84 protein-coding genes, 1 tRNA gene and 1 pseudogene (2 of these 86 only partly in view) are annotated in these 115,343 nt (G+C 34.8%); 47 read left to right on the top strand and 39 right to left on the bottom strand.

Features of this window, described 5'->3' with window-relative positions:
- The 12 genes from ACM55H_RS02365 to ACM55H_RS02310 all read left to right on the top strand — a co-directional run.
- Window positions 1-2,250 carry the 3' portion of a SusC/RagA family TonB-linked outer membrane protein gene (locus ACM55H_RS02365; protein ID WP_416834980.1) on the top strand. Its footprint begins 822 nt before the window's first position, so the window shows 2,250 of its 3,072 coding nt (coding positions 823-3,072); the start codon falls outside the window, past its left edge; the stop codon is at window positions 2,248-2,250.
- Window positions 2,251-2,278: 28 nt separating this feature from the next.
- The gene (locus ACM55H_RS02360) at window positions 2,279-3,841 is read left to right on the top strand and encodes a RagB/SusD family nutrient uptake outer membrane protein (RefSeq protein WP_416834979.1); all 1,563 of its coding nucleotides are present in this window, start codon (window positions 2,279-2,281) and stop codon (window positions 3,839-3,841) included.
- Between the two features lie 99 nt (window positions 3,842-3,940).
- A complete protein-coding gene (locus ACM55H_RS02355; protein ID WP_416834978.1) occupies window positions 3,941-5,488 on the top strand; it encodes an alpha-N-arabinofuranosidase in 1,548 nt (515 codons plus the stop codon).
- Between the two features lie 11 nt (window positions 5,489-5,499).
- On the top strand, window positions 5,500-7,116 hold the full coding sequence (locus ACM55H_RS02350) for an arabinan endo-1,5-alpha-L-arabinosidase (protein WP_416834977.1): 1,617 nt from the start codon (window positions 5,500-5,502) through the stop codon (window positions 7,114-7,116).
- An 86-nt stretch (window positions 7,117-7,202) separates the two neighbouring features.
- Window positions 7,203-8,198 (top strand): glycoside hydrolase family 43 protein, encoded by a 996-nt coding sequence (locus ACM55H_RS02345; protein ID WP_416834976.1) that lies wholly within the window; start codon window positions 7,203-7,205, stop codon window positions 8,196-8,198.
- Window positions 8,199-8,293: 95 nt separating this feature from the next.
- On the top strand, window positions 8,294-9,274 hold the full coding sequence (locus ACM55H_RS02340) for an arabinan endo-1,5-alpha-L-arabinosidase (RefSeq protein WP_416834975.1): 981 nt from the start codon (window positions 8,294-8,296) through the stop codon (window positions 9,272-9,274).
- Between the two features lie 28 nt (window positions 9,275-9,302).
- On the top strand, window positions 9,303-11,270 hold the full coding sequence (locus ACM55H_RS02335) for a glycoside hydrolase family 127 protein (RefSeq protein WP_416834974.1): 1,968 nt from the start codon (window positions 9,303-9,305) through the stop codon (window positions 11,268-11,270).
- A gap of 80 nt (window positions 11,271-11,350) precedes the next feature.
- Window positions 11,351-13,336, top strand: a complete 1,986-nt coding sequence (locus tag ACM55H_RS02330; protein WP_416834973.1) for an alpha-L-arabinofuranosidase C-terminal domain-containing protein — start codon at window positions 11,351-11,353, stop codon at window positions 13,334-13,336.
- Window positions 13,337-13,503: 167 nt separating this feature from the next.
- On the top strand, window positions 13,504-15,195 hold the full coding sequence (locus ACM55H_RS02325; RefSeq protein WP_416834972.1) for a ribulokinase: 1,692 nt from the start codon (window positions 13,504-13,506) through the stop codon (window positions 15,193-15,195).
- Window positions 15,188-15,880 (top strand): L-ribulose-5-phosphate 4-epimerase, encoded by a 693-nt coding sequence (locus tag ACM55H_RS02320; protein ID WP_416834971.1) that lies wholly within the window; start codon window positions 15,188-15,190, stop codon window positions 15,878-15,880. Before ACM55H_RS02325 ends, ACM55H_RS02320 begins: the two co-directional genes overlap by 8 nt.
- Before the next feature lie 49 nt (window positions 15,881-15,929).
- Window positions 15,930-17,444, top strand: coding sequence for an L-arabinose isomerase (gene araA, locus ACM55H_RS02315; protein WP_416834970.1), 1,515 nt, complete (start codon window positions 15,930-15,932; stop codon window positions 17,442-17,444).
- Between the two features lie 19 nt (window positions 17,445-17,463).
- Window positions 17,464-18,651, top strand: coding sequence for an aldose epimerase family protein (locus ACM55H_RS02310; protein ID WP_416834969.1), 1,188 nt, complete (start codon window positions 17,464-17,466; stop codon window positions 18,649-18,651).
- Window positions 18,652-18,978: 327 nt separating this feature from the next.
- Here the strand turns inward: ACM55H_RS02310 and ACM55H_RS02305 are convergent, their stop codons facing one another.
- Window positions 18,979-20,898, bottom strand: coding sequence for a glycoside hydrolase family 97 protein (locus ACM55H_RS02305; protein WP_416834968.1), 1,920 nt, complete (start codon window positions 20,896-20,898; stop codon window positions 18,979-18,981).
- Between the two features lie 130 nt (window positions 20,899-21,028).
- Between ACM55H_RS02305 and ACM55H_RS02300 the strand changes: the two genes are divergently transcribed.
- From ACM55H_RS02300 to ACM55H_RS02290, 3 genes are all read left to right on the top strand, one after another.
- Window positions 21,029-21,223: a hypothetical protein gene (locus tag ACM55H_RS02300; protein ID WP_416834966.1), complete on the top strand. Its 195-nt coding sequence runs from the start codon at window positions 21,029-21,031 to the stop codon at window positions 21,221-21,223.
- A 90-nt stretch (window positions 21,224-21,313) separates the two neighbouring features.
- Window positions 21,314-21,931 (top strand): hypothetical protein, encoded by a 618-nt coding sequence (locus tag ACM55H_RS02295; RefSeq protein WP_416834965.1) that lies wholly within the window; start codon window positions 21,314-21,316, stop codon window positions 21,929-21,931.
- 7 nt (window positions 21,932-21,938) lie between these two features.
- Window positions 21,939-22,148: a hypothetical protein gene (locus ACM55H_RS02290; protein WP_416834964.1), complete on the top strand. Its 210-nt coding sequence runs from the start codon at window positions 21,939-21,941 to the stop codon at window positions 22,146-22,148.
- Window positions 22,149-22,591: 443 nt separating this feature from the next.
- Here the strand turns inward: ACM55H_RS02290 and ACM55H_RS02285 are convergent, their stop codons facing one another.
- From ACM55H_RS02285 to ACM55H_RS02275, 3 genes are all read right to left on the bottom strand, one after another.
- Window positions 22,592-23,209 carry a recombinase family protein gene (locus tag ACM55H_RS02285; RefSeq protein WP_282743972.1) on the bottom strand — a complete coding sequence of 206 codons (618 nt, stop codon included), beginning with the start codon at window positions 23,207-23,209 and terminating at the stop codon, window positions 22,592-22,594.
- A gap of 170 nt (window positions 23,210-23,379) precedes the next feature.
- Entirely contained in the window at window positions 23,380-23,736 is a 357-nt protein-coding gene (locus ACM55H_RS02280) for a hypothetical protein (protein WP_416834963.1), read from the bottom strand.
- 123 nt (window positions 23,737-23,859) lie between these two features.
- A complete protein-coding gene (locus tag ACM55H_RS02275) occupies window positions 23,860-24,114 on the bottom strand; it encodes a helix-turn-helix domain-containing protein (protein ID WP_282743970.1) in 255 nt (84 codons plus the stop codon).
- Window positions 24,115-24,227: 113 nt separating this feature from the next.
- Here ACM55H_RS02275 and ACM55H_RS02270 point away from each other — a divergent pair, with 113 nt between their 5' ends.
- The 3 genes from ACM55H_RS02270 to ACM55H_RS02260 all read left to right on the top strand — a co-directional run bounded on the left by ACM55H_RS02270 (window position 24,228) and on the right by ACM55H_RS02260 (window position 27,428).
- Window positions 24,228-24,599, top strand: a complete 372-nt coding sequence (locus ACM55H_RS02270) for a hypothetical protein (protein ID WP_416834962.1) — start codon at window positions 24,228-24,230, stop codon at window positions 24,597-24,599.
- A gap of 84 nt (window positions 24,600-24,683) precedes the next feature.
- Window positions 24,684-25,271, top strand: coding sequence for a hypothetical protein (locus ACM55H_RS02265; protein WP_416834961.1), 588 nt, complete (start codon window positions 24,684-24,686; stop codon window positions 25,269-25,271).
- Window positions 25,272-25,865: 594 nt separating this feature from the next.
- Window positions 25,866-27,428 (top strand): recombinase family protein, encoded by a 1,563-nt coding sequence (locus tag ACM55H_RS02260; RefSeq protein ID WP_416835094.1) that lies wholly within the window; start codon window positions 25,866-25,868, stop codon window positions 27,426-27,428.
- Here ACM55H_RS02260 and ACM55H_RS02255 read toward each other — a convergent pair.
- Window positions 27,382-27,461: transfer RNA gene (locus ACM55H_RS02255), tRNA-Leu, on the bottom strand. The two genes, ACM55H_RS02260 and ACM55H_RS02255, sit on opposite strands and share 47 nt — an antisense overlap.
- A 220-nt stretch (window positions 27,462-27,681) precedes the next feature.
- Between ACM55H_RS02255 and ACM55H_RS02250 the strand changes: the two genes are divergently transcribed.
- The 3 genes from ACM55H_RS02250 (at window position 27,682) to pth (ending at window position 30,394) form a co-directional block, all read left to right on the top strand.
- Window positions 27,682-28,623 (top strand): ribose-phosphate pyrophosphokinase, encoded by a 942-nt coding sequence (locus ACM55H_RS02250; RefSeq protein WP_416834960.1) that lies wholly within the window; start codon window positions 27,682-27,684, stop codon window positions 28,621-28,623.
- Between the two features lie 102 nt (window positions 28,624-28,725).
- Window positions 28,726-29,337: a 50S ribosomal protein L25/general stress protein Ctc gene (locus ACM55H_RS02245; protein ID WP_416834959.1), complete on the top strand. Its 612-nt coding sequence runs from the start codon at window positions 28,726-28,728 to the stop codon at window positions 29,335-29,337.
- A gap of 382 nt (window positions 29,338-29,719) precedes the next feature.
- Window positions 29,720-30,394: an aminoacyl-tRNA hydrolase gene (pth, locus tag ACM55H_RS02240; protein WP_416834958.1), complete on the top strand. Its 675-nt coding sequence runs from the start codon at window positions 29,720-29,722 to the stop codon at window positions 30,392-30,394.
- Between the two features lie 53 nt (window positions 30,395-30,447).
- Here the strand turns inward: pth and ACM55H_RS02235 are convergent, their stop codons facing one another.
- Window positions 30,448-33,102, bottom strand: a complete 2,655-nt coding sequence (locus tag ACM55H_RS02235; protein ID WP_416834957.1) for a zinc-dependent metalloprotease — start codon at window positions 33,100-33,102, stop codon at window positions 30,448-30,450.
- A 217-nt stretch (window positions 33,103-33,319) separates the two neighbouring features.
- On the opposite strand from ACM55H_RS02235, the gene ACM55H_RS02230 reads away from it, so the two are divergent.
- The 4 genes from ACM55H_RS02230 to bioB all read left to right on the top strand — a co-directional run bounded on the left by ACM55H_RS02230 (window position 33,320) and on the right by bioB (window position 36,642).
- Complete coding sequence (locus ACM55H_RS02230) at window positions 33,320-34,249, top strand: bifunctional riboflavin kinase/FAD synthetase (protein ID WP_416834956.1); 930 nt, start codon at window positions 33,320-33,322, stop codon at window positions 34,247-34,249.
- 121 nt (window positions 34,250-34,370) lie between these two features.
- Window positions 34,371-34,820, top strand: coding sequence for a hypothetical protein (locus tag ACM55H_RS02225; RefSeq protein WP_416834955.1), 450 nt, complete (start codon window positions 34,371-34,373; stop codon window positions 34,818-34,820).
- Between the two features lie 202 nt (window positions 34,821-35,022).
- A complete protein-coding gene (locus ACM55H_RS02220; protein ID WP_416834954.1) occupies window positions 35,023-35,460 on the top strand; it encodes a hypothetical protein in 438 nt (145 codons plus the stop codon).
- Window positions 35,461-35,556: 96 nt separating this feature from the next.
- Window positions 35,557-36,642 (top strand): biotin synthase BioB, encoded by a 1,086-nt coding sequence (gene bioB / locus ACM55H_RS02215; RefSeq protein ID WP_039110475.1) that lies wholly within the window; start codon window positions 35,557-35,559, stop codon window positions 36,640-36,642.
- A 69-nt stretch (window positions 36,643-36,711) separates the two neighbouring features.
- Here bioB and ACM55H_RS02210 read toward each other — a convergent pair whose 3' ends face one another.
- The 5 genes from ACM55H_RS02210 to ACM55H_RS02190 form a co-directional block, all read right to left on the bottom strand.
- Window positions 36,712-40,566, bottom strand: coding sequence for a T9SS sorting signal type C domain-containing protein (locus tag ACM55H_RS02210; protein WP_416834953.1), 3,855 nt, complete (start codon window positions 40,564-40,566; stop codon window positions 36,712-36,714).
- 314 nt (window positions 40,567-40,880) lie between these two features.
- Window positions 40,881-45,809, bottom strand: coding sequence for a T9SS sorting signal type C domain-containing protein (locus ACM55H_RS02205; RefSeq protein ID WP_416834952.1), 4,929 nt, complete (start codon window positions 45,807-45,809; stop codon window positions 40,881-40,883).
- A 247-nt stretch (window positions 45,810-46,056) separates the two neighbouring features.
- On the bottom strand, window positions 46,057-48,831 hold the full coding sequence (locus tag ACM55H_RS02200; RefSeq protein ID WP_416834951.1) for a T9SS sorting signal type C domain-containing protein: 2,775 nt from the start codon (window positions 48,829-48,831) through the stop codon (window positions 46,057-46,059).
- A 548-nt stretch (window positions 48,832-49,379) separates the two neighbouring features.
- Window positions 49,380-53,075, bottom strand: coding sequence for a T9SS sorting signal type C domain-containing protein (locus ACM55H_RS02195; RefSeq protein ID WP_416834950.1), 3,696 nt, complete (start codon window positions 53,073-53,075; stop codon window positions 49,380-49,382).
- A gap of 229 nt (window positions 53,076-53,304) precedes the next feature.
- Complete coding sequence (locus tag ACM55H_RS02190; RefSeq protein WP_416834949.1) at window positions 53,305-57,534, bottom strand: T9SS sorting signal type C domain-containing protein; 4,230 nt, start codon at window positions 57,532-57,534, stop codon at window positions 53,305-53,307.
- 513 nt (window positions 57,535-58,047) lie between these two features.
- Between ACM55H_RS02190 and ACM55H_RS02185 the strand changes: the two genes are divergently transcribed.
- On the top strand, window positions 58,048-58,527 hold the full coding sequence (locus tag ACM55H_RS02185; RefSeq protein ID WP_416834948.1) for a regulatory protein RecX: 480 nt from the start codon (window positions 58,048-58,050) through the stop codon (window positions 58,525-58,527).
- A gap of 18 nt (window positions 58,528-58,545) precedes the next feature.
- Here the strand turns inward: ACM55H_RS02185 and ACM55H_RS02180 are convergent, their stop codons facing one another.
- The 4 genes from ACM55H_RS02180 to ACM55H_RS02165 form a co-directional block, all read right to left on the bottom strand.
- Complete coding sequence (locus ACM55H_RS02180) at window positions 58,546-59,700, bottom strand: beta-ketoacyl synthase N-terminal-like domain-containing protein (RefSeq protein ID WP_416834947.1); 1,155 nt, start codon at window positions 59,698-59,700, stop codon at window positions 58,546-58,548.
- A gap of 101 nt (window positions 59,701-59,801) precedes the next feature.
- Window positions 59,802-61,073 (bottom strand): adenosylmethionine--8-amino-7-oxononanoate transaminase, encoded by a 1,272-nt coding sequence (gene bioA / locus ACM55H_RS02175; protein ID WP_416834946.1) that lies wholly within the window; start codon window positions 61,071-61,073, stop codon window positions 59,802-59,804.
- A gap of 52 nt (window positions 61,074-61,125) precedes the next feature.
- Window positions 61,126-61,743, bottom strand: a complete 618-nt coding sequence (bioD, locus tag ACM55H_RS02170; protein WP_416834945.1) for a dethiobiotin synthase — start codon at window positions 61,741-61,743, stop codon at window positions 61,126-61,128.
- A 9-nt stretch (window positions 61,744-61,752) separates the two neighbouring features.
- Entirely contained in the window at window positions 61,753-62,892 is a 1,140-nt protein-coding gene (locus tag ACM55H_RS02165; RefSeq protein WP_416834944.1) for an aminotransferase class I/II-fold pyridoxal phosphate-dependent enzyme, read from the bottom strand.
- Between the two features lie 296 nt (window positions 62,893-63,188).
- Here ACM55H_RS02165 and ACM55H_RS02160 point away from each other — a divergent pair, with 296 nt between their 5' ends.
- The 7 genes from ACM55H_RS02160 to ACM55H_RS02130 all read left to right on the top strand — a co-directional run bounded on the left by ACM55H_RS02160 (window position 63,189) and on the right by ACM55H_RS02130 (window position 71,559).
- Entirely contained in the window at window positions 63,189-63,728 is a 540-nt protein-coding gene (locus ACM55H_RS02160) for a hypothetical protein (protein WP_416834943.1), read from the top strand.
- 473 nt (window positions 63,729-64,201) lie between these two features.
- Window positions 64,202-65,407, top strand: coding sequence for a hypothetical protein (locus tag ACM55H_RS02155; protein ID WP_416834942.1), 1,206 nt, complete (start codon window positions 64,202-64,204; stop codon window positions 65,405-65,407).
- 89 nt (window positions 65,408-65,496) lie between these two features.
- Window positions 65,497-67,725, top strand: a complete 2,229-nt coding sequence (locus tag ACM55H_RS02150; RefSeq protein WP_416834941.1) for an FG-GAP-like repeat-containing protein — start codon at window positions 65,497-65,499, stop codon at window positions 67,723-67,725.
- A gap of 71 nt (window positions 67,726-67,796) precedes the next feature.
- The gene (locus tag ACM55H_RS02145) at window positions 67,797-68,699 is read left to right on the top strand and encodes a hypothetical protein (protein ID WP_416834940.1); all 903 of its coding nucleotides are present in this window, start codon (window positions 67,797-67,799) and stop codon (window positions 68,697-68,699) included.
- A 9-nt stretch (window positions 68,700-68,708) separates the two neighbouring features.
- A complete protein-coding gene (locus ACM55H_RS02140; RefSeq protein WP_416834939.1) occupies window positions 68,709-70,265 on the top strand; it encodes a vanadium-dependent haloperoxidase in 1,557 nt (518 codons plus the stop codon).
- 230 nt (window positions 70,266-70,495) lie between these two features.
- A complete protein-coding gene (locus ACM55H_RS02135) occupies window positions 70,496-70,918 on the top strand; it encodes a DoxX family membrane protein (protein WP_416834938.1) in 423 nt (140 codons plus the stop codon).
- 98 nt (window positions 70,919-71,016) lie between these two features.
- Entirely contained in the window at window positions 71,017-71,559 is a 543-nt protein-coding gene (locus tag ACM55H_RS02130; RefSeq protein WP_416834937.1) for a GNAT family N-acetyltransferase, read from the top strand.
- Window positions 71,560-71,610: 51 nt separating this feature from the next.
- Here the strand turns inward: ACM55H_RS02130 and ACM55H_RS02125 are convergent, their stop codons facing one another.
- The 7 genes from ACM55H_RS02125 to ACM55H_RS02095 form a co-directional block, all read right to left on the bottom strand.
- On the bottom strand, window positions 71,611-71,892 hold the full coding sequence (locus ACM55H_RS02125; RefSeq protein WP_416834936.1) for a FoF1 ATP synthase subunit delta/epsilon: 282 nt from the start codon (window positions 71,890-71,892) through the stop codon (window positions 71,611-71,613).
- A gap of 69 nt (window positions 71,893-71,961) precedes the next feature.
- Window positions 71,962-73,473 carry a F0F1 ATP synthase subunit beta gene (gene atpD, locus ACM55H_RS02120; protein ID WP_035668832.1) on the bottom strand — a complete coding sequence of 504 codons (1,512 nt, stop codon included), beginning with the start codon at window positions 73,471-73,473 and terminating at the stop codon, window positions 71,962-71,964.
- A gap of 258 nt (window positions 73,474-73,731) precedes the next feature.
- Window positions 73,732-75,294 carry a G-D-S-L family lipolytic protein gene (locus ACM55H_RS02115; RefSeq protein ID WP_416834935.1) on the bottom strand — a complete coding sequence of 521 codons (1,563 nt, stop codon included), beginning with the start codon at window positions 75,292-75,294 and terminating at the stop codon, window positions 73,732-73,734.
- 32 nt (window positions 75,295-75,326) lie between these two features.
- Complete coding sequence (locus tag ACM55H_RS02110; RefSeq protein WP_416834934.1) at window positions 75,327-78,161, bottom strand: TonB-dependent receptor domain-containing protein; 2,835 nt, start codon at window positions 78,159-78,161, stop codon at window positions 75,327-75,329.
- A 362-nt stretch (window positions 78,162-78,523) separates the two neighbouring features.
- Window positions 78,524-80,371, bottom strand: coding sequence for a glutamine--fructose-6-phosphate transaminase (isomerizing) (glmS, locus tag ACM55H_RS02105; RefSeq protein ID WP_416834933.1), 1,848 nt, complete (start codon window positions 80,369-80,371; stop codon window positions 78,524-78,526).
- A gap of 8 nt (window positions 80,372-80,379) precedes the next feature.
- A complete protein-coding gene (locus ACM55H_RS02100) occupies window positions 80,380-82,062 on the bottom strand; it encodes a DUF4270 domain-containing protein (RefSeq protein ID WP_416834932.1) in 1,683 nt (560 codons plus the stop codon).
- 21 nt (window positions 82,063-82,083) lie between these two features.
- Window positions 82,084-82,890 carry a glycogen/starch synthase gene (locus ACM55H_RS02095; protein WP_416834931.1) on the bottom strand — a complete coding sequence of 269 codons (807 nt, stop codon included), beginning with the start codon at window positions 82,888-82,890 and terminating at the stop codon, window positions 82,084-82,086.
- Window positions 82,891-82,968: 78 nt separating this feature from the next.
- Here ACM55H_RS02095 and panC point away from each other — a divergent pair, with 78 nt between their 5' ends.
- From panC to ACM55H_RS02055, 8 genes are all read left to right on the top strand, one after another.
- Window positions 82,969-83,847: a pantoate--beta-alanine ligase gene (gene panC, locus ACM55H_RS02090; RefSeq protein ID WP_416834930.1), complete on the top strand. Its 879-nt coding sequence runs from the start codon at window positions 82,969-82,971 to the stop codon at window positions 83,845-83,847.
- Window positions 83,848-83,861: 14 nt separating this feature from the next.
- On the top strand, window positions 83,862-84,212 hold the full coding sequence (gene panD / locus ACM55H_RS02085; protein ID WP_416834929.1) for an aspartate 1-decarboxylase: 351 nt from the start codon (window positions 83,862-83,864) through the stop codon (window positions 84,210-84,212).
- A 127-nt stretch (window positions 84,213-84,339) separates the two neighbouring features.
- Window positions 84,340-85,485 carry an alpha/beta hydrolase gene (locus tag ACM55H_RS02080; RefSeq protein ID WP_416834928.1) on the top strand — a complete coding sequence of 382 codons (1,146 nt, stop codon included), beginning with the start codon at window positions 84,340-84,342 and terminating at the stop codon, window positions 85,483-85,485.
- Window positions 85,485-86,846 carry a DNA repair protein RadA gene (gene radA / locus ACM55H_RS02075; RefSeq protein ID WP_416834927.1) on the top strand — a complete coding sequence of 454 codons (1,362 nt, stop codon included), beginning with the start codon at window positions 85,485-85,487 and terminating at the stop codon, window positions 86,844-86,846. The genes ACM55H_RS02080 and radA overlap by 1 nt, the downstream gene beginning before the upstream one ends.
- A gap of 187 nt (window positions 86,847-87,033) precedes the next feature.
- Window positions 87,034-88,677 (top strand): carboxylesterase/lipase family protein, encoded by a 1,644-nt coding sequence (locus tag ACM55H_RS02070; protein WP_416834926.1) that lies wholly within the window; start codon window positions 87,034-87,036, stop codon window positions 88,675-88,677.
- Between the two features lie 268 nt (window positions 88,678-88,945).
- On the top strand, window positions 88,946-89,350 hold the full coding sequence (locus ACM55H_RS02065) for a hypothetical protein (RefSeq protein WP_416834925.1): 405 nt from the start codon (window positions 88,946-88,948) through the stop codon (window positions 89,348-89,350).
- 74 nt (window positions 89,351-89,424) lie between these two features.
- Entirely contained in the window at window positions 89,425-89,865 is a 441-nt protein-coding gene (locus tag ACM55H_RS02060) for a hypothetical protein (protein WP_416834924.1), read from the top strand.
- Window positions 89,866-90,071: 206 nt separating this feature from the next.
- Complete coding sequence (locus ACM55H_RS02055; RefSeq protein ID WP_416834923.1) at window positions 90,072-92,039, top strand: transglycosylase domain-containing protein; 1,968 nt, start codon at window positions 90,072-90,074, stop codon at window positions 92,037-92,039.
- A 90-nt stretch (window positions 92,040-92,129) separates the two neighbouring features.
- Here ACM55H_RS02055 and ACM55H_RS02050 read toward each other — a convergent pair whose 3' ends face one another.
- The 3 genes from ACM55H_RS02050 to ACM55H_RS02040 all read right to left on the bottom strand — a co-directional run bounded on the left by ACM55H_RS02050 (window position 92,130) and on the right by ACM55H_RS02040 (window position 95,364).
- Window positions 92,130-93,167 (bottom strand): NADP(H)-dependent aldo-keto reductase, encoded by a 1,038-nt coding sequence (locus ACM55H_RS02050; protein ID WP_416834922.1) that lies wholly within the window; start codon window positions 93,165-93,167, stop codon window positions 92,130-92,132.
- A 273-nt stretch (window positions 93,168-93,440) separates the two neighbouring features.
- Window positions 93,441-94,382 (bottom strand): OmpA/MotB family protein, encoded by a 942-nt coding sequence (locus ACM55H_RS02045; protein ID WP_416834921.1) that lies wholly within the window; start codon window positions 94,380-94,382, stop codon window positions 93,441-93,443.
- 220 nt (window positions 94,383-94,602) lie between these two features.
- A complete protein-coding gene (locus ACM55H_RS02040) occupies window positions 94,603-95,364 on the bottom strand; it encodes an exodeoxyribonuclease III (RefSeq protein ID WP_416834920.1) in 762 nt (253 codons plus the stop codon).
- Window positions 95,365-95,566: 202 nt separating this feature from the next.
- Between ACM55H_RS02040 and ACM55H_RS02035 the strand changes: the two genes are divergently transcribed.
- Window positions 95,567-97,369 carry a GNAT family N-acyltransferase gene (locus tag ACM55H_RS02035; RefSeq protein WP_039108239.1) on the top strand — a complete coding sequence of 601 codons (1,803 nt, stop codon included), beginning with the start codon at window positions 95,567-95,569 and terminating at the stop codon, window positions 97,367-97,369.
- Window positions 97,370-97,418: 49 nt separating this feature from the next.
- On the opposite strand, the gene ACM55H_RS02030 is transcribed toward ACM55H_RS02035, so the two are convergent.
- From ACM55H_RS02030 to ACM55H_RS02020, 3 genes and pseudogenes are all read right to left on the bottom strand, one after another.
- The gene (locus ACM55H_RS02030; RefSeq protein WP_039108240.1) at window positions 97,419-97,700 is read right to left on the bottom strand and encodes a TM2 domain-containing protein; all 282 of its coding nucleotides are present in this window, start codon (window positions 97,698-97,700) and stop codon (window positions 97,419-97,421) included.
- 46 nt (window positions 97,701-97,746) lie between these two features.
- The gene (locus ACM55H_RS02025) at window positions 97,747-98,112 is read right to left on the bottom strand and encodes a VOC family protein (RefSeq protein ID WP_416835093.1); all 366 of its coding nucleotides are present in this window, start codon (window positions 98,110-98,112) and stop codon (window positions 97,747-97,749) included.
- Window positions 98,113-98,157: 45 nt separating this feature from the next.
- Window positions 98,158-99,123: pseudogene (locus ACM55H_RS02020) on the bottom strand (2-hydroxyacid dehydrogenase); the annotation flags it as partial.
- 120 nt (window positions 99,124-99,243) lie between these two features.
- On the opposite strand from ACM55H_RS02020, the gene nhaA reads away from it, so the two are divergent.
- On the top strand, window positions 99,244-100,416 hold the full coding sequence (nhaA, locus tag ACM55H_RS02015; protein WP_416834919.1) for a Na+/H+ antiporter NhaA: 1,173 nt from the start codon (window positions 99,244-99,246) through the stop codon (window positions 100,414-100,416).
- A 96-nt stretch (window positions 100,417-100,512) separates the two neighbouring features.
- On the opposite strand, the gene ACM55H_RS02010 is transcribed toward nhaA, so the two are convergent.
- The 11 genes from ACM55H_RS02010 to ACM55H_RS01960 all read right to left on the bottom strand — a co-directional run bounded on the left by ACM55H_RS02010 (window position 100,513) and on the right by ACM55H_RS01960 (window position 111,007).
- Window positions 100,513-100,893: a Dabb family protein gene (locus ACM55H_RS02010; RefSeq protein WP_416834918.1), complete on the bottom strand. Its 381-nt coding sequence runs from the start codon at window positions 100,891-100,893 to the stop codon at window positions 100,513-100,515.
- Between the two features lie 265 nt (window positions 100,894-101,158).
- Window positions 101,159-101,956: a hypothetical protein gene (locus tag ACM55H_RS02005; RefSeq protein ID WP_416834917.1), complete on the bottom strand. Its 798-nt coding sequence runs from the start codon at window positions 101,954-101,956 to the stop codon at window positions 101,159-101,161.
- 63 nt (window positions 101,957-102,019) lie between these two features.
- Window positions 102,020-102,718 (bottom strand): hypothetical protein, encoded by a 699-nt coding sequence (locus tag ACM55H_RS02000; protein ID WP_416834916.1) that lies wholly within the window; start codon window positions 102,716-102,718, stop codon window positions 102,020-102,022.
- Between the two features lie 497 nt (window positions 102,719-103,215).
- Window positions 103,216-103,992, bottom strand: a complete 777-nt coding sequence (gene proC / locus ACM55H_RS01995; protein ID WP_416834915.1) for a pyrroline-5-carboxylate reductase — start codon at window positions 103,990-103,992, stop codon at window positions 103,216-103,218.
- Between the two features lie 203 nt (window positions 103,993-104,195).
- Window positions 104,196-105,545: a magnesium transporter gene (gene mgtE, locus ACM55H_RS01990; RefSeq protein ID WP_416834914.1), complete on the bottom strand. Its 1,350-nt coding sequence runs from the start codon at window positions 105,543-105,545 to the stop codon at window positions 104,196-104,198.
- The gene (rsmA, locus tag ACM55H_RS01985; RefSeq protein ID WP_416834913.1) at window positions 105,535-106,314 is read right to left on the bottom strand and encodes a 16S rRNA (adenine(1518)-N(6)/adenine(1519)-N(6))-dimethyltransferase RsmA; all 780 of its coding nucleotides are present in this window, start codon (window positions 106,312-106,314) and stop codon (window positions 105,535-105,537) included. Before rsmA ends, mgtE begins: the two co-directional genes overlap by 11 nt.
- A 78-nt stretch (window positions 106,315-106,392) precedes the next feature.
- Window positions 106,393-106,704: a DUF4286 family protein gene (locus ACM55H_RS01980; RefSeq protein ID WP_416834912.1), complete on the bottom strand. Its 312-nt coding sequence runs from the start codon at window positions 106,702-106,704 to the stop codon at window positions 106,393-106,395.
- A 61-nt stretch (window positions 106,705-106,765) separates the two neighbouring features.
- Window positions 106,766-108,544: a tetratricopeptide repeat protein gene (locus ACM55H_RS01975; RefSeq protein ID WP_416834911.1), complete on the bottom strand. Its 1,779-nt coding sequence runs from the start codon at window positions 108,542-108,544 to the stop codon at window positions 106,766-106,768.
- A gap of 176 nt (window positions 108,545-108,720) precedes the next feature.
- On the bottom strand, window positions 108,721-109,992 hold the full coding sequence (gene serS / locus ACM55H_RS01970) for a serine--tRNA ligase (protein WP_416834910.1): 1,272 nt from the start codon (window positions 109,990-109,992) through the stop codon (window positions 108,721-108,723).
- A gap of 236 nt (window positions 109,993-110,228) precedes the next feature.
- The gene (locus tag ACM55H_RS01965) at window positions 110,229-110,768 is read right to left on the bottom strand and encodes a DMP19 family protein (RefSeq protein ID WP_416834909.1); all 540 of its coding nucleotides are present in this window, start codon (window positions 110,766-110,768) and stop codon (window positions 110,229-110,231) included.
- Between the two features lie 68 nt (window positions 110,769-110,836).
- The gene (locus ACM55H_RS01960; protein WP_416834908.1) at window positions 110,837-111,007 is read right to left on the bottom strand and encodes a hypothetical protein; all 171 of its coding nucleotides are present in this window, start codon (window positions 111,005-111,007) and stop codon (window positions 110,837-110,839) included.
- A gap of 292 nt (window positions 111,008-111,299) precedes the next feature.
- On the opposite strand from ACM55H_RS01960, the gene metG reads away from it, so the two are divergent.
- The 4 genes from metG to ACM55H_RS01940 form a co-directional block, all read left to right on the top strand.
- The gene (metG, locus tag ACM55H_RS01955; RefSeq protein WP_416834907.1) at window positions 111,300-113,360 is read left to right on the top strand and encodes a methionine--tRNA ligase; all 2,061 of its coding nucleotides are present in this window, start codon (window positions 111,300-111,302) and stop codon (window positions 113,358-113,360) included.
- A 167-nt stretch (window positions 113,361-113,527) separates the two neighbouring features.
- Window positions 113,528-114,115, top strand: coding sequence for a transposase (locus ACM55H_RS01950; protein WP_416834906.1), 588 nt, complete (start codon window positions 113,528-113,530; stop codon window positions 114,113-114,115).
- A gap of 61 nt (window positions 114,116-114,176) precedes the next feature.
- Complete coding sequence (locus tag ACM55H_RS01945; RefSeq protein ID WP_416834905.1) at window positions 114,177-114,863, top strand: HAD family hydrolase; 687 nt, start codon at window positions 114,177-114,179, stop codon at window positions 114,861-114,863.
- 288 nt (window positions 114,864-115,151) lie between these two features.
- Window positions 115,152-115,343, top strand: partial view of an OmpA family protein gene (locus ACM55H_RS01940; RefSeq protein ID WP_416834904.1) — the 5' end (the start) only. It continues 1,065 nt past the right edge of the window; 192 of the gene's 1,257 nt are visible here — the first part of the coding sequence; the start codon lies at window positions 115,152-115,154; its stop codon lies beyond the right edge, outside the window.

Raw genomic sequence — 115,343 nt, 5'->3', positions numbered from 1 at the left:
ACAATTGCTAATGTAGCTGAAGCCAATAGAGATTTACAAGCTGGAGTTCCCATTAATATTGCTCCGGGAAATAACCCAAGCAGTCCTTATTATATAAACAACGTAGATACTGATTGGCAAAAAGAAGCTTTTGGCACAGGTGTAATTCAAAATCATTCGTTAGGTCTTTCAGGAGGGTCTGAATCGCTAGCGTATAATTTGAATTTAGATTACCTTAACCACGATAGTTACCTTAAAACCCCACAACAGTATGAGCGGTATGCTATTAATTTGAATTTGAACGGAAACAAAGGAAAATTCAAATACGGTACAAAAATATCCTACACCCAATCCGGCAAAGAAAATTTCAACACTTATTTTGGAACAGCAATAAGCGGTTTGTTAACTGCAATTCCTACGATTCCAGTTTATGACGAAAATAGACTTGGAGGTTACGGAGGAGCAGACTCAAACTTGCAAAGAGCTATTTCTTTGAATGTTATTGGTTTTAATAACCTAATACAAAACGAAAGCAAAAGAAATCGTTTCATAGGAAATGTTTGGGGACAATATGAAATTGTTAAGGGTTTAAAATACAAAGTAAATGTTAGTGTTGACCGATTAGACTTCAAGAACAAATATTTCAACCCGCCAAGTGATTTAGGTTGGTATTTTGTTGTACCTGAAGAAAAAGCAACATTGGATGTAAGTAATGGAAATGAAACCAGAACCTTTTTTGACAACACATTAACCTATAATTTAAATGTTGGCAAGCACAACATAGAAGTTTTGGGTGGTTTGACACAAGAAAATTTTAATCACTACAATCATATTTCTAACGGATTAGGATTTGCTACAGGAGCGATTACACATTTAGAATTTGCTAACAAAACGAGTACTAGAGAATATGAATCTAGAGTAACCGGAAAATCTTACATCACTAGGTTTACTTATAATTATGACGATCGCTACTTTATTCAAGGTAATTTCAGACAAGATAAATCCTCTCTTTTTGCTGAAAAAAATAACACAGCCAATGCGTATTCTGCATCTGGGGGTTGGAAGTTGAGTAGTGAAAAATTTATTAAATTACCAACTTGGGTAAGTTTAGTTAAAATTAGAGGTGGTTATGGTATTTTAGGAAATAACACACTAGGAGCCTATAGTTATGCAGAAACGGTAAACCCATTTATCGGGTATTCCTTTACTAATGCAGCTGGAGTTTCACAACTACTCCCAGGAACTTCGGTTGTAACAAGTAAAGATCCAGACATTAAGTGGGAGACTTCTAAATCAACCTCCATCGCTTTAGAATTAGGATTCTTTGATAATAAATTACAATTCACAGGAGAGTTCTATGAAAAGAAAACTTCAGATCTTATTGCTGATGGTCCAGTTCCATTGTCGTCAGGTGCTTTTCCAGCAGCTATTACGTCAAATGTAGCTAAAGTAAAAAATTCAGGATTAGAGTTCTCTTTGGCTTACACGAATAACGACAATCCTTTTAAATACAATGTTTCGGCTAATTTTACTACTTTAAAAAATGAAGTATTACAACTGAACAAAAACAATGATCCAATTTATGGAGCGGCTTCAAAAACCGTAGTTGGTGGGTCAATAGGTCAACTATACGCATTCGAGGCTATTGGAATCTTCCAAAATGATGCCGAGGTTGCTGCGTCTCCTTTGCAAAACAACGCTAGACCAGGAGATATTAAATTTAGAGATACTGATGGTGATGGTAAAATTACAAACGATGATAGAACTTTTCAAGGTTCAGCCATACCAAAATATACGTTTGGATTAAACTTAGGTTGCTCTTATAAAAACTTTGATGTTTCTATGTTTTGGCAAGGAAGTGCAGGTAATAAAATATTCAACTCTACTTATCGTGATTTAATGGCTGGTCAATATTCCAATGCCAGTACTGATATGTTGAATTTTTGGACTACAATAAATACTAATACAAATGTTCCTCGTCCTATTATTGGCGATCCTAATTCAAACGGGAGAGATTCAAACCGATTTATTGAAAGTGGTGATTATTTAAAATTACAAAATGCTCAAATAGGATATAATATTAATCTTAAAAACGTTAAAGCAATAAGTAAAGCCAGAGTGTATGCAAGCGGTCAAAACTTACTAACCCTGACAAAATACAAAGGATATGACCCAGATTTCATCAGTGATGGATTGTTTTCCAGAGGTTATGAAGGAGGTTCGTTTCCAAATCCAAGAACTTTTGCATTGGGCTTAGAAATTGAATTTTAATAAAGTTAATAAAGTAAAAAATATAAAGATGAAATATAAAATATTAAGTTACGCTACGCTTTCTCTTTCACTTTTTGTGTTAGCCACGAGTTGTGTAAACGATGAAGATTTAGTACAAGCCGATCCTAATTTAGATACCACAGGATCATTTTGGAAAACAGATGCCGATGCTATGAAAGGCTTAACTGCAACCTATGCAACATTAGTTAATGATGGATCCTATCAACGAAGCACTCCACTGTGTTTAGACCTTAAGGCAGATGATTCGCACAGTAATAGTCCATGGGATGCAATGTATAATGTAGGTCATTTTAATAGTGATGTTTATAATTTTGCTATTTATGGTTGGGCTTACGAAACCTACTATATTGGTATTAACCGTGCCAATCAGGTTCTTTCTAGAGTACCCGGTATTGAAATGACCGATGCTGCGCTTAAAAACAGAATATTAGGACAAGCCTATTTCTTGAGAGGATTGTATTTATTCCATGTCGTAAATATGTTTCAAAACGTACCGGTTCCAACAGAACCAGCTGCAACTTACCCGCAAAAAACAAATGCAGAAGGCTGGGCTCAAGTTATTGCCGATTTTAAAATGGCAGCCGACTTGTTACCAACATCTTACAGTGGTGTTACAGGACTGGACGCCGGAGTAAAAGGGCGTGCAACAAAAGGAGCTGCTTTAGGATATTTAGGAAAAGCGTATTTATTTACCAAAGATTTTGAAAACGCAAAAACCACATTTAAAAAAGTTATCGATTTAGGCGTTTATTCATTAGTATCAAACTACAGAGATAATTTTACAGAAGCAAACGAAAACAATTCTGAATCTCTATTTGAAGTTCAATTTGATTCTTCTTTAGGTGGAACAAATATTTTTCCACAAGGAGGAATTCCAAACGGCACCTGGAATCAAGCTACGGCAAGAGCTATTACATATGCTCCTGCTGGTTTTGGCTGGAGAGATGTACAACCTACTCGTACCTTATTTAATGAATTTCAAGTTGAAAAAACGACCACAAATCAATTAGATCCAAGATTAATTGCAACAATAATGTACAATAAACCAGGTGGCGTAAAATTATACGGAGTTGATTTTGCAACAAGATATGCCACTGACCCAGGTAATTTAAATGATATTTTTTGTAATAAATATGAAAATTCAGAAACTAAAGCAGATGAATTTGGCTGGAAATCAGGCATCAACGAGCGTTTATTGCGTTATGCAGATATTTTGTTGATGTATGCCGAAACCTTGAACGAAACAGGTGATACTCCTGGCGCATATACGTACATTCAAATGGTACGAAATAGAGCAGGTTTGCCGAACTTAAGTACTGCAAAACCGGGATTAACACAAGCCGGTATGAGAGACCAAATAGGTCACGAACGATTTTTAGAGTTTGCTCTTGAAGGACACCGTTTTGATGATATTCGCCGTTGGGGTTGGTTACAAGATGATGCTAAATTAGCATGGTTAAAATCAAGAGACGACGAATTTAATTCTTATGTAAAAGGGAGAGAATATTTTCCAATACCTCAAAAAGAAAAGGATTACAATCCAGGAACCGTTCAAAATGAAGGGTATTAATATTATTTTGAGTTAGTTAATTATAATTTTAGCATTCTTTAGTATCATGTGGTAAGCTTTTAATTAGCTTACCATGTGATATTATAACTTAGAGACAACATGAAAAAAGCCCTATTAATCTTATTTATTTTTACTTTTTGCAATCAAATTATTGTTGCACAAAAAGAAACCACAGTACTTTCTATAAAAAATACTGCCAATGCACCTACTATCAATAAAAATATCTACGGACATTTTGCAGAACATTTAGGAAGATCAATCTATGGTGGCTTCTTTGTTGGGGATACTTCAAAAATACCAAATACAAATGGAGTACGTAACGACATTATTGATGCTCTTAAAAAATTAAAAATCCCTAATTTAAGATGGCCAGGCGGTTGTTTTGCGGATACGTATCACTGGAAAGATGGTATTGGTCCAAAAGAGAACAGACCAACAATCGTAAATCAATGGTGGGGAGGAACTACTGAAGACAATAGTTTTGGAACTCATGATTTTTTAAACCTATGTGAATTACTTGGAGCAGAACCTTACTTATCCGGAAATGTGGGAAGCGGTACCGTTCAGGAACTTTCTGATTGGGTACAATACGCCAACTTTGGAGGTAAAAGCCCAATGAGTGATTTGCGTAAAAAAAATGGCAGAACTGCACCTTGGAAAGTGAAAATTTGGGGAATTGGTAATGAAGCTTGGGGTTGTGGTGGTAATATGAAACCCGACTATTATGCTGGCGAATACCGTAAATATGCCACATTTATGTCTGATTGGGAAAACACAGGCGGTTTAATGCGTATTGCATCTGGCGCAAGTGATGCCGATTATAATTGGACCGAAACATTAATGAAGAATATCCCTGGAAGTATGTTGGGTGGTGTAGCAATGCATCATTATTCTGTAATTGAATGGAACAAAAAAGGAGATGCAGTAGATTTTACTGAAGGGCAATATTTCACCACCATGAAAGAAGCCTTAAAAATGGATGAACTTATTACCAAACATGGCGCCATTATGGATAAATACGATCCGGAACAAAAAATTGCTTTGGTTGTAGATGAATGGGGCGGTTGGTACGATGTAGAGAAAGGAAGCAATCCTGGATTTTTATACCAACAAAATACGATGAGAGATGCTGTTTTGGCTGGGGCAACTCTTAATATTTTCAATAACCATGCTGACAGAGTTCGTATGGCTAATCTAGCGCAATGCGTAAATGTTTTGCAAGCCGTTATTCTTACGGATAAAGCCAAAATGATTTTGACACCTACTTATCATGTGATGCAAATGTATAGCGTACATCAAGATGCAAAATTATTACCAATTACAATAAATTCGCCACTATACACCTATAATGGCGAAACACTTCCGGCATTATCTGCTTCAGCATCAAAAGATAAAAACGGATTAGTTCATATTTCATTAGTAAATATTGACTCTAAAAAAGAAAACAAAATCGAAATCGACATAAAAGAACTTGGAATCAAAAATGTTTCGGGGAGCCTATTAACATCCCCAAAATTGCAAGATTTCAATTCCTTTGACAACCCAACAAAAATCCAACCTACCGCTTTCAAAGGTTTTGAAATAAAAAAGGGTAAGTTAGTAATAACTGTTCCTCCTTTTTCTGTAATAATGTTAGAAGGTAAATAAAAAAGAATAAAATGAAAAAATCAAATTCCATTTTAAAATTAGTACCCTATCTAGTGCTTTTTTTAGTAGCTGTTACCATTAGTAGTTGTTCGAGCAGTGACTCTCCTAACCCAACTCCAACACCAACTCCTGTACCGCCAGTAGTGGTTGTACCCGGTTTTCCTGGACCTAGCTATTTAGATAATTACACCTCTATTTCTTCTTGGGGTTCTAATTCACAATGGAATTTGGCAAACGTTCACGACCCAACAGTTGCCAAATGTGGCGATTATTATTATATGTATCAAACGGATGCTTCTTATGGAAACGCCACTGAAGGACATGGACATTTTTTTTACAGACGTTCTAAAGATCTTGTCAATTGGGAATTTATGGGATCATCTATGACCACAGCTCCGGCTTGGGTAAAGGATTCTTTGAATAACAAAAGAGCAAGAATGAATCCTGCATTACCACCAATTGAAAATCCTAATTATGGGTATTGGGCACCTTGTGTTCGAAAAGTGGGCAACAAATACCGCATGTATTACAGCATTGTGGTCGATAACCCTATAATTGGAAGTACTTTTGATAACACTTGGGGTGAAAGAGCCTTTATTGGTTTGGCTGAAACCGATGATTTAGCTTCAAATGTTTGGACAGATAAAGGAATGGTTGTTTGTTCAGAACCTGACGGATTAAAACCATATTCTTTTACAGGCACCAGAAATTGGGATGATGCTTATTTCAAATTCAATGCTATTGACCCTAGTTTTATCGAAACTCCTCAAGGAGAACAATACCTAATTTACGGATCTTGGCATTCTGGTATTGCAGCCTTAAAATTGAATCCTACAACTGGGAAACCGGATCAATTGAAAACGCTGAGTGATTATGGAACGCGCATTGCCACTCGTAATGCTACAAGTCGTTGGCAAGGTTCCGAAGGACCAGAGATTATCTACAATTCAGATACTGAATATTACTATCTATTTATGGCGTATGACGGACTTGATGTGCCCTACAATACTCGTGTGGCTCGTTCGAAAAACATCATGGGTCCCTATCTGGGAATCAATGGTGCTGATGTGACCAGTGGTGCCGATTGTTGGCCAATGCTAACACATCCTTATTCGTTTAATAATCATACCGGTTGGGTTGGAATCTCACATTGTGCTGTTTTCCAAAACCCAGAAACCAAAGAATGGTTTTATTCGTCTCAAGCACGTTTACCGGAAGGAGTTCCAGGAATTGCCGTTTCTAATGCAATAATGATGGGTCACGTTCGTGGCATACAATGGACAGAAGACGGATGGCCCGTAATTGCTCCCGAACGTTATGCTGCAGTACCAACCACAACCATTACCGAAACCTCCTTTATAGGAACATGGGAACAAATAACAATGAATTACCAATACAAAGTCATTCAGAAATCAGTCACAATATACTTAACTGCCGACAAAAAAGTGAGCGGTGGTGCTACAGGAACTTGGTCGTATGACAGTACCAATAAAACATTAACCGTAAATGGAAATAAATGTAAAGTAAGCGATGCTTGGGACTGGGAAAGTGCAACCCGTAAAGTAACCATTACCTATTCCGGACTTACTGCAGGAGGACTTCCAGTTTGGGGTAAAAAAATAAACTAATCTATTTCCTTTTGCTATTTAATTAAAAAACACAAACGGCCCTTTCTATTTTAGGAAGGGCGTTTGAATAAAAAATGAAACAAAAAATGAAAAACATATTTTTAACCCTATTTTCCGTCGTCTTAATTTCTTCTTGTAAAACAGTAAAAAATGATGAAGGTATGGCTTCCGTCAATGGGGGAAAAAGCAGTAATTCAATAGTACTCAACAACCCCATCATAAAAGATAAATACACCGGTGATCCTGCAGCTTTAGTTTACAAAGACAAAGTATATCTTTATGCAGGTCACGATGAAGCGCCAAATGATTTCAATTTTTATAAAATGAATGAATGGCTGGTATATTCCTCATCGGATATGGTGCATTGGGAAGAGCATCCCGTACCGCTTAAAGTGACTGATTTTGCTTGGGCAACATCCGATGCTTGGGCTTCTCAAGTTATTGAACGCAACGGAAAATTTTATTGGTATGTAACCGTTTCACATGGAGCCATCAATGGCAAAGCCATAGGTGTTGGTGTTGCTGACAGTCCAACAGGACCTTTCAAAGATGCCTTAGGAAAAGCGCTTGTTACTAATGATATGACCACACAAACCAAGATTGATTGGGATGATATAGACCCAACAGTCATGATTGATGATGATGGTCAAGCCTATCTTTTTTGGGGAAATTCCGTTTGTCATTATGCAAAATTAAAAGCAAACATGATTGAACTTGATGGTCCAATACAAACAATCTCTTTACCCAATTTTACCGAAGCTCCTTGGATTCATAAACATAACAATTGGTATTATTTGTCCTACGCTTATCAATTTCCTGAAAAAATCGCCTATGCCATGAGTAAATCTATCAATGGTCCATGGGAATACAAAGGAATTTTGAACGAACTCGCTGGAAACTCAAATACAAATCATCAAGCTATCATTGCGTTCAAAGGAAAAGATTATTTTATTTATCACAATGGTGCTACTCAACCCAACGGTGGCAGTTTTAGAAGATCCGTTTGTGTAGACCGTTTGTATTACAATGAAGATGGAACTATGAAACGAGTAATTATGACTTCGGAAGGGATAACACAGTAAGCAGCTTTCAGGAATTGCTTTAAAAAGAAACGATTAATAAAACCATTTAAACTTACATTTTCTTAAATGCCTTCTATGGTTAAAAAAAGTAAAACATGAAATTACACAAACAAATACAAAATCTAATCTTTCCCCTAACCCTATTTATTAGCTGTTTATCATGGGCGCAAGACATTACCGTCCACGACCCTGTAATGATTAAACAAAAAGACACTTACTATTTGTATTGTACAGGACAAGGAATTAGCGTTTTTAGTTCGAAAGACTTGAAAAACTGGAATCCGGAACCTGCAATATTTAAAGAAAAACCTGTTTGGGTTGATTCTGTAGTTCCTGATTTTAAAAATCACATTTGGGCACCTGATGTTTCCTTTCACAACAACATCTACTATTTATATTATTCAGTTTCTGCTTTCGCAAAAAATACTTCGGCGATAGCGCTGGCTACTAATACCACTTTAGATCCAAAAGACCCGGCTTACAAATGGGTCGATCACGGAATTGTAATTCAATCAGTTCCTAACCGTGATATGTGGAATGCAATAGATCCAAATTTAACATTCGATGAAAATAACGTTCCTTGGTTGGCTTTTGGTTCTTTTTGGGATGGTTTGAAAATGGTAAAATTAACTACCGATTTAAAATCAATTGCTCAACCCGAAGAATGGCATACGATAGCTAAACGCAAACGAACTTTTGAATTAGCAGATACTGACCCAGGCGATGCAGCTTTAGAAGCTCCATTTATATTTAGAAAAAACGGGTATTATTACTTATTCCTCTCTTGGGATTTGTGTTGCCGAGGTGAAAACAGCACTTATAAAGTAGTAATAGGAAGATCAAAAAATATAACTGGACCTTATGTAGATAAAGACGGAAAACCATTGACCGAAGGCGGCGGTTCTTTATTGATTCAAGGGGATAAAAACTGGTATGGAGCAGGTCACAACAGCACCTATACTTTTGACGGGAAAGATTACATTGTTTTTCATGCTTATGAAATTAAGAATAATGGAAGACCAAAATTAGAAATCAAAGAATTACAATGGGATGCCAATTTATGGCCAAAATTCTAAATATATAAATCGATTAATAGCAGGTAAAATGACCTTGATAAAAAAAACAATACTAGCAATTTCTGTATTAATGACCGTTTACGGACAGAGCCAACAGCGTACAAAGAAATCAAATGCAATAAAAAAATCAGGTTATACCATTACCCCTGTAAACATTCAAAATGTAAAACTGACTGATGCGTTCTGGTTGCCAATAATAAAAAAGGTACAGGAAAAAACCATCGAATATGCCATTCATAAATGTGAAGAAGAAGGGCGTCTTGATAATTTTTTAATTGCAGGCGGTAAAATGAAAGGAACCGTAAAAGGACAAATGCCCTTTGACGATACTGACGTATACAAAATCATCGAAGGCGCTTCGAACACCTTAATTAGTGAACCCAATCCAAAACTCGAAACTTTACTGGATTCGCTAATAAGCATTGTGAAAATTGGTCAGGAAAAAGATGGTTATCTTACGACTTGGAGAACTATAAATCCAGCTAAACCACCAGCACCATGGGTACCCGTGATAGAAGGAAAGCGTTGGGAATCCTTGCAAATAAGTCATGAATTGTACAACTCAGGCCACTTGATAGAAGCAGCCGTTGTGCATTATCAAGCTACTGGGAAAAGAAATTTCTTGGACATTGCCATCAAAAATGCCGATATGTTAGTACGCACTTTTGGTGATGGAGCAACCCAGGTTCATGGCGTTCCAGGTCATCAAATTGTAGAAACTGGTTTGGTAAATCTCTATCAAATCACTAACAATAAAGCCTATTTAAATTTGGCCAAATACTACCTGCACAATAGAGGAAATCCAAAAAACCATAAACTATATGGAACTTATGCACAAGATGACATTCCCGTTATCCAACAAAAAGAACCAGTAGGTCATGCCGTAAGAGCAGTGTATATGTATGCAGGAATGACCGATATTGCCGCAATATACAACGACAAAGACTACCTAAATGCCGTGAATGCTTTGTGGACGAACATGGTCAACAAGAAAATGTACATCACTGGTGGGATTGGTGCTATACATGACGGCGAAGCATTTGGTGCAAACTACGAATTACCAAACCTTACAGCCTACAACGAAACTTGCGCAGCTATTGGCGATGTCTATTGGAATCACAGACTGTATAACTTAACTGGTAATTCAGAATATTTTAATGTAATTGAACGCACATTATACAACGGATTAATCTCCGGAATTTCATTAGATGGAAAACAATTTTTCTATCCAAACGCACTAGAATCAGATGGGGTTTACAAAAACAATAGAGGTTCTTGCACTCGCCAATCGTGGTTTGATTGTTCTTGTTGTCCAACTAATTTAATTCGGTTTATTCCTTCGATTCCGGGATTGATTTATTCGACAAGTAAAGATGTGCTTTATGTGAATTTATATGCTTCGAATACCGCGAAAATAGCATTAGATAAAAACAATTTGGAAATTTCACAAAAAACAAATTATCCTTGGGATGGGAAAGTCTCTCTTACTGTTACACCTAAAACCGAAATCCCTTTTACCCTAAAATTGCGTATCCCAAGCTGGGTGAGAAATCAGGTTCTACCAGGAGATTTATACAGTTATAAAAAAACCTCAACTGCAAAAACTTCAGTTACAATAAATGGAAAACATATAGACTATAAAGAAGATAAAGGATATATCACCATTACCAAAAAATGGAAAAAAGGGGAAACAATTGTTCTTGATTTCCCAATGGAAGTGAAAGAAGTTGTTACAAATACTAAAGTTGAAGGTAATATAGGAAAAGTAGCTTTAGAATACGGACCAATTGTATATGCGATTGAAGAGGCTGATAATGCTACTAATTTCGACGCCATAACCATTGATGCAAAAGACACTTTCAAAGTTAAAAAAGATGACTCCCTTTTAGAAGGTGTGAATACCATACAAACCGAAAAATTAAAAGCTATTCCGTATTATTCTTGGTCTAATAGAGGTATTGGAAAAATGAAAGTTTGGATTAATTATAAAGAATAAAAATAGATAATAGATGAATCATTAAAGTTTAAAAGTAGACACCAACAACTTTAAACTTTAAACCTTAAACAAATATAAAAATGAAACCAAATTTAATCACCAAAATTACCCTTTGCGGCCTGTTACTAAATGGTATATATGCCAATGCCCAAAAAACAAATCTCGAAGTAAATACCAGCAAAACAATTACTAAAATACAACCTACGATGTATGGTGCCTTTTTTGAAGACATCAACTTTGCTGCTGATGGGGGATTGTATGCTGAAATGATAAAAAATCGTTCTTTTGAATTTGACACACCTCTTATGGGCTGGGAACAACCCAATAGTGATACCCATTCTTTCAATACAGCATCCGGTATTGCCACAACTATCAAAGCATTAGAAAACAAAACAAATCCTAGTTTTTGCAGAGTTCTTGTAAATAATGACAAAGGATTTGAAATAATTAACACCGGATTTAGAGGAATGGGAATTAAGAAAGATGCCAAATACAATCTTTCTCTAAAAGCGGCGAATCATAATGGCGCTATCAAAAAAATTATCATCCAATTTATTGATAAAAACAAAAAAGTTTTAGGTGAAACCAGCATTATACCAACATCTAATGACTGGAAAGGATATTCTGCTCAATTTATAGCAACTCAAACCGAAGCAAAAGCACAATTGAAAATCACTTTTGAAGGAAGTGGAACTATCGATTTAGATATGATTTCATTATTCCCCGAAGACACTTGGAAAAACAGAAAAAATGGTTTACGAAAAGACATCGTACAATTATTATATGATATGAAACCAGGATTTTTAAGATTTCCCGGAGGTTGTATTGTTGAAGGAAGAACATTGGCACAACGCTACCAATGGAAAAAAACCGTGGGTGATGTAGAAAATAGAGAGACATTAATCAACCGTTGGAACACCGAATTTACACACAAACCAGCTCCGGATTATTTCCAAACTTTTGGATTGGGATTTTTTGAATATTTCCAACTTTCTGAAGATCTTGGTGCACAACCATTACCTATTTTAAGTTGTGGAATGGCTTGTCAGTTCAATACTGGGGAATTAGTTCCAATGGATGAATTGGACCCTTACGTGCAAGATGCTTTGGATTTAATCGAATTTGCTAATGGTGGCGTTGAAACTCCTTGGGGTAGAATCCGTTCAGAAATGGGGCACCCAAAACCTTTCAACTTAAAACTTATTGGTGTTGGAAACGAACAATGGGGTCCTCAATACATCGAAAGATTTAAAGTATTTGAAAAAGCAATAAAATCAAAATATCCAAAAATGACTATTGTTTCAGGTGCAGGTCCATTTCCAGAAGGTGATTATTTTGATTATGGCATGCAGGAACTCAAAAAGTTAAATGCTGAAATCGTTGATGAGCATTATTATAAAAACCCACAATGGTTTAGAGAAAACGCAACTCGTTATGACAAATACGATAGAAAAGGACCTAAAGTTTTTGCAGGAGAATATGCAGCTCAAAGTGTTGCTATTGCAAGTCCTGACAACAAAAATAACTGGGAATGTGCGTTTTCTGAAGCCGCTTTCATGACTGGTTTAGAAAGAAATGCCGAAGTGGTAAACCTAACTTCCTATGCCCCATTGATGGCTCATGAAGAAGCTTGGCAATGGACACCGGATTTGCTTTGGTTCAATAATTTAGAAGCGTATGGTTCTGCTAATTATTATGTTCAAAAATTATTTTCTACTAATAAGGGAACTGACTTAATTGCAATTACCAAAGACGGAAAACCAGTAACAGGTCAAAATAATTTATTTGCTTCAGCGGTAAAAGATGTAAATACAAAAGAAGTAATTGTAAAACTGGTAAATACAGCTGCAACTGCACAAGAGGTAAATATTGATTTAAAAGGAAGCAAATTAGCGGCTAAAGGAACTCTTATAACACTTACAAGTGCGAACCTGGAAGATGAAAATTCTTTTGCAGCTCCTAAAAAAATAAGTCCTACAGAAAGGGAATTTAAAGTAAAAGGTGACAAAGCGCAAACAAGCCTTCCAGCCTATTCAGTAACAGTTTTGAAGTTAAAGATGAAATAATCGCAATAGAATAAATGTATAACAAACGTTTATTATTTATTCTATTCGTAAACACCTGTTTTAATGCTGTTTTAATAAAAATTACAATGTTAAATTAAATTAAGTGTTTTTTATACACTTATAAATTATTTATACTATATTTGTCATTATAATTAAAAGAATCTAGAATGAAAAATTATGTTATAGGATTAGACTATGGAACAGATTCTGTTCGAGCGATATTAATAGACACTGAAAATGGACAAGAAATAGCATCAAATGTTTGTCATTACAAGCGATGGAAAAACAAGGAATATTGCAACGCATCCATAAATCAGTTTCGTCAACACCCTTTAGATCATATCGAAGGATTAGAAACCACCATAAAATATGTTGTTGAAAATAGCAATGTAGATCCTTCCCTTATACGAAGCATTTGTATTGACACAACCGGTTCTTCTCCTGTACCCGTTACTGAGGATGGAACACCATTAGCTTTGACAAAAGGTTTTGAGCACAATCCTAATGCCATGATGGTATTATGGAAAGATCATACTTCTATAAATGAAGCAAATGAAATCAATGAACTTGCCGTTACTTGGGGTGGAGAAAATTTTACCAAATATGTTGGAGGAATTTATTCTTCAGAATGGTTTTGGGCAAAAATTTTACACATAGCCAAAGAAGATGAAGCTGTAAAAAATGCCGCTTACACTTGGATGGAGCATTGTGATTTAATGACGTATTTATTGATTGACAATAAAGATTTGAAAACATTCAAAAGAAGCCGTTGTGCAGCGGGTCATAAAGCAATGTGGCATGAAGACTGGAATGGTTTACCTCCAGAAGAATTTCTAGGAAAACTGCACCCTTATCTTGCGGCACTTCGCGGAAGATTATACGATGAAACCTATACATCTGACCTTGTAGCAGGAAATTTAAGCCAAGAATGGGCAACCAGACTGGGACTTACAACTGATACGGTTATAGCCGTTGGAACATTCGATGCACATTCAGGCGCTGTAGGAGCAAAAATAGAAGAACACACCTTGGTTCGTGTTATGGGAACCTCAACCTGTGATATAATTGTTGCTTCAGAAGAGACAATAGGAACTAAATCAGTTCGTGGAATCTGCGGACAAGTTGATGGTTCCGTAATTCCAGGATTTATAGGTTTGGAAGCAGGACAATCTGCTTTTGGAGATTTATTGGCTTGGTACAAAGAGTTATTACTGTGGCCAACAGATCATTTATTGACCACTTCTACCCTTTTGACAGATGTCCAAAAAGAGCAACTAAAAGAAGAAATCAGCGATAATTTAATTATACAATTAACTGCTGAAGCTGAGAAAATACCCGTATCCGAAAGTGTGCCAATCGCTCTAGACTGGATTAACGGAAGAAGAACTCCGGATGCTAATCAGGAAATAAAAAGTGCCATTTCTAATTTATCATTAGGAACCAAAGCGCCTCATTTATTCAAATCTTTAGTTAACGCTATCTGTTTTGGTTCTAAAAAAATAGTAGATCGTTTTGAAGAAGAAGGGGTAAAAATAAACAGCGTAATCGGGATTGGTGGTGTAGCGAGAAAATCTCCATATATCATGCAAACTTTGGCTAACGTTTTGAACAAGCCTATAAAAATTGCAGCTTCGGATCAAACACCAGCATTAGGCGCAGCCATTTATGCCGCAGTTGCTGCAGGAATTTATCCAAATGTAATTGAAGCCAGCCAAAAAATGGGAAGTGATTTTGATGGAGAATATTTCCCTCAATTAGACAAAGTTGCAGCGTACCACAAGTTGTTGTTAGCGTATGACCAATTAAGTTCATTTGCAGATCCATCTCTTAAAAAACTTCAACAGGAACACTATGTATAAAGATTTAAAACAAGAATGCTACGAAGCAAACATGCAATTAAATGCATTGAATTTAGTGGTATATACTTTTGGAAATGTAAGTGCAGTAGATAGACAAAATGGTGTTTTTGCCATAAAACCCAGCGGCGTTCCTTATGAAGATTTAAAACCGGAAGACATTGTTATTGTAGATTTTGACAACAACATTATCGAAGGCAATATGCGTCCTTCTTCGGATACAAAAACGCATGCTTATTTATACAAAAATTGGCCAAAAATTGGCGGTGTGGCACACACTCACGCTACGTATTCTGTGGCTTGGGCACAAGCACAAAGAGACATTCCAATATTTGGAACCACTCATGCTGACCATTTAACCAGCGATATTCCTTGTGCAGCGCCAATGGCTGACTCGCTTATCGAAGGCAATTATGAACACAATACCGGGATTCAAATCTTGGATTGCTTCAAAGAAAAAAATCTTTCGTACGAGGAAGTAGAGATGATTCTCATTGGAAATCACGGTCCTTTTGCTTGGGGAAAAAATGCAGCAAAAGCAGTTTACAACAGTAAAGTTTTAGAAGTAATAGCTGAAATGGCGCACTTGACTTTGCAAATAAACCCAAATGCGCAAAGACTGAAAGATTCCTTAATAAAGAAACATTACGAACGTAAACACGGAAAAGACTCGTATTACGGACAGTAATAATCCAACACATTGAACAGTTAAACAAATAAACGATTAAACAAAAAATATGATCGATATATCTCAAAAAGAAATTTGGTTTGTAGTAGGAAGCCAAGAATTATACGGTGAAGAAACACTTAGAAAAGTAGCAGAACATTCCCAACACATTGCAAAAGGGTTAGATGCTTCATCGCATATACCGGTAAAAATCGTGTATAAAGATGTGGTAAAATCTCCATCTCAAATTACAAATGTATGTTTAGAAGCTAATTCGAACAAAAACTGTATTGGTATTGTGGCTTGGATGCATACTTTTTCACCAGCTAAAATGTGGATTGGTGGTTTAAGCATTCTTAAAAAACCATTGTGTCACTTACATACGCAGTTCAATGCCGAAATTCCATGGGCTTCTATGGATATGGACTTCATGAATTTAAATCAATCGGCTCACGGAGACAGAGAGTTTGGTTTTATTATGTCCAGAATGCGTAAAAAACGCAAAGTGGTTGTAGGACATTGGGAAGACGAACGCGTTCAAAAAAAATTAGGCATTTGGTCCAGAGTGGTTTTAGGTTGGGATGAATTCCAAAACTTAAAAGTCGCGAGAATTGGAGACAATATGCGTGAAGTTGCAGTAACTGAAGGAGATAAAGTCGAAGCCCAAATCCGTTTTGGTTTTTCGGTAAACGGTTTCGACTCTTCGGACGTTATAAAACATATTGATAAAGTTTCTGATGCTGACATCAATAAATTGGTCGAAGTTTATGAAGCTTCTTATACTTTAGCTCCTGCACTTCAAAAAGGAGGTGCTCAAAGAGACTCATTAGTAGAAGCGGCTAAAATAGAAATAGGACTTAGAGCATTCCTTGAAGAAGGAGGTTTCAAAGCGTTTACGGATACTTTCGAAAATCTGGGTTCGTTAAAACAACTTCCGGGAATTGCTGTACAACGTCTTATGGCTGATGGTTACGGTTTTGGTGGCGAAGGCGACTGGAAAACAGCGGCGATGCTTAGAGCAATGAAAGTAATGAATGTTGGTCTTGAAAGCCAAGGTGGAACTTCATTCATGGAAGATTACACCTATCATTTCACACCTGAAAAATCATATGTTTTAGGTTCTCACATGTTAGAAATTTGTTCTTCTATTGCTAATGCAAAACCTTCTTGTGAAGTACATCCATTAGGGATTGGAGGAAAAGAAGACCCCGTTCGTTTAGTATTTAATGTAGCCGCAGGAAATGCCATCAATGCTTCATTGGTTGATATGGGTAACCGTTTCAGATTGATTGTAAACGAAGTAGAAGCAGTAGCGCCTTTGGCTGATTTACCTAAACTTCCTGTTGCACGTGTATTATGGGATTGCAAACCTAACCTGGATATTGCTGCAACAACATGGATATTAGCTGGTGGTGCGCATCATACAGTATACAGTCAAGTGCTTACAACAGAATATATGGAAGATTTTGCCGATATTGCAGGCATAGAATTGCTTGTTATCGATGAGAAAACGACTATCAGAGACTTTAAAGATAAAATTAATGCTAACGAAGCGTACTATCATTTGTTTCAGCACGGTCTATAATAACTAAAAAAAAGTAATTATGAATGTAATAAAACGTTGTATTTATGGAATTTCCATTATGAGTTTAGCAAGTATGAATATTCAATGTAAAGGAGATAAAAAGGCTGGAGCCGATGAAACTGCTTTAGAATCTAAAGCTACAGATTCAGTGTCTATAGCAAAAACAGCGTATGGCACTACGCCAAAAGGAGAAAAAATAGAACGCTACACCCTTAAAAACCAAAAGGGAATGGAAGTAAATATCATTACTTATGGTGGTATTATTTCTTCTTTAAAAGTGCCTAATAAAGCGGGAAAATCAGAAGAAGTTGTTATTGGTTTCAATTCTTTGGAACAATACATGAAAGCTAACCCATACTTTGGAGCTATCATTGGAAGATATGGCAACCGAATTGCAAAAGGTAAATTTACTTTAGACGGAAAAGAATATTCATTAGCTATCAACAATGCTCCTAACGCCTTACATGGTGGTCCAGAAGGTTTTAATAGAGTCGTATGGACTGCTGCTGAAGCAAAAGGTGGAGACAGCGCTTCCTTGAAATTGAAGTATGTAAGTAAAGATATGGAAGAAGGTTATCCAGGAAACTTGACCGTTTTTGTAACCTACACGTTGAAAAATGATAATTCTTTAGATGTGCTTTATGAAGCCACTACGGATAAGAAAACGATTGTGAATTTGACACAGCATTCGTATTTCAACTTGTCAGCAGATTTTTCAAAACCTATTTTAGACGAACAAATCACAATAGATGCGGACAAATTAGTTCCAGTTGCAGCAACACTTATCCCAACAGGTAAATTAACGGATGTAACCAATACGCCTTTCGATTTCAGAAAACCAAAAGCTATTGGAAAAGACATCGAAGCCAAAGACGAACAATTGAAAAATGGATTGGGTTACGACCATTGTTGGGTACTGAACAATCAGGATAAAGGATATCGCTTTGCGGCATCTGCCTATGATGCAGAAAGCGGAAGAGTATTAGAAGTATATACGGATCAACCGGGAATACAATTCTATACCGGAAACTTCTTAGACGGTACTTTACCAATGAGAAACGGTGGCACGTATGCACACAGAACTGGCTTTTGTTTAGAAACGCAACATTATCCAGATTCTCCAAATCAAAAAGATTTTCCATCTACGGTTTTAAGCCCAGGGGAGAATTACAAAACAAAAACTACATTTAAATTTTCAGTAAAATAAGTTTAATAAAAAGACACTAACTATTATAGATTATTTTTCTATACCGTAATTAATAAGTTGAATGGTTTGGTTTATCATATGGAATTAGTTAGTAACCCCGGAAGTAAAGCTTCCGGGGTTTTTTTATGCTTGTTTATTCCGTTTTAGGTTTCTTTATAAAGAATAAATTAAAGTAGGCTTTGAATTTACTGGGAAGAATCCATATTCTTTTGTCATTTCAATACTAAAATAATATAACAATTTTTTAAACTAACTAACACTCACAAAAAAACCTCGAAAGCATAAACTATCGAGGTTTTTTAGAATTAACAAAGCCCTTTTAAAACATTATATCTTCACCACAAACCCACCATGAGGTTTCATAGTTACTTTCAGTTTAGTACTTTTTGACACTGCATTTTGTTGAAATCCTTTCTCATTTTCAGAAATAACAAACCCTTTAGCATTGGTTACAAAAGACAAATCAATCTCTATTTCTTTGGCAGTGTTTTCTCCATTTATACCAACGATATGCCAAACGTTATCTTTCTTTCTTGCCATTACAATATACTTTCCTGGATAACCGGCAATAAATTTAGAATCATCCCAATTTGTTGGAATATCTTTTAAATAATCAACTATGTACTGTGGCATTTTGGCCATCCCTTCCGGAATTTCTGCAATATGTTGCACTCCGGATAAGAATAAAACAGGCAACGCCAATTCGAAAGCTGGAGTAGTTTTTCTAGTTATATTTGGAATAGAATCCAAAACCATTGGTGTAAAATCCATTGGGTCAAAAACATTACGAGCAAAAGGAAGCATCGAGCAATGACTTGGAGCCAAATCAGCAATATCCTGGAAAAACGTAATATACTCATATCCCTTAACTGCTTCAGTGGAAACTAAATTAGGATACGTACGTTGCCATCCTCTAGGCAAAGTGGCACCATGAAAATTAACCATTAGTTTATGAGCCGCGGCATCTGTTAACATATCATGATAATACCCAATCATCGATTGTCCGTCGCCACCAAAGAAATCTACTTTGATTCCCGCAATTCCCATATCTGCAAGTTTAGTAAATTCTCTATCTCTGTCGGCATGAGTCAATAATTTGCTTTTAGGGTGGTATTCAGTGCTGTTCCATGAGCCTGATGAATTGTACCAAACCAATAGCTTCACATTTTTACCTTTGGCGTAAACCGCCAATTCTTTCATTTTATCATAGCCAATTCTAGTGTCCCAATCAGCATCAATTAAGCAATACGGCCAATTCATTTTGGAAGCGTAATCAATAAATTTTACCGTGGTTTCGTAATTAACTGATTCATCTTTTAGCAAAACCCAACTCCAAGATGACAACCCACTTTTTATGAAAGAAGTATCCATCGCAATAGACGGATCAGCGAGATCAGTTCCCATGGTACTTTCGGTGATTGTTTTTAAGGATCCAATGGTTATGATTCGCCAAGGGGTAGACCAAGGCAAAGTAGATTCAGGATTCAAAGCACCATTAGGAAAAACTTCTTCTTTTTGTGGAAAAGTTACCTGCAACGCTTTTGAAGTGTTGTTATACATCAATCGACTGCCACAGTAATCCCTTGGTAATCCCACTTCGGAAACTAAAAGCCAAGTATTATTCGAATTGAATAAAGCCGGATACACCCACCCTTCTCCAATCGCTGGTTTTGTATTTACGGGAACGCCCATAGCATAATGTTCCTCATAAGCAGGATTGGTTTCTTTCCATCCTGTTTTAGCTTTAGACATGGGTTGCAACCAAGCTTTTGCGGTAGCATCAAAATTGTAAGTGGTTTTCTCTTCGACTATTTTTTTGATTGCTGTTGAAGTTTCAGGAAAATGGTATCGCAACGCAATTCCATCATGGGATAATTGAAAAATAATTTCAATAGTTTCTCCAGTACTGTTTTGTAAACGTACCGTATATTGATTTGCAGCATAAGAAATTTGTTTTCGCTTCCCCTGCAACATGGAATAGGCTGATTTAATTGGTTTTGGAGAAGAAACATTTACTATTTTTAAACCGGTATAAAAATTGGCGTCTTCTCTTATAATCCCCAAATCCGAAGTATTGATGACCAATTTATCTTTAAAGAAAACTTTATAAGAAGGCGTTTTCTTTGCGGTTAGATTAAATTCCATTTTTATTGTTTTATCCGAGTTGACAAAATAATAAGCGGTTGGTTTCCCCGCAAACGAAGTCAATGACACTGCCAATAAAGTCAGCAAAACTATTTTTTTCATAATTAAGTGTTTAATTTACACTTACAAGAATACGAAAATAAATTTATATAAATAACGATGTAGTTAAAATTTCCTAACTCAATTTAGAATATCACAAAAAAAAGAATTTGATTATAAAAAATACTATAAATTGACCAGTAATCAAGTAATTAAGAATCTGAAAATAAATATTTCTGGAGAAGAAAAAAAATATAAAACCAAAAAAACCGCTTCTTTCGAAGCGGTTTTTGTACCCGTAACAGTTGAGTTGTCGAATCTTTTCATTGAAGATTTGAAGAAATTGTCTCACGCTTATAAATTGTTGACGAAGGACAAAACCCCTTAAATACTATGGTCGTTCTGACCAATTAAAAAAACATTTACCCAAACTATTTACAAATTACTACAATCAATTATGATTGTGAATAAATATTTTATGTCCGAGGGAACTTTTCCAACTTTCCGACATATTTATTATAAAATAACATATCACAAAGGGAATTTAAGCAGTTCACTAATAGATATGATGCGTTTAATCAAGAACAAAATGCAACAAAATGAATACTTAACAGTAAAAGAAATTAGCATCAAATATGAAATGGGTGCTAGAAATGTTAGAAAAATAATTAGCAAACTAACAGAGACTTGTAGCGAAGCTACACTTTACAAAAATAAAAATGGAGAATGGCAAGTACATCATTTGCTAGTTCCAAAGTTTAAACCTCAACGAACTAGAAAGAATAAATACTATGCACTAAGCATTGACCCATGTACTGATTATTCAGTAGCTGACATTGATATAGTGATGAGGTTTGCCTATCAGCAAATGGGGAATGATATACTAGAGATTAATTATGTAGTGGAGCAAAAGAAAAGCAATAATCGTAATCACTTACATTGTTTCGTTAAATGCTCAAACAAGAAAAAACTACTCGATTGCTTTAAACTTGGATTTAGTAGAATTAGTTATCACGAAAGTGTAATTTATGACCTAAATGGTTGGAAGGACTACATAATGAAAGACGGTAGTCAGATAATAACATTAAAAAATTAAATTAAACATGATAGAAATAAACGATTTTAGATACAATCCTATCCTTCGTAGGATGTTAGTAAATTACTGTATTAGAACTTATGAAGAGGATGCAATTTTAGATGATTGGCATTTAATACAGGAATACAATCTTTTGAAAAAAAATAACGAACTCCATTTTCTTTTTGATGAGGAGTATTTAATAAATTATCTAAAAGATGGAAACGATAACAACTGATGATAAAATTAGATTGAAACAAATGCAAATACAGGTAGAGAATGAACCTCAGCGAAAACAAGAGTTACAAAAACAGTTACAGAAACTGCAATTGGAAAAAGAGATTGAGGGAATACGCAAAAGGATAGAGCAATTAGGGTAGCAATACCCACCCCTCCCTGCATAATTCGAAATGTTTTAGGTCTCGTTACCTATAACTCCTTTTCAGCACCCACTTACTGAAATACTAGGTATTGGAATAGGCAAAAGAAATATTTTCTCAGATTTTTTCGGTACTTATTGTTCTTTTTGGTAAGGAACTGCTCCGTTATTTATTCTATCGTCTATTTGTATAAACAGTGTTTTAGAACTAAAAAATGAGCATTCCATCGAAGGGATGCGTGAAGTGTTTTACAATATAAGAATCCTCACATTATTGTGAGGATTCTTGTTTTTATAGCTATCTAGGCTACTAATTTTTTTATTTTTTGAACCGTACCACTAGATTTTCCAGTTAGTTTCATGGTATTGCGAACTGATTGACCTTGCTTTAAAAACTTTACAATATCCGAATGCTCAGCAATAAGTTGTTTGGGTTCTTTCTCAGAACCTACCTTGCGACCAAGTACGCCACCATCACGAATAAACTTATCACGACCAGAGTTTAGACGTTCTTTAATCATCGACAATTCTAAACTTGCGAAAGTTGATGCAATACTAAGCATTGTTTGAACCATACCGTTAATTTCTCCCGATGGTAGAAGTGTATGAAGCTTGAAATTATCAATAATAATATTGATTTTGTTTTCATTGCATTTTTCCAAGAAAAGAGCGAATGATGAGATTTTACGTGAAATACGTGAAATTTCGATGGCGATTATATGTTGTACACCATTTTTAATAGCATAATCCAAAATCTCAGCATTTACCTCATCATTTTTAGTTCCTGATTTGTAATAAGTAAACTCTTTGACGATTTGATACTGATTTCCATAATTAGAAATAAGTTCCTGAGACTGACGGGTTACATCTTGACGGTTTTCGTTAGTTGAACATCTGCTGATAATGATTGCTTTTTCCATATTCCAAAAGTCCAGGTATTTCGGGACATGACAAAATAAATCAAAGATTATTTTCGATACATTTAATTGTATCATTGCAATTCAATTATAGATATATTTTGATACAGTTGAGGTTTTGATACGTTCAAATTATAATAAGGAACAGTTAAGTACTTTTAACAATGAATAACTTATTTAAGAAACATCTCTAATATTAAGTAAACATTAGATTCTTTGTATGATACATTATATTTTTTCGCATTTGTTACAATATGACTTCTTATAAATGTTCCGAAAATTTCATGTCCATTCTTTAAAAAAGTTCCATCAGGTGTGCGAAAGCCATTGGGTGTGCTTAAGCCTACAATATTAAAATCCTCATTTAAAGGCAATCTCAACCAGTCCCATGCTTTAGGACTTGGATATCTTACCCAACTTGTTGAATTGTTACTTTTCATTTCATGCTGAGTACTCCATTCTGGAACTTCGGTAGCAAAAAGTAATTTATCTTCATATTCTAAGTTTATCAATATCGCATCAATAGTCATTCGAATCTGTATTAATTATTGTTTGGCAAATTTGTGTTAAAATTAATACTAAATCATTTGAAATTCAATAGATAGATTAATACTTTATCTAAAAAAATTAAGAACAGACTATTATAAAAGGAATTATTTTGAATTAGGAATGCCTATTCCTTGAAAGAATTCTTCTAAACTAATGTCTAGCAACCTACAAATTTTTATTAACGTTTTTAGTTCAAAGTTAGCTCCGCTTTCTAATCGCCAATAGGCGGAACGGCTCATGCCTAACTCGAATGCGATATGTTCGTAGTTTGAGTATCCTTTAGCTTTTCTCAAAAACTTTAGCCGTTCCGCAATAGCTTTTAGCTCTTCAAAATTGGTTATTTGGCTTGAATTTTCCATAAACCAAATCTCAATATTTTGTCTTTTTTGTGGTACTCTATAATATAGTGTACTATATTATAGATTTTTTTTATATTTTTGTCAGGATTTTAAACTAATTAAAAAAAATTAAAATGAAACAAGCCTTGAAAATTATAGGAATTATGTCGTTTGCCATATTTATTTTTGTAGCAATTGTATTAACAAAATTCAAAAATAGTATTGATGATGATTATAATAAAGACCATCCAAAAACACAAAACATTGAAGAATTAAAAGCATGGGCGCAAAAAGAAATCGTTCAAGATTATTGCGAAAGATATGCGAAGGTCAAAAACATCAATAATGAAACTAATCAACAACGAGAACTAAGTCGTGTTGAGAATAGTAGATTTGAATATGTACCGCAAAAAATTCGCAATGTAATTGAAGAAAACGACTTACCTGATAGTTATGCTGATGAATTATATCATTACGTTGATGATGAAATAAATAAATGTCAGTAAAATTTAAAATAGACGATTCTATTTTTAAATGATGTTTTTTTTACAAAAAAACAAATAATTTAACACTAAATTAAATCAAATTTTATGAAAAAAAATCTATTAATTACATCGGTAGTTTTATTAACCATGTCAATGTTTATAGGGTGTTCAAGTGATTCAAATGATTCAAATGACGATGCCAACAATTCCTCAAAATCGTCATTAAGCTTTACACTAAATAATGCACAATACGAGCATGATTCCGCAATTTCTGAAATGTATTGGAAAAAAAGTACTACTACAACTACGAGTGTCAATGAGTTTAAAATAGTCACATCCCCAAAAATAAAAGGATTTCCTTGTGATTTTTTAGAAATACTTGTTTTGAGAATTAGAACGACTGATAATATATTAGTTGCAAATAAAACTTACGATTTATACACAGATAACATAGCTGCATATTTACCGCTAAATGACCCAGCTCTCTGCTATAAAGAAGTAAATTTATGGAGCAAAAGTGGAACATCAGGTAAAGTAAAAATAACAAGTTTTGACGGAACGATTTTAAAAGGAGAATTTAGCATAAGTAATTTAACCAATGACAATGGATTACCATTAGGTTACTGTAATGGTACTAAAATAGTAGAGAAAATATTCAATATTACGAATGGTACATTTACTGCAATTCCATAATTTTTTTTAGTACTGATAATAAAGCCACAGGATTCTGTGGCTTTTCTATTTACACACATGTCTAATTAAAGATTTTAGTTGCATTATTCGAAATAAATTCGTAACTTCGTAACAAGTTGCTTAAAAAGCTACAAACTGATTCTTAAATCAGCTCTTTTTAAACAATTTACTCAGAACCGCATGAGGACAGTTCAAACTGTTTAGACGATAACTTTCAATTCCCACTTTGTATTTCAAAAAGTGGTTTCAGCAAAACACAAAATTTTCAATAGGCATTTATGTCTATTTCGCTATTGGTCTCATTTCGCTCGAAATGGAGATTCTATACGTACAGTTTATCTAAATCAGTTTATGAGACTTATTTAGACATGGTCTTGCTGTGACCAAAAATAAAGAGAATTCCACCGTCAAAATAAAAAATTGGAAAATGACGACTGAGAAACAAAGTGTTAAGTATAACTGAATGCAAAAAAAAATTAAACAAAAAAGGAATAGAATATACTGATAATGAAATAGAAATTATCAGAAACACACTCTACAAATTAGCAGAGGTGTGCCGTAATCAAATTAACAATAAAAATATAGAAAAATAAAATGGAAAACATAAACGTAATAATTTATAGTCGTGTAAGCACTGACGAACAAGCACAAAAAGGATTTAGTCTTGACTACCAAGAACAAACATTGATGAGCCATTGCGAAAGAATGGGATACAATCTAGTTAAGTCATATAGAGAAGACCACTCAGCTAAAAACTTCAAGAGACCCGAATGGACAAACTTGAAAGCTTACGCAAAAGCTAACAAGAAAGCAATTCATAAAGTATTATTTGTCAAGTGGGATAGATTCTCACGTAACACAGAACAAGCTTTAACAGTCTTGCGAGAGTTCGATTCAATGGGGATTGAATTGAATGCTACGGAGCAGTATTTAGACATGTCCAATTCGGACAACAAAATGGTACTTTCAATTTATCTAACAGCTGGAGAGGTCGAAAGAGATAAAATTTCAAGTAGAACGATTAGCGGAACATACCAAGCTAAAAAGGAAGGTTATTTTACAGGAAAAGCACCGTACGGATATGATAATTTTCGAGATGAATCCAAAAAATCAACATTGAAGCCAAACCAATTTTCTTTTTTTGTCAAAAAAGCATTTGTTGAGGTCGCAATGAATATTGAATCAGTTGAAACGATTCGCAAGAAACTCAAACAACAAGGAATGAAACTTGAAAAAAGTGCTTTTAGCGAATTGCTTAAAAACGTTGTATATATAGGTAAGATTAAAGTACCTGAATTCAAAAAGGAATCCGCAATGGAGGTAAAAGGCAAACATGAAGCGTTGATAGACTTGGATACATTCAACAAAGTACAAGCTATCTTCAAAGATAAAAGATGGCACGGAACAAAACCAGCACACAAAAACCTAGACTTTCCATTACGTGATTTTCTAACGTGCGAGGTTTGCGGTCACCAAATTACAGGTAGCCACTCAAAGGGCAGAAGCAAGAAATATCCTTACTACCATTGTAGAAATAAGTGTGAAACTAGAGTTTCAGTCGATAAAGCTCATAACAGAATAGGGAGCATTCTTTTCAACTTACAAATAAATGAAAATATTAAAGATTTATTCTCAGATGTTTTAAAGGATTCTGAATCTCAAATAAACGGAGACAGAACCATTCAACTGCAAAACAAAATTGAACTTCAAAAGGTTTTAAAATCCAAAATCGAAGATAGCGAAGACTTACTTTTAAGCAAGGACATCACTAAAGAAAGATTCAATAGTATCATTGAACGTATCAACGGACAGCTTAATGAAGTCAATAATGAAATCGAAATACTTAGCAAGAAAACGGATTCAATCAAAACATACGTTGATTCAGGACTAGAGCTACTCTCAAACTTGGATATTATGTTTGCTAATGGCGATTACGAAGAGAAAAGAATAGTAGCGGGTTCAATATTTACGCAAAAGTTGATTTTCGGAAATGATGATTGTCGAACCGCTAAAGTGAATGAGGTTGTTGAGGTTTTGACTAGGAATTGCAAGGGTTCGGAAGGTTATAAAAAAAGAAAAGCCGTCAAAAATGACAGCTTTTCCGTTAACGTACCCGGAGCCGGAGTCGAACCGGCACGGTTTCCCACAGGTGTTTGAGACCAGCGCGTCTACCAATTCCGCCATCCGGGCTTAGCTAGACATGAAATAACGACAGTTACTTCAACGCAATAAAAGATGTAATTGTGTTTAAATCAACCATCAATTCCTTTAACACGGTGCAAATGTAAAAAATAATATTAAATGTTCAACTAAAAATACTTAAAATTTTCCTTTCAGAGTTGAATAAATTTTATAAATTTGCACCTCGCTAAAAACGGAACACACAACTAACTACAAAACAACAAATTAAATGTCACACCTAGAACCAGAAGCTAAAATTTTTGCTTGTTCACAAAGTGTCTATCTTGCAGAAAAAATAGCAGAGCAATACGGAATCCCATTAGGAAAAATCACCATGTCAAAGTACAGCGACGGTGAATTTCAACCTTCTTACGAGGAGTCTATCAGGGGTTTACGCGTGTTTATCGTTTGTTCAACTTTTCCAACTGCAGACAATTTAATGGAAATGTTACTGATGATTGATGCTGCAAAACGTGCTTCGGCAAGACACATTACCGCAGTAATTCCTTACTTTGGCTGGGCAAGACAAGATAGAAAAGACAAGCCAAGAGTTCCGATAGGGGCTAAATTAGTAGCTAATTTATTAGATGCTGCAGGCGCAACAAGAGTAATGACCATGGATTTGCATGCTGATCAAATTCAAGGATTCTTTGAAAAACCAGTAGATCATCTTTTTGCATCGACTATTTTTATACCATATATAGAAAGTTTAGGTTTAAATAATTTAACAATTGCTTCTCCAGATATGGGAGGTTCTAAAAGAGCTTATGCTTATTCTAAATTTTTAAATTCAGACGTAGTTATTTGCTACAAACAAAGAAAAGAAGCTAACGTTATCGACACCATGGAATTAATTGGTGAGGTAAAAGGTAGAAATGTAATCTTAGTAGATGACATGATTGATACCGGAGGCACTTTGGCGAAAGCCGCAGATTTAATGATCGAAAAAGGAGCATTAAGTGTAAGGGCCATTTGTACACATGCTATTTTATCAGGCGGTGCATACGAAAAAATAGAAAACTCGCAATTGAGCGAATTAATAGTTACCGATTCTATTCCATTAAAGAAAGAATCAAACAAAATAAAAGTGTTGAGTTGTGCACCACTTTTTGCCGAAGTTATGCACATGGTGCACCACAACAATTCCATTAGTGGAAAGTTTATAATGTAAACGTCATTGCGACAAACGAAGCAATCTCATTACACAAAATGCTGATAGCCAAAAGCTAAAAGCCAAACAAGTAATATTATTAATAACTATATTTTTTTTACAATGAAATCGATTACAATTAAAGGATCAGAAAGAGAAAGCGTGGGCAAAGTAGCAACTAAAGCCTTACGTAATGCTGGATTGGTTCCTTGCGTATTATACGGAGGAAATCAGGCAGTTCATTTCTCAGCAGAAGTTATGGCTTTCAAAAACTTGGTTTACACTCCAAACGCTCACACAGTTGAGATCGATCTTGGAAAAGGAAAATCATTTAACGCTATTTTACAAGACATCCAGGTTCACCCGGTATCTGACAAGATTTTACACATTGACTTCTTTCAATTATTTGATGACAAAGAAATCACTATGGAAGTTCCTGTGAAAATAGTTGGTAACTCTAAAGGAGTTATGGCTGGTGGAGATTTACGTTTGAACACACGTAAACTTAAAGTAAAAGCTTTACCGAAAAATCTTCCAGATTTTATCGAAGCTGATATTACTCCACTTGACATGGGTAACAAATTATACGTTACTAAAGTGGCTTCTCCAGACTTCAAAATCATGCACCCAGACAACACAGTAATTTGTCAAGTGAAGATTTCTCGTGCTGCTATGAAAGCGGCTCAAGAGGCAGCGAAAGCAGCAAAAGCTCCTGCAAAAGGAAAGAAAAAATAATATTTTTTCAATCATTCAAGAAAGCATCAGTTGTAAAACTGGTGCTTTTTTTTTGAATAGTAGCGAAAGATTAGGCTTTTTAGGAAATAGGTTTCCCGCTATCATTCCAATCTTTTTTGAGTCGAAAAAAAATCGCCTCAAAAAAGGATTTTCCCTTCCATCGGGGCTAATTGGGTTTTATGGTTTTGTTCTTGGGATTATTACAAGATTGACAAAAAAAACCACCCCGCCCGTTGGGCACCCCTCCAGAGGAGGGGAAGTCATACGTATTCCCCTCCTCTGGAGGGGTGCCCAACGGGCGGGGTGGTCTCTCCCGCTACCCACAAAACATTTTCCAACACACAAGTTTCCTTAATTAACAGATTAAGTCTATTTTTGCAGCATGATAAAATGGATTTCAAATTTATTCTCATCAACAAAAACAGAAGACAATACGGATTGTATGAAACCGGAGGTTCACGAACACCAAAAAAACAATATAGAAAGCGTGAGTAATAAATTTTTAATAGTTGGACTCGGCAATATTGGCGCCGAATATGTAAATACCCGACACAATATAGGTTTTAAAGTAGTCGATTTTTTAGCTCGAAAAGAAGGAATCAATTTCGAAACCGTAAAATTGGGTTCCCTAGCCGAATATAAATTCAAAGGAAGGACTTTTTTACTTTTGAAACCCAACACCTACATGAATTTGAGCGGGAAAGCCGTACAATACTGGATGGACAAAGAAAAAATTCCTTTGGAAAACATCTTGGTAATCACCGATGATTTGAATCTTTCCTTTGGAACCATTCGCATCAGACAAAAAGGAAGCGATGGCGGACACAACGGATTAAAAAACATCAATCTTGTCCTGAATACACAGAACTACGCGCGATTCCGTTTTGGGATTAGTGATGAATTCAAAAAGGGAAAACAAGTTGATTATGTGCTTGGAGAATGGGACGATGCTGAAAAAGTGGCACTTCCCGAACGATTAGAAATAGCTTCCGAGATTATAAAATCATTTGGAACTGCCGGATTAGAAAATACTATGACTGCATTTAATGGAAAATAAAAAAAGGGAAACATTATAAAAATGTTTCCCTTTTTTTAGTAATTCTATTTTAATTATTCAATTACAATTTTTCTCACCTCTTTTCGGTCTCCATCAATCACGGTCAATAAATAAAGTCCGGGTTGAATGTTTTTCAATTGAACATTTTCATTAAAATTAGAATTGCTTTCAAATTTATTCTCAAAAAGTTTTCTGCCCAACAAATCATGTACCAATACCTTAACACCATTTGATGATGCACTGGTAAATTGAATATTAAAATTCCCTTTGTTTGGATTTGGATACAAGACAAAATCATTGATTTGAAAATCCGGCGCCGCTAAAGTAAAGGTTTGTGTACAAATTGTTATTGATGCCGAATTTAAAGTCCCTAAATCTGCCTTGTACGCATCCCGAACTCTTAATGTCCAAATTCCTTGTTGATTTTGTCCATTAAAAGCAGATAAGGGCTCAAATGGAGCTACAGTTTGAGCAGTCGTAGTTCCACAAGCTAGCACCCCTCCCAAATCATCATAATTCAACACTAAACTACTATTCGTTCTTCCGCAGCTTGTTTCAAATAATTTTACTGTAGTTCCTTGTGGGCTGACCATCTCTATTTGCACGTCAGATAAAGAAGCATGTGTAAAATCTACTGCAACATTTACATCTGCAACAGTTCCAGTTGAACTTGGCACACTAACTGTTTTAGATGTATATGATGCTGATTCTGGTATTGCAAACGGGGCCGCAAAAGTATACGTATTACAAGAAGAAGTAACCGAGTATCCAATAGCAAATGGTGTACTGTTTACTGCATAGAAAATATTTGCTGTAGGCTCAATCAAAATTCTACAATTTTTTGCAGTAATATTTGGAACCGTTACTGTTTGAGAACCATCATTTGGAGTTGCAGAAACTAAAGTTGTGGGAAAAGTTAATCCTCCATCCGTAGAAAGCTTAATGTTCACATTAGTAGATCCTGTCAAAGCACTTGAACCATTTACGCCCCAAGTCACCGTTTGTGTTGTTCCTTGAAACCAACTTAAATTTTCTGTGTTTTGCGATGTAACAGCAAATGGACCAACTGTTCCGCTAACATTGACTATCATTTCATCGGTAGCCGTTTGTGCCGTTCCTTGCGCAGCATTATCTCTACCTGTTAAAGTAAAATGAAGTGTTCTGGCAACTGTAGCGACTGACTCCCATGTTGTACTTAATTTACCTGATAATACCGTATTGTAAGCAGGCATATATCGCACAGGAGAACTGATTGGATACAAAGATCTAAAAAGAGGGCCATCAATTTTGGTAGGCAAAGCAATACTATTGGCTCCACTTGTAGTTGTAGCCGTATCGTTTTGTTCCCAACAATAAGATATAGTATCACCATTAATATCAGAACCCGTACCTGTTAACTTAAAAGCTGTACCGTTAGGTATTGTATAATCTGAACCTGCACTAATTATTGGAGGACTATTAGTTATTACCGTACTAACAGGACAGGTTTTTGTTAGTAAATTGTCTTGTATTTGTTTGATACTTGCATAAGCAAAGTAATCATCCGAATTCGCTTGAATATCATAATCCGTAATCCCTGCATAACCCATAATGGTTGACCCGCTTCCAGGCTCGACACTTACACCTTTTCCTTCAAGTGAATAAGAAAATGTATGTTCTGCTCCCAGCTGATGCCCCATTTCATGAGCAACAAAATCAATATCAAATGTATCGCCTGAAGGAATACCGTCAGCAGGCGATGTAAATCCACTTCCTTTACTCGTATCACACACACAACCAATACATCCGGCGTTTCCACCACTACCAGTAGCACCAAATAAATGACCTATATCATAATTCCCATCCCCAATAACAAGAGTTAAATTATCTTGCAATTCTTTATTCCACGCTCCTCCAGCTCCAGCAGTTGCATCAGAATATGGGTCAGTTGCCGCATTTGTGTATATAATAGCAGTATTATTAGCAATAATTTGTAATTTAATTGCTAAATCTTTATTAAAGATTCCATTTACTCTAGTCATAGTAGCATTCATGGCTACCAATGCTGCATTAACAGTTCCTCCAAAATAAGTAGCATATTCACCTGTACAAGACAATGCAAGTTTCAAGGTTTTGAAAACCTTATTACTCGCTGCAATTTTACTGGTTTTACTTAGCAATTGTTTGTTTAATACAACATCTTCTGTTTTACAGACAAATGGCAAACTTCCAGTAGATCTATTTTTCGAGTTAAAAAGAACGTAGACAGTATTGTCTTTTGAATACGGCTCAATAAATTCTGAACCACTTTCCCCTCTTAAAATCATGGTTTGAATCCCTTTTGGCGAGAAACTAAAATAAAGAGATGCATTTTTATCAGTAATCCCAATACCTTTATATGCCCTAATATCTGGATATTTTGCTTGCAATTCAGGTTCAAAATTAGAATACTCCCAAACGGAAAATTTTTCTAAAACACCATTCATATTTGGAATTGAAATCTCAATTCTATTCTCCTTGCTTGTTTTATTTTGGAGTGACAACAAGGATTCTTTAATTAAAGTTTCATCAAATTTAAATAACAATTGATTATCCGTAATTGGTTTCGCACTTATTCGATCTGAAACAGCAACCTTATTTTGATCTATTCTTTTCCAAGGAACTCCGTTTTGAGCATTGATTATTGAATTAGAAACAATAATTACAAAGAATAGTATAATTCTTTTCATGGTTAGCGAGTGTTTGAACTTCAAAATTAAAGCATTTATGTTAATGTATAAAAAGAATTCTAAATATTTTAAAGGAATTATGAGTTCCTAAAGGTTTGTTTTTTTATTTTTTTGTTACTTTTTTAAGAAACGAGGCTAAATTCTATCGAAAATTAATTTCCATACCGTTACTTTTAAAATAGATAGTATAAATTTGCATTATTATAAAACATTTGCTTTGAAGATTTTTCATTCTATAAACGATTTCAGTTCCAATAAAAAAACAATCCTAACTTTGGGCACCTTTGATGGAGTTCATATTGGTCACAAAAAAATTCTGGAAAAGCTTATCCAAAAAACGAAAAACGAAGACTACGAAAGTTTAGTGCTTACTTTTTTTCCCCATCCCAGAATGGTTTTACAAGAACATTCCGATATAAAACTACTCAATACTATAGATGAAAAAATAGATTTACTGGAGCAAATAGGTATTGAAAATCTTGTCATCCATCCTTTTGATGAGACTTTTTCGAGATTGACTGCCGAAGAGTTTGTAAAAACTATTCTTGTAGATCGATTTCATATTCAAAAAATAATTATAGGTTACGACCATCGATTTGGCCGAAATCGTACGGCTAATATTGACGATCTTATTGCTTTTGGAAAAGAGTATAATTTTGAAGTAGAGCAAATATCAGTTCAGGAAATAAATGACATTTCAGTAAGTTCCACTAAAATCAGAACGGCATTGTTAGATGGGGACATGGATTTGGCAAATAAATATTTAGGCTATGATTATTTCCTAACTGGAGTTGTTGTTAAAGGAAAACAATTAGGAAGAACCATAAACTTTCCAACTGCCAACTTAAAAATCGAGGAAAATTACAAGCTTATTCCACAAAATGGAGTTTATATTGTAAAAAGCACCATCAACCAAAAGACTGTTTTTGGCATGATGAACATTGGATTTAATCCTACCGTTGACGGGCAAATTCAAACTATAGAAGTCCATTATTTTGATTTTGATACCGATTTATACAACCAAAAAATCAGGATTTCCATTTTGCACAGAATTCGTTCTGAACAAAAATTCGAATCAGTGGCACTTTTAAAAGAGCAACTTGAAAAAGACAAAAAAACTGCAACGGATTACCTGAGTAAAATTTAACTTCATCTTAAATTCTTTTTTAACACATTTCATAAAATATTGTCATATTTTCTGTAAATTTGATGTACATATATTGTTTCTCATAGTCGTATTATTTTTAACTCTTCTAAAAATTAATCATATGAAAATGCCAAAAGAATTTTACAACGGATTTATAATTTTCCTTGGAATTGGGCTTTACTTTTTGTTCATGGAGCTTTTAGGTCTTGCTGATTTGTTTTACTTACGCCTCTTCAATGTATTATTTGTTTTTTACGGCACCAACAGAACTTTAAAAACAAATTTCACAGAAGGGAAAACTATTCTTGTTTCTAATGCTGCTTCGGCATTAACCACATCGCTCACAGGGATTTTTTTAAGTGTCATTGGACTCATAATTTATAGCTATTCGAGAGGTGGTGATGCCTATGTAGGTTCATTGTCAAAAACTTTTTTATTTGGAGGAAATCCCTCAGTAATGACCTATTCTATTTCTTTGCTTTTTGAAGGAATCGTATCAGCTGTAATTGTCACATTTATGCTACTGTTGTATTGGGACAGCCGTTATTCTTCGGATAAGCATCAAAGTTAAATCAATAAAAATCTACTTTTCTGGTTTGTATCCAACTATCATAAGAAACAATTTACAGCTGCAATTTCACAATATAATAGACATTTAACTTAGAGACACAAGAAAAAAAGCGCTATAGATTTCAAAAAATAATCTTTTTAAAATCAAAAAGGTATTCTGTTTCTAAACGAACTAAATTATTTTAATTTAAAAAACTAATCCTATGAAACTACCAAAAGAGTTATTAAACGGATGTCTTATTTTTATTGGAATTGGCGCTTACTTTCTGTTAATGAACGCATTAGGTTATGCAGATTTATTTTACTTACGCCTTGTTAATGTATTTTTTGTTTTTTATGGCGTAAACAGAACTATAGCAATGAATCTTGCAGAAGGTAAAAAAACATTCATTGCTAATGCAATATCAGCAATGACTACATCACTTGTAGGCGTATTTTTAAGCATCATCGGACTAGTGGTCTATAGCTACATGCAAGGCGGAGATTCCTATGTAAAATCCTTACCGAAAACATTTTTATTTGGCGGAAATCCATCGGTGAACACGTATTCTATTTGTTTACTCTTTGAAGGCATTGCCTCTTCAGTAATTGTCACCATGTTACTCATGTTATATTGGAACAACCGTCTTACAACTGATTAACTTGTCCATAAATTATTCTCCATTGGCTTTTAGACACTAATGCATTGCTTCTTTAGAACAATTTGACTACTTTTGGTGCATCAAAAAATCGTATAGATGAGCATTACAAAACATAACTGGACGAAAGACGAAATTATCGCAATATATAATAAACCTATGATGGATTTGCTTTTTGAAGCAGCTTCAATTCATAGAGAACATCATGACCCTAATGTCGTTCAAGTTTCTACTTTATTATCCATAAAAACAGGTGGTTGCCCAGAAGATTGTGGATATTGTCCACAGGCAGCGCGTTATCATACAGCTGTTGAAGGCAATGATTTAATGTCTGTAAGCCAAGTAAAAGCACAAGCTTTACGTGCTAAATCAAGCGGTTCTTCCCGAGTATGTATGGGAGCGGCATGGAGAAATGTAAAAGATGGTCCTGAATTTGACCAAGTATTGGAAATGGTTCGTACCATAAATAAACTGGACATGGAAGTGTGTTGTACACTTGGAATGATCACTGAAAACCAAGCACATCGTTTGGCGGAAGCTGGTTTATATGCTTACAACCACAATTTAGACACTTCAGAAGAATATTATAAAGAAGTAATCTCAACACGCGGATTTGAAGACCGTTTACAAACCATAGAGAATGTTCGTAAAACGAATGTTACTGTTTGTAGCGGAGGAATTATAGGAATGGGAGAAAGCATTGAAGACAGAGCCGGAATGCTTGTAGCACTTTCTACATTAAATCCCCAACCAGAATCAGTGCCAATAAATGCATTGGTTGCTGTTGAAGGAACCCCGATGGAAGAAGAAAAACCAGTAGAAATTTGGGAAATGATCAGAATGGTAGCCACTACCAGAATTATCATGCCGGAAACTCAAGTGCGTTTATCTGCCGGAAGAATGAATATGAGCCGTGAGGGACAAGCGATGTGTTTCTTTGCTGGTGCCAATTCTATATTTGCCGGAGATAAATTACTAACTACTCCTAATCCTGATGTAAATGAAGACATGAAAATGTTTGAAATGTTAGGTTTAAATCCTCAAAAACCATTCACAAAAGTTTCTCAACCTCAAACGGTTGAAGCAGCAGATTCTCAATTTGCTCCACTAGGTGAAAAACCAAAATGGTCAAGACCTGGACATAGCATCGAGAGAAATCTTGAAGCATCCACTAAAGAAAAATAGACTTTTCTAAATATACAACTAACACCATCTGCTACTATCAGATGGTGTTTTTTTATACATCCCTTTTTCTTAATAAATAACTTTCTTGTTAACCGTACGTCCATTTTGCAACACAATTTTCACTAATACGATTGATTGGCTTGAAACCAAATTTGGCATCGAAAATTCAATACTATCAATATTATTTTTTTGATATATTTTTCTTCCTGACAAATCATATAGTATAATTTTATCTATTACTTCCGCCGTTGAATTTATTTGTATTTGTTTGTTCCTATTAAACACGAAAACGGAATCTTTCTCTGTTTGAAACGTTTTCACAGCTAAAGTTTTATCCGTAAAATGTAATACAAAACGGTTATTAAAAGTACCAATTTCTGTATTAAAAGTATAACTTCCACTTTTTAAATCAAAAATTGTATTGTTAAACTTGTCTTCGATAAAAACTGCCTGATCGGATAATAATCCATCAACGGTATCAATATTTATTGCAAAAACACCCTCAATAGTTGTACTGTAACCTAAAGGAATAACATCTATTTCGGCAAATGGTAAAGCCCTACCCTGAATCACTAAATTCTTATCCTGATTAATACTATAAAAATCGATGTATTCATTTCCGTCAAAACTTTCTCCATCAAAACTGGCATCATAATCATTAGTGGCCCCTTCTATATAACCAATTAAAGTTTGCTTGAAAGCCCCTTGACTATTGGATAAATTTAACCAGATTCGATCCTTCTCAATATTTATCTGATTTTGTTTTTTTATTACATTCGATTTAAAAAAACTAGAATTATTTCCAGCAATACGCATGCCGTTATTAAAAACGACTGCTCCTCCCCCATTAACACTTGTCACAAAAAATGACTGACCAGATGCAATTTTACCATTAGGTTTCATATTATTTATCCCTAATTTTAACGCAGCACTGGTTCCTACTCCGCCTAACAAGTTATAAACAGCATAATCATCTGAGGTATACGCATTATTTATAATAGCTGTATTATGAGTCCAGAGATAAATTGTTCCATCAGTGACGTCAGCATTTGTTGCAATAAAAACATCGGCATCAATTGCGGATGGATATGGATTTCCTATAAGATTTGAAGTGTCAGTTGTTGCTATTGGAACTGAAATAATTCCATTATTAGGAACTCCTGAAAAAACAGCTTCATAAATAGATGGAATTATTGTTGAATAATTTTCAGGGCCACGGATAATATAACCGTTTCCTGAACCCATCGCATTTGTTGGTGTTTCGTTATGCCAATTATCTGCCGAAGCATCGAAAGAATAAAACTTATTCAAAAGTGTGAGAGGAGAGATATCAATCAGTTTTTGATTTGAAACCGGCGAAGACCAATAGGTATAATCCGTTTTTAAAATAGGTGTAGTTTGTCTTTTTATTCGAATATTTCCTGTGTTAATAATTTGATCATCCGATTGATAAAGAGCGGCATTATTTTCTAAAACCAATGTCCCTAATCCAGTATAATCAAAAGTCAACCCTAAAGTATTTCCATTTGGAATTGTGACCATATTTCCTGCAGTTATTGAACAAGAACAGGCATTTGTTGAGTTAAAAACAGGGAAGTTTCCGTTGAATATTATCGTTTTTTCAGGAGATGGCAATCCATTACTCCAAGTAATTCCGTCCCAAATAGAGCTGTTCGTACATAATTTAATACGAGCAATACGATGTTTTGTAATACCCGAAATAGAATTGAAATTACCTCCAATCATAACGTTATTATTTGGAGTAAGGCAAACACTATATAACGTACCGTTTAAATTCACTGAGAAAGTGGTATCATAGACTCCGGTTGCAAGCAATCGAACCATTCGTTTAACAACAGTTCCATTATATGTTCCTGAAAAAGTTCCTCCTATGAGCAATCGATTGTCCGGTTGAACCAAAATCGTCCTAACTTCTCCACTACTAAAACCCGCTCCCGAAGTAAAAGAAGTATCTAAACTACCATTACTATTAAGTCTGGCTATTCTTTTTGCGGAAGCGCCTCCATAATTTAAAAATGTCCCACCAATAATGAGTTTATTATCTGATTGTATTGCAATAGCATAAACATATTTATCAAACCCTGTGCCTATAACAAATCCAAAATCAGTACTTCCATCCGTATTCAGACGGACCATCTTATTATACAAAAGTCCATTAAACGTTGTAAATCGTCCACCTAAAACAATCTTTCCATCCGGTTGTAATAAAAGAGTTTCTACTATGGCATCTGCACCCAAACCTGTATTAAAACTTAGATCCATTGTCCCATCTGACAATAACCTAGCAATTCTATTAACAGAAATACCATTGTAATTCGTGAAATTTCCGGCAATAATTATTTTTCCATCTGGCTGAAGTGCCACTGCATAAATTTGATTATTTGTTCCTGTACCAATTGTGAATGTAGTGTCTAAATCTCCATTTGATAAAGTCCTAATTATTCTGTTAGCAGCAACTCCATTATAATTAGTAAAACTACCAACTAAAACCATTTTATTATCTGTTTGTATAACAGCACTCTTAATTATATTATTCGCTCCAATACCCGAAGGATTAAAAGTGGGATTGATAGCTCCATCTTCTAACAAACAAGCAATTCTATTGACACTTCCTCCATTGAATTTAGTAAAACTCCCAAAAGCCATCGTCTTATTATCCGGCAAAGAAATAATTTTTAAAACCGAATTATCAAACCCTACGCCAGCGGTTAGATATCCAATATCTAAAGTTCCAATTGCATCGATTTTGGCAAGTCTGCCTTGATTTTGGGAATCAAAAACAGAAAAAGAGCCTCCCACAAACCAAGAACCATCAGGTGCATCGGCTAATGTATAAACTGTTGCAGACGAAGGACCAAAACCAATATCAAATAAAGGATTAATGACTCCATTAGAACCTAACAAAACTAATCTATTGACTGCTGTCCCATTATAACTTCCAGTAAAAGAACCTGCAACCATAATCGATCCGCTAGAATCTACTTTTATACTATTTATTCCTACTGTACTAAATCCTGATCCGGAACTAAAAGCGCCATCAATGGATCCATCAGTATTTAAACGAATGATCCTATTGGCCGCAGTTCCATTGTAACTTGTAAAATCTCCTCCTACCAAAATTTTTCCATCAGGTTGTAAGGAAAGAGCCCCAATATTATCATTAAAACTTGTTCCAATTCCAAATGCAGCATCAATAGAGCCATTACTATTTAATCTTATTATTCGGTTACAAATAGTTCCATTAAAAGAAATAAAAGAACCTGCAACAATTATTTTTCCATCAGTTTGGATTTGAACTTCATCTACATTTGCACTTGCTCCAGAACCCGTAACAAAAGAAGTATCTAAATTCCCGTTTGGCAAAATCCGGGCGATATGATTTGCTGTTACGCCATTATACTTTGTAAAACTTCCAACAATAATAATACTCCCATCAGTTTGCAAAGCTAATCCATGAACTATACCAGTACTTGCGGCGACTGAAGTATTAAAAGTAGCATCAAAAGAGCCATCACTATTAAGTCGTATTAATCGTCCTGCAACAGTACCGTCAAAAGCAGTAAAAGTACCTCCCAAAATTATCTTCCCATCTGGCAGAAGTAAAGAGCAATATATTTTTCCATTAAAACCAGAGCCTAACCCAAAAGAAATATCTTTAGAACCATCTGAAAACAATCTACATAAATACGGAGTTGCGGCACCATTAAAATTCAAGAAATCTCCTCCTACTATTAATTTTCCATCGACTTGCAAAGCAACTGTTCTAACCGTGTTATCAAAACCATCACCTTGAAGACCATCATCTAAAATATTAAATGCCAAGTCTACTTTCCCTTGTTGGGAATAGCTGGAATTAATAAAAAAAAGACTGAACAAAATAACGAAGAAAGGTAGTTTTAACATCAAATTAAATCGGATTTATAGTTTCAATATGAATAATAAAAAAATTCATAATTGTTTCATTTTAAGAACATCTATAAAATTATAGACAATATTTTTGTAATACAATACCCACTTTTAGTGATATTTACCTATAAATTTTAAGACTGTCCTGATAATTATAAAATGTCCGCGGAATTGAACATTCACTACAAATTCAACATGGATAAATAATTAAAGACTGCTGCTCCTTAATTTTTATTTATTGGATTCAAAAAAAATCCCATTCTGTAGACACAGAATGGGATTTTATAAAATTTTAAATTGGTTAAATACTTCTAGTAAAGTACTTTTTTAGAAATTATCTGACCATTAGTTAAAGTTACTTTTACTATTACCGTTTGCTTATTTAAAGTAATAGTCGAAGTACGGAATTCATTACTATTTACCGCCTCTTTATCAAACACTTTCCTTCCGATTAAATCAAAAACAGTAACTCGTTTTATATTTTCAAGCTCTGATTTTACTTTTAATTCATTTTTATCTTTAGAAATTAAAACCCTAGTATCATTTGACTCAAAACTACCGGTTCCTAACGTTTTGTCAATATAACGCAGTACAAAACGATCATTGAAAGTTCCTATCGCTGAATTAAAATCATAAGGTGCTGCTTTAATATCATGAACTATGTTCAATACTTTATCCTCAAGATAAATGTTTTGATTATCTAAAAATAATCCGTCGACATGATCAATAGCAATAGTGGCATTTCCAGCAACATTTATAGAATATCCCAAGGGAACAATATCTGTATCAACAAAAGGTAAGGCTCTTGCCTGTATAGCTAACTTATCAGTTCCAAGTAAACTATATAAAGAATAGGGATGCGTATCATTATAGACCAATCCATCGTAGCCTGGGTTAAAATCATTGGTAGCATTCGTAACATAGCCTACTAATGTTTGGCTTCCGTTTGAAGAATTATTTGTCAAATTAAGCCAAATTCTATTAGTCTCTCCTACATCATCTTGTTTTTTTGAAATTGACGCTGATCTATAGAAATTAGTATTTGTATTATTAATATCTCTCATTGAATTATCAAAAACAACATCTCCATCTGCATCTACCTCTACGAAAAAACCTTGCCCTGAAGCAATATATCTAGTTGGTGCTAATATATTTCCTGTTCCAGAGAAAACACCTACTCCTCCGGCTTTAGTATAAGTGGCAAAATCAGTATCATCATAATTATTTGCTACTATTCTATGATTGTGAGACCAAAAATACAATGTGCCAGAAATAGTTTGTGTACCAGTTCCTGTGGTAATATTTGCATCAATAAAATCATCAGCATCTAATGCCGATGGATAAGGATTTCCTACTAATCGCTCACCTGTTCCGATATCTGGCCCTGATGTTCTTACAGTTACTGGGACACTTATAGTACCATTATTGGGAACTCCAGTAAACATAAATGAAGTATTGACCGTTGGAGTGCTTGTACTTGTTCCTTCTGGAGAACGAATAAGATACCCAATTCCTGGTTCAAAAACAGTAGTTGAAGCATTTACATTGGCATAATCATTATCATAAATAAAGTATTTATCACCTAAAGTATTTGGGGAAAAATCAAACAAGGTTTGTGGACCGCTCGTAGCAGAAGACCAAAACGTAAAATCATATAAAAGTAGTGGTGTTGTGTTTCTTTTTACAATTATATTCCCTGTATTTGAACCCGTATATGTAGTTTGTATTAAACTCGAATTGTTTTCTAACGTTAATTTTCCTGGATTAATTACAGTTACCTTGTCTCCTACTGTTAACGTTAAAGAAGGTTGAAGCGTAACAGCTCCATTAGTTATGTCAAGTGTGTTATCAATATTTATATTACTAGCCATAGTATAAACACCGTTAACGCCTGAAAACAAAAGATCATAATAATTACCACTGGCAACCGTTTGTGTCAAACCATAATACTCAACGGTTCCCGATTCAAAAGCTTTACCATTTGTAACACCTGAAAAACGAACTGTACCATCCATTGATGGAACTGTTGTATAAGTTAAACTACCGCCTCGCATGTCCAAAACAGCATTGGGAGCTACAATATTTATAGCATTTGCGGTTAAATTAAACCCATTCATATCAAAAACAGGAGCACCTCCATTACTCATATTAAACTGAGTACCAGTCACTATTGATGCTGAAGCTACCTGAGTTCCAGAAGTATTATCTAATTCAAGAGAAGGAGATCCATTATAAGTCCCACCAACAATAGTTTGGTTGCCTGTTGCATTATTATATACAACCGTACTAGCCCAAGTTATCCCTAATGGAATTGGTGTAGCAGAAGAATTAGCAGTCTTAAGTTGTCCAATCCCTGAATTAGAAAAAGTCCCACCACCAACCAATGCAAAAGTAGACATATCAAGCACTGATGCCATATTAGTAATGTTTAGACTATTATTTATTGTAATCATAGCAGCTGCAGTAACAACAGCACCTGTATTAGAATTAGTAAGATTACTAAATATATTAGCGCTTGTCCCTCCAATAGATTGAACGCCCACTCCATTAAAATTTACGGCACTAGTATTAGGAGTAAAGGTTCCGTTATTAATCCAATTCCCAGTCAGCGTCAAAGTATTTGAACCAGAAATAGACAAATTTGCACCATTCGCAATAGTAATGTTACGGCAAATACCTCCAGTAGCACCAATTATTGGTTGATTCGTTGCTGTAGTAATTGTAACGTCACTTGTCGCTGTAGGGACACTATTTCCACACCAGTTTCCTGGTGTATTCCAGTCAGTATTAGAAGATCCAAGCCAAGTTCCAGGCAAACAAGAAGTCAACACATTTAAAACACCTGTAGTTGTAGAGCCAAACCACGTACTATTTGTATGAGTTGCTGCAGAAATAGTACCTCCCCATGAGCCTAATGCAGTCTGAAGCGTTCCTCCAAGCGTTAAGGTTCCCGATGCCGATGTTGATCCATTTGGAAAAAGAACCACAGCAGTACCATTTATTCCTAAATCTCCAGAAATAGTAGTTGAGGCTGCAAAAGTCTTATTCCCCGAACCACTAAGAAACAAAATTCCGTAATTTTTTGTTGCCACAGTTTGATTGTTACCACTATATATAATAGTACTTGTTACACCTAATGCCGTGGTTGTAAAAGTCGGAAACGTACTTGTACCGTTTATTTTTAATGTACCACCGTTAGCCACCGTTAAAGTTGAACCTCCCGAAATCGCGAAACTACCATTATCTAATGTTGCCCCACTCGCAATAGTAAGAGATACTGAAACATTAAAAACTTTAATCCCGTTAGATGTTATAATTCCAGTATTTATAATACTAACCCCACCTGTTGAGGCAAAAGGAGTTTTCCATTCCACACCTGTTGTACGAGCTGTTGCTGTATTATATTGCAAAGTAGCTGTCCCACTATAGATTGGCACTACAGAAACTGTAGCGGTTCCTTCCATAGAAAGAATACCGTTTATAGTTGGCACACCTGATAGTGTTTTTGTTCCTGAATTGGAAACCGTAAGATTATTAAACGTTGATGCTGTAGCTAATGTTTGTGCTAATCCTCCAAAATTGACTGTTCCAGAACTCGCACTAAAATTAGTTCCAGAACCATTCCAAGCTGTCACACTTGTTGAATTCACATTAAGAAGACTTGAACCACCATTCAATGTTCCACTTGTCAGAGTAATATCGCCGGTAAAAGTATGTGTTAATCCTGTTCCTAGATTTAATGCTCCCCCAGCTCCATTAATGGTTAATCCAGCTCCATTCACATTACCAACAAAAGTTGCAATCCCGGCTGTTTTTGACATTGACACTAATCCAGTAGTTATAAAACCCGCAATACTTTGAATTGCCACAGTATTTGTAATGACAATTGGAGAACTGCCTGCTGTAAATGTTCCTCCATTATTAATAAAATTACCTCCAAAGGTTAATCCTAGATTATTAGTAGTCAACTTTGCACTACTATTAATGATGAGTGGAGCTCCAACATTAAAAACTTTAGCCGTATTTAAGGTTATTATTTGAGCACTATTAAGAATAACACCACCAGTAGCAGAAAATGGAGTAATCCATTCTTCAGAGGTTACCGTTCTTACATTAGTGGTATCATATTGCAGTGCAGCACTTGAACCATAAGTTATAACTCCAGTTGTCACGACCACCACCGCAGTACCTGCAAGAAGAAGTTTTCCATTTACAATAGGAGTAGTTGAAAATGTTTTTGTCCCTGAACCCGAAAGGGTAAGATTATTATAAGTAAGAACAGCTGCTGTTTGATTTCCTAATCTATAATATTCTACCGTACCTGTACCAGCTACAAATGTCCCTCCAGTTCCCGAGATGTTTGCTCCAATTCTCAAAATACCGGAACTGCAATCAATTGTACCTGCAGTTCTAGTCCATGTACCTGAGAAGGTATGCGTACCTGACCCTAAATTTAATGTACCTCCGGTTCCATTAATTATTAATCCACCACCATTTACATTTCCTGTAAAAGTGGCTATACCACCTGTTTTTAGCATACTAACACTTCCAGTTGTGGTAAAACCTTGTATTGTTTGATTGGCTGTTCCTGTAAATTGAACTAGCGCAGACAATAATGTAACTGTTCCAGAATTGGTATAATTCCCTCCTAAAAGCAACCTCCCTGCTCCAGTAAAAGTAAAAGTTCCAGAATTAGTAAAATTTCCTGTACTTATAGTTAATCGACCTGTACTCAAAGTAAAACTTCCTGAATTAGTAAAATTTCCAGTAAGCGCAACAATACCTGTTGTTCCTGTAAGAGTCCCGTTATTTATAAAAGCACCTGTTGCGGTAAGTGTTATGTTAGCAATATTTAAAGTGGCCCCTGAGTTTATCGTAACATTTACAATACTAGCATTAGCTCCCAAAGTAACCGTGTTGACTCCTGTTGTTGCAATTATTACATTATCTCCAGCTACTGGCGCGACACCTCCCACCCATGTTGTCCCAGTAGTCCATGTCCCTCCTGTAGCAGTACTCGTTATAGTCGCTGCATTTGCTAATGAAAAAGAAAATAAGAAGGCAGAAAAAAATACTATTTTACAAACACAAAGGCTTAGTTTATTGTCATAAAACAAAGACAATAATTTTAAAGATTTATCTCCAGAGGTAATTCTATTTTTTTTTCTTGTATTTGTTTGAAAAGAAACAGGAAATTTAATTAAAACTAAAAAAAAATGGGGTAATAATTTCTTAATCATATTTGTTTGGAATTTACATAAAATCTTTTACCGCTCTATGGTATTTTAGCAAAAGACGATTCTTACAAAAACATAAAAAAATAATATATAAACAAAATTAAACCGTTTAAAGGCAATTATATCAGTCTAAAGGCTATTTTAGTACATATACATATCGTTTATAAATTTAGATTAGAAAAATTGCAAACAAAAAAAAGCGCATTTTGTTTCAACAAAATGCGCTTTTTTTATAATACTTCAAGCCGTTTTAATAAATAATTTTCTTTGTTACAGTTTTACCATTTTCTAATATAATTTTAACAAGCAAGACTTGATCATTCATGACTAAATTTGGTAGCACTAATTTATTGGCATCAATATTTACTTTTTCATATACTGTTCTACCCAACAAATCATACACCTCAACTTTATTTATCACTTCAACCGATGAATCTATTTTTATCAGTTTATTTTTATTAGAGACTAAAACGGCACTATCCCCTTTATCAAAAGTGCCAGTCCCTAAAATTTTATCAGTAAACCGCAATACAAAACGATCATTGAAAGTACCTGATTCTGTAGTAAAAGTATAGGATCCTTCTTTTAGATTTTTAATAACCTTAGTGGTTTTATCTTCAATAAATACATTATGAGAAGCCAGTAAACCATCTACTTGATCGATGTCTATCGCAAAAGTACCATCAATAGTTGTTCTAAATCCTAACGGAACTTCATCTGTTTCTTCAAATGGCAAAGCCCTTCCTTGAATTACCAGATCCTTATCTTGATTAACACTATAAAAATCTAAATATTCATTTGCATCAAAACTTTCTCCATCAAAACTATTGTCATAATCATTCGTGGCACCTGCTATATATCCAACTAAAGTTTGTTTGAAAGCTCCTTGCATATTAGATAAATTCAACCAAACTCGATGTTTATCTACAACCTCTAATTTCTTTTTTATAGGACTAAATTTAAAAAAAATTGAATTTTGCCCAGCCTTACGCATACTGTTATTAAATATAATTGTACCGGCACCACTGATTTTCCCAGTTATAAAAAATGCCTGCCCAGAAGCAATATTCACGTCTGGCACAGTATTATTAACCCCTGAACTAATGGATTTTGCAGTATACGCTCCTCCTGTTAAGTTATAAGAAGCATAATCATCTGACGTATAAGCATTATTAGTTATAGCTGTATTATGTGTCCAGAAATAAATAGTACCATCCAAAGCACTTAAATTTGCAGTTAAAAACAAATTCGCATCTATTGCAGATGGATATGGATTTCCGATAAGATGAGATGTTTCTACCGAAGAAGAAGTTGGTACTGATATAGAAACATCTCCATTATTTGGGACACCTACAAAAGAGGCTTCATAAACAGACGGAGAACTTGAAGAATAATTTTCTGGCCCTTGAATAATGTATCCCTTACCCAAAACCATGGTAGTTGACGGTGCTGCACCAACCCATAAATCTGAAGCTCCATCAAAAGAATAAAACTTATCCGCAGAAGTAGCAGGAGAAACACCTGTCAATTGTTGACCTGCTACTGGTGACGACCAATAGGTATAATCAGAATTTAGAATTGCTGTAGTTTTTCGTTTGTAGGTTATGCTCCCTGAATTAGCAACATTATTTATTTGTACTAAACTTGCATTATTTTCAAATGTCAATGACCCTCCCGTTACATTAACACCATTAGTTATCGTTAAAGTATTTAAAAAGACTACAGCACCTGAAGTTACTTGGCAAGAACAACCAGCCAAATCAGATGAAGAGGTATAACCCCCACTAAAGACAATGTTTTTTGCACTCGTGGGTGATCCATTTGACCATGATGTTCCATTCCAAGTAGTGGTCAATGATAGTATCACCACGTTGCTTGAGGCTGATGAAGTGCATGTTCCATTAGACACGGTATAATTATAGGTTCCTGCAGATAGACCAGTAATAGTGGCATTAGTTCCCGTTCCAGTTATACCTCCCGGATTTAATGTCCAAGTCCCAGACGCTGGTAAACCACTTAAAACTACACTGCCCGTTGCCAAAGCACAAGTAGGCGGAGTAATTGTTCCTACACTAGGAGCTGATGGTGATGTGTTTACCGTAAGCACCCCATAGTTACCATTCTTTGTACAAGAAGCCGATGTGATTTTTGCTCTGTATTTATATTTATCCATTGCAACTGTAATACTACTAACAGTTAGCGTTGTTGTAGTTACTCCTGAATAAACAGCATCGTTTGCTAAATCATACCAGCCAGAACCATTATTTGTATTAACCTGCCATTGGTATCCAGGTGAAGCACCGGATGTCCCTACCGTAAATACCGCATTATAACCAGAACACGCAGCAACATTCGACGGATCAGTAACTGTAAATGAACAACTTCCTCCGTATATAATCGCATTAACTAAAGCTACCAGGACAGTAGTCTCTGTAGGAGTTGTTACTTGAGTTCCCGGTATAACATTAGGAATAAATAAGGAGGGATCAATTGTTACCGATGCATGAGGATTTACTGCATAAATTTGCTCATGTCCATCACCTCCGAAAGTATCAAACAAACCCCCAATATTCCCCCCTACTACAACATTTCCCTGCTTTTGTAATGTGGAAGTCAAAACACTGGTAAGATCACCAGCTATAACAACATTACTTTTCCAAAAATCAGTTGTCCCGTTATTAACATAATCACCATAAACTACAAGAGTAGTCAAGTCACTCCCAGAACCCATATCAAATATTCCTCCAGTATTGACCGTAAAATCATCATAAACAGTAAGCCGTTTAGTATCACTGATTGTCAAAATGCCAGAAACACTTAGAGTTTTAGCAAATGAATCAGCTGATATATTAACAATTTTCCCAAAAGGTATTACTACATCATGAGCTGCTGTTGGCACTAAATTCAAAGACCACTTTGAAGCCGTATTCCAATCACCATTAGATCCTGTATATGTATTTGTTTGTCCATTCACACGTATTTGGAAAAACATAAAAAAAACAACTATGGGTAAAAATTTTTTCATAATTCATCGTTTTTAAGATTCTTTAATAAACGCTTACTATAATAATTACTACATTATAATATCTATGATTTTGAAAATTTTAGGACTATCAATCCCTTTTTTAAGCTATTTATATCGTTTATTAATTCAAACTAATCAATATTACGAAGCTAATCCTATGGTTTGTTCCATACTAAGTATCTCTACTTAAGATTTATGGTGAATTTTATTTAGATAAATTATAGAATCTGTTCAAAATATAATTACAATAGATATTTATTATAATTACCCCTTTTCATCTTCTGATTCATTTACCCATTAATAGCAATTTGTCAGTTTAAGCATCACAATAAAATTATAAAAAAAATCGACAAAACACCATTTTATCAGTTAAAATACATTTTTTTGTAAATTATTTTATATTTTATAAGAAAAATACTCAAAAAAAATCCCGCTCTAATACAAATTAGAACGGGTTTTTATTATAAAGGTGCAGAATTTAATGCGCTATAAGGACCTGAAAAAGCGCAAATACCTGATTACAAGTATATATTATTTTTTAATTCTCTTTAATAAATAATTTTCTTAGTCACTGTTTTGCCATTTTGCAATAAAATTTTAACAAGCAATACTTGGTTATTTATGATTAAATTAGATATTGTTAATTCATTTAAATCTACATTTAATTTTTGATAAACCGATCTTCCCAACAGATCATACACCTGAACTTTATTTATCATCTCAACGGATGAATTGATTTTTATTAGTTTATTCTTATTAGAAACCAAAATCGTTTTTTCCAATGTTTCAAAGCTATCCGTATCTAAAGTTTTATTAGTATTGGTATATCGCAATACAAAACGATCATTGAAAGTACCCGATTCAGTAGTAAAAGTATAAGGTCCTTCTTTTAAGTTTTTAATACTATTTGTATTCTTGTCTTCAATAAAAACATCTTGAGACGTAAACAATCCATCAACTTCATCAATACCTATAGAAAAGGCACCTTCAATAGTAGAACTAAAGCCTAAAGAGACCACATCGTTTTCATCAAAAGGCAAAGCCCTTCCTTGTATGGTTAAATTTTTATCTTCATTTACACTGTAAAAATCGATAAACTGGTTTCCATCAAAACTCTCTCCATCAAAAGAATTATCATATCCATTAGTAGCATTAGTAACATAACCAAGTAAGGTTTGCTTAAAAGCGCCTTCTGCATTGGTTAGATTAAGCCAAATTCTATGTTTTTCTATTAAACTTGTAGTTTTTGAATTAGTCATCTTGAAAAACTGAGAATTATCTCCTGTTATACTACCTACACCAACCCTCATACTATTATTGAATGTAGCATTGCCACTAGCCTTACCTGTAGCAAAAAATCCCTGCCCTGATCCAATTTTACCGGAAGGTTTTTGCCCACCATTTGGAGCAACAGTACCTCCTTGTAAATAGGTTACACCATCTGTTCCAACTCCCCCTGTAAGATTATAAGAAGCGTAATCATTAGAAGAATAAACGTTATTGGCGATAGCTGTACTATGTGTCCAGAAATAAAGAGTTCCATCCAAAACCGAACTATTATCCGTTAAAAACTTATCTGCATCTAAAGCAGATGGATATGGATTTCCTATAAGATTTGAACTGTCTAATCCTCCAATTGGAACAGTGATTGTTCCATTATTTGGTACACCTTTAAAATTAGCTTCGTACAAGCCAGGAGGCGTTGGTGCAACATAATTTTCAGGACCCCGAATAATATAACCAATCCCTTTTACCATATTATTTCCCGAATTTTCCGGGGTCCAAACATCTGATATAGCATTATAAGAAAAAAACTTATCATAAAGGGTGTTTGGGGATACATTATACAATGTTTGTGGGGACACTGGAGAAGACCAATAGGTGTAGTCAAATTTACTTATTGAGTTCGTTTGTCTTCTATAAGTTATACTACCGGTATTTATTGCAGCATCATTTATTTGCACTAAACTAGAATTATTCTCAAATGTTAGGGTTCCAGTACCTAAAACATTAACCTCATTAGTTATTTTTAGAGTTCCACCAGATAAAATAGTTACCGATTTACCTGAATTTACCTGACAAGAACAAGCATTGATATTAGTCGCTGAAGAATAAAATCCATCAAAAATTATTTTCTCAGAACTTGTTGGGGCTAATCCAGTAGACCATACAGAACCATTCCAAGTATTAATAGCCTGATTATTAATAGTTACACCAGATGATGCTACAGAAGTACAAGTTCCCAGTGTAGCCGTTAAGGTATAACTTCCACTTGGTGCAGTTACTGTATTTCCCGAAATTGTAACTCCAGCTGATGGACTTGCAGCATACGTATAAGATGCATTATAATTAGTTATTGTAAAACTTCCTGTTGAGGTGCTACAGGTTGGCTGTATTACAGTGCTTAGAGTAGGTTGAGACGGTGCTGTAGGTTGCGCATTAATGGTTACACCAGATGATGCTACAGAAGTACAAGTTCCCAGTGTAGCCGTTAAGGTATAGCTTCCAGTTGGCGCAGTTACTGTATTCCCCGAAATTGCAACTCCAGCTGATGGACTTGCAGTATAAGTATAAGATGCATTATAATTAGTTATTGTAAAACTTCCTGTTGAGGTGCTACAGGTTGGCTGTATTACAGTGCTTAGAATAGGTTGTACAGGTGTTGTAGGTTGCGCATTAATGGTTACACCAGATGATGCTACTGAGGTACAAGTTCCCAATGTAGCCGTTAAGGTATAGCTTCCAGTTGGCGCAGTTACTGTATTTCCCGAAATTACAACCCCAGTTGATGGACTTGCAGCATAAGTATAAGATGCATTATAATTAGTTATTGTAAAACTTCCTGTTGAGGCGCTACAGGTTGGCTGTATTGCAGTGCTTATAATAGGTTGTACTGGTGTTGTAGGTTGCGCATTAATGGTTACACCAGATGATGCTACAGAAGTACAAGTTCCCAGTGTAGCCGTTAAGGTATAACTTCCAGTTGGTGCAGTTACTGTATTTCCTGAAATTACAACCCCAGTTGATGGACTTGCAACATACGTATAAGATGCATTATAATTAGTTATTGTAAAACTTCCTGTTGAGGCGCTACAGGTTGGCTGTATTACAGTGCTTAGAATAGGTTGTACTGGTGTTGCAGGTTGCGCATTAATGGTTACACCAGATGATGCTACTGAGGTACAAGTTCCATTAGAAATCGTATAATAATATGTCCCAACAGAAAGTCCTGAAATAGTTGTAGTTGTTCCTGTTCCAGTAGTTGTTGCAATTGAGGTACCGCTTCGTGTCAATGTCCATGTGCCTGATGCAGGCAAACCATTCAACACTACACTTCCTGTAGCTAAAGCACACGTCGGTTGCGTTATTGTCCCTACAACTGGCGCTGTTGGCAATACATTAACTAATACTGATATCGTTTCATTATTAGAATACGCATTACTGTTATAAGTTGTATTACAAGTAAAAGTAATTGTATAAGTACCCAAAATAGAATTGGAAATAATTGGGTTTTGAGTAGAAGTTGTTGTTATTGTATTATTAGGGTCTTTTATTGACCAACCATATGTTACTGTAGCTCCTTGAACCCCTGTATAACTTCCAAATAGGTTAATTTGGCTACCTTGACAAACAGGAGAATTAGAAGTCGCAATGGCATTAAGTGTACCACCACCTGCCATTACCTGAACAAATGTAAGACCAGTAGATCCGCCACCATTACAATACGCATATACGCTTGAACCAATATAAATATCTTGATTATGATTACAATCTCCATTAAGACCACTATAAGAGGGATTTGTACTACTAATTACTTGTAAACTTGCATTTGATGGCAATATTAAATTCGTTTTGTTTATAAAAGTAATTATTCCTAATAATGGAGTAACAATAATTGTTTGTGTAGTAAAATTAAAATCTGTCCCTGTACCACCAGTACCAACACCCGTTAATTCTAATGACCCGCTAATGGTAAGTGTACCCATTGATTGAGTTGAAATACCCGTATTTCCAATAGATATTGTATGACCTGATTTAATTTCCACAGCTCCGGTACCCGCAAATTGTCCTGCATATCCTTGTCCTGTAGTTGGTACTAACCAAGATGAACCATTCCAACGCAACCAACTTCCTAAAGTTGTCCAAGGTCCGCTTCCAGCAGTTTGATAATCTCCTACCGTTTGTGAAAAAACAACAGCCTGAACCAGCACTAAAAAAAGAGTAAAAAGTAATTTCTTAACCATATATCTGATGTTATTTTAATACGTTAATTTATAAGGTTAGGTTCTTGTAAAAGAAAAAACTTACATTAAAAAACAAATTAAAATAAACAATATCATAAAACACAATAAAGTCGTTGATAAGCATTTTTATTCGTTATACAACTGTTTTACACACAATTAAAAATTACCAAAAAAAATACCCTGTCCATTGAAAACAGACAGGGTGTTAATGTAAGTAATTTAATATTTTTTAATAAATAATTTTTCTGGTTACTGTTTGTCCATTTTTTAATACAATCTTCACTAATAAAGTTTGCTCGCTGGAAGTCAAATTTAAAATTGTCATTTCGTTGTTGTCAATGTTGATTTTTTTATAAATTAGTTTCCCCGAAATATCAAAAATCAAAATTTTATTAATCATTTCAGTTTCCGAATTAATCTTTATTTGTTTATTTTTAACCGAAACAACTACCTGATTATTTTCTTTGTCAAAATCTCCAGTTCCTAAGGTTTTATCGGTATAACGCAATACAAATCTATCATTGAACACGCCATTTTCTGTTTCAAAATTATAAGGTGATTGCTTCAAATTATGAATAACATTCAATAACCTATCTTCCAGATAAACAGTTTTATCCACAAATAAACCATCAACTTGACCAATACTTATTGAGAACTCTTCATTTACACTAGAACTATAGCCCAGAACCACTTTATCGTTTTCATCAAATGGCAACGATCTTCCTTGTATGGTTAAATTTTTATCTTCATGAACACTGTAAAAATCAATAAACTGATTCCCATCTAAACTTTCTCCATCAAAAGCAGTATCAAATCCTTCATTTGTAGCATTGGTAACATAACCAACCAGCATTTGTTTAAAAGCTCCTTTTTGATTTGTTAGGTTGAGCCAAACTCTATGTTTTTCAATCGTATTAACTATTTTTTGTTTTGAATTACTAAACTTAAAAAACTGCGAATTATCCCCAGTAATAGCTCCTACACCAACTCTCATACTATTATTAAACACCGCATTCCCATTAGCTATTCCTGTTGCAAAAAATGCTTGACCCGCAGCTATTTTACCTGTTGGAATTACCCCTCCACTAATTGCCGAAGCTGTGGCAATACCTCCAACACCGTTATAAGAAGCATAATCATCTGATGTGTAAGCATAAATTCCCGAACCGGCATATGCAGGAAGAACGATAGCCGAAGCTAATTGAATAGTTGTATTATGTGTCCAAAAATAAATTGTACCGTCAAGTAATGTTTTATTTGCAAATAAAAAAGCATCTGCATCTAAAGCCGATGGATATGGATTCCCTATAAGATTTGATGTTTCGGCAGTGGTATAAACAACTGGAAATGTGTAATTTCCATTATTTGGAACTCCAAAGAAAGAAGCTTTATGATATCCAGTCGGAGGATTAGGAGAAGGAAAAAACTGAGGCCCACGAACAATATATCCCTTTCCAATTACCATTGGAATTCCCGTATTAGCTTGATCCCAATAATCCGTAACTGGATTAAAGGAATAAAACTTATCCCAAAGTGTATTAGGAGACAGGTCATATAACGTTTGTGGTGAAACTGGAGAGGACCAGTATGTGAAATCAAATTTATTGATTAAAGTTGTATTTCGTTTATATTTTATGTTTCCTGCATTTACAGCCGCATCATTAATCTGAACCAAACTTGCATCATTTTCAAATGTTAAAGTTCCAGCTCCTACTCCTGTTCCTAAAACAGTCACTTCATTAACTATTTTCAAAGTTCCTCCTGACAAAATGGTTGCTGAAATACCTGCGCTTACCTTGCAGGAACAACCATCAACATTAGTTGCTGATGAATAAAATCCATTAAAAACAATATTGTCTGAAAGAGTCGGTGTTCCATTAAGCCAAGTTGATCCATCCCATGTTTTTGTAATCAATCCTATTACAGGTACATTTGTAGACTGAGATGAAGTACAAGTACCATTAGAAACTGTATAATTATAAGTTCCTGCTGCAATTCCAGAAATAGTAGTACTTGTACCTGAGCCAGTATATCCTCCTGGATTTATTGTCCATGTGCCTGAAGACGGCAAACCGCTTAATACAACACTCCCAGTTCCTATGGCACAGGTGGGCTGGGTTATTGCCCCTACTATTGGAGCTGACGGAGTTGATGGTTGCGGATTTACTGTAACACTTTTTACTGATGAAATACACCCTGATGCATTTTTTGCAGTAACACTATAGGTTCCAACTCCCACAGAGTTAAAAACACCTGTTGTATTTGTATAGTTAACCCCATCTATACTATATGTTATTCCTGAACCCGTTGGGGCAGTAATTGTTATTGTCCCAATAGCACTTGAACAACTAGGTTGTGAGGTTACACTTGCAGTTGGTGTGGCTGGAGAACTACTGCTTAAACTAACCCATAAATAACTTTGACCAGTGTTACCACATCCTAAATTATTAGCATATACTGAAATATTATTACTTTGTGATGTTGTTCCTGTTGTAACTACTAAAGAAGCAGTTCCTTGTCCGCTAACATAAGTCCATCCTGTCGGAATAACCCACGTATAACTAGACGCATTCGCTACAGGTGCAATACTAAATGTTACAGCTGTTGATGCACAATACGTTGTTCCTGGTGATGCAGCAATACCAGCACCACCATTTACTGATATCAACCCGGGTGTTGAAACAGTACCATAAACTGTAATTTTAACTGAATTTGAGTACAATAAATTACACCCACCGTTTTTCACTACAGCACGATAATAAGTATCGGTAGTAAGGTTACTGGCAGTATAAGGAGATCCTGTATTTGCAATAGATGTACCTGCAGTAGCAAAATTATCAGTCGAAGATTCCCATCTGACGATGCTTCCTGTATATCCTGATAATGTTAAATTAGTGCTATTAGACCCTGAGCAAACATTAGTATTAGCAGGCGTTAAAGTTCCGGCAACTGTTGTTGCTGATACTGTGACAAAAAAATATGCCGCTCCTGAAGTACCGCAACCATTGGTCGCCGTAACAGTAATATTACCTGAACCAGCAGAACCAGTGGTTACAGTAATTGAATTAGTTCCTGCACCACTTGTTATTGTCCCTACTGGAACTGTCCAGTTATAAGTAATTGCATTTGGAACAGCAGCAACACTATATACCTGTCCCGTTGTTGTTGCACATTGAGCAGTTAAACCTGTTATTGTGCCAGGTGTAGCTGGGGCAGCCGGGCTAATTACAAAAGAAACAACATTACTATTATTACTACAACCTGCATTTACATTACTTGTTATTACACGTCGATAATATCTGTTTAAACTACCAGTTGCTGCTGTAGCTGTAATAATAGGAATAGTATAATCTTCATTAGTAGCTAACGAAATATTTGCCCAAGTTGAATTATCAGATGAAGACTGCCATTGATATGTTATGGTTCCCGCAGGAAACCCATATGCTGTAAAACTAGAGCCATCTAATGTAGTTGTAAAAGGTGAACATACATTAATAGTAGACTGTACTACTGTATTCAAAGTACTTAACGATTTAATATCAAAACCTACCTGACTTAACCCTCCATTTTCGTAAAAATCATAAATCAAATTACTACTTCCTGAAAGATATACCATAGAATAACTTGTTTGGATACCATGATCATTCCAATTATCATAAACCCTTGTACCGTCTACATAAAGTCGATTTCCATCATCTCCCTTTAGAGTAACTATATAACAACCTGCAGCCTTAGTTGATTTCATGCTATATCGAACTGCAAAACTTTGCGCATCTATATTTACTAAATTAGCTCCGTTTGACAAAACAGGAAAACAATAATTATTTGCTGCAGCACCTCCTCCAGAAAATTCTTGATAAAAATTCTCTGATTCAGTATAATAACCTGCATAGCTAGCCGATAAATAAGGATTCGTATTTATTGGAACTGTTGTTGGAGATGCTCCTCCTGGAGAACCGCCGGCTATATAATTGTATATATGACCTGTCCAAGAATCTGTGCCTTGAGCCGTTTGTGAATCTTGGGTGTTTCCTAGACTTACTAGTGTCAAGGTAAGCGCTCCACCAGCTGAATTATCATTTAAACAAGAGCCTTTTGATAAAAGAATTTTTATTTGTCCAGAAATTGTAGAAGTCCAGTTTAGTATAGTAGCAGTATTGCCACCACTTCCTGTAACAGCTGGAGAAAAACTTGCATTAGTTGAGGCATCCAGAACAGTAAGATTTTCTTGACCAGTAAAAACATTTCCAACAGAAAAAGTATAAGTATACCCTTTTACAACATTTAATAAAACATATTGACCTGCATTTACGGTTGCAGTAGTGATAGGGCTATTATTATCAATACAAAAAGTATATGTTCCTACAGACGTAAGTGGAGTGCCAGTGTAAGCACACTGCCCATAACCTATTACAATATTTAAAAAAAGTGAAACTACAAGAAGTGAAAATTTATTCATTAAGGGGCTTGGGATCTAACTGAAATTTATTTGACAAATACTATTTAGTGTTTTAAAAAATACCTTTCAACTAAATAATTTAGCAGAGAAAATATTTAACATGTTTTAAGTATTTAAATACTAATTACTTATCTTACAAATATACTCTGCACGCATGGCTTTTCAAAACAAATTAAATTTTATCGACTAAAGACCATTTTAATCGATTTTATACCATTTTGTTTAATAAATAAAAAATAAATAAATATTTAAAAACATATTAATCAATAAATTAAATTAAAAAATTAAAAAAATGAGTTAAACAAAATAAATGATAATTCAGGCTATAATTATTTTAAAAAAAAATACGAAAACGTAATAGTAAAAAGAATCTACCTTATTTAATTCTAAGAAATAATAGTTCAAAACCAAAATCCATGTTTTATATTTCAAAAAATAAATGATTAAAATGTTATTTTTGTCTCTAATCTATTTCTATTATTCTTTGCACACTTACACATTTTCACCATAATCATGAATGATATTTTTTCCATAAAAGAAGCCATACATAAGATAGAACATTTTTGCGCCTATCAAGAACGTTGTCATGAAGAAGTGGTGCAAAAATTGAAAAGCATGAAGATGGATTCCGAAGAAATTGACATTATTATGGTGCATATCATCAATGATAATTTCCTCAATGAAGAGCGGTTTGCCTGTAGTTTTGCCAGAGGAAAACACCGCATTAAACATTGGGGAAAAATTAGAATTGTAAACGAATTAAAGTCAAAAAAAATAACTCAAACGCTTATCAATATTGCATTAAAGGAAATTTCTCCTGAGGAGTATGCAACAACTTTTCACACTTTAGCAGAAAGACATTGGGGATCCATACGAGAAACTAATTTGATGAAAAAACGTAAAAAATTATGTGATTATATGTTACGCAGAGGATTTGAAAGCAATTTAGTCTTTGAAAAAGTCAAAGAGCTGGAACATTTGAAAGAGGAATAAAATATTTACAATCCTAAACTACAAACTCAAAAGTACGCTAACTGCATTTCCACCAAAACCAACCGCATTAATCAATACTTTCTTAATCGGTTTTATCTGTAATTGTGCTTCCGCAAAAGGAACTCCGATGAACCTATTGTGCTGCATCATCATAATGGCCAATTCCATACTGAGTATTCCTGAAGCGCCAAAGGTGTGTCCAATTTTCCATTTATTGGTAGTCAATAAAGGAAGTGTTTCACCAAAGACTTTCTCAATGGCTCTGTATTCAGTCAAATCGCCTTTTATCGTTCCAGGTGCGTGCATGACAATCGCATCTACTTCGGATAAATCCGTATTTTGCAAAGCCATTTTCATTGATTTCTGGAAACAAGTCGCTTCCGCCGAAATGGAAATATTATGTTCCAAAATTTCTGTTGCATAACCAATTCCTTCGATATAAGCCAGTGCGTTTTCTTTTTTACCAATTTCGAGACAACAAACTCCGGCACCTTCGCCAAGAATCATCGTACTTTGTTTCTTTTCTAAATCAAGAGCACGATTGGGATATGTCTCTTCACTATTCGAATAAATTTTCAGCGCCCGCATTTGCGCAATCGTAAAATCAGTCAGAGGCGCTTCGCTACCTCCAACTAGAAATTTATCAGCCATTCCAGACCGTAGCCAAGCCACTCCATTTAATACTGCATGCAAAGCGGTAGAACAGGTTATAGAATGTGAGATTTCCGGACCAGAACTTTGCAAATCATGGCTCACCCACGAGGAAATATTTCCCAGAGTTGTTGTAGGAGAAGCAAGTGTATGCGCTTTTCCTGTTTCTAAATATTCTTGATAATGCTTTTCGAATAAATCAGTAGCACCGCGAGAAGAACCAATGTTGATTCCAAAAATATCATTTTGAGTCCAACCTGCATGTTGCATCGCTTTCCTTGAAGCCGCCATAGCATACAAAACTGATTTGTCTAATGATTTGTATTTATTGTCTGATTCTCGTAAGTCGGCAATAACTTGTTCCGAATTAGCATCTAAAACTGCCACAAAGGTTTTTTTGTTGTCTAAATTATGCTCCGTAAAACAATGATTTTCATTAAGATAATTTTCCCAAATCACGTCTGATGTATTCCCTAAAGGTGAAATGGAAGCAATGGCAGTTATGGAGATTGTTTGAGACAAAATAGTGTTGTTATTTAAGTGCAAAGGTCGCAAAGTTTTTTACAAAGTTCACGAGGGTTTGAAAATTTATACATTCAAAATGCCGCTTTATTGTTATAAATTTAAGCTATTTCTAACGCCTTTTCGACCACTTGATATACTTTTTGCAATTGCGCATCGGTGATAATATAAGGAGGCAAAATGTAAACTATATTCCCAACAGGGCGCAGGATTATTCCATTTTCGATAAAAAAATCATAGAGTTTGTTGCGCAAAGTTCCATAATAACTGGCAGCACTGTCGGTTTTTATTTCTAAAGCAAAAATGACTCCGAGCACACGCGTTGTGGTTACTTTTGGATGATTTTTTATGTATTCCTGAAAACCCAGATGACTTTGATTTACACGGGCAATATTAGCTTGCATTTCATCGGTTCGCAACAATTCAAAACTGGCCAAAGCCGCCGCACAACCTGTAGGATTTGCCGTGAAAGTATGTCCGTGAAATAATGCTTTATTAATATCCTCATCATAAAAAGCCTCGAAAATTTCTTGGGTAAAAGTGGTAATTGCCATAGGAATAGTACCGCCGGTCAATGCTTTTGACAAACACATCATGTCTGGTTTTTCTACCTGATAATCCGTAGCAAAAGTTTTTCCTGTTTTTCCAAAACCGGTCATTACTTCATCCGCAATGGTGAGCACTTTATTTTGCTGACAAATTCGCATTAATTGATCCAATGATTCTGGTTCATACATCACCATTCCTGCCGCTCCTTGAACCAATGGTTCGTAAATAAAGCCAGCGCAGTTATTCTCTTTTATTACTTTATTCAGTGCATCGTAACTTTCCTGTTCTTTTCCTTTTACAGGAACTGGAATCCGAACCACATCAATGAACATCCCTTGAAAAGCTTGTGTGTAAAAGGAAATTCCGCTTGCCGCCATTGCCGCAAAGGTGTCGCCATGAAAAGCATTTTCGAAAGCTATTATTGTAGTTTTCTTTTCCCCTTTATTGAAAAAATATTGCAGTGCAACTTTAATAGCAACTTCAACAGCTGTAGAACCATTATCAGAAAAAAATATTTTTTGCTGGTTTTTTGGTAAAATCTCCATCAATTTTTCGGCAACCAAAATAGCTGGCTCATGCGTAAATCCACCAAAAAGCACGTGTTCTAATGTGGTAAGTTGTTTGTAAATCGCATCGGCTATAAATTTATTCGAATGTCCATAAGGATTCACCCACCAGGAAGCGATTGCATCAATGTATTCTTTATCATTTTCATCCCAGAGCAAAGCGCCTTCGCCTTTTTTAATGGCAATTGGTAACGCTGCGGTTTTATGTTGTGTATATGGATGCCAAAGATATTGGCTGTCTCTTTCTGTTAAATTCATTTGAATTTTTGATTAACGATTGCTGATTTCAGATTTCAGATTTCAAAATTAGTTACAACTCCAATAAGTTATCCCGAAACAAATCAGCATATTCTTTTATTACATTTTGGTCAAAATATGGTTCTTGCTCAATTCTTCCAATGCATTTTATACCTGTTTTATTCAAAATTATTGTTTCTGTAGCTTTGTTTTCTTCACCATTAAAAATAATTCCAGCAATGTTTATTTTTCGGTTTTGCAACGCTTCAATGGTGAGCAAAGTGTGATTGATACTTCCTAAATAATGTCTGGAAACAACAATTACTTTATAATCGGGTTGAATCAAATCGATAACCGAATCTTTCTCATTTAATGGAACAAAAACACCTCCAGCACCTTCAATTACTAAATGATTAGCCGTTTTAGGCTCGGTGATTTTCTTTAAATCAATAATGACCCCGTCTAATTCTGCTGCTAAGTGCGGACTTGCCGGCGTATTCAAAGCATAACTATTAGGATGAATTACAGTTTTCTTATTAGACAATAGTAATTTGATTTTATGACTGTCCGAATTTTCTAAATCGCCTGCTTGGATGGGTTTCCAATAATCAGCTTCTAGTGATTCCGTTATAATGGCTGATGCAATAGTTTTACCTACATCGGTAGATATACCTGTGATGAATAGTTTCATTTTTTTGTTTTAAAAGACAAAAGTACTCAACAATCGTAATACTTCGGAGATTTCTTCTTTTGAATTAAAGCTGTGCAAACAAAATCGCAATCGCTCTTGCCCTTCGGAAACGGTAGGAGATAAAATAGCTTTTACATCAAATCCTTTTGCTTGTAGTTTTTGGGCTATGGATTTAACATTTTCATTTCCCGGAATAATAGCTGATTGAATTGCTGATTTACTTCGAACAAACAATTGTTTTAAACCCAATAAATTCTTCTCCTGATTGAAATGAATAATGTTTGCTCTAAGCAGTTCTATATTTTGTTTTTCTCTGTCTAAATCGTGGTAACCCATTAAAATCGTAGCAACCGAATGTGGCGAAAGTCCTGTGGTGTAAATAAAACTTCGGGAAAAATTCACTAAATAATCCCTCAATTCTGAAGAACCTAAAATCGCGGCGCCATGACAACCCAATCCTTTTCCAAAAGTCATAATGCGGGCAAAAACCTGATCTTGCACCTTTAAATACTGAACTAATCCTTCCCCTTTTGAACCAAAAACGCCCAAAGCATGTGCTTCATCAACAACTAAATAACAATTGTGTTTATCTGACAGCTGTACTAATTCTTCAATATTTGGTGTATCGCCGTCCATCGAAAAAACTGATTCGGTAACAATATAAATGACAGGATTTTGATTTCGAAGAATTAATCGTTCCAAATCCTCAAAATCATTGTGATTGAATTTATAGGCTTTGGCATTCGACAATTGAATTCCATCCCGAATGGAAGCGTGACACAATTCGTCGTATAAAATTAAATCTCCTTTTTGCGGAAGCGAACTAAAGAATCCAACATTGGCATCATAACCTGAATTAAAAATTAACGCTGATTCCGATTTATGAAACTGTGCGATGAAATTTTCAGTTTCCTGATATAGTCTATGATTTCCGGATAATAATCTGGAACCCGTTGCACCGTTTTGAACATCATTAGTTTCAATTAAATACTGGTGCGTTTCATAAAAAATAGTTGCAGATTTAGACAATCCAAGATAATCATTGGAAGCAAAATCAATCCCTTTACTAGATAAAGGCAATTTCCGCAAGGCATTATTTTGCTTTCGGGCTTCAAGTTTAACAGATAGATTTTCTGGAAATTTTCTCATACGTTACAAAAATAAGCATCTTTTTCGGTTTATATATTTTGGATCATTTTTGTTTGATAACTTTTTAAAATTAATATGTTTATGAGGCATTCATTCCGTTTCCAAATTACATTACATTATTCATAAAAATTAAATTCTTTAAAAATTAACAAATGAAAAATAATAGTTGAAACAAAATTGATAAAAATTTACGAAAACGGTTTCGATTCAACGCTTTGTTAAAGTTATGTTAAAATTATCTTAAAATTCACTTCAAAGATATTTCGTTATAAAATAGTTTTCTACTTTCGACCATTATGAAACGAATTGCATCACTTTTCTTATTAGTAACATTGTTTTACAATGTTCTGGGATACTATCTGATGTTTGCTTATCAACAAGAGCAAGCATGGGTAAGTAGTATGGAAAAAGCACCTAGTTCAGAGATGCATGTAATAAAATTGAATGCTACTTTGTATTCTTTCATCGAAGACACTGATTTTGAATATGTAAATGAAGATGTTGTTATTAACAATAAAAGTTTCCATATTTTCAAAAAAAGAATTCAAAATAACATCCTAAGCCTTTATTATCTTCACAATTCACATCAAGATGCGATAGGCAAAGACTTAAAGGACATTGTTGACAATCAATTATTCAATGGCGCTTCCTCAAAAGATACTCCTGTAAAAAAACTGATGAAATCTTTTCTACAAGATTACATCCCAAACAATACTGTTGCTGTTGATTTTTCTACAAAAACAGCTATAACTTCGATTGAACCTATCATTACACCAAACATGGCATTAGATTCTGGATACTTTTCTTTATCGTATTCTCCACCAGATATCGCATAATCCTCTTTTATTTCTTGTGAAATCTTTCACAGAGGTAAGCATTTGCAAAAGCATTATATTCATGATTGCTTAAGCTAAAATGTACATTAATTACAAATATTTAAAATTTACCAATAAAAAACACAAACCATTATGCTGTGTTTTTAAAAGCTTCTCGTTTTTGAGAGTAAAATATTGGCCTATTTTCTATTTTTAATTTGTAGTTGCGTTTTTATACTTTCTAAGTCAAGACTTAAATTCATTTGCAAATTCAAAAAATGGATTTCTTAAAACCATTTGTTCGAAGCAATCTTTTATCCATTCATTTTCTTTGTAAACTAGAAAAAAAAATTGGCGAAAGCCAAAGAAAGCACCAATTTACAAAGTTAAGAAATCTATTATCCAGCTTACATTTTTTAATACCGACCTACTCTATCGCGAAAGAAGTTGTGTTGGTGAATTTTATACTATTAACCATTCAAACAAACCAAACCTTGAAAAATTTATCTTTTTTACATTCCGCTTTTATTTTTATTTTATTCCTTACAATTGCTTTTAATACTCAAAACACGAACGCTCAAGGTTGTGTAGCCGTGCGTCAAATGGGAGGACAAAACATGAACTCTTCCAATTCTTATGATCTAAGTGAAGGTGAGTTCCAAGTTGGAACCAATTACCGCTATTTTCATTCTTGGAGACACTTTGTTGGCAAAGAAGAACAACCACAACGCCAATTAACTGGAGGTGGATTTGATGCAAATGGAAAAGAACGCGGTAATGCAGTAAACATCTATTCTCATGCAGTCGATTTAAATATTTCTTATGGGTTAACTGATCGTATTCAGTTGAACGCAACATTACCTTATGTAAACAATGAGCGTTCTCAAATATTGAGACAAACTACACCAGTAAAAAACACCTATCGTTATAGTGTTTATGCTGATGGAATTGCTGATGCACGTTTAAGCGTAAACTATTGGGTTTTTGATCCTAAAACGGCCAAAAAAGGAAACCTTATGGTGGGATTAGGTGTGAAATTAAATACAGGTAGTCATGACCGAAGAGATGATGCCCCACAAGCAGACGGAACCACTAAAAGTGTTGTAATGGATCAAGCCATTCAACCTGGTGATGGAGGTGTGGGTTTTTCAGTAGAATTACAAGCCTTTAGACAATTAACAGGGCGTCTTTATGGTTTTGCAAATGGATATTATTTATTTAATCCAAGAGAATCTAATGGTACTTTTAAATCGGCCCCAAAAGCAGGATTAGAAGGTTATAATATATATGCATCTCCTGATCAATATTTTGGACGTGCAGGATTTATGGCTGCTGTTGACAAAAAAGAAAATTTCACCGTATCATTGGCCGGAAGATTTGAAGGAATTCCAGCCTACGATGCTTTTGGCGGTCAAGTAGCGTATCGTCGCCCTGGATATGTAATTGCTGTTGAATATGGCTTTTCATATCGTATAGGAAATCACGGCTTAAGTTTATATATCCCTTACAATATTGTCAAAAACCGTATTCAAAGTGCTGCTGACATTGCTGATCAAAATTTACAAAATTCAGTAATAACAGATCCAAGTAAATATGTTCACGTTCAAGGTGATGCAGCTTTTGCTGATTACTCTATCAATGTTGGTTATTCATATCGCTTCAATTTAAATAAAAAAATGAAAATGACTATGAAGCATTAATTTTCATTCCATTATTAGAGGAAAACATTATCTCTCTAATAATGGAATCAGATAATTCATCTTAAGAAAGGAAATTAAATTTTTAATAAATGAAAACCATATATATATTCGTCTTGTTTTTACTTTCTTTTTTCACACAATCATGTGAGAATTTTAGAAACCCTAATGACAAAATGGTCGAAATTTTAGCTGCAAAATACAAGCAGTTTAGTGTCAAAGACAATCCTTTTTGCCCAGAGGCAGAATTAACTTTTTTTGATTCTTTATCAAAAGCACCAGCTGAAACAAATAATCGGTTTATAGCTACTTTTTACAAAGGGAATAGTCTTTTGAAGTTGGGGAAAGAAAATGAATCTGTAGCTACTTTTGAATCTATTATTCAGAGAATAGGGATGTCAAATAATAATAGTCCAGAAGTATTGCGAAGTATGGCACTCTCCTATATGCGTTTAGGCGAACGACAAAACTGCGTTACCAATCACTCGACTGAATCCTGTATCATGCCCATCAAAAATTCAGGAATACACCTAAAACAGTTAGGTTCTAAAAAAGCAATTGAAGTTTATGAACTTCTTTTAAATAACTTTCCTGATGATTATGAGTCGAGATGGCTATTAAATATTGCCTATATGACATTAGGTGAATATCCATCAAAAGTTCCTGCTAAATGGCTTATTCCTAACTTGGACAAAGACAATTCTAATTATGCCATTAAGCCTTTTGTAGATGTAGCTCCTAATTTGGGCATTAATAATCGAAACATGGCAGGTGGAATCATTATGGATGATTTCAATAACGATAATTATTTGGATCTTATAACTTCTGATTGGAGCTTAAATGGGGCCATGCACTATTACCAAAATGATAAAAAAGGGGGATTTATTGATTATTCTAAAAAATCTGAATTAGGGCGTTTCAAAGGTGGATTAAATATGATTCAAGCGGATTATGACAATGACGGCGATGTAGATATTTTTGTTTTAAGAGGAGCATGGATGGGAAATTACGGAAATCAACCCAACTCTTTGTTAAGAAATAACGGCGATGATACCTTTACCGATGTAACAATCAAAAGTGGTTTATATTCTGAACATCCCACGCAAGCCGGGGTATGGAAAGATTTTAATAATGATGGATGGCTGGATTTATTTATTGGCAATGAAAGCCGACCAGAATTAAACGAAATTAATCCTTGCGAATTATACATCAGCAATCAAGATGGTACTTTTAAAGAAGTTTCGGTTAAAGCAAATTGTGCAGTTGTAGATTTCGTAAAAGGAGTTACAGCTTGTGATTATAACAATGATGGTTTAGAAGATTTATATGTGTCGGGTAATAGAGAAAGAAAAACCTTGCTCAAAAACACGGGAATAAAAAATGGCATTCCTCAATTTGAGGATGTAACGCAAAAAGCTGGTTTAGCAGATATAAAAGTCGGAACATTCCCAACCTGGTTTTGGGATTATGACAATGATGGATGGCAAGATCTTTTTGTATGTGGCTATAAATTTGATTTTAGCGTTGCTTATACTGCTGGAACAGAAGCATTAAATATTCCTAACAAAGCCAGTAAAATGTATTTATACCACAATAATCACGATGGTACATTTACCAATGTTTCTGAAAAAGCAGGTTTAAATAAATCTGTATTTGCAATGGGCTCTAACTTTGGCGATATCGACAATGATGGCTATTTAGATATGTATTTGGGAACTGGAAATCCCGATTATAAATCCCTTGTTCCAAATCGTCTTTTTAGAAATATGGGAGATGGCAAGTTTGCTGATGTTACCGTTTCTGGTAGAGTTGGTAATTTGCAAAAAGGACATGGAGTTGCCATTAATGATTTAGACAATGATGGTGATGCAGATATTTTTATAGAGGTAGGTGGTGCTTACATTGGAGATTCTTTCAACAATTCCTTATATTTAAACCCAGGCCAGAATACGAACCGTTGGATAAATCTGCAATTAGAAGGAACAAACACGAATCGCTCTGCAATTGGGACACGAATTAAGATTAGCTTCAAAGAAAATGGTATTAAAAGAGTTGTTTACAGAGAAGTAAACTCTGGCGGAAGTTTTGGAGCATCGGCATTGAGAAGAGAAATAGGCATTGGTCAAGCAAATATGATAGATGAGATAGCTATTACTTGGTCTAAAACCCACAAAACACAAATTTTTAAAAATATAAAGCCAAATCAATTTATTAAAATAAAGGAAGGAAGTACTATTATTGCTAAAGAAAAAATTAATAAAATAATTTTTCCTAACAAAAGTCAGAATTCAGTTATATGCAAAACTATTGCTATGCAATAAACAAACATATTTATACTAAAGCAATCCATAAATTAAACACCAATTATTAACAACTAACCTTTTTACTGAAAATGAAAAAATTTTACCTGAGCTGCCTACTGTTGGCATCTTTATTTATGAATGCTCAAACAGATACTGACGGTATCATGATGAGTAAAAACAATTTTTGCGTTGGAGCAATATATCAATACAGTAGCTGGGATCAATACTGGGAAGGATCTCTTAAAAGAGAGAATCTAAATCTTGGTACCGTATCGACAAAATCCATTGGACTTATGGGAAATTATGGTATCTCAGATAAATTAAATGCTATTTTTAGTGTGCCGTATGTAGAAACTAATGCTTCTGCCGGAACTATGAAAGGTCAAAAAGGAATTCAAGATCTTTCGCTTACGCTAAAATACATGCCTTTGGAAAAAACAATTGGCAAGTCAACTTATTCCATTTATGCATTGGGAAGTTTTTCAACTCCTCTATCCGATTATCCTGCTGATTATTTACCCTTAAGCCTTGGTTTACGAAGCAAAACAGCTTCATTGCGATTAATGGGAGATTATCAGCGAGGAAACTTCTTTACTACAATCTCTGGGGCTTATGTAAAAAGAGCAAACATAACTATAGATAGAAATGCTTATCTAACTGACGAAATCCATTATACGAACGAAGTCGATATGCCGGATGCCATTTCAGTGAATTTTAGAGCTGGTTATCGTTCTAATAGATTGATTGCCGAATTTGTTATAGACAATTGGGTAACCCAATCTGGAGGATTTGACATTACAAAAAACAATATGCCTTTTCCAAGTAATACTATGAATGCACTAAAATATGGTGTTAATTCAAAATATACATTTAAAAAAATACCTGAATTATCTCTTGTAGCCGGTTATAACTATGTGGTAGAAGGTAGAAACGTTGGAAAATCAGACACCTTCTATGGTGGTTTGTTTTATGTGATTAATTTTAAAAAATAGCAAATTAAGATGAAAAATAATATACAAAAAACAGCCTATACTACTCTTCTGGCTTTATTTCTTGCCTGTACTTATTCGTGTAGTGATGATATTACCGAACGAAACGAACAATTTCATGCTTTAAACCCTACCAATACAGACGATTTAGCTGGAACTTGGAAAACTTTTTTATTAACAACTCCGAACGAATTACCACTTGATGCACCCGTCGCCACAAATACGCCTGCATTCACAAGAGAAATCAATGAAATAAAAAGCTACCAAGTCAACATATCAGAAGACCAAAAAAGGATAATAAAATATTGGAGCGCTGGTGGTGTTTTGCGTTGGAATGAAATCATGCGAACTTTAGTGGCAAGACACAACCGTCCTCCTTATCAAAATGAAGACGGAACCTATCCTGCACCATCTGCGGCGAATCCTTTTGCAAATCCGCAATTCCCATTTTCAAATCCACCATATGCAGCTAGAGCTTATGCTTATGTAAGTGCGGCGCAATATGATGCAATGGTTGCCACTTGGTATTATAAAAAACTATACAATAGAGCAGCTCCATTTACAGTTGACGCAACTTTACAAGTTTTAATTCCAAAAAGTCCTATGCCTTCTTATCCTTCAGAAGACGGTGTATTATCTGGTGTTACTGTTGAATTATTAAAACTATTGTTCCCAACTGAAATCGCATACATTGACGGAAAAGCAGAAGAACAAAAACTATATCGTATTATTAGTGGTGCTAATGTTCGAAGTGACGTAGAAGCCGGCATCATTTTAGGAAGAAAAATTGCCGCCAAATTTATTGCACGTGCCGGTACAGATGGAGCTGGAGCTGCTATAGGAACCCCTGCAATTTGGACTCAATTAGAAACGCAAACCGCAGCAACTGGAGAAACGCCATGGAAATCTTTGGATTTACCGGCAAGACCACCTATGTTGCCATTGTTTGGAAAAGTAAAATCATTCCTTATGACCCCTGCTATGGTTGTCGCCAGTCGTCCAGTAGCACCGCCTTCCACAAAATCAGAACAATTTGCAAAAGAATTAGCTGAAATAAAAAATTATGGTAATAATCCATCTAGAAAGAACATGGAAATTGTTACTTTTTGGGCTGATGGTGTAGGAACTTATACACCACCTGGGCACTGGAATGCTATTGCATCAGAGTCATTTGTAGAACAAAATTATAGTGAAGTGCGATGGGCAAGAAATATGGCATTATTGAATATTGCCATGATGGATGCTGCCATTAGCTGTTGGGATGCTAAGTATACTTATTTTAATCCAAGACCATCACAAATGGATCCTTCTATAAAAACAATGACCGGAACGCCTAATTTCCCTTCTTATGTATCAGGTCATTCTACTTTTAGTGGTGCTGCCTGTGTCGTTTTATCACATTTCATTCCTGCAAAATCACAAAGTTTTATAAATATGGCAAAAGAAGCATCTGATTCTAGAATGTTTGGCTGTATTCATTACAGAAGTGATTGCGAAAAAGGACTTCAATTAGGCGAAAAAGTAGGTGCATTTGCCGTTGCAAGAGCCACTACGGACGGAGCTGAATAATTTAAATAAATGAGTTGATACTTTGTTTTAATGGTTTGTTTTAATATTTCATTTTATCAGCTACAGCCTAACAGACGTTGGAAATCTGTTAGGCTTTTTATTCTTTAACTATTGAACTTCAAAATACAATAACAATCTTTTCTGATGTCGAAAAACAGGAAACGCATACAACTAGCAATTTCATTATGAAACCAACATTCAACCTCCTTTATTTTAGATTTAGCAAAAAAATGGAAAAACACAGTGTCAATATGATGCGAATTTCTCTTGCAATTGTCTATGTCTGGTTTGGTGCACTGAAAATTTTTGGAATGAGTCCTGCAGGGGAATTAGTAGAACAAACAGTTTATTGGTTTAAACCAGAAATATTTATTCCAATTCTTGGCATTTGCGAAGTAATTATTGGCCTTGGTTTGCTCATAAAACGATTTATTCCTTATACAATTGTATTGTTATTGATGCATATGGCAGTTACATTTTTTCCTATTTTTATACTAAAAACAGTTTGTTTTGATGCTTTTCCCTACTGTCCTACTTTAGTTGGACAATACATAATTAAAAATCTTATTTTAATTTCAGGAGCTCTTGTAATTGCAGCAAAATACAATGAAAAGTATTATGCTGAAATGAATTCGAAACTAATTATAAAATAAAAATAAAAATTTGCTAAGGCATAATCTAAGATTATCTATTTTTATAATTACAGATAAAACAATTAGTAATTAATAAACGTGTTAATCAATAGAATTGGATGAAATCTATAATTTATAAAAGAGCGTCAAGCATAGACGAACTAGAACAAATTAGAACACTACAATTACAAAATAGTTCTAAAAACATAACTTCTGAAGAAAAACTTCAAGAAGGATTTGTTACCGTACAACACACCGTTGCCTTATTAGAACAAATGAATTTAGTCTGCGCACATATTATTGCAAAAGACAATGATATTGTAGTAGGTTTTGCATTAGTAATGCTATCTGGCTTTAGAAACGAAATTGAGGTTCTTATACCCATGTTTGAAAGAATTGACGGATTAGTTCCCAAGGATAAAACATTCGTTGTAATGGGCCAAATTTGCGTAGATAAAAACTATAGAAAACAAGGAATATTTCGAGGCCTTTATCATTTTTACAGAGAGGAACTGCAACATGAATTTGATTATTTAATCACCGAAGTTGCCGCTATAAATCTTCGCTCTATGCAAGCACACGAAGCCGTTGGTTTCAAAACAATCAATAATTATGAAGAAGATGGTACAGTTTGGAATATAATTGCTTGGGATTGGACATAAAAAAAGCCTAACGATTAAGTTAGGCTTTAATTTTTTATAATCGAAATTACTTTAGTCCGCTAAAATAATAACTTTATTATCTTTCATTTCAATTGTTCCTGAAGTGATTGCTAGCGTATAATTTTGATCATCTAGCTTTATGAATTTACTGGCTACTTCTTTTGCGAAAGCAAAATTAGAAGCTGTAATTTTCACAACACCTTTTCCTAAAATAGAAACGATTGGTGCGTGGTTATTCAAAATTTGAAAGCTTCCATCAACTCCTGGCAATGTAACCGAAGTCACTTCTGCTGAAAATAATTTTGCTTCTGGTGATACTATTTCTAAAATCATAGTTTTTAGTTTACAGTCTCAGTTTACGGTCACAGTACTGAATACTGCGACTGAACACTGAATCCTAATTTATGCTTCAGCCAACATTTTTTCTCCAGCTTCGATAGCTTCTTCGATGGTACCTTTAAGGTTAAAAGCTGATTCTGGTAAGTGATCTAATTCACCATCAATAATCATATTAAATCCTTTGATAGTATCTTTAATATCAACTAAAACTCCTTTTAATCCTGTAAATTGCTCAGCAACGTGGAAAGGTTGAGATAAGAAACGTTGAACACGACGCGCTCTTGAAACGGCCAATTTATCATCTTCTGATAATTCTTCCATACCAAGGATCGCAATGATATCTTGTAATTGTTTGTATTTTTGTAAAATTTCTTTTACTCTTTGAGCACAGTCATAATGCTCATCACCTAAAATTTGTGGTGTAAGGATTCTTGAAGTTGAATCCAATGGATCCACAGCAGGATAAATTCCTAACTCAGCAATTTTACGAGACAATACAGTAGTAGCATCAAGGTGAGCAAAAGTTGTAGCCGGAGCCGGGTCAGTTAAATCATCCGCAGGAACGTAAACCGCTTGTACAGATGTAATAGAACCTTTGTTTGTTGATGTAATACGCTCTTGCATCGCACCCATTTCAGTAGCCAATGTTGGTTGGTACCCTACCGCAGATGGCATACGACCTAAAAGTGCCGAAACCTCAGAACCTGCTTGTGTAAAACGGAAAATATTATCCACGAAGAACAATACATCTTTACCTTGATCAGTTCCTGCACCATCACGGAAATATTCAGCGATAGATAATCCAGAAAGTGCTACACGAGCACGAGCTCCGGGTGGCTCATTCATTTGACCGAAAACGAAAGTAGCTTTAGACTCTCTCATTCCTGGCATATCAACTTTAGATAAATCCCATCCTCCATTTTCCATAGAGTGCATGAATTCATCACCGTATTTTATAATTCCTGACTCTAACATCTCACGAAGTAAGTCATTTCCTTCACGTGTTCTTTCTCCTACTCCTGCGAATACTGAAAGTCCACCGTGACCTTTTGCGATATTGTTAATCAACTCCTGAATCAATACTGTTTTACCAACTCCAGCACCACCGAACAATCCAATTTTCCCCCCTTTTGAGTAAGGCTCAATTAAATCAATTACTTTAATACCTGTGAATAAAACTTCAGAAGAAGTAGATAAATCTTCGAATTTTGGTGCTTGACGGTGAATTGACATTCCGTTTTCACCTGTTTTTGGCAAGTTTCCTAAACCATCAATGGCATCTCCAATTACGTTGAATAGACGACCGTAAACATCGGCACCGATTGGCATTTGGATAGGATTTCCTGTTCCAACTACTTCATAACCTCTACTCAAACCATCTGTTGAGTCCATCGAAATGGTACGAACTGTGTTTTCACCAATGTGAGATTGTACTTCAAGTACTAATAATGTACCATCTTTTTTTGTGATTTCTAACGAATCATAAATTTTTGGAAGTTCAACATCCTTACCGTTGAAAACAACGTCAACTACTGGGCCAATGATTTGGGCAACTTTTCCTATTACTTTAGACATTACTTATGTATTTATTAAATAGCTATTTAGGTTTATGAAATAATACCAACCGAAACTTATCGATTAGACACTTTTTTCAGTGCGCAAAGATAATTTTTTAAAATATAAAATCAATATTTTTTTTTATAAAAAACAGCATAATTTTATCGCTTTGTTTTTAATGTCGTTTTAAAACATACAAAAACCTATTATTTGGATGAAAACAAAAAACCACCACATGATAAAACGGGTGGTTTTTTAGGCTTGTCCAAATTATGATTATGGAATTATGGCTGGATATAATATTGGATAATGACTCAAATCAACAGGCTTTAATGTTGAAGAATATTTAGCATTAATGGCAGCCGTAAAAGCATTTGCAATTAACGCATAACCTCTTGGTCCTGGATGAACACCGTCAAGCGAAAACGCTCCACCAGTTACATAAGTAGAAGTAAGCGTAAAACTATTACTAACAATTCCTCCACTTGACAATTGAGTCATAATCACTTTCGTATCAACAAAAGCCAATCCTTTAGCATCAGCAATTGCTTTTATGGTAACATTATAAGCATCTGTAGCAACTTTAACATCCGCAATTTCAGTTGGTATCAATACATGCTTGTCTTGAAGCGGATATGTAATTCCAAATTTATTTAATGGCGATGGTGGCGCCATTCCAATACCAGAATCAAGAGCTGTAGGAGCTGCACCTATTGCAGATTGAGTAGGCAAAAGCACTAAATCTGTAGCAGTAGCTTGTCTGGCTTGTCCAAAAACATTTCCATAAAAAGCTGCAGTAGCCGCTCCCAAACTCGGAGTAAAAGCCGCAGTTAACTGAGCAGACAAATTTGTCAAAGACTCATCTTTAATCAACATTGGATTAGCCGCTGTTGTAGAAAGAAGGTTAATCCTGGCTCCTGCTCCAAATGCTGTTAAAGCTTGTTTTAACGGTCCGTACAACTGATTATTTAAAGCAGTTATAGTAGCCTGACCAACAGCTACATCACCTCCACCAAGAACTTTAGCCGTCAATGGATTGTAAGGAACAGTCGTAAAATAAGGAAGTGTACTTACATAAGGAAGATTTGCAACCACTCCTTTTGCTCCATTTGCAGTTAAATTAGTAACCAAACTTGAATAAACACTTGCAAAAACATTAGGATCAGTTATATCATTTCCACCATAAGTCGCTGGATTTAAATTCCCTGTTTGATTTACACCAATTCCACCAGAAGTTGCATAACCTAAAACATCATTACCCCCAATCCACAATGAAAAGAAAGTAGGTGTTTGAACTAAAGCATCTGCTAAAACGGTTGTCCCTGATGAAGTTGCAAATCGTGCAAAATAAGGATTTGATTTACCTGTCGGAACTCCAGCAACATTTCCATATCCTGGCGCTACCAAATGATAACTTTTAGCCCCGGGAACTCCTAAATTATTAAATGGTCCAGTAATCTTAGTACTCACTTCAGTCGTAGGTGTTCCACTAACCGGTACAGGTCCCGTACCGTTAAAATATAAACGAACTCCAGCAATTACATTTCCTCCCAACAACAATCCTCCAAAATTATCTGATGTAAAAGGTGTTTTGAAGTCTCCTCCGCCTGCAGTAGCAAATTGCTGAGCCACTATATTTACATAAGAACCTTCCTGCCCTTTTTTGAAAAGCGCACCGTCACTATATCCTGCGGCAAAAGAATCCCCTAATGCTACATATTTTGTAAAGCTAGCCGTTCCTGAAGTCACTGGCTCTTCAACAACAGTTGTATTATCATCATTATTACATGCTACAAAGCTTAAAGAAACCAATAGTAGCCATTTGAAATTTTTTATCATGGTTGTATTTTTTTTTTAAATTAAAGCCTTAATTATGGGTTGATTGTCCAAGAAGCAAAAAACTGCTGTCCAATTAATCCCGCACCTAACACTTGAGTATATTCTTTTCCACCAATGTTTGAAGCTCCTAACTTAAGAGTTGATTTTAGTTTTGGCATATTATAATTTACTTGAGCATCAATTACTGTAGCTGAAGCGATCATACCATCTACCATTGTAGATTGCCACAAATACTCACTATTCCATCTTCCGCTAACGTTAAATCCGAAATTATCAAATAACTTTTCGTTTCCAAATGATGCTTTTACTCTATGTTTTGGTGTATTAAAACCAGCTTCAAAACTTGGATCTTTCTCTTGATCAAAATTAAATTCAGCATAATTATAGTTCACACCAACTTCGAAATTTCTATATACTTTTTTAGAAAGCCCAATACCAAAACCAAGAGATTTGATTTCTATATTAGTATTCGTATATAATTGATAGGCTCTGTAATTACCATTTTGAAGCGCATGCAATGATTGTGTTCCAGGATCCGTTGGACCCGCTAAAGGACTTGGAGAATCCTGTGCTGTACCATAAAATGGAGCTACAACATTTAAGTTTCCAATAAAGTCATTGTAAATATTATAATACCCATTGATATCAATTGATACATCTTTAATGAATGAACGATATCCTAACTCAAATGCTTTAACCTGCTCTGGTTTTACATAATTTACATTTGTTTTTCTCAACAAAGCTGACCCAGCAACAGGATTACTAGCTGCCAAGGCACTAAACGCGCCTACTGAAGATGCTGTGTAGGAATTATTATAAGCATTCAATCCCGTCATAACAACAGTTGATCCGCCAGCAAAAGCTTGACCTACAGCAGTCGAAACCGGTAAAGTTTCACTATATCTTGTTAAGTTGTCAGGAGCTGAACCTAGTAATATTGCACTTCCCACATTGAAACCAATGTATTGATCTTGTGTTGATGGATTTCTAAAACCGGTTTGAAAAGAAGCTCTAAAGTTGTGTTTCTTACTTTCTCCTGCAGAATATACTAGAGATACTCTAGGTGAAAAACTACCATCGAAATTTTTTGATTTATCATAACGAAGAGATCCTGTAAATTTCAATCTATCCTCTACAAATCTTTTTGTTAACTGCGTATAAGCACCATATTCATTGTAATTAATAGGCCCGTTTGCATCTGTATAAATTCTACCATGAGAATTTAATTCATATAATCTAAAAGATCCACCTACTTGAATTTCGGCAAATTTTATAACATCCTTAAAATTATAATTAGCATCCGAATGGTATATTTTTGAATTATCAACCAATTTTGAACCTGAAAGCACACTTGGATCAGCAATTACCTGATTAAAAGCATTTTTAAACTCTGCCGTACCTGGTAAAAATCTACCTGTATCAGCAGTAGCTCTTGCTGCAATATGTGCATTTTCAGGAGTCATCCCTGCTAATGTAGACTGAATATAAGCTCCCGCATACTGTCCAAACCAAGTTTTATCATCTTTCCATTTTCTATTTATGTTGATTCCAGTAAAAAGCATATCATAAGAATCTCCACCATCTTCAGTTGTAGTATACCCTCTTACAAAAAAGTTTTTCCCTTTAAATTCTAATTTATGTTGTTGCATAAAAAAGTTATTTAAATAATATCTATTAGCACCTTGATATACTGCATTTCCAAAACCAAATTTACTTTGCCAAATGATTTCTAAATTTTCATTTCCAAAAGGTCTGTAATGAAGAGAGAAATCAATTTTAGTATTACTTGCTTTGTTATCTGTTAAATTAACCTCGTTATACCCCGTTCTACTTACATTATAGTTAGGCAGTAAGTTTACAGCCCCTTGAGGAATCAATCCTAAAGAAGCTAATGATTGTCCAACTCCTTTTAAATTTGTAGTAACTTCATCACCATATACATTTATACCGTCATAATTTACATTGCTTCTATCTATACCAGGATGAGTCTTGTCATCATAATTTGTTGCATGCCAATCTGTACCTCTCATATAAGTAAAGTTAACTTTACCTGCTAATTTTGAACTAAACGCATGCGCCATTCTAACTCCATAATCAATAAAGTCATTTGACCCTGCTGCATCTTGACTGGTTTGTCCATATTTTGCGTAAGCAGTAATTCCCTGACTGGTAAATGGACTTTTACTATTCATAAACAAAATACCATTAAAAGCATTTGCCCCATACAAAGCAGAAGATGCACCCGGCAATAACTCAACACTTTGAACATCTATTTCTGAAACACCAATCAAATTCCCTAATACAAAATTCAATAAAGGCGAAGAATTGTCCATTCCGTCAACCAATTGCATAAAACGGGTATTCGCCACAGTGGCAAAACCACGCGTGTTTATTGACTTAAAAGACAAACTACTGGTGTTCATCTGAACTTCTTTTAAGTTTTCTAAACCATCATAAAAAGTTGGTGATGCCGTTTTTTTAATATCAGCAATACTCATTCTTTCAATTGTAACCGGAGATTCTAATACTCTTTCTGGGGTTCTAGAAGCAGAAACAACAATCTCATTCAGTTTTGTTTCTTCATCGGCAAGTTTAACTGTAACTTTTTGATTATTTGAAGAAACATTAACTCTTTGAGAACCATAACCTACGCTTGTAATAGTAAGCACATAAGGTGGCTTTTTTGATGAATTTAAAGTAAATTTTCCATCGATGTCGGTAATGCTACCAGCGGTTTCTCCAACAATTTTGATGTTGGCTCCAGGAATAGGTTGATTGTTACTGTCTGTAACAATACCTGAAATTGTGTTTTGAGCAAAAGTTAGGCTACAAAAAAACAATGACAAAAAAAGTAAATACACTCTCATTGGGTTATAATTTGTTGGTTTATGAAGCCAAAATACAAATATTTTTGATATTAATAAAAAAGAGCCTTTAAAATTTCATAATTATCAGTGATTTTGACCCATTTATACTTATTCTTTATTTTTTGTTTTTTATTTTTTGTTAAAAATTAAGTAAAAATATTAAAATAACACTATGCATGCATATAATAAATGCATTAATCTTAATAATTTTATTAATTTTTAGCTATTTAATAAAAATGATTTCAAGAAGAAAAAAAATCATTTTTCAAGATATTTTTTCTTCTTGGCCAAAAAAACAAGCATAAAAAAACCTCGAAAGAAAAATCTTTCGAGGTTATATCTTAAAGCTTAATAATATCTTATTATTCTACAGTAACTGATTTTGCTAAATTACGAGGTTGATCTACATTACAACCCCTCATCACAGCAATATGATATGACAAAAGCTGTAAAGGAATTGTTGTTATTAACGGTGACAATGCATCCGAAGTTTCTGGAATTTCGATTACATAATCAGCCAATTCACGAACTTGAGTATCGCCTTTGGTTACTACTGCAATAATTTTTCCGCTTCTGGATTTAATCTCCTGGATATTACTGACAATCTTATCGTAATGACCTTGCTTTGGTGCAATAACAACAACTGGCATATGCTCATCAATAAGTGCTATTGGACCATGTTTCATTTCAGCAGCCGGATACCCTTCCGCATGAATGTATGATATCTCCTTAAGTTTCAATGCCCCTTCAAGAGCTACCGGGAAATTATATCCTCTTCCTAAATACAAACAGTTAGGAGCATCTTTAAATGTAGCAGCAATTTCTTTTGCTCTTTCATTTGTTTCTAAAGCCTCTTTTACTTTTTCAGGTATGATTTCTAATTCTTGCAAATACCTATGGAAATCTGTATTAGACATTGTTCCTTTGGCTTTGGCCAAACGCAACGCTATCATTGTCAATACTGTAATTTGAGTAGTAAATGCTTTTGTAGAAGCAACACCTATTTCAGGTCCTGCATGAGTATAGGCTCCTGCATGAGTTTCTCTTGAAATAGAAGAACCTACGACATTACAAACTCCAAATACAAAAGCTCCATTTTCTTTAGCCAATTTTATTGCTGCCATAGTATCAGCAGTTTCTCCTGATTGAGAAATTGCAATAACAACATCTTTACTGCTTATTATCGGATTTCTATATCTAAATTCAGAAGCATATTCTACTTCAACCGGAATTCGGGCAAACTCTTCAAATATATATTCAGCTACTAAACCGGCATGCCAAGAAGTACCACAAGCCACAATTATTATTCGGTCAGCATTTAGGAATTTTTCTAAATTATCCTCAACACCAGACATTTGAATAATTCCTTCATTTGCATGAAGTCTACCACGATACGTATCTTTAATTACGCTTGGTTGTTCGTAAATCTCTTTCAACATAAAGTGATCGTAACCTCCTTTTTCTATTTGCTCCAAATTCATTTGAAGTTCTTGAATATAAGGATCAACTAAAGAATCATCTTTAATTTTTCTTACTTTCATTGGTTTATGTAACCTGATGTTGGCCATCTCACCATCCTCTAAATAAATGGCATTTGAAGTATATTCAATAAATGGAGAAGCATCAGAAGCGATAAAATATTCCCCTTCACCTACACCAATTGCTAACGGACTTCCTAAACGTGCCGCAACAATTTCATTTGGATTTTTTTTATCAAAAACGGCAATTGCATAAGCACCAACCACTTGGTTTAAAGCAACCTGAACAGCCTTACCAATTTTTAATTTTTCTTTTTTCTGAACTTCTTCTATAAGATTTACAAGAACTTCAGTATCTGTATCAGAATGAAAAACGTATCCTCTTTTTATTAACTCCTTTTTCAATGGAGCATAATTTTCAATAATTCCATTGTGAATTATAGCCAAATCACCTGAATTAGAAAGATGTGGATGCGAATTTACATCGTTTGGAACACCATGTGTAGCCCAACGCGTATGTCCCATTCCTATAGTTCCATTAATAGAAATTTCTTTTACAGCTCTTTCTTCTAAATCTACAACTTTACCTTTAGTTTTAGAAATTTTTAAGTTCTCGCCATCATATAACATGACACCAGCACTATCATACCCTCTATATTCTAATCGTTTTAACCCTTTTATAACAATAGGGTAAGCTTCTCTGTAACCGATATATCCAACAATTCCACACATAGCTTTACTTAATTAGGTTTTGTATAAAAAATTTCAAGTTTTAATCTTTTGTCATAATTAGGATCTCCAAAAGGAATGTTATTTCCAAATAAAATCGTCCCTAATGGATTCATTACACTTGCTTTTGGAGCTTGAGTAATGAATGCGTTTGGAGTTCTCACTTTATAAGAAGCAACAGTACTTATATCCTCTGTAACCACTAGCCCTAATTTAACATTAGTTGAATCGACATTTTTAATAAGATTACGAATCTGATTTGTAATCCTGATTTTATAGGTCAATCCTCTTTTAGAAGTTGCATCTGTATTTATATTGCCATCAAAAACCGTTTTTGATTTTTTAGCATCAACACTTGTTGAAGCGTCATTGTAATAATCAACAACAGGCCTATGATTTGTAAAATCATACAAATAAATCCTTCTTGGTTCATAGTTATTAGCCATTGTGCTTGCATCAATATGGAAAACAAGATTCGCTTCATTGACTAACCACTTTTTACCATCAGCCGGATATCTTAAATCATCTAATTCATCTGAAACTCCATTAGGGCCAGTTAGCTTTCCGTTAACATCATATCCTTTCAAATCTTTTTTATCAAATAAATCAATGATAGCCAAAGAACCTTCACCGCCTTTTAAATATAGTTTTCCATCTCCAGCAGTTGTATTTCCAGTATTTGGCAACGCATTATAAGCAATACCCGACGCTCCAAAGCTATTATTCAATAAACTTACAGAATTTCCGGTCATATTAAGAACGATACTTTTTTTAACTCTTGTCACTGTTACAGCACCACCTGTTGCTGTAGTAGATAAATCTTCATTATAATTAATGGTAATTTTTCCAGCTTTGAAATTCAACATCGCTAAATTTCCTTCACTGCTTCCAGATTTTTCCATTTTAAAATAAAGCCCTCTAAAATATTCTTTGAAAACATCATTTGAGGCCAACTTACCAGCAATTGCACCGTCAATAATCTTTGTTTTAAAATAGCCTTTATTCAAATTCAATTGCATTCCCGGAGGAGTTCGTGTTACAGTCTCCACCTTAGTGATAGAATCCGTTGTTTTAACAACATGTTCGGCTGGATCAAAGAAAAAACTATCGTTCTGAGCTAAATCAGCAGCATCATTCAAACGACTGGAAACTTTAGCATTCTCGAAATCAGTATTTTGGTTGGTATAATATTTTTGAGCTAGTTGAAATCCACCTGTAGGATCAGTATCCCTCATATAATATCCAGATTCGTGAATACTTAATTTCATTGGTGCCTTATCAGCACCATAAATTGAATCTAATGTATAAACATGACTACCATCTGTATTTGTAACTGTTTTCGAAGCATTGTAATAATAAGGAATCGTCAAAACTACACTTGTAACAAAAGGTCTTGTACTTACAGTTGTAGTACTTATAACGGATGCCAAAGTCAATTGTGTGTTAAAATTGGCAGTCGTTTCTCCAAAGTTAGGGTTTTTATATATTCCTAATGGATTAATAGCAAGATTATCAGATTGAATAGGTCCAATTTTTTGGTTATAAGCCAACACATTTGATGTATATGTGCTAAGATCAAAATGGTTATCCCCAATTAAATCTCCACCAATCGAATTATAATCTTTATCACAGGAATACAAAAGAATGATACTTGATAAAACCAGTATTTTCTTGAAAAAAGAAATATTGTACATATTAAATAATAAAAGTTTAATTTAAAGAACCTCGTTTTTATAGAAATTAGTATACGCTTCCGCGAATTTATCTTTCGGGACGAAAGGTAAAAAAGGTTTACCCGAAGATTCTATAAATTTTGTTAAACTTGAAGACAGGTTTTCTGAAGCAATAATTACCGCATCAGAATGCATTACAGTTGCTTTTATAATATTTTCATAATCCGGAACTGCTAAATCAGCTATTGCCTCATCAGGAATACCGTCAAATTTAACCTTATTTATCATCTCTACATCTAAAGTCCCTTCAAAAGACTGACTGTAAACTGAGGTTACAATCTTTGTTTCTGAAAATAAAGCTTCGTTTTTATAAAAATGTTTCATGTAAATAGGCAACATTGCTGCCATCCATCCATGAACATGGATAATATCAGGAACCCAATTTAATTTTTTCACGGTTTCCACCACTCCTTTTGCAAAGAAAATAGCGCGTTCATCATTGTCTGGGTACATAACCCCTTCTTCATCGGCAAAAGTGGCTTTCCTTTTGAAATATTCATCATTATCAATAAAGTAAACTTGAATCCTCTCTTTAGGAATTGAAGCTACTTTTATAATCAATGGCATATCTAAGTCATTCACTACCAAATTCATCCCCGAAAGTCTAATTACTTCGTGTAATTGGTGTCTTCTCTCATTAATATTTCCATATCTAGGCATGAAAATTCTTATTTGTCCTCCCTGATCATTAATCATTTTCGGCACGTCATAAGACATTAAAGAAACCTCATTTTCAGCGAGATAAGGCACCACTTCAGATGATACATATAATATCCTCTTATCTTTCATATTGTAATTTACTTAGTTTATTGGTAATAAAAACCACGCAAAATTACAAAATTTTATGCAGTTATTAACTAAAATATTATGTTTGCATTTAATTTTAATAATACCACCATGCATATTTTCTATGGAAAAGCAGCTTTGAGAGACTATTTGAAATCTATCAAAACTTCAAATTCCACCATTGGATTTGTTCCAACTATGGGCGCTTTACATCAAGGTCATTTGGCTTTAATGCAAAAATCGCTACTGGAAAATGAAAATACTGTAGTGAGTATTTTTGTAAATCCTACCCAATTTAACAATCCGGAAGATTTAGCAAAATACCCAAGAACTTTAGAAGAAGATGTGAAAAAACTTACTGCTTTGAGTCCAAAAATCATTTTGTATGCCCCAACTGTTGATGATATTTATGATGGTCAACCAGTATCACAATCCTTTGACTTTGATGGATTAGAAAATCAAATGGAAGGAGAATTCAGACCCGGACATTTTAATGGTGTTGGCACTATTGTAAAACGTCTTTTTGAAATTGTAGAACCTACAAACGCCTATTTTGGAGAAAAAGATTTTCAGCAATTGCAAATCGTCAAAAAAATGGTTGCTAAAGCCAACTTGAAAGTAAATGTAATTGGTTGTCCAATTTACAGGGAATCCAACCATCTTGCTATGAGTTCCAGAAACGAACGTTTATCCACACATGAAAGAGAAGAGGCAGCAATAATCTATAAAATACTAACTACTGCGAAAGAAAAATTTCAAACAGAAAGCCCTGAATCGGTAACGGAATGGGTTAAAAAAGCTTTCGAAAACAACAGTCTTTTCTCATTAGAATATTTTGTAATTGCTGATGAGGAAACACTATTGCCCAGCGTATTAAAAGAACCTAATAAGAAATACCGCGCTTTTATCGCCGTTTTTGTCAACAATATTCGTTTGATTGATACCATTTCATTAAATTAATTTACTTTTGTAGCATGCAAATTCAAGTCGTAAAATCAAAAATACACCGAGTAAAAGTAACTGGAGCCGATTTAAATTATATCGGAAGTATTACTATTGACGAAGCTTTACTAGAGGCTTCTAATATTATTGAAGGTGAAAAAGTATCCATTGTCAACATCAACAATGGAGAGCGCTTTGATACTTATGCTATCAAAGGCGAAAAAAATTCAGGTATCATTACCCTAAATGGTCCGGCTGCTCGAAAAGTACAAAAAGACGATATCATCATTATCATTTCATATGCCACTTTAGAATTTGAAGAAGCCAAAACCTTCAAGCCGTGGATTATTTTTCCAAATGAAAATGACAATTCATTGACGTAGATTTTTTAGAATAAGAACAAATTATTTGCTTTTTTGAAGTGTAGTGTTTTTTGCTATTTCTATTTTAATAAAAGTAGTATATTGCTACTCCATTTAGAATAAATTTAATTTCTAAAACACCCAAATCATGAAACAAGTACTACTCTTTTTACTCTTTTCTATTTCAGTATTTTCTCAAAAAACAACACTTCCATTCGATTCAAACAAATTAGGAAGCCGGGAAATTACGATTGGATTACCGCCATCCTATGAGAAAAATCAAAACAAAAGATATCCAATACTCATTTTACTTGATGGTGACTACTTGTTTGACCCCTTTTATGGTGCTTTGAACTATGGTGCCTATTGGGATGATTTGCCGGAAACAATAGTTGTTGGTATCAACCAAAATAAAAAAGACGAACGAGTAGACGACAGTAATTATGATGCTGCAGATGGAGTTCCTTCCGGAAAAGGAGCTGATTTTTTTGAATTTATCGGAGGTGAATTACTCCCGTATCTCGAAAAAAAATACCGTACCGCACCTTTCCGAATTATTGCGGGACATGATACCACGGCAGGTTTTTTAAACTTTTTTCTGTACAAAGACGCACCATTATTTAACGCCTATATTTCTTTAAGTCCAGAACTGGCTCCTGAAATGGAAAACCGTATTCCAGAAAAAATTTCCAATACAAAACAAGCTATTTTCTATTACCAATCCACAGGAGATGGCGACGTAAAACAACTTCAGGAGCCTATAAAAAGCCTCGACCAAAATATGAAGCTGGTTACAAATCCTTTAGTCAATTACAAATTTGATAATTTCAAAGGGGCGTCGCATTATTCACTCGTACTTTACTCAATACCAAATGCTTTGTATCAATTTTTCGACTCCTACAAACCAATTTCATCAACTGAATACGCCGATAAAATTGCTATACTTCAATCCGGTTATGTAGATTATTTGACGAATAAATATGATGTTATGTCAAAAAATTTAGGCTTAAAAATTCCTATTCGAATCAATGATTTCAAAGCAATTGAAGCGGCAATTCTAAAAAACAAGGCCTATCAAGAATTAGATAAACTCTCTGATATTGCCAAGAAAAATTACCCAAAATCCATGCTTGCCAATTATGAATTGGGGCTTATGTATGAAAAAATGGGTGATGCTAAAAAAGCAGCAAAATTATATCAGTCAGCTTCACAATTAGAAGAAATTGGATCTTTGACCAAGGATATGATGTACCAAAAATATGATGACATGAAAAGTCTAACACCAAAAAAATAATGTCAAAAGTAAAAACTACTTTTTTTTGTCAGAACTGCGGAGCCCAATATGCCAAATGGCAAGGACAATGCAATTCCTGTAAAGAATGGAATACTATAGCCGAAGAAATCATTCAAAAACAAGAAAAAGTAGCTTGGAAAAGCGAACCCGCTTCCAGCAATAAAGCACCAAAACCACTAAAAATAAACGAAATTGATTCCACTCAGGAAATCCGCATGGATACTACTGATGGCGAACTCAATCGTGTACTTGGCGGCGGAATAGTTCCCGGTTCTCTGATCCTTTTAGGCGGTGAACCCGGCATAGGAAAAAGTACGCTTTTACTTCAAATATCCTTAAAACTACCTTATAAAACCTTGTATGTTTCGGGCGAAGAAAGCCAGAAACAAATAAAAATGCGTGCCGAAAGAATCACGCCAAGCGGAGACAATTGCTATATTCTTACCGAAACCAAAACTCAAAATATCTTCAAACAAATTGAAGCCATACAGCCTGAAATCGTGATTATCGATTCCATTCAAACACTTCATACGGATTATATTGAATCGACTCCAGGAAGTATTTCTCAAATACGGGAAACCACTGCCGAACTGATAAAATTTGCCAAAGAGACCAATATTCCAGTGATTCTTATTGGTCATATTACCAAAGACGGAAACATCGCCGGACCAAAAATCTTGGAACACATGGTTGACACCGTTTTGCAATTTGAAGGCGACAGAAATCACGTGTATCGTATTTTGCGTTCGCTAAAAAACCGTTTTGGTTCCACTGCCGAAATTGGTATTTATGAAATGTTAGGCAACGGTTTGCGAGAAGTTTCGAATCCGTCGGAGATATTAATTTCGCACAAAGACGAAGAATTATCCGGAACCGCAATTGCATCGACATTGGAAGGAATGCGCCCGCTTATGATCGAGATTCAATCCTTGGTAAGCACCGCAGTTTACGGAACACCACAACGCAGCACAACAGGTTATAACGCCAAAAGACTGAATATGATTCTGGCCGTTTTAGAGAAAAGAGCTGGTTTCAGGCTTGGCGCCAAAGATGTTTTCCTCAACGTAACCGGAGGAATTTCTGTAGATGATCCGGCGATAGACTTAGCCGTTGTGGCAGCCATTTTATCCTCGAATGAAGACATTCCGGTAAATAAAGATTTTTGTTTTGCCGGTGAGGTGGGGCTTTCCGGTGAAATACGTCCGGTAAACCGCGTGGACCAGCGCATTCAGGAAGCGGAAAAATTAGGTTTTTCAACCATTTTTGTATCCAAATACAACAAAATTGCGTTGAAAAATACAGGAATCAAAATTCGATTGGTAGCCAAAATTGAAGACATCGCAAGTGAATTATTTGGATAAGATTCTATTTATCTCCTTAAAAAAGTCTGACTAAAGCATTTCATAATCAGTTGCATAACGCTGAATAAACATCCTTTTTATAACAGAATTCAGGAAATAAGTTAAATGAGTATGTTATTTGATTTTTACCTGTAACTATTTATGCTTCTAGGAAACAAATAACATTACACGATAAAACACATAAATTATGAATCTAAAAATAAAATACATTGGGTTGATGCTATTGGCAATCCCCTTCATTTCCAAAGCGCAACATGCCGAAAATCAAAATGCTTTCCCTGTTCAGATAACCACTGCAAACGGAATTATAGAAGGTGAATTTGATGTAAAAACAAATATTCAAAGTTTCAAAGGAATCCCTTTTGCACAGCCATCAGTGGGTAATTTACGATGGAAAGCTCCTCAAGCTTTAACAAATTGGACGGGTGTAAAACAAACGAAAAAATTTGGACCAAGAGCAATCCAGTCCAATGTATTTGGCGATATGGGTTTTAGAAGTGACGGGACGAGCGAAGATTGCTTATATCTTAATGTTTGGTCCCCTGCTAAATCTGCCAATGAAAAACTTCCTGTTTTAGTTTATTTCTACGGGGGTGGTTTTGCCGCTGGCGATGGTTCCGAAAATCGTTATGATGGCGAAAACATGGCCAAAAAAGGAATAGTAACGTTAACCGTAAACTATAGATTAGGGATTTGGGGATTTTTCTCCCACCCGGAACTGACCAAAGAATCTCCCAATCACGCTTCAGGAAACTACGGATTATTAGATCAAAATGCTGCCTTAAAGTGGGTGCAGGCCAATATTTCAAAATTTGGAGGTGACCCAAAACGCGTCACTATTGCAGGAGAATCGGCTGGCTCAATTGCCGTGAGCGCTCAAATGGCTTCCCCATTATCAAAAGGACTTATCGCAGGAGCTATTGGTGAAAGCGGCGGTTCTATTTTCCCTACATTATCTCCAGTTCCTTTAGTTGAAGGTGAAAAAATAGGTCTCGAATTTGCCAAAAAAATTGGCGCTTCATCCTTAAAAGACCTTCGCGCTATGTCCACTTTTGAGCTGTATCAAAAATCAGTTGGAACAAGTTTAGGTGTTTTTAAAACAACCATTGACGGCTATTTTTTACCAAAATCGTTACCGGAAATTTTTGAAGCCAAACAACAAGCTATGGTTCCTTTATTATTGGGATGGAATTCAGAGGAAATGACTTATCGCGCTTTAACAATGGGAAAAGACTTAGACAATGAAAGTTATATCCAAAAAGTAAAAGAATTATATGGCAACAAAGCGGATGAAGTATTGAAATTATATCCTGCTGGAACTCCTGACGTAACAGAGCAATCTGCCACAGATTTGGCTGGAGACCGTTTTATCGCATACAGCACTTGGAAATGGTTTGATTTGCATCGAAAAAACAGCACACAACCTGTATATCGCTATTATTACACTCATCCAAGACCCGAAATGCGCGACAATGAACTTGAAGCAGCTCTTGCAGGAGGCGTTATTAAAAAAGACAAAAACACACCAAAAGCACCTATACCAAAAGGAGCGGTTCACTCTGCAGAAATAGAATATGCAATGGGGAATTTAGCATCTAATAAAAATTATGCTTGGACTGACGATGATTATAAAGTTTCGGATACAATGATGAACTTTTTTGCCAACTTCATTAAAACAGGAAATCCAAACGGTGATAAACTTCCGGTTTGGCCAATGGCAAAAAATGAACAAAATCCGGAAATTATGGTCATTGATGTAAATTCAAAATCAAAAAAAGCCGAAAATGAAGCACGCTACTTATTTTTAGAAAAAGAATATTCGAAAAAATAATTTTACTGCTTTCGCAAAAAAGAGGATGTCATTAAAAACGACATCCTCTTTTTGTTTTAATTTCACTACATCTTAAGAAGTGCCTTATTAAAAAACACCTAAAGTCGTCTCAAGTTAACAAATCCAATAATCAATTATTTTCATCTGAAAATCAAATGGTTGTGCTTTATAAAATAAAATATCGCTTAATAAAAAATTAAAAATCAGGAATGAGATTCATTATTTTGTTGTAAATTTATGTGTTGTTTTTTTATCTAAAGATTGAAAAATGAAACCATCACACCAAACTATGACTCACCTCTATGAACACTTAGGAAAAGTGTTTTATTGTATTGCGGCCATAGATAAAACTATTCGTAAAGAGGAAATTACACAGCTCAAAGAAATTGTAAAAACAGAATGGCTTCCGTTTGAAAACACTTTTAATGAATTTGGAGACGACACAGCCTATGAAATCGAAATTGTTTTTGACTGGCTTACAGCCAATAAATGGGACACTGAACAAGTGATTCCTGACTTTAAAATTTTCAGAAAAGAGCATGAACATTTGTTTACCCCTGAGGTTATCACCTTGATTCTAAAAACTGCAAATGCCATTGCAAATTCTTTTTTAGAAAAAAACAGATCAGAACATGTTTTCATAAGTCAGCTAAGCGCTATTCTGATACAATAATTGCAATTAAATCTTTTTTGAATCAAAACAAAGCTGTTTTAAAACAATCTACTTTAACATAAAAAATCAAAGACATGAAAAAGCAAACTGGCATTTGGATAGACTCCTCAAAAGCAATAATTGTTGCTCTTGATGGTGATACAGAAAAAATTACCGAAATAGATTCTGATGTTGAAAACAGCGTTTATCACAACAAAGAAGGCAATAAAGGGACTTTTTCGGGAAGTCATCATGGCGACAGCGACAAAAAATTTGATGACCGAAAAAAACAAGAACTGGATTATTTTATAAAATCAGTGTTGTCTTATGTTAAAAAATCGGATGAACTTATTGTTTTTGGTCCAGCACAAACCAAAACAAAACTGGAACAAAAATTAATGGATGAAAATTTAATTGAACCCGGAAAACTAAAATCAGTGGAAACAGCCGATAAAATGACCTTAAATGAAATTGTGGAAAAAGTCAGACGATTCTATAACCCATTTGAATACAAAGAACCAAAGCCGAAAAGCTAATTTAAGTACCCTAAAACAAATTTAGAAACTACAATACTTTTTAGGTTGTAGTTTTTTTATGCTTTAAAAAAAACAAATCGTTTTTGCACCTCAAAATTCTAAAGAAAACCATAAAAAATTTTCCTTTTGTATTATTTTCCTTTTCTTTATAAGCGAGATTCTAAGTATTATCTATTTTAGAATTTTTATCAAATACAAAACTGTTTATGAAAACCGGAAAACAAAAAATAATTCTAGCGGCAAAAATACTTTGTGTAGTATTTATAGCTCTAATTGTTGCTTTTTACATCTTTCGTGATGCGGTTTTACAGCAAACCATTGCTAAGGTTTCTAATGAAATGGAAGTCGATTACAACAGTACTTTTTCAGTAAAAAAAGCTTCTTTTGATGGAATCTCAGGTGTAAATCTTTCCGATGTAGTATTAGCGCCGAAAAATGCCGACACTCTTTTTAAAATACAAAAACTGAAAACGAGTGTCAATATATGGCAATTATTAGTAGGCAATGTGCAACTGGGAACTTTAGAAATCAAGAATGGTTTTGTACAGCTCGTAAAGAAAGGAAAAGTGAGAAATTTTGATGCTTTTCTAAAAAAAGACAAACAAACAGAAATAGGAAACGAAAAAAGAGATTACGCACAATTTGCCTACAGAATCATCTCGAAAGCACTGAATTTAGTTCCAACCGATATGGTTTTAGACAATCTTTCGTTTCGACTGGATGACAATGGAAAAAAAGCGATGATTAATTTACAAAAATTGCGATTGGTTAATAAGCAACTTGAAACTTCGATAAAAGTCCAAACCAATACCTTTACACAGCGTTGGAAAATTAAAGGATTTGCCGATCCAAGAAATAAAAAAGCCGATATTCGGTTCGTAAATATTGACACCGGCGCCATTAAAGTTCCTTATTTTGACGAACGTTTCAATTTGAAATCGAGCTTTGAATCCATACGGTTGAACATTGAAAACATCGATAAGGACGGCGACGAACTTCATATTGATGGTTTTATGGCTATTACTAATTTAAAAGTAAATCATCCAAAAATTGCCAGTAAAGATGTTATTATCAAGAATGCTAAATTTGATTACCGATTCTTATTGGGTTCTGATTTCATTTCAATAGACAGTACCTCGACAGTTCAATTCAATAAAGTGAAATTCCATCCCTACGTAGCTTATGAAACGGAGGAGGATACCATCTACAAGCTCAAAGTAGCCATCCCAAAAATGAAAGCTCAGGACTTTATATCTTCGCTTCCTGATGGTTTATTTACCCATTTTCAAGGAATGGAAGCCGAAGGGAATTTTGACTACAACTTGAATTTCATGTTCAATAAAAACAAACCCAATCAACTGGTTTTTGACAGTAAATTGAATAAAGAAAATCTAAAAATCACAAAATACGGCGAAGCCAATCTGAACAAACTCAATGGAGAATTTATTTATCGAGCGCTTATAAAAAATGTATTGCAACGACCTGTGCTTGTTGGTTTAGCGAATCCTAATTATACACCTTTAGACCAAATTTCCCCTTATTTAAGAAAATGTGTTTTAACCACCGAAGACCCTTCGTTCTTTTCGCATCATGGTTTCATCAGCGAGGCATTCAAACAATCTATCGTAAAAAATATAAAAACCAAAAAATTTTCCCGCGGTGCCAGTACCATCAGCATGCAGTTGATAAAAAATGTTTTTCTTACTCGAGAAAAAACAGTATCGCGCAAACTGGAAGAAATTTTACTGGTTTATATTCTGGAAAACAACAGAATCGTAAGCAAGGAACGCATGCTGGAAGTGTATTTTAATATTATCGAATGGGGTCCAAATGTATATGGAATTGGCGAAGCGAGTCGGTTTTATTTCCAGAAGAGTCCTTCAGAATTGAACTTAAATGAATGTCTTTATCTTGCCCGAATTATTCCAAGTCCAAGAAAATTCATGTACCAGTTCAATGACCAAGGAATGCTGAAAGATTTCGCCATGAAACAAGAATCCTTTTTAACTAATATCATGTTTAGAAGAGGGCTTTTGAGTCCTGACGACACCATTTACAAAACACAGCCTATCCTAATTTCAGGGCCTGCAAAATCTTTTCTAAGAATAAAAGCTCAAGATACCACACAAATAAAAATCGATTCTTTGGCAGTTGATGAAGAATTTGATCTTTAATAATTGGAAAAAAATGTCATTCCGACGAAAAAGGAATCTCACGTAATGGGATTCCTCCTTCGTCGGAATGACACAAAAACGGTTTATTATTTACGGTGCCGGATCAGGAATTACAGCCTGAACTTCGTCAATTGCTTTTAAGATTTCATCAGAAAGGGAAACATGAATTGTATCGATGTTTTCCTTTAATTGTTCCATTGTAGTGGCGCCAATAATCGTGCTGGTTACAAACGGCTGTTGCTCTATGAATGCCAAAGACAATTCGGTCAAGGTCAATCCGTTTTTCTTGGCGATTTCCTGGTACAATCGAGTAGCTTCATAACATTGTTCGCTATTATATCTTGAAAATTGTGGAAATAAATTGATTCTCGCGTTTGGAAGACTTTCGCCAGTTAGAAATTTACCGGACAAAACGCCAAAAGCCATTGGAGAATACGCCAATAACCCCACATTTTCTCTCAAACAAATTTCAGCGGAACCTGCTTCAAAAAGTCTGTTTAGTAACGAATACGGATTTTGAATCGTTTTTATTTTTGGTAAATTATGGTATTTACTTTCTTCCAGAAAACGCATAATTCCCCAAGGCGTTTCATTAGAAAGTCCAATATGCTTGATTTTTCCTTCTTTAACAAAACCGTCTAAGGTTTCTAGAACATTGTGAATGTTATCTTCCCAAGCATCATCTTGCACTTTGAAACCGCGTTGTCCAAAATAATTAGTTTTGCGTTCCGGCCAATGCAATTGATACACATCAAGATAATCGGTTTGTAAGCGTTGTAAACTTTGGTCTAATGCAAACTTAATACTGGCAGGAGAAAAATCATTTTTCTCACGCATGTATGTGAAATTAGGATTTGGTCCCGCAATTTTGGATGCCAAAACTACTTCTTCTCTTTTTCCTGATTTTTTGAACCAGGTTCCAAGAATTTTCTCCGTACTTCCGTAGGTTTCCTGACGCGCTGGAACAGAATACATCTCGGCAGTATCAAAAAAATTAATTCCTTTTTCAAGAGCATAATCCATTTGGGCATGACCATCAGCTTCTGTATTTTGTTGTCCAAAAGTCATAGTTCCAAGGCAAATTTTGCTGACTTTTATATCGGTATTCGGTAAAGTAGTATATTTCATAATTAAGGGAATTGTATTTTAATTTTTCAAAAACAAAGATAAAATTAGTTTGTCGTTAAGATTTGCTGTTAACAGAAAATTGAGAAACGTTTACAGGATGTAAAAAAAATATAACCGCTAATTCGCAAATTAAAAGCCTTCAATCGAAAGATAAAATTAGCGAATTAGCGGTTAAAAAAGGTTCTTTTTTCAAACCATTAAGAATCAACGCTTATCAGTACTTAATTTTCTTAATTCCTTAATGGTAAAACTTATAACACTAGATGTTTAACCTTAATTTATCTCATTCAACATTTTAGAAATCTCGTCTAATCTTGGTGTCAAAATAATTTCGATTCTGCGATTTTTTGCTTTTCCTTCAGCAGTTGAATTGCTTGCCAAAGGAGAAAATTCTCCTCTACCTGCAGCGGTTAGGTTTTCCTTATTGATTTTCTTGTTTTCACTCAAAATAGCAACAATTGCGGTGGCTCTTTTAGTCGATAAATCCCAGTTGTCTACAATTGGGCCTGAAGCTGTAAAAGCATCGTCATCTGTATGTCCTTCAATAAGAACCGAAATCTCCGGGTTATCACCCAAAACTTTTCCTAACTCTACAACTGCCTTTTTACCTTCGGAACCAACTGCCCAGCTTCCAGAATTGAAAAGTAGTTTGTTTTCCATGGAAACATATACTTTTCCATTTTTTTGTTGAACGGTCAACCCTTTTCCTTCAAAGCTATTCAAGGCTTTAGACAATGTTTCTTTTAGTTTTTTCATGCTGGCTTCTTTGGCAGCAATCAAAGATTCCAACTCATCTAAACGCTGTGCGCTTTTGTTTAAACGTTCTTGTTCTAATGCTAACGCTTTCCCTTTTTCATCTAATTGATCCAGCAAATCACGATTTTTCTTCATGTTGTTTTGCAAAGCGTCACTGCTATTTTTTTCTAAAGCAGCGTAGGAATCCTGCAACACTTTGAATTTATTTTGAGCTGCAGCGTAATCGGCTTTTAATTTTTCCAGTTCCGATTTTGATTTACTTAAATCTGATGTTAAAGCGCTTCGGTCTAGTTCTAATTGATTTTTAGCCTTTAAAAGATCTTCATTCTCATCTGTTAATCTTCTATTTTCTTTTTTGGAATCGGTGTACTTGCTTTCCAAATCATTGTATATTTTCTTGGATACACATGAAGTTGAAAGTGCCAAAACTAGTAATCCGATGGAAACTCTTTTAATCATTTTGTTAGTATTTATGTTGTTTCTATAGTTGTTTTGAAAGCAAAAAATCAAATTATATTCGGATGCCCTAGCCCCGATAAAAGTGAAAATCCTTTTTATCGGCCTTTTCGGCTGATAAAAAGATTACTTCACCAAGTTAATATTTTATTTCGGTGTTAAGTGAATTTCATTTGCAACGGATAGCGGGAAATAGCTCCTCCTTCGACTCCGCTCAGGATGATTACTCAATTTCTACCAAAACAGGGCAATGGTCTGAATGCACGGCATCTGATAAAATAACGGCTCTTTTTAATTTATGTTTTAAGGTGTCGCTAACTAAATTGTAATCGATGCGCCAACCCTTGTTGTTTCCTCTTGCTCCGGCGCGGTAACTCCACCACGAATATTGGTGTGGTTCACTGTTGAAATGGCGAAAACTATCCACAAATCCGGACTTCATGAATCCGTCGAGCCAAGCTCTTTCTTGCGGTAAAAACCCGGAAACGGTTTTGTTTCTGATGGGATCATGAATGTCGATTGCTTCGTGACAAATGTTGTAATCCCCGCAGATAATCAGGTTTGGTGTTTCTTTTTTGAGTTCGTCAATGTAAGTCTGAAAATCATCCATGAACATAAATTTATGGTCTAATCGCTCAATATTTGTCCCCGATGGTAAGTACAAACTCATCACAGAAAATCCATCAAAATCAGCCCGAAGGTTTCTTCCTTCAAAATCCATGTGGTGAATTCCGGTTCCATGAACGACATTGTTAGGCTTTATTTTCGATAAAATGGCCACACCACTATACCCTTTTTTGGTTGCAGAATAATAATATTGATATGGATAGCCGGCTTTTGTAATATCATCTACCGGGATTTGGTCTTCCGTAGCTTTAATTTCCTGAAGACAAATAATATCTGGGTTTGCGTGCTGCAACCAGTCTATAAATCCTTTTGAAATGGCGGCTCTTATTCCGTTGACGTTGTATGAAATAATTCTCATTAAAGTATTTTTTTGAGTTTGATTCGATAAATTATTGTTAGCCTAAAGTTTTCAGGAACCCACTTTTTAATTTTATCGAAAGAAACATATTATTTTTTCTGTGGGTTTCAAATGTAATAAAAAAGTATAAGTTTGGTTCAGAAAAAGAGAGAAAATGGAGTTTTTTGCTATCTTTGTTTCTTGCCTTAAAAATAAAAAATACATGGGTTTAGTTACCGCCAAAGAAGTTGCAAAAGCAATAAATGCTGATAAGTATGGAGTTCTGGGTACTTTTTCTGGATGGTTGCTTATGAAGGTGCTAAAAATTTCTACCTTAAACAAAGTATACGACAGAAACAAGCATTTGAAAGATGTTGATTTCCTCAATGGAATATTGGATGATTTACAAATAAAATTCGAAATTCCCGAAGAAGACTTAAAACGCTTGCCAAAAGAAGGTGCTTACATCACGATTTCAAATCATCCTTTGGGAGGAATTGACGGTGTTTTATTATTGAAATTAATGCTTGACAAAGAACCTAATTTCAAAATTATCGCCAATTTTCTTTTGCATCGAATTGAGCCACTCAAGAAATACATCATGCCAGTTAATCCTTTTGAAAACCATAAGGATGCCAAATCTAGTGTTGTAGGAATAAAAGAAACCTTGCGCCATTTAAGCGACGGAAAACCCTTAGGAATGTTTCCTGCAGGAGAAGTTTCTACCTACAAAGACGGAAAATTAATGGTTGATAAACCGTGGGAAGAAGGTGCCATAAAAGTCATCAGAAAAGCCCAGGTTCCTGTTGTTCCTATTTATTTTCATGCGAAAAACAGTCGATTTTTTTATATGCTTTCAAAAATTGGTGGCACATTACGTACCGCTAAATTACCATCGGAAGTGTTTAGCCAGAAGAATCGTGTGATAAAAGTACGTATTGGAAAACCAATTTCGGTAAATGAACAAAACGAACATAAAACCATTGAAGAGTACACGGAGTTCTTGAGAAAGAAAACGTATATGCTTGCTAATCCATTTGAAAAAGAAAATAATTTTTTAAATACGTCCAGTTTAAAAAGTCCAAAAAGTCCAAAGCAAATCGTTACTCCTGCAAATGGAGAAAAAATGATTGCCGAAGTAAATGCATTGAGAAGCACGGATTGTAGGCTTTTGCAAAGTAAAAATTACGAAGTGTTTTTTGCCGAAGCCAATAAGATTCCAAATATCCTTCATGAGATTGGTCGATTGAGAGAAATCACTTTTAGAGAAGTAGGCGAAGGAACTAACGAATCGATTGACTTAGACAAATACGATCAATATTACCACCATCTTTTTTTGTGGGATGATGATACTAAAAAGATTGCAGGCGCCTATAGAATGGGCTTAGGGGCAGAAATATATCCTAAGTATGGAATAGATGGTTTTTATTTAAACAGTCTTTTTCGTTTTGAACCTGAATTACACGACATGATGCACAAATCCATTGAAATGGGAAGAGCATTCATCATCAAAGAATACCAACAAAGACCAATGCCTTTGTTCTTGTTGTGGCGCGGAATTATTCATACCACTTTGCATTATCCTGAACATAAATTTTTATTGGGTGGGGTAAGTATCAGCAATCAATTCTCAGATTTTTCAAAATCCTTGATGATTGAGTTTATGAAATCACACTATTATGATCCTTACATTGCACAATACATACACCCCAAAAAGGAATATAAAGTAAAGCTAAAGGATGCCGATAAGGATTTTGTATTCAACGAAACAGATGCCGATTTGAATAAATTTGACAAAATCATTGACGAATTAGAGCCTGGTGTACTTCGTTTGCCTGTTTTAATTAAAAAATACATCAAGCAAAATGCCCGTTTGGTCGCTTTTAATGTTGATCCATTATTCAACAATGCTATTGATGGATTAATTTACCTGAGAATTGCTGATATTCCGGAAAGCACCATGAAACCGGTAATGGAAGAATACCAAGCCGAACTGGAAAGAAAACTGAACGATAAAGAAGATTGATTTCAGATTATATAAAAAATCCCGATTTAAAATCGGGATTTTTTATGCTTTAAAACCAAGCTTTTTTACCAACCTGATAGGTTTGATAAAACTCTTCATCTGATTTTGTTAAATATATAATTCCCTCAATTAAACCTAATACACCTGTTACTGTTCCACAAGTACACAAACTAATTACCAACCATATAATACCTTCATTGGTATAACCTAAAAGGAATTTATGAATTCCAAGAGGTCCTAAAAGAATAGCAAGAAGTCCCGCTGCTATTTTTTTATTGTCTTGATAAACTGGTCGTGGATTATTCCATTCTTCATGTTTTGAATTTTCCATAAATTAATTGTTATAAGGTTGTTTTTCAGTGATTAAAAGTATGAAATTATTGGAATACTTTATCAATTGGTTCCCATAGTTCTATTTTATTTCCTTCGACATCCAGAATCCAACCAAATTTCCCATACTCATAAGACTCCATAACACCCACAATTGTTACACCTTCCTCCGATAATTTTTTCAACAAATTTTCTAAATCATCCACTCTGAAATTTTGCATGAATTGTTTTTCGCTTGGCGCAAAATAAGTAGTATCGTCAGCAAACGGCGACCATTGGGTAGAACAATCATTCCCGTCTTTATCTTTCCACCAAAAAGTAGCACCATAATCATCGGTTTTTAAACCTAAGTGTTTTCCGTACCAAGCTACCAATTCTTTTGGATTCTTTGATTTAAAGAAAAAACCACCGATTCCCGTAACTCGTTTTTCCTCCTTATTAACTTTGGCTTGACCAAAATATTTTGCTTTAATCTTATCTACAATCACTTGCGCCAATCGTTCATGACTTTCGAATGTCCAACCGGCAATATGTGGAGAAAGAATTACATTCTTGGCTTGTAACAAATACTGGAAGGCTTCGGGGAGTTCTCTCGACTGCGCTCGAGATGACAAGCTCAAATCTTGAAAAAGGGTTTCAAAAGACAATTTCTCATATTCCAAAACATCTAAACCGGCTCCAAGTATTTTACCGGATTCCATAGCTGAAACTAAATCAGCAGTGACAATATTCTTACCGCGAGAGGTATTTATAATCCAAAAGGATTTGGCAAACCCATTGATAAAATCAGCATCAACCATTTTATCAGTTTCAGGAGTCCACGGAATATGAAGGCTTACTACATCTACTTTTTGCTGAAATTCTTCCAATGAAACTTGCTTAGCATTACTGTCCCCAACATTTTCCTGAATATCATAACACAACACGTCTACATCAAAACCGCGGAGTTTTTTGGCAAATGATTTTCCCATATTTCCATAACCAATAATCCCCACCGTTTTTCCATCGAGTTCATGACCGCGGTTGCTTTCCCTGTTCCAGTGACCGGATCGTATCTCGCTATCGGCTTCATTCAATTTATTGAAAAGTGACAAAATCATCCCTAAAGTATGCTCGGCAACAGCATTCCTGTTTCCTTCGGGTGCTGCTATAAGTGTAATGTTTTTTGACAACGCATACTCACAGTCAATACTTTCTAAACCCGCTCCTACGCGTGCTATAAACTGTAAATTAGTGGCTTTATCCAAAAATGTTTTATCAATTTTAAATCGACTCCGAATAACAATCCCCTGATAATCTTGAATTTTAGCTTCAATTTCTTCTTTGGATGATTTGAAATCACTGTGATTTATAAAACCAGCATTTTGCAATTGATCCCAAAGTAATGGATTATTGCTATCGATATGAAGGATTTTAATATCCATAAAAAAGTTTCTAAGTTTTGGTACCCCAAATTAACAAAAAAATAGTTCCCAAATGTGTAAATTAGCATTCTTTCTATTCTTGAGATATCTCAAGAACACAATAGTAATAAAATTCAAAAAATGAAATTAACAAAAACATTCAAGGCCTTCTTTGAAAGTGAAAAAGCCGGTGGATTACTTTTACTCTTTGTAACCATTCTTTCTCTTTGTCTTGCTAATTCTCCATTTCAAACGGAATATATTGCTTTTTGGGAAACCCAATTGGGGCATCATTCCATTACACATTGGATTAATGACGGACTGATGACCATCTTTTTTCTTTTAATAGGTTTAGAATTAGAACGCGAAATTTATAATGGTGAATTGTCCAGTATCAAGAATGCTGCGTTGCCTATTTTTGGCGCTTTAGGCGGTATGCTTGTTCCTGCCGGAATCTTTTTAGCATTAAATTTTGGAACTATAACACAAAACGGAGCCGGGATTCCTATGGCTACGGACATTGCTTTTGCCATTGGTATTTTATCCTTATTAGGAAATCGTGTCCCTACATCGCTTAAGGTATTTCTAACTGCACTCGCGGTAATTGACGATTTAGGCGCCATAATTGTCATTGCCATATTCTACACGGCAACAATCGCTTTCGTGAATTTGTTTATAGCCTTAGGCATTCTTGGTGCTTTGTTTATTCTGAATCGAATGAAGGTTCACAGTTTATTCCCGTATTTAATTGGCGGTGTTGCCATGTGGTATTTCATGCTTAATTCTGGAGTGCATGCCACTATAACTGGGGTTTTATTGGCTTTTGTAATCCCGTTTGGTGATGGAGGCAAAAAAACATCATCTTATAAAATTCAGCATTTTTTACACAAACCCGTAGCCTTTTTTATCTTGCCATTGTTCGCTATAGCCAATACATGTATCGCGATAGATTCCAATTGGCATGAAGGACTGAACCATCCTAACACGATAGGAATCATATTAGGGCTTGTGATAGGAAAACCACTCGGAATTTGGCTTTTCTCTTTTTTAGGCGTTACTCTGGGGATTTGTGTTTTGCCCAAAGATTTACAATGGAAAACTATTATTGGCGCAGGAATGCTCGGCGGAATTGGTTTTACCATGTCCATATTTATAACGCTGCTTGCGTTTAAAAATGACGGCGAAGAAGTAATTACCTATTCTAAAATTGCTATTTTGGTTGCTTCCTTTATAGCCGGAACAGCTGGTTTTCTTTGGTTGAAATATACCTTGAAAACCCCAATCAAAAAAATGAAGATTAAACCCATCGTTTAATTGATTTGTCCAATAAAAAAGAGTGTTTAGCTTTAAAACTAAACACCCTTTTTAAACTTATGATTGTAATTGAACTATTTACAAACTAAATCAGTTTTATTTATTAGCCCAATAATCAAATACAGTGACTTTATCAGGAGCAGGATTTAACAGCGCAACAAAAGCTTTGTGATCTGGATGAATGAGATAGGCATCTCTATCACTTTCGCTGCTGAATGTAAGTATAAAGCAATGTGTCAAACCATTGTTCAGGTTTTCAGGGCTGTTATTGGTTCCCCATTCAAATGATTTAATGGTTGGGATTTTATGTTTCAAATCACTCAAAGCTGTTACCACTTTAGTGATATATGCGGGATCCGTTCCTTCTTTCCATCCAAACATCACTACATGTCGCAGCACTTGTTTATGTTTATCTTGTTGGGCGCTTACGGTATGGATTGAAAGTAAAATAAGGGTTAATAGCAATAGTTTTTTCATGGTAGTTTTTTTTGAAATGTACGAATTATTTGAGTTGGATTTGCAGGGAAAACTTACGCTATAGTAAATTGCTACTTGCTTTATTTGATTCTTGTTGTGGGAGGAAATTCACAGACGTTTACATAGTATAAAGGAGGAACATTTTTGCGAAGCTGTGACCCCAATCTCACCAAACTCCTGTTGACGTGTAATCGGTTCCGTTCAACACGGGCTTCATTGTTCGTGCTACGCACGCAACGAAACCCTAGCTGTTAGGCGATGTTGTTTATAATTCTTTTAAATTGTTTCTTATATTATTCTCTAATTTTTTTTTCCTTTCAATTTCTTTCTTTCCTTTTTCTAATTCACCTTGCACGCTATTAATGCTATCTGATTGTATTTTTTTATAAAGTTTTTCAAAATCTTCATTATAATAATAATCAATAAGTATTACATAACCAAAATAGCAAGGTCTATTTCTTTGATCTTCAGTCTGACTTTCTCTCGCTAAACCATCTAGAAAACTTTCATTTCTAATTACAATTTCTAGTTCACTTGGACTTGGATATCTAACTTCGTCTATATCATAACCAAATAAAACTGTTTTAGATGCATCTTGATAGACATTATAGTGTTCTTTATTTAAACCATATTTAGTTAAATCGATATTTGTTGGTAATTTATATTTTTGACCATTATAATTTGACTCAAATATTTCAATAAATTGATGTACTGTTTTTTTGTCTTGTTCAATATACTTATCTGATAATTCGTAACTAATATTTTTTGCTGATATAGTAGAAATAACAGAATAAGAGAGACGTATTGTGTTTTTGGTCTTTCCAACACTAAAATAAAAATAGTTTTCTTCTGTTTTAATTTCAAATTTACCTTCGTTTAATTTCCGAGCATCATTTAGATTAATGATTTCATTTGTAAACTCTTTATCTGACATACTTGGACTTAAACTTAAAAAAACAGGTGTATGATTTTTTTTAATTAAATTTTCATCAGTATTTTTTATTTCATTTTTACAGTTAGTAAATCCAAATATTATTAGCATTATAACAAGTGTTTTTCTCATATTAATTGTTGTTTTAAATTTTGCGTTACTTTCACATTTAATTAATTAGTGGAAACTGTAAGTTTATTTGTTTATTTTTAATTCTTTATATCTATCATCTACTCTTTCTGTAAGCTCTTTAAAAAACTCTTTCAAATATTTCAATAAATATTCTACGTATACGTTTTCTTCAATTTCTATTATATAATTTTTCCCAAAATCACTCAAACTTACACCATTGATAATATTAAATTTACTTTTGTTTGTCAAAATTCCGTCGTGATGCGTAACTGTGTTTCTTAAGATTTTTTGTTGGTTAAACCTTTGAAACAACGGTTGTAATTTTGTAGCATTTAAGAGAATAGTTTTGGTTAGATATTTCCAAGAGTTTTTTAAATCTTCTTTTTGGTTGATTTCATTTAGTTGTGTAAGTTGGGGAAATTCTTTTCTCAATTCTCTACAAACTTCTAATAATCTAGATTCAAAAACCGAAAAAATAATTATCACTATTGAGTAGCGTTGCAATCTTTGCAAATCATTAATTATTCTGTCATCAATATAGTGAAGATGAAAATCATATGAAGCTCGCTCATTTTCGGGTAAAGACTGTAAAGTTTTTTTATTTTTTTCAACAAAACTATTAAAACTTAACTTTGTCGATTTTAAAGATTCTTCTTGATTAACATTTAATTTTGATAGTGCTGAAGTAGCAACTTCAATTTCCAAATCAACCTCATATAAGTATCCCCATTTTAAAGGCTTATTTAGTATGTTTAAGTTCATATAAATTACGTTAGATTCTTGACTCTGCTTAGTAATATCGCCAAACTTGTGGCTTTGCGCTATAAAGTCGGGTATATACACTCCATTTGGTTCGCTTTGCGCTATAAATAGATTTTATTCATTCTCTACCAAAACTAATGATTTTACTTACATAAAACTAATTTTGCAATAAAACGTATTTTAACTGTGCCAGTTTGACGTAAAAACTAACTAGCATTTTTATACAAAATAATCTCGCTAACAAATCTATCAAGAACAAAACACACTACTTTACGGCTTTCCCCTTTTAAATAAAAAAAAATTTCAGAAAATCGATTTAAGAATGAAGATTAACGATTTTTGATTTCAGATTTTATGTGGAATCTAAGATTGTTCATTTTAGCGATTTTATTCGGTTTTCAAATCTAAAAATCAAAAATCTTCAATCAAAAAAAAGGGTCTTCTCAACAGTTACGCTGAGAAGACCCTTTTTTATTGGGGGCACGCCCTAATGACGTTTATCCCTTGATTTGTTTCAAAGAAGTTTTGATTCCTCGTATCAATGACGAACTGAATCCGTGCATTTCCATTTCGTTCAATCCCGCAATGGTACAGCCTTGCGGTGTGGTTACACGGTCAATTAATTGTTCCGGGTGTATTTGTTCTTCCATAATCATTTCGGCAGCGCCTTTTACGGTTTGTGCAGAAATAGCCAGTGCGGTTTGCCAGTCAAATCCTATTTCGATTCCGGCTTGCATTGAAGCACGAATATAACGCAACGCAAAAGCGGTTCCGCTAGCCGCAAGAACGGTTGCTGCATCCATTAATTTTTCGTCTATAATGGGAGCTGTTCCTAAATCTTGGAAAAGAGCCACCGTATTTTGTGCTTTCTCTTTGTTTTTTTCGTGAAACGCGATACAAGTTGCCGAAGCGCCAAATTGTGATGCGATATTCGGCATGATTCGGACGGCGCTATTGCCTTCGCCTATCTTATTTTGTAAATTTTCTATTGACAATCCACTCACTGCCGAAGCGATTACTTTATTAGAAATCACCGGAAGAATTTCGGCCAAAACGGTATCTACCTGATACGGTTTTATAGTAAGAATGATAATATCTGCATCTTGAATTTGATGCGTGTTATCTGTTGAAACAGTTACTCCTAATTGCTCTAAATAAAGAATGCTCGCTGTATTTCTTCTGGTTACGGTAATTTGATTTCCTTGCGAAAATTTTGATAATCCTTTTGCGATGGCTACGCCTAAGTTTCCTCCGCCAATTATATGTACTTTCATGCTGATTGTGGTTTTCCTCTCCCCGACCCTCTCCAAAGGAGAGGGAGCCGATATGGAAAGTGTTAATTGTATTTTTTTGTCTTTTGGTTTTATTCTTAATAACAAATTATTTTCATGAATTAAAATCCGTGTTAATCTGTGTCATCCGTGTACCGTTTTTAATGGTTCACTTTTACGGGCAACTTTCTTATGCTTATTTTAAATTAAAATCCTAAAATGAGATTGGCAATTCCGAAGTAAATCATAATTCCAAAAACATCATTTGTTGTTGTAATAAAAGGCCCTGTTGCAATGGCGGGGTCGATATTGTTTTTGTGCAGAAAAAGTGGCACCAAAGTTCCTAAAGTAGCGGCAAATAATATGACCACAACAATAGATATGGAAATCGCCATTCCAACCTGAAATTGCCCATACATAAACGTATGATAGCCCAATACCAACAGTGCGATTATAGTCCCGGAAATCATTGCTACTGCTATTTCTTTACTAAAATAACTTCGGCTAAATTCTTTCAAAGTACCATTTGCCAAACCCTGTACAATAATTGCCGAAGCCTGTACCCCAATATTTCCTGCTGTTGCCGATAGCAAAGGCATAAAAATAATTAGTGTGTAAAATTTTTGGGAAGTGGCTTCATTGCCTTTAATGACATAAGATGCTATAAGTTCAATTAGCATTCCCATCAACAACCAAGGCAAACGCGCTTTGGTATGCTCATAAATACTGTCATTCGTTTCAACGTCTTGGGTAATACCCGCAGCCAATTGGTAATCTTTATCGGCTTCGTCCTTGATTACATCTATAATATCATCAATGGTGATTCGGCCTACAAGTCGTCCCAATTCATCAATAACAGGAATGGCTTCTAAATCGTATTTCTGCATGATTCTCGCCACCTCAACATCTTCGGTATCTACATTCACCGAATTCAGTTTTCGAATGTACACATCACTTATCGCCGTTCTGGTTGAAGTCGTCAATAAATCCTTGAGCGATAATCGTCCTTTTAATCGGTCTTCATCATCCACCACATAAATAGAATGCACCCGAGAGATATTTTCGGCCTGAATTCGCATTTCTTTTACACAAGTAAGCACGTTCCAATTTTCATTGACCTTAACCAACTCTTTGTGCATAATTCCACCCGCTGTATCCTCATCATAGCGCAATAAGTCAACAATGTCCTTGGCATGCTCAACATCTATTAATTCAGAGATTACTTCAGCTTTTATGTCTTGCGAAAGTTCAGCAATAATATCGGCAGCATCATTCGTCTCTAATTCATCTAATTCTTCGGCAATCTCTTTTGGCGAAAGCCTGCTTAATATATTCTCCCGCAAATCATCTTCTAATTCAAGAAGAATCTCTGCCGTTTTTTCACTGTCTAATACTTTAAAAATGTAGGTTGCTTCGTCAAAATCAAGCTCATCAAGAATCTCAGCAATATCAGCATGGTGCATGTCATTGAGTAAGGATTCTAATTCCTTATCATTTTTATTAACAATGTGTTGCTCTAATTCCTGGATTAGTGCTTTGCTGATTTTAAACTCCATCGGCTTCTATTTTTTGAGTGAGTTCTATGAACTGTTCTACATTCAATTGTTCTGGTCGAAGATCAAAAACGGTATCTTCTCTTAAACTATCGGACAAATTTAAGGTTTTTAAACTGTTCCGCAAGGTCTTTCTGCGCTGTTGAAAAGCCGTTTTAACCACAGTAAAAAACAATTTTTCGCCGCAAGGCAAGCTGTACTCTTTCTTTCTGCGCAAACGCAACACTCCCGATTTTACTTTTGGTGGTGGAATAAATACATTTTCATCAACTGTAAATAGATATTCGGCATCATAAAAAGCCTGTACCAAAACCGACAGAATTCCATACGCTTTTGTTCCCTTTTTTTCGCAAATGCGTTGCGCCACTTCTTTTTGGAACATCCCTGCAAATTCAGGAATCTGATTGCGATATTCTAATGCTCTAAAAACAATTTGTGTCGAAATATTATATGGAAAATTCCCGATTATAGCGAATTGCTTTCCTTCGAAAATTTCGTTGATGTTGTATTTAAGAAAATCTTTAGAGATAATCTTATCCTTCAATTTCGGATAATTTTCGTCTAAATACGTCACTGATTCGGTATCGATTTCTATAACATACGTATTGATTGGTTTGTCCAACAAATACTTTGTCAAAACACCCATTCCGGGACCTATTTCTAATACATCATCATATCCTTCTAAGTTCAACGTGTCAGCAATGTCTTTTGCAATGCTTTCGTCTTTCAAGAAATGTTGTCCGAGGTGTTTTTTGGCTTTTACTTTTTCCATTTTGTTTTTTTCTCGCAAAGGCACAAAGGCGCAAAGCAATTATTTTATTTTTTGTTACTTCTCGAAAATAGATTCCTATTAATGATCCGAAATCAATTCCAATTCCGTTCTAAAAGCAAGCATTTTATCTCCAAACAATTTCACTCCTTCTTCGCGAAAAGCCGGTGCATCTTCCTGATAATATTTCTCCAAAGTTTCTTTACTGTCCGTAGTATATTGAACAGAATAAGTCACTCCTCCCATTTCCTCTTCAATTAAAACCCGCACCATTCTTGCCGAGGAGAATTTTCCAGTAGCCAAAATTTCGGGAATGTGTTTGTGTTGCATCCAAATCATCCATTGATCATGAACGCTTTCATGTATGTTTGTGGTAACGTTGTATATTATCATTTCTTACTGTTTAATCGTTGATTTGTTTAATCGGCTAAAACAATTAACCGCCAACATTAATTTACATATTTGCATCTCCTCGCAATTGCCTGAATTTCTTTCTGGCTTCCACAAAATAGATACTGTCTTCGTGACTGAAAATTATCTTTTCGTATAATGGCTTTGCCTTTTCGGGCTGTTGTAACTTTTTGTTATAAATTTCTGCCGAAAAAAACAAGGCTTCATCAATATAAATACCGTCGCTGTGCTTGTCAATAATAGCTTGATATTGGCTTAAAGCCAAAGTAAAATCACCCAATTTTTCGTAAATTTTACCCAAACGCAATAACGTCACTGCCTCTATTTCCTGTCCTTTATAGTTTTTTAGAATCATTTGAAACTGCGTTACCGCTTCCTGATTTCTGTTTTGATATAAAAGGTAATCTCCTTTGGCAAACTGTTTCAAAGCCGTTTGCGTCGAATCGGCAACGGTATTGTCATTGATTAAAAGAAAATATTCCAAAGCATCATTGGCAATCAGTTGTGTATTCGCTGACTTCAATTCCTTGAATTGTTTCAAAGCCCAAATAAAATCCGTCTTGAAATAACTTGTTTTAGCGGCTTTCAAACTCGCTTCATGTGCCACAATATCATTTTTTAAATCCAATTCTATCTGCGAATAATAGATTAAAGCCTGATTGAATTTTTCTTCGTAAAGCAAAATATCCGCCAATTCCATTTTGGCCTGAGCCACTTCGTAATCGTTCAACTGTAATTCGAGCGCTTTCTTGACTATTGCTTTTCCTTCCTCCGGCTTTTTCAAATTGAAAGCTACAAAATGCGCCTGAATCAGCTGCAAAGATAAGGTAAAAGGACTTATTTCAAATTGTTTCAACAAACCCTCTAATTCCGTATTGATGGCAGCATACTCTTTTTCTTGCGCTTTTTCTATTTTCATTTTAATCAAATAGGAATTCGCCTGAATCAACAGTTCTAAATCTTTTGTGTTTTCTAATACAAAACCCAGAATTTCTTTGGCCGCTTCGGGATTGTCTTCTTCAATAGCGAGTTGCCCTAAATTCACAATATTGGAAAGGGATTCCGGATTGCGCTTGTAAATGGCTTTTTCCTGAATAAATGCTTTTTCGAACTCTTTTTGTTGGGTATAAAACCAACTCAAATAATGATTCCAAAAAAGATCTTGGTTTTTTTGAGCCCTTATAATTAATGCTTTGCGCAGTATTTCGCTAAAATTGGCATCGCCCTCATCAACCATAAAACGAGACAATTGATTTTGAATCTGTATCGAATTTTGGGGATTTGCATAGGCTTCATTCAGAAAAGTATTAATCATCATTTCCTGATTGCCTAATTGCCCATAAAGCAATCCTATTTGATAATTGAAATTAAAATTAGCTTCTAATTCTGTTGCAGTTTGATAGGATTTCAAGGCATATTCCAACAACACTTTTCTCTCAAAAGAATTGGAAATACCATACACTTCATTTGGATTTTTTTTGATTCTGTCTAATGCTTGCTCATAGTAAATTTTGGCTTTGGCATCATTTTTTTGCAACTGGTAATTGTATCCCAATTCGACCAGAAGATTCCCTTGTTTGTATTTGTCCAATCGGTCTAGTATCGCTTTTTCGGCGACAGAAAATTGCTGTAATTGTTGGTAACAATCAATTGTTCTTAGAAAATATTGTGTGTTTTGTGGTAGGTTTTCCAGTAACTCTTCATAACTGATTTTGGCTTTTTCAAAATCGCCTTTGTCATAATAATACTGCGCCAATTGTTCGTTTTGAGAAAAACAAATCAATGAAAAAAACAGATTTATATATAGAAATATTTTTTTCATTTTTTAATTGCAATTTGTTCCGTCAAACATCAATTTTTATTAACCATATAAGGAATTTAAGTACATTTAAGAATAGTGTTTTATTCCTTGTGTTTTAAAATCTAACGTTGTCCGTTTGATTTTAACAGAATACTTATATGATCTTAAATTACTTATATGGTTCAAATTTTTTGATTTTAGTCAATAATATCAAATCCGCAATACGGACGTAAAACTTCTGGAATTACGATTCCTTCCGGAGTTTGGTAATTTTCTAAAATTCCAGCCAAAACTCTTGGCAAAGCCAATGAACTTCCGTTTAAAGTGTGTGCCAATTGGTTTTTTCCATCTTTGTCTTTGAAACGCAATTTCAAACGATTCGCTTGAAAAGTCTCAAAATTAGAAACTGAAGAGATTTCTAACCAGCGATCTTGTGCCGTAGAAAAAACTTCAAAATCATACGTCAAAGCTGATGTGAAACCCATATCGCCACCACAAAGACGCAATATTCGGTATGGTAATTTCAATTCCTGAAGAATATTTTTAACGTGTTCCACCATTCCGTCCAAAGCTTCGTATGATTTGTCTGGATGTTCTACACGAACGATTTCCACTTTGTCAAATTGATGCAAACGGTTCAATCCTCTTACATGCGCCCCATAAGAACCTGCTTCACGACGGAAACAAGGCGTGTAAGCCGTAGTCAAAACGGGTAATTCATTTTCGTTAAGGATTACATCACGAAACAAATTCGTTACCGGAACCTCCGCCGTTGGAATTAAGTATAAATCATCGGCCTTATCATGGTACATTTGCCCTTCTTTGTCCGGCAATTGTCCCGTTCCATAAGCAGACGCTTCGTTTACCATGTGCGGAACCTGAACTTCATTGTAACCGGCAGCGGTATTCTTATCCAAGAAATAATTGATCAAGGCACGTTGTAATCGTGCTCCTTTTCCTTTATAAACCGGAAATCCTGCACCCGTGATTTTAACTCCAAGTTCAAAATCGATGATGTCGTATTTTTTTACCAATTCCCAATGTGGTTGTGCTCCTTCGTGCAAAACTGGAATTTCACCTTCTTCAAAAACGTTTAGGTTTTCCTCCGGCGTTTTTCCAACAGGAACAATATCAGCAGGAAGATTGGGTAACGTATATAATTTCTCTAAAAGTTCTGCGGCAAGCGCATCAGCCGTTTCCGCTAAAGCTTTGCTTTTCTCTTTGTTTAAAACGGTTTTTTCTTTTAGAATAGCGGCTTTTGATTTCTCGCCAGCTTTCATCAATTCGCCAATGTCTTTGGATAATTTATTAGATTCGGATAAAATGTTGTCTAGCTCCACTTGCATAGCGCGACGTTTTTCATCCAGTTGTACCACTTCTTCAACAACACTTGTAGCATCGATGTTTCTCTTTGCCAAAGCGGTGATTACTTTTTCTTGATTCTCTCTAATAAATGCGATCTGTAACATAGTTGATTTTTTTAACGCTAACTTATATAATAATGGAAGCAAATTTAAGGAAATGTTTGATAGAAACGGGACAAAAAATTAGTCAAAAGTCCAAAGTCACAAAGTCACAAAGTCAAGCTCTAGGAAATAACCTTATTTAGTCACCCTTTATTTAAATATAATATTATGTTGAAAAGACAATGGAGTACAATAGAAAACACCTTTAAGACTTTGTGACTTTGGACTTTTGACTTAATTTATGCTCTTTTAATCTCGTGCCCCACAAATTCTTCTAAGGTTGCAAACATGTCATCAACCGAAAGGACTTCGAAATCAGGATGTGTTTTTAAAAAATCAGCATTTAGGGTAATCAAGTTTTCTTCAATTTCAAAAAACGTGTCGTTGTTAAGCAAATCTCTAGTTGGGTTTACACCTTCCAATTTCCCTTTTAGGAATTTATTCAGCTTTACACTGCTCATTAATTTTACTTTTTTGGATTGTTGTTGAAACAATTCCAAATGCTTTTCGGCTCCAATCAATGCTAAACCTTCTTCTATCAATTCGTTTAGTTCTTTATCCCAACCTGAATTATATACAAATTGAGCAAAATTTCCTTCGGTATATTGCGACGTATAATAATCTAAATAATAACTCATTATGGCATCTTCGTGAATCAAATCATCGTTTACACCTTCTTCGCGCATTAAGTTGATTACCGAAATATTGGAGTGAATCACATCTTGAAGATTTTCACTATTAAAGGCTGTTTCTGAAATAATTATTCTACCGAATTCCATAGATTTTGTGTTTGAATATTTACTGCAAATTTCGGGTAAATTATTACAGAAAAGAAATACAATTCGATTTATATGACATCAGATTCGTCACTACTTTTTTTCTGATTCATTTTTGTAATCAAAGCTTTCAACCGTAATGCTTTTTCTTTTTTCTCTTCTTGAAGTTTAGCCTTCTTTCGATTTAGCAATTTGGTATGCAAAGCCTTATTTTTAGTATTTTTTTCAGGTCCTTTTGCCATTATCTGTTGTTTTAAAATCTGTTTACAAAGATATAAAAGACAGCTCCTTTTATAGATGCGTTAGTTATAAAAACAGAAAAGAAATATTCTTTAACCTTTGTCAAAGTTTGAAACTTTGACAAAGGTTTTGGAAAAAGAAAAAATTTTGTTTTTACCACAGATTCCCTAGCCCCGATAGCAGTGAAAATCCTTTTACTTTTTTCTTTAAAAAGTAAAAGATTGCAACGGATAGCGGGAAATAGCTTCAAATAAAAATTCTATTGCTTATTTTTGCACTCAATAAAATTGAATCATGATACAGAATCCAAAAAGATATACGATTACAGCGGCATTGCCGTATACGAACGGACCGATTCACATTGGCCATTTGGCGGGTGTTTACGTTCCTTCGGACATATATTCCAGATATTTAAGATTGCAAGGAAGAGACGTTTTGTTTGTTTGCGGAAGTGACGAGCACGGCGTGGCGATCTCGATGAAAGCCAAAAAAGAAGGCATTACGCCACAGGAAGTAATCGATAAATATGATGGAATTATCCGTAAATCGTTCTCTGATTTTGGAATTTCATTTGATAATTATTCCAGAACTTCGGCTAAAATCCATCATGATACGGCTTCGGAATTTTTTAGAAAACTGTATGAACAAGGTGATTTTATCGAAGAAGTGACCGAGCAATTGTATGATGCAAAAGCAGATCAATTCTTGGCTGACCGTTTTGTGGTGGGAACTTGCCCAAAATGTGGCAACGAAGAAGCCTATGGCGATCAATGTGAAAAATGTGGTTCGACATTGAACGCTACGGATTTAATCAATCCAAAATCGACAATTACGGGTGAAACTCCTATTTTGAAATCGACGAAGCATTGGTTCTTGCCTTTGGACCGTTATGAAGATTTCTTGAAAGAATGGATTCTCGTTGGACATAAAAATGACTGGAAACCGAATGTTTACGGACAAGTAAAATCATGGATTGATGGCGGTTTAGAGCCTCGTGCGGTAACTCGTGACCTCGATTGGGGAATTGATGTACCAGTTGAAGGCGCCGAAGGAAAAAAATTATACGTGTGGTTTGATGCGCCGATTGGCTATATTTCATCTACCAAAGAATGGGCTTTGCGCGAAGGAAAAGATTGGGAACCATATTGGAAAGATCAAGACACGAAACTGGTTCACTTTATTGGGAAAGACAATATTGTTTTCCATTGCATCATTTTTCCTGCGATGCTAAAAGCCGAAGGAAGCTATATTTTGCCAGATAATGTGCCTGCAAATGAATTTTTGAATTTGGAAGGAAACAAACTTTCGACTTCTAAAAACTGGGCGGTTTGGTTGCACGAATATTTAGAAGAATTCCCAAATCAGCAAGATGTTTTGCGCTACGCATTGACATCAAATGCTCCGGAAACGAAGGATAATGACTTTACCTGGAAAGATTTCCAAGCGAGAAATAATAATGAATTGGTAGCGATTTACGGGAATTTCATTAATCGTGTCGTGGTTTTAACCAATAAATATTACAACGGAATTGTTCCTCAACCAAACGAACTTTCGGAAGTGGATGAAGCGACTTTGACTGAATTGAAAGCGTATCCGGCGGTGATTTCAAGTTCTCTGGAGCGTTACAGATTCCGTGAAGCCTTGAGTGAACTGATGAATGTGGCTCGTTTAGGAAATAAATATTTGGCTGACGAAGAGCCTTGGAAAGTTATCAAAGACAATCCGGAACGCGTGCAAACACAAATGTATGTAGCCTTGCAAATTGCTGCTGCGTTGAGTTCACTTTGCGAACCATTCTTGCCATTTACAGCTAAAAAATTATCAAGAATTCTGAAAATAGAAAGTCCGTTGAACTGGAATACTATTGCTCAAAATTCTGATTTAATTCTGGCTGGACACCAAATTGGGGAAGCGGAATTATTATTTGCAAAAATCGAAGACGAGGAAATCCAAAAACAAATAGACAAACTGGAAGCGACTAAAACTGCCAATACTGCCGAAAACAAAAAAGCAGAACCACAAAAAGAAGCAATTCAATTTGAGGATTTTGCCAAAATGGATATCCGTGTAGGAACGATTCTGGAAGCAGAAAAAATGCCGAAGGCCAACAAGCTTTTGATTTTGAAAGTGGACACCGGAATTGACGTTCGTACCATAGTTTCTGGAATTGCCGAAAGTTTTAAACCAGAAGATATTGTTGGAAAACGCGTGACTGTTTTAGTGAATTTGGCTCCAAGAAATCTTCGTGGCGTAGAAAGTCAAGGGATGATTTTGATGACTACAAATGCTGAAGGAAAACTGGTTTTTGTAAATCCAGATGCGGATGGTGTTGCTAATGGAGAAACGATAAATTAAACATTCATACATCAACGATTACGTAGAGACGTTGCAATGCAACGTCTCTATTTGTTTTAACCAAGAACCATTCAGAAATTATATAAAAATTATTATATTCGTTATCATCAACATACAGGAGAAGTTGCAATGCAACGTCTCTACCGATAAATGCGAACGAAAATAATATGAATAACAAATTTCAAAATAAATACCGCATACCCTCTGCCCGATTGAAAAATTGGGATTATGGAAATAACGGCGCCTATTTTATTACGATTTGTACCCAAAATAGGGAACATTTTTTTGGTGAAATTATTTCTGTTGCAGACGAGAATGAAATGCAGTTGAATGAAATCGGAAAATTAGCTGAGCGATTTTGGGCTGAAATATCAAACCATTTCCCATTTGTTGAATTGGGAAATTATATCATTATGCCGAATCACATTCATGGAATATTGATAATTAATAAACAGATTATCGTTGATGACATTGTAGAAACGTTGCAATGCAAAGTCTCTACCGTGAATGCGACAGAAACCATCAATAAAAAGGAACTGATGGCGGAGATTTCACCTAAATCGGGTACAATTTCAACCATAATTCGTTCATACAAATCGGTATTAACCAAAAACGCACATTTTATGCATGCTGATTTTGAATGGCAAGCACGTTTTCATGATCATATTATTCGTGATTCCGAATCATTTGAGAGAATACAAAATTATATAGAAACCAATCCTGAACTGTGGAAAGAAGACAAATTTTACAACTAGACTAGTTGTAAGATTATATTCAGAAATAGCTTTTGTATTATACCAAAAAACATACCATTTTATGAGCCTAAAAGTAATTGCTTTCGATGCCGATGATACCTTATGGATCAACGAAACCTATTTTGATGAAACCGAGAAAAAATTCTGTGGTTTGATGGAAGATTATTTGTCGCATCAAGGAATTTCCAAAGAACTTTTCAAGGTTGAAATCGATAATCTGAAATTATACGGTTACGGGATCAAGGGCTATATTCTTTCTATGATTGAAGCAGCGATGACTATTTCAAACCATACACTTCCCATAGAAATCATTGAAAAAATCATTCAATATGGAAAAGAACTACTGGAGAAACCGATTGTTTTATTGGATGGTGTGGAAGAAACTTTAGACGCTTTACACGGAAAATACAAACTGGTTGTTGCCACAAAAGGTGACTTATTAGACCAACGCAGAAAATTGCATAATTCCGGTTTAGGCCATTATTTTCATCATATCGAAGTGATGTCAGACAAACAGGAAATTGATTATTCTGATTTGATTAAACGTTTAGAAATAGAGCCTTCAGAATTTTTCATGATTGGAAATTCCTTAAAATCGGATGTTTTACCGGTTTTAGCCATTGGCGGACACGCCGTTCATATTCCGTTTCACACGACATGGGCACATGAGAAAATCGACCATACAATAGAACATGAAAACTTTAGTGCTTTTGAAAAAATAACTGATGTTTTAAAACGATTAGAATAAAGCAATCAATCTCCTTAGAACAATCACAAAATTAAAGATTTATTAGGTCATTTAATTAATTATTCTTGGCCTAATAAATCTTTAATCAAAGTCTTTTCAACTGGAAAACGATACGCATTTAGAAAAAAATCTTTCAAAATTTTTCTTAAAAACTCCCAAATCACCGTTAAAAAGCCTATTTAGAGTAGTTGTTTACAGAATTAAAAGGAATACTTTCATAATTCACTGTTTAAAATTTCTTATCAAACTTTGTGCTGTAGTTTTGTATGGAATTTAAATAATAAAATTATGAAAAAAATCATACTTACGTTAGTTTTTGCATCGGCTATGACTACTATGAGTGCTCAAACAGAACCTGTAAAAAGCACAGAAGATGGCTTTAACAAATGGTCTATTGAATTAGCCGGTGGTGTTAACAAACCACAAAGACCAATGACTTCTGGTTATTTTACATCAACACCAAGTCCTTATGTTGTCGAT

Source organism: Flavobacterium cryoconiti, from assembly GCF_048158645.1.
Taxonomy (GTDB): domain Bacteria; phylum Bacteroidota; class Bacteroidia; order Flavobacteriales; family Flavobacteriaceae; genus Flavobacterium; species Flavobacterium cryoconiti.
This window is presented reverse-complemented; position numbering and strand designations above follow the sequence as displayed.

What these genes read in the sequence shown, in the direction of transcription:
- ACM55H_RS02360 (WP_416834979.1), top strand. Translation starts at nt 2,279, where the DNA reads ATGAAATATAAAATATTAAGTTACGCTACGCTTTCTCTTTCACTTTTT.
- ACM55H_RS02355 (WP_416834978.1), top strand. Translation starts at nt 3,941, where the DNA reads ATGAAAAAAGCCCTATTAATCTTATTTATTTTTACTTTTTGCAATCAA.
- ACM55H_RS02350 (WP_416834977.1), top strand. Translation starts at nt 5,500, where the DNA reads ATGAAAAAATCAAATTCCATTTTAAAATTAGTACCCTATCTAGTGCTT.
- ACM55H_RS02345 (WP_416834976.1), top strand. Translation starts at nt 7,203, where the DNA reads ATGAAAAACATATTTTTAACCCTATTTTCCGTCGTCTTAATTTCTTCT.
- ACM55H_RS02340 (WP_416834975.1), top strand. Translation starts at nt 8,294, where the DNA reads ATGAAATTACACAAACAAATACAAAATCTAATCTTTCCCCTAACCCTA.
- ACM55H_RS02335 (WP_416834974.1), top strand. Translation starts at nt 9,303, where the DNA reads ATGACCTTGATAAAAAAAACAATACTAGCAATTTCTGTATTAATGACC.
- ACM55H_RS02330 (WP_416834973.1), top strand. Translation starts at nt 11,351, where the DNA reads ATGAAACCAAATTTAATCACCAAAATTACCCTTTGCGGCCTGTTACTA.
- ACM55H_RS02325 (WP_416834972.1), top strand. Translation starts at nt 13,504, where the DNA reads ATGAAAAATTATGTTATAGGATTAGACTATGGAACAGATTCTGTTCGA.
- ACM55H_RS02320 (WP_416834971.1), top strand. Translation starts at nt 15,188, where the DNA reads ATGTATAAAGATTTAAAACAAGAATGCTACGAAGCAAACATGCAATTA.
- araA (WP_416834970.1), top strand. Translation starts at nt 15,930, where the DNA reads ATGATCGATATATCTCAAAAAGAAATTTGGTTTGTAGTAGGAAGCCAA.
- ACM55H_RS02310 (WP_416834969.1), top strand. Translation starts at nt 17,464, where the DNA reads ATGAATGTAATAAAACGTTGTATTTATGGAATTTCCATTATGAGTTTA.
- ACM55H_RS02305 (WP_416834968.1), bottom strand. Translation starts at nt 20,898, where the DNA reads ATGAAAAAAATAGTTTTGCTGACTTTATTGGCAGTGTCATTGACTTCG.
- ACM55H_RS02295 (WP_416834965.1), top strand. Translation starts at nt 21,314, where the DNA reads ATGTCCGAGGGAACTTTTCCAACTTTCCGACATATTTATTATAAAATA.
- ACM55H_RS02290 (WP_416834964.1), top strand. Translation starts at nt 21,939, where the DNA reads ATGATAGAAATAAACGATTTTAGATACAATCCTATCCTTCGTAGGATG.
- ACM55H_RS02285 (WP_282743972.1), bottom strand. Translation starts at nt 23,209, where the DNA reads ATGGAAAAAGCAATCATTATCAGCAGATGTTCAACTAACGAAAACCGT.
- ACM55H_RS02280 (WP_416834963.1), bottom strand. Translation starts at nt 23,736, where the DNA reads ATGACTATTGATGCGATATTGATAAACTTAGAATATGAAGATAAATTA.
- ACM55H_RS02275 (WP_282743970.1), bottom strand. Translation starts at nt 24,114, where the DNA reads ATGGAAAATTCAAGCCAAATAACCAATTTTGAAGAGCTAAAAGCTATT.
- ACM55H_RS02270 (WP_416834962.1), top strand. Translation starts at nt 24,228, where the DNA reads ATGAAACAAGCCTTGAAAATTATAGGAATTATGTCGTTTGCCATATTT.
- ACM55H_RS02265 (WP_416834961.1), top strand. Translation starts at nt 24,684, where the DNA reads ATGAAAAAAAATCTATTAATTACATCGGTAGTTTTATTAACCATGTCA.
- ACM55H_RS02260 (WP_416835094.1), top strand. Translation starts at nt 25,866, where the DNA reads ATGGAAAACATAAACGTAATAATTTATAGTCGTGTAAGCACTGACGAA.
- ACM55H_RS02250 (WP_416834960.1), top strand. Translation starts at nt 27,682, where the DNA reads ATGTCACACCTAGAACCAGAAGCTAAAATTTTTGCTTGTTCACAAAGT.
- ACM55H_RS02245 (WP_416834959.1), top strand. Translation starts at nt 28,726, where the DNA reads ATGAAATCGATTACAATTAAAGGATCAGAAAGAGAAAGCGTGGGCAAA.
- pth (WP_416834958.1), top strand. Translation starts at nt 29,720, where the DNA reads ATGATAAAATGGATTTCAAATTTATTCTCATCAACAAAAACAGAAGAC.
- ACM55H_RS02235 (WP_416834957.1), bottom strand. Translation starts at nt 33,102, where the DNA reads ATGAAAAGAATTATACTATTCTTTGTAATTATTGTTTCTAATTCAATA.
- ACM55H_RS02225 (WP_416834955.1), top strand. Translation starts at nt 34,371, where the DNA reads ATGAAAATGCCAAAAGAATTTTACAACGGATTTATAATTTTCCTTGGA.
- ACM55H_RS02220 (WP_416834954.1), top strand. Translation starts at nt 35,023, where the DNA reads ATGAAACTACCAAAAGAGTTATTAAACGGATGTCTTATTTTTATTGGA.
- bioB (WP_039110475.1), top strand. Translation starts at nt 35,557, where the DNA reads ATGAGCATTACAAAACATAACTGGACGAAAGACGAAATTATCGCAATA.
- ACM55H_RS02210 (WP_416834953.1), bottom strand. Translation starts at nt 40,566, where the DNA reads ATGTTAAAACTACCTTTCTTCGTTATTTTGTTCAGTCTTTTTTTTATT.
- ACM55H_RS02205 (WP_416834952.1), bottom strand. Translation starts at nt 45,809, where the DNA reads ATGATTAAGAAATTATTACCCCATTTTTTTTTAGTTTTAATTAAATTT.
- ACM55H_RS02200 (WP_416834951.1), bottom strand. Translation starts at nt 48,831, where the DNA reads ATGAAAAAATTTTTACCCATAGTTGTTTTTTTTATGTTTTTCCAAATA.
- ACM55H_RS02195 (WP_416834950.1), bottom strand. Translation starts at nt 53,075, where the DNA reads ATGGTTAAGAAATTACTTTTTACTCTTTTTTTAGTGCTGGTTCAGGCT.
- ACM55H_RS02190 (WP_416834949.1), bottom strand. Translation starts at nt 57,534, where the DNA reads ATGAATAAATTTTCACTTCTTGTAGTTTCACTTTTTTTAAATATTGTA.
- ACM55H_RS02185 (WP_416834948.1), top strand. Translation starts at nt 58,048, where the DNA reads ATGAATGATATTTTTTCCATAAAAGAAGCCATACATAAGATAGAACAT.
- bioA (WP_416834946.1), bottom strand. Translation starts at nt 61,073, where the DNA reads ATGAATTTAACAGAAAGAGACAGCCAATATCTTTGGCATCCATATACA.
- bioD (WP_416834945.1), bottom strand. Translation starts at nt 61,743, where the DNA reads ATGAAACTATTCATCACAGGTATATCTACCGATGTAGGTAAAACTATT.
- ACM55H_RS02165 (WP_416834944.1), bottom strand. Translation starts at nt 62,892, where the DNA reads ATGAGAAAATTTCCAGAAAATCTATCTGTTAAACTTGAAGCCCGAAAG.
- ACM55H_RS02160 (WP_416834943.1), top strand. Translation starts at nt 63,189, where the DNA reads ATGAAACGAATTGCATCACTTTTCTTATTAGTAACATTGTTTTACAAT.
- ACM55H_RS02150 (WP_416834941.1), top strand. Translation starts at nt 65,497, where the DNA reads ATGAAAACCATATATATATTCGTCTTGTTTTTACTTTCTTTTTTCACA.
- ACM55H_RS02145 (WP_416834940.1), top strand. Translation starts at nt 67,797, where the DNA reads ATGAAAAAATTTTACCTGAGCTGCCTACTGTTGGCATCTTTATTTATG.
- ACM55H_RS02140 (WP_416834939.1), top strand. Translation starts at nt 68,709, where the DNA reads ATGAAAAATAATATACAAAAAACAGCCTATACTACTCTTCTGGCTTTA.
- ACM55H_RS02135 (WP_416834938.1), top strand. Translation starts at nt 70,496, where the DNA reads ATGGAAAAACACAGTGTCAATATGATGCGAATTTCTCTTGCAATTGTC.
- ACM55H_RS02130 (WP_416834937.1), top strand. Translation starts at nt 71,017, where the DNA reads ATGAAATCTATAATTTATAAAAGAGCGTCAAGCATAGACGAACTAGAA.
- ACM55H_RS02125 (WP_416834936.1), bottom strand. Translation starts at nt 71,892, where the DNA reads ATGATTTTAGAAATAGTATCACCAGAAGCAAAATTATTTTCAGCAGAA.
- atpD (WP_035668832.1), bottom strand. Translation starts at nt 73,473, where the DNA reads ATGTCTAAAGTAATAGGAAAAGTTGCCCAAATCATTGGCCCAGTAGTT.
- ACM55H_RS02115 (WP_416834935.1), bottom strand. Translation starts at nt 75,294, where the DNA reads ATGATAAAAAATTTCAAATGGCTACTATTGGTTTCTTTAAGCTTTGTA.
- ACM55H_RS02110 (WP_416834934.1), bottom strand. Translation starts at nt 78,161, where the DNA reads ATGAGAGTGTATTTACTTTTTTTGTCATTGTTTTTTTGTAGCCTAACT.
- glmS (WP_416834933.1), bottom strand. Translation starts at nt 80,371, where the DNA reads ATGTGTGGAATTGTTGGATATATCGGTTACAGAGAAGCTTACCCTATT.
- ACM55H_RS02100 (WP_416834932.1), bottom strand. Translation starts at nt 82,062, where the DNA reads ATGTACAATATTTCTTTTTTCAAGAAAATACTGGTTTTATCAAGTATC.
- ACM55H_RS02095 (WP_416834931.1), bottom strand. Translation starts at nt 82,890, where the DNA reads ATGAAAGATAAGAGGATATTATATGTATCATCTGAAGTGGTGCCTTAT.
- panC (WP_416834930.1), top strand. Translation starts at nt 82,969, where the DNA reads ATGTTTGCATTTAATTTTAATAATACCACCATGCATATTTTCTATGGA.
- panD (WP_416834929.1), top strand. Translation starts at nt 83,862, where the DNA reads ATGCAAATTCAAGTCGTAAAATCAAAAATACACCGAGTAAAAGTAACT.
- ACM55H_RS02080 (WP_416834928.1), top strand. Translation starts at nt 84,340, where the DNA reads ATGAAACAAGTACTACTCTTTTTACTCTTTTCTATTTCAGTATTTTCT.
- radA (WP_416834927.1), top strand. Translation starts at nt 85,485, where the DNA reads ATGTCAAAAGTAAAAACTACTTTTTTTTGTCAGAACTGCGGAGCCCAA.
- ACM55H_RS02070 (WP_416834926.1), top strand. Translation starts at nt 87,034, where the DNA reads ATGAATCTAAAAATAAAATACATTGGGTTGATGCTATTGGCAATCCCC.
- ACM55H_RS02065 (WP_416834925.1), top strand. Translation starts at nt 88,946, where the DNA reads ATGAAACCATCACACCAAACTATGACTCACCTCTATGAACACTTAGGA.
- ACM55H_RS02060 (WP_416834924.1), top strand. Translation starts at nt 89,425, where the DNA reads ATGAAAAAGCAAACTGGCATTTGGATAGACTCCTCAAAAGCAATAATT.
- ACM55H_RS02055 (WP_416834923.1), top strand. Translation starts at nt 90,072, where the DNA reads ATGAAAACCGGAAAACAAAAAATAATTCTAGCGGCAAAAATACTTTGT.
- ACM55H_RS02050 (WP_416834922.1), bottom strand. Translation starts at nt 93,167, where the DNA reads ATGAAATATACTACTTTACCGAATACCGATATAAAAGTCAGCAAAATT.
- ACM55H_RS02045 (WP_416834921.1), bottom strand. Translation starts at nt 94,382, where the DNA reads ATGATTAAAAGAGTTTCCATCGGATTACTAGTTTTGGCACTTTCAACT.
- ACM55H_RS02040 (WP_416834920.1), bottom strand. Translation starts at nt 95,364, where the DNA reads ATGAGAATTATTTCATACAACGTCAACGGAATAAGAGCCGCCATTTCA.
- ACM55H_RS02035 (WP_039108239.1), top strand. Translation starts at nt 95,567, where the DNA reads ATGGGTTTAGTTACCGCCAAAGAAGTTGCAAAAGCAATAAATGCTGAT.
- ACM55H_RS02030 (WP_039108240.1), bottom strand. Translation starts at nt 97,700, where the DNA reads ATGGAAAATTCAAAACATGAAGAATGGAATAATCCACGACCAGTTTAT.
- nhaA (WP_416834919.1), top strand. Translation starts at nt 99,244, where the DNA reads ATGAAATTAACAAAAACATTCAAGGCCTTCTTTGAAAGTGAAAAAGCC.
- ACM55H_RS02010 (WP_416834918.1), bottom strand. Translation starts at nt 100,893, where the DNA reads ATGAAAAAACTATTGCTATTAACCCTTATTTTACTTTCAATCCATACC.
- ACM55H_RS02005 (WP_416834917.1), bottom strand. Translation starts at nt 101,956, where the DNA reads ATGAGAAAAACACTTGTTATAATGCTAATAATATTTGGATTTACTAAC.
- ACM55H_RS02000 (WP_416834916.1), bottom strand. Translation starts at nt 102,718, where the DNA reads ATGAACTTAAACATACTAAATAAGCCTTTAAAATGGGGATACTTATAT.
- proC (WP_416834915.1), bottom strand. Translation starts at nt 103,992, where the DNA reads ATGAAAGTACATATAATTGGCGGAGGAAACTTAGGCGTAGCCATCGCA.
- mgtE (WP_416834914.1), bottom strand. Translation starts at nt 105,545, where the DNA reads ATGGAGTTTAAAATCAGCAAAGCACTAATCCAGGAATTAGAGCAACAC.
- rsmA (WP_416834913.1), bottom strand. Translation starts at nt 106,314, where the DNA reads ATGGAAAAAGTAAAAGCCAAAAAACACCTCGGACAACATTTCTTGAAA.
- ACM55H_RS01980 (WP_416834912.1), bottom strand. Translation starts at nt 106,704, where the DNA reads ATGATAATATACAACGTTACCACAAACATACATGAAAGCGTTCATGAT.
- ACM55H_RS01975 (WP_416834911.1), bottom strand. Translation starts at nt 108,544, where the DNA reads ATGAAAAAAATATTTCTATATATAAATCTGTTTTTTTCATTGATTTGT.
- serS (WP_416834910.1), bottom strand. Translation starts at nt 109,992, where the DNA reads ATGTTACAGATCGCATTTATTAGAGAGAATCAAGAAAAAGTAATCACC.
- ACM55H_RS01965 (WP_416834909.1), bottom strand. Translation starts at nt 110,768, where the DNA reads ATGGAATTCGGTAGAATAATTATTTCAGAAACAGCCTTTAATAGTGAA.
- ACM55H_RS01960 (WP_416834908.1), bottom strand. Translation starts at nt 111,007, where the DNA reads ATGGCAAAAGGACCTGAAAAAAATACTAAAAATAAGGCTTTGCATACC.
- metG (WP_416834907.1), top strand. Translation starts at nt 111,300, where the DNA reads ATGATACAGAATCCAAAAAGATATACGATTACAGCGGCATTGCCGTAT.
- ACM55H_RS01950 (WP_416834906.1), top strand. Translation starts at nt 113,528, where the DNA reads ATGAATAACAAATTTCAAAATAAATACCGCATACCCTCTGCCCGATTG.
- ACM55H_RS01945 (WP_416834905.1), top strand. Translation starts at nt 114,177, where the DNA reads ATGAGCCTAAAAGTAATTGCTTTCGATGCCGATGATACCTTATGGATC.